This window comes from Deinococcus arcticus, from assembly GCF_003028415.1.
Classification (GTDB): domain Bacteria; phylum Deinococcota; class Deinococci; order Deinococcales; family Deinococcaceae; genus Deinococcus; species Deinococcus arcticus.
In genome coordinates this window covers 284,425-397,209 of record NZ_PYSV01000001.1, presented here as the reverse complement: position 1 = coordinate 397,209, position 112,785 = coordinate 284,425, and the positions used below count along the sequence as shown (strand labels likewise).

The following is a 112,785-nucleotide window of genomic DNA, read 5'->3' as shown; positions in this document are numbered from 1 at the left end:
GGAGGGCTGGCCGGCGTCGTGGCTGCTGCTGGCGTACTGGGGCTGCGACGTGCACTCGGTGCTGGACCTGGACACCGGGCGGGTGGGGCTGTGCGATCTGGACGCCGTGGAGGATTTCGAGGCACCTGGAGAGGCCCTCCTGTGGCAGACGCCGGACCTTTCAACGTGGCTGCGGGCCTGGGCGCAGGGCGAGTCGCTGTTCTTCGACATGGCGGGTGAAGGGTGAGCCCCCGCGTTGCCCTGCTGGGCTGCGGCAACCGGGGGGCCGACGTCTACGGCCGACTCCTTCAGGCAGGCGGCGCCGTGATCACCCATCTGGTCGAGCCGCGCGCCGCCCGCCTGGCCGAGGTGGCCGCGCGGCATGGCGTACCCCCGGCGGCGCAGTTCGCCCACTGGGACGCCTTCTTTGCCCTGGGCCGGGTGGCCGACGCGGTGGTGATCGCCACCCCCGACGACGCGCATGTGGCGCCCTGTCTGCAGGCACTGGCCCTGGGCTACGACGTGCTGCTGGAAAAGCCGGTCTGCCTGCACGAACACGAATTGGAGCTGCTGCTCCGTGCCGAGGCGGCCTCGACGGGGCGGGTCACGGTGTGCCATGTGCTGCGGGCCACGCCGTTTTTTCAGGCGGTGCAGGGGGTGCTGGACGGGGGGGCCCTGGGGCGGCTGGTGGGCATTCAGCATGCCGAGAACGTGGCGCACTGGCATTACGCCCATTCCTATGTGCGGGGCAACTGGCGCGCGTCGCCGCCCGCCGCACCCTTCCTGCTGGCCAAGAGCAGCCATGACCTGGACCTGCTGCGCGCCTTTGCCGGGGCGCCGCCACTGCGGGTGAGCAGTGAGGGTGGGCTGCACCACTTCCGCCCCGGGGAAGCGCCGCCGGGGGCCGCCGCGCGCTGCGTGGTGTGCCCGGTGGTGGGCTGCCCGTCGGACGCGCGGACCATCTACCGGGGCCGCGATCCGCACGCCTGGCCGGTGACGGTGCTCACGGCTGGCGGGCAGACGCTGGAGGAAGCGCTGGCGCAGGGGCCCTACGGCGAATGCGTGTACCTGGGCCACAACACCCAGCCGGACCACCAAGCCGTGACCGTGCTGTTTGGGGGCGGCGTGACCGCGCAGCTCACGGTGAGCGCGTTTACCCACAACAACACGCGCACCCTGAAGCTGCTGGGCACCCACGGCGAACTGCGCGGCCAGATGGAACGCGGCGAGCTGGAACTTCACGACTTTCGCAGCGGTGCGCTCACCCGCTGGGTGGTGGACACGGCCGGCACCCACGGCGGCGGCGATCTGGGGCTGGTGGCGACGTGGCTGGCCTTTTTGCGTGGGGCCGCCTCTCCCCCGACGCCACTGGCGCAGTCTGTGGACGCCCACCGCCTCGCCTTTGCTGCCGAGCGGGCGCGGTTGGAGGGCCGGGTGGTGGAACTTTCGACTGGAGTGTGAGGTAAATGTTGGGGGAATCTATTCGTAAGTGAAAAGTATCACGATTGTATCAGATCGTGAATTTTTCGTTTCATTAGTGCTTCCCGAGCGTCCACCCATTGGCACTTCTGTTCAGGATCACAAATTCGGTGTTGCCCAGCACCAGCTCACCGCTCCGCCAGACCTGCTCAATGTCCCGGCCCAGCAGGGCGGCCAGACCGATACGCAGGATGCCGCCATGTGAAACCAGGGCGGCGGGCTGACTGGTGGGCAGTTCCTCCAGAGCCTGCACGAAGCGCGCGGCGATCTGCTCGAAGCTCTCCCCGCCCCGGAAGCCCAGGCCGCCGCCAGGCAGGCGCAGGTCCCCGGGGGCCGTTTTCAGGTCGCGGTAGGGGCGGCCGGCCCAGTCGCCGCAGTCCACCTCCTGAACATCGGGCACCACCTGCACGGTCAGCCCCAGGGCGCGGGCCAGGGGCTCGGCCGTCTGCTGGGCGCGGCGATAGGTGCTGGCGTACACCGCCTGTGGGCGGGGATCAGCGGCGGCCAGCTGCGCGGCCAGGGCCTGCGCCTGGGCGTGGCCTTGCTCGCTGAGTTCATCGCCCGCGCTGGTGGCGCCGCGCAGGATGCCGGCCACGTTGCCGGCCGTCTGACCATGTCGAATAAGCCACAGCTTCATGGCAGGCAGCATAGCGGGGGCTGCCAGCGCACCTTCGCTCACGGAGTGGCGCGCGCCCCTCCCCTATCCTGGGGCGGTGCATCCAGACGACCTGCCCGTGCTGCCCACCACGCCCGGCGTGTATATCTTCCGCAAGGGGGGCACGCCCATCTATATCGGCAAGGCCAAGAACCTCCGGGCGCGGGTGGGGCAGCATTTCAAGGCGGGGGGCAAAAGCGGCAAGTTCACGGCCCTGGCCGACACGCTGGAATTCATCACGGCCCGGAACGAGGTCGAGGCGCTGGTGCTGGAAGCCAATCTCATCAAGCAGCACCGCCCGCACTACAACGTCACCCTCAAGGACGACAAGCACTATCCCTTTCTGAAGCTGACGAATGAGGCCTTTCCCATGCTGGTGGTCACCCGGCGGGTGCTGAAAGACGGAGGCAGCTACTATGGGCCCTACCCGGATTCCTCGGCGGTGCGGCGGGTCAAGCACCTCATTGACACCATGTTTCCGCTGCGCAAGAACTCGGGGTTGCCGCTGCAGAAAAAGGCCCGGCCCTGCCTGAACTTTCACATGGGCCGCTGCCTGGGCCCCTGCGTGGACCGGGCCGAAATGGGCGCCTACGCCCGCGTGGTCGAGGACGTGAAATCGCTGCTGGAGGGCCGCGCGGCCCCCGTGGTGGCCCGCTTGAAAGACGACATGAAGGTGGCGGCCCAGAGCCAGGATTTCGAGCAGGCCGCGCGCCTGCGTGACCGGGTGCAGGCGGTGGAGAAGCTGTTTGGCACCGAGCAGCACGCCTTTGTGAGCGACGAGACGGACCTGGATTTCCTGGGCGCGGCGCAGGCGGGGGAATACGCGATGGTGCAGCTGTTTCGCATGCGCGGCGGGCGCGTGGTGGGGCGCGACAAGCGCTTTCTCTCGGGCACCGAGGACGCGCCGCTGGGCGAGATCGTGGAAGCCTTTGTGCAGGATTACTACACCCAGGCCACCCATGTGCCGGGGCTGATTCTGCTGCCCGCCGACTTCGAGGACGCGCCGGTGTGGAGCGAGTTTCTCTCGGCCCGGGCCGGGCGCAAGATCGAGATGCGCACGCCCAAGCGCGGCGACAAGGTGGACCTCGTGGACATGGCGCAGCGCAACGCCCAGACGGGGCTGGAATCTGAACTTGCGCTGCTGGAGCGCCGGGGCGACCACCCGGGCCTGGACGCGCTGCGCGAGGTGCTGGCGCTGCCGGACCGTCCCTGGCGCATTGAGGGCTACGACAACTCGAACCTGTTCGGCACCAACATCGTCTCCGGGATGGTGGTGTTCGAGGGTGGGCGGGCGCGGCGCGGGGAACACCGCCGCTTCAAGGTCAGGGGCCTGGATCACCCCGACGATTACACCGCCATGCGCCAGACCATCACCCGGCGCTTTACCGGCAGCCTGGCCGACAAGCTGCCGCTGCCGGACCTGCTGCTGATTGACGGCGGGCGCGGGCAGGTGAACGCAGCGCTGGACGCCCTGAAAGAGGCGAAGCTGCACCTGCCGGTGGTGGGGCTGGCCAAGCGCGAGGAACGGCTGATCCTGCCGGGGCGCTACGGGGCGCAGTGGTGGCTGGACGGCGGCACAGAAATTGGGGTGGACCGCGAACTGCTGCTGCCGCACAGCCACCCGGCGCTGCGGGTGCTGATTGGCGTGCGTGACGAGGTGCACCAGTACGCGGTCACCTATCACCGCAAGCTGCGCGGCCAGGACATGCTGCGCAGTGTGTTCGACGATCTGCCGGGCATTGGGCAAAAGCGCCGGGACGCCCTGCTGGAGCACTTCACCAGCCTGGAAGACCTGGCCGGCGCGCCGGTGGAACAGATTGCAGCGGTGCCGGGCATGACCATGCGCGCGGCGCAGAGCGTGAAGACGTTTCTGAGTGAGCGGGAAGCGAGGCAGGCCCCGGTAACGGGCTAAGGGGGCGGGCCTACCTCCGGTTCGGCAGGTGAACCGGGAAGCTGGTGGGCGGCGGCGAGATGTGGGCCCACCCATGAGCACAGGGAGCGAGCGCCTGCGTTTTCCAGTCCCCCCTCTTTAGATTGAGCGGCTTAAGGTGTGCTCTTGGGCCGTTTTGGCTGGACAGAGGACAGGATGCCAGACCACTGAGTGAACCGGCTGTGGCACCATGCGCGGCGACACCACAGCTGATGCGCCCACTTCCCCAGGTCCTGGCCCGGGGGCGGGCTGCACGCTGGCCGGGTGATCCTCACTGTCTGCTGGTTCTGGGAGACCTCTATGAAGCACACTTTTGCCCTCCTGCCGCTTGCCACCCTCGCCCTGCTGGCCGGTTGTGCCGGGCAGGCGCCGCTGCCCGAGGGCGCAGCCTTGAATCTGCAGGGGGGGCCCACCTTCCGCGTGGACCTGCGCGAAACGCCGCTGAACGCTCTGGATGCTGCCGCCCGCACCCGCCTGTCGCAGGACACGGCCGTGGAAGTCACCCTGCGCAGCGGCACTGCCCTGATGTACCGCAATGTGGCCGGCCATATCGTCGTGGACGGCGACATGCTGCTGGGCCGCTCGGAGGACGCCGCAGAGGTGCTCGCTCGCCTGGACAAGGCCCCGGCCGGCAGCCTGGGCACCCAGAGCCTCTCGCGCTTTGCAGCGGGTGGGGGCAACTGGGCCAACAGGACAGTGCCGTATTTCTGGAAACAGGGTGCCCTGACGGCCACGCAGGCCGCAGCCGTGAACGCGGCAGTGGAACGCTGGAACGCGCAGGCCGGCGCCACGCTGCGCTGGGTGTGGAACCCGGGCGCCACCCACAAGGTGGAATTCGTGGTGGGCGGCGGCGGCTGCGGGTCGTCGTATGTGGGCGCCATTGGGGGCACGCAGCCGCTGACCATTGCGCCGAACTGCTTTAACAACAGCACCATCATTCACGAGATGGGCCACGCCTCGGGCTTTCACCATGAGCACCAGCGCTGCGACCGCGACAATTACATCACGGTGGGCAGCGCCTACGTGGGCGACACCACCAACTTCGGCAGGACCTGTAGCGCCTACACCCACGGCCCCTACGACTACGACTCGGTCATGAACTACTTCCCGCCGTACATTTACGCGCGCAGCCAGCCGGTGGGCACCTACAACGGCTCGCCGGGCAACCTGGGCAAGGTCCCGGACCTCAGCCGGGGCGACCTGTTCGCGCTGCAGGCCATCTACCCGGGCGGCACCACCCCGCCGCCCACCACGGGCCGCACCTACACAGGCACGCTGGGCAGCGGCGCCGCCACGGTGCAGCCCGGGTCGTCGGGCTTCTCGTATGCGGGTGGCACCCTGAAAGGCGCGCTCACGGGGCCAGCGGGCAGCGACTTCGACCTGTACCTGCAGCGCTGGTCGGGTTCGGCGTGGGGCACGGTCGCGCAGAGCACCAGCCCCGGCCACACCGAGGCCATCACCTCTGCTGCAGGGGCAGGCACCTACCGCTGGTACATCTACAGCTACAGCGGCAGCGGCGCATACAGCCTGGTGGAAACGAAGTAAAGTTCGCCGCTGGCTCCAACAGCCAGCCGCCCCTCTTCACTGGGAAGGGGGGCGGCTGGTGGTGTGGGGGCGCGGCGTCACGCGGCGCTCAGGCGGTGCAGCAGGGCGCGGAGGTTCAGGCGCAGCCCCACCCTGGGGGCGCTGGGCTGGGCGCGGGCGGCCTGCCGGGCGAGGCGGTAGTGGGCGGCTTCGTCCAGAAGAGACTGGGCGCGGCCGGGGCCGGGATGCTGGTCAAGCATGGTGGGGTCCTGTACGCGCCGCTGCCCCGCTGGCAGCCTGTGGTGGCGCGCGTCTGTGGCCCTTATGGTGCGCCCTGGCCCCCCGCTGGCACATGCCGCACCTGGCTCAGGGACGGGTGCGCCATTGTTCGTAGTGGGCTTAAGCATGCAGTCTGTGGCATACAGCGTCCGAAACAGTGCGCAGGGGTGTCGGCATGTTGCCAACAGGGACAGATTGCCCGGCAGTCAACCTGCAAGGCGCCGCAGGAGAGAAACATCCGGCTCTTTTGAGATGGGCCAGAACTGAACAGCACTCCGGATTAAGCATCCGGCAACGCGCGCCGGAGGTGCCAGGGGCTGTAATGGGCAGATGTTCGACCGGGTGCGCCGCGAATTTCTGCCCTTTGTCCGGCAGCGCTGGCGTTCGCTGCTGCTGCTGTTGCTGGGCGTGCTGGTGCCCCTGCTGCTGTTCACCGAACTGGCTGAGGAGGTCATTGAGGAAGGCGGCTTTGCCTGGGATCAGGCGGTGCTGGCCTGGTATGCCGCGCAGCGCACCCCGGGGCTGACCCAGGCGGCCGAAGTGCTGGCGCAGGTGGCAGGGGTGAAGGTGCTGCCCTTTGTCACACTGGCCATTGCGTGGCTGCTGGGCCAGGCCGGGCGCGGGCAGGGCCGCCCCCACGGCTGGTTTCTTTTGACGGGCGTGCTGGGGGCCACGGCGCTGAACGTGGCGGCCAAACTGGTCTTTCAGCGCCCCCGCCCGGATGAACTGGTGGCCGTGTTGACCGAACCCGGGTTCAGCTTTCCCAGCGGCCACGCGATGGCCAACGCGGCCTTTGGCTTTGCCATGGCGCTGGTGTTCTGGCGGTCGCGGGCGGGCTGGCCGGTAGCGGTATTTGGCCTGTGCTGGGCGGTGCTGGTGGGGACCAGCCGCAATTATCTGGGGGTCCACTACCCGTCAGACGTCCTGGCCGGGGTGACGGCCAGCACGGCCTGGGTGGCGGGGCTGTACATGCTCATGGCGCGGCGCTGGCCTGGGCTGCGCGGCTCGCCGGCCGGACCCCGGGACACCCGGGAGTGACCAGAGTGAGGACAAGGGTCAGGCGTAATCTGATCTATAAGTGAAAAATATCACGATTATTCCAGATCGTGAATTTTTCGTTTCATTATGGATTGGATGGACCTGGCCCTCCCTGCTCAGCTCCCCTTCTCTGGCTTGAGCCTGTCGCAGCCGGTACTCGCCTCCTGTTCCCAGGGCAGGGCATTTCCTCCCCCCGCCCGGTTTAACCCGAGAGGTTGCCCTGCCAGGCAGGCGGGAAGCAGCGCTCAGGCCAGGGCGCGCTGGCCCAGGTCAAAGGCGCGGTGAACGGCGCGGGTGGCGGTCTCTACGTGTTCGCCCTCCACGGCCACCGACACGTTCAGCTCCGAGCTGCCCTGCGAGATCATCAGGATGTTCACGTCCTCGTCGGCCAGGGCGGTAAACATGCGGGCCGAGACGCCGCGCTGACCGCGCATGCCGCTGCCCACAATCGCCAGCACCGCCACGCCGGGCTGCTCCTCGATCTGCAGTTCCAGGCTGACCCCGGCGCGCAGAGCCGTGAGGGTGCGCTCGGCGTCGGCGGTCTGCACGGCCAGCGAGACGTTACTCATGGACGAACTCTGCGAGACCATCAGGAGGGTTACGTTTTCGCGGGCAATGGCGTCAAAGACGCTGGCGATCACTTCAGGAATACCCAGCACGCCCGCGCCACTCACGTTGATGATGCTCACGTTGCGAATGGCGGTCACGGCCTTGACGGGGTGCCCGGCCTCGTCGCGCGCCTCGGCCTGCACCAGGGTGCCGGGAAAGTCGGGGTCGGCGGCACTTTTCACGCGCAGGGGAATGCCACTTTCCTGCAGCGGGGTGACCGCCAGCGGGTGCAGCACCTTGGCGCCGAAATAGGCCAGTTCCATCACCTCGCCGTAGCTCAGAACCTCGATGTTGCGGGCGTCCTTCACCACGCGGGGGTCGGCGCTCATCACGCCGTCCACATCCTTCCAGGCCCACACTTCATCGGCGCCCAGGGCCTTGCCCACGATGGTGGCGCTGAAATCGGTGCCGCCCCGGCCCAGGGTGGTGATGGCGCCCTTGTCGGTCTCGCCCATGAAACCCGCCACCACCGGGGTGACGCCGGCCGCCAGCAGGCCGCTCAGGCGGTCCTTGACGCGCTCGTAGGTGCCGGGCAGCGGTTTGGCATTGCCAAAGTGCGTGTCGGTCAGGATGCCGGCCTCGCCGCCCGTGAGGTGGTGGGCGCGCAGGCCCGCCTGTTCCAGGGCCAGGCTCATCAGCGGCGCCGACAGGCGCTCGCCAAACGCCACGATCAGGTCGCGCGAGCGCGGGGTGAGTTCGCGCAGTAGATACACGCCGTAGACGGCCTGGCGCAGGGTTTCGTGCATCTCGCGCAGTTCGCGTACCACGGCGCTGTCGGGGGCGGCGCCCAGTTCCTGCGCGGCGGCGAAGTGGCGGGTGCGCAGCAGGGCAATCTCGTCGTTGGCGCTGGCAATGTCACCGGCCTGCGCGGCGCCGGCCAGTTTCAGCAGGCTGTTGGTCACGCCCGCCATGGCCGAGACCACCACCACCACCTTCACGCCGCCCTGGATGCTGCGCCCGGCCAGCGAGGCGCTGTGGCGCACGGCGCGGGCGTCTTGCATGTTCGTCCCGCCGAATTTCATGACCAGAAGCTCGTAACCCATAGCGCAAAGTATGCCGCGTGCCCGCCGGGCGGGGGGCGCGGGCGGTCTGGGCAGCCCCGGGGCCAGCCGACCCGGGGTGCAGGGCCGATCACAGCTGGGCCACAGATGACGACAGCAGTGTGTGGCCGCCGCAAGAAACCGACTAGAATGAATGGGTGATGACCCTGACTGCGCCCACAGTGCTGGATCAACTCAAGGCGCTCGCACAGGACACCCGGTACGACCTCGTGCGCCACCTGGCCCAGGGTGAACGCTGCGTCTGCGACCTGGAAGCCCTGCTGGGTCTTCCACAGTCCAAAGTGTCGTACCACCTGAATGTTTTGAAAGAAGCGGGGATGGTGGCCGCCGAACAGCGGGGGAAAAACGTGTACTACACGCTAAAGACAGCACCTCTGTTTCTGCTGGGCGGTCAGCTCCTCACCGACCTGTTTCCCGATCATCCAGGCCTGACACATCAAGCTAAATCGGTGTGTTAGGGTGGCTCTGTGCGCCGTGTCCTGATTCTCTGCACCCACAATTCTGCCCGTTCCCAGATGGCCGAGGGGCTGGTACGGGCCGCTGCCGCGCGCCTGGGGGTGGCCCTGGACGTGCATTCCGCCGGCACCGAGGCCACCCGGGTAAAGCCCGAAGCCGTCGCCGTGATGGCCGAACTGGGCGTGGATCTGTCGGGGCACACCAGTAAAACGCTCTGGGACGTGCCGGATGCCCAGCGCTTTGACTACGTGGTGACCGTCTGTGACAGCGCGGCGGCCGGGTGCCCGGTGTATCCGGCCGCGACCCAGCGGCGGCATTACCCGTTTGTGGACCCCAGCGGCGGCAGTCTGGCGCGCTGGCGGGCGGTGCGCGACCAGATGAAGCTTCAGTTTGATGCGTTCGTGCAGGCCCTGCAGGCCGGCGAGGCGCCGCCGCCGGGTCACCTGGACAGCCCCGCCGTGCCGGTGGCCTGAGGTGGCGCCAAGCCTGGGCCGCGCCGCTGTGGCCGAGGGACTGGGCACCTTTGCCCTGGTGTTCTTCGGGCCCGGGGCCGCTGTGGTGCAGGCCCAGACCGGGGCCCTGGGGCACCTGGGGGTGGCGCTGGTGTTTGGCCTGAGCGTGATGGCGGTGCTGGCCACGCTGGGCCCGGTGAGCGGCGCGCACATCAACCCGGCGGCCACGCTGGCCCTGGCGCTCTGCGGGCAGCTGCCCCGGGCCTGGGTGGCGCCCTACGTGGCGGCGCAGCTGACGGGGGCCGTGCTGGCGGCGCTGGCGCTGCTGGCCCTGCTGGGGCGCGAGGGGGGGCTGGGGGTGACTGTTCCGGCGGGGAGTGCGGCGCAGTCGTTTGGCCTGGAACTGCTGCTGACCTTCTTTCTGCTGCTGGCCGCGCTGCGCGCCGGGCGGCCCTGGGTGGTGGGCGGGGTGGTGGCCCTGGCCGCCGCCATGGGCGGGCCCATCAGCGGGGCCAGCATGAACCCGGCGCGCTCCTTTGGTCCGGCGCTGGTGAGCGGCATCTGGACCGCGCACTGGCTGTACTGGGTGGCCCCGGCGCTGGGGGCCGGGCTGGCGGCGGGCGTTCACCTGTGGCTGGGGGCCCCCGCACGCCCCCAGGCCCCGGCCGGGGGCTCAGCGGACCGTGGCGCCTCGGCCTGAAGGGCAGGGTCCGGATGGGCCAGCGCCGGGTCGTGGGGACCGCGCGGCTGCCTCTCCCCTGCCCCGGGGCACGGTGCTGGAGGTGCTGCTGGCGTTTGGCCGGCTGGGCCTGACCAGTTTTGGCGGGCCGGTGGCGCACCTGGGCTATTTCCGCACCGAATTTGTTCACCGCCGCCGCTGGCTGGATGAACCGGCGTACGCGGAACTGGTGGCGCTGTGTCAGTTTCTGCCGGGCCCGGCCAGCAGTCAGGTGGGCATGGCGCTGGGCCTGCAGCGTGCGGGGCTGCCGGGCGCACTGGCGGCGTGGGTGGGCTTCACTCTGCCCAGCGCGGCGCTGATGGTACTGCTGGCCCTGGGGATCAGCCGTGCGGGCGACCTGGCCGGGGCGGGCGGGCTGCGCGGCCTGAAGCTGGTGGCAGTGGCGGTGGTGGCGCAGGCGGTGCTGGGCATGGCGCGCACCCTCACGCCGGACCGGCCCCGTGCGGCGCTGGCCCTGGCAGCGGCCGTGGTGACGCTGCTGGCCCCCGCGCCGGTCGTGCAGGTGCTGATCATGGGCGCGGCGGGCCTGATCGGCTGGCGGTGGTTGCCCGCTAGGGTGGGATCGGCGGGTGAGGCGCGGCCGGCAGCCCTGTCGCGGCGGGTGGGGGCGGTCTGCCTGGGGCTGTTCGGGGCGCTGCTGCTGGCCCTGCCGCTGCTGCGCGGGGTGGTGGGGGGCCCGGTGCTGGAGGTGCTGGACAGTTTTTACCGCGCCGGCGCGTTGGTGTTCGGGGGCGGGCACGTGGTTCTGCCGCTGCTGGAGGCCGAGGTGGTGTCGCCGGGCTGGGTCACGCCGGATGCGTTCTTGGTGGGCTACGGGGCCGTGCAGGCGGTGCCGGGACCCCTGTTCACGTTCAGTGCCTACCTGGGCGCCGTGGCCGAGGTGGGCTTGCCCCGCCTCCTGGCGGCGGGGCTGGCGCTGGGGGCCATCTTTCTGCCGGCCTTTCTGCTGGTGGCTGGCGCCCTGCCCTTCTGGGCCCACTGGCGCACGCGGCCGGGCGCACAGGCGGCGCTGCGGGGCGTGAACGCGGCGGTGGTGGGGTTGCTGCTGGCCGCGCTGTATAGCCCGGTGTTCACCGGGGCTGTGGCTTCACCCCTGGATTTTGCGCTGGTGCTGGCGGCGTTTGCAGCACTGGAACAGGGCCGGGTGCCGCCGTGGCTGGTCGTGGGAGCGGGGGCGGCGCTGGGCGGGGTGCTGCGCTAGGGCGGGCTCCTGCAGACAGCCGTCAATGGGCCCAGCGTGAGGGAAACTGCTGTTTGGGGCACCCGGCCAACGCTGCCCCATCCAACGCCAGTGCCACCAGTGGGCGTGGTAGGTTGACCACACTTCTTCAAGGACGTTCTGTGTTCAAGCGCTTCTAACCCTCACGGTCCACCACCTCACCCCACGCACCGGGGTGCATGTCGTGTTGTTCGTGAGGGATGGCGGAGGGGAACCACGTTCCCCTTTTCAGCACCCGTCTTCCCTCGATGTTTCGCCCTGTCGTGATTCCGAGGGAGGCCTGCATGAGCGCCTTAGCCACCCCGTCAAGCATCTACCACCTGCTTCTTCCCCATCCCCACCAGGCCGCGCTGCTGCTCATTGCAGACCAGGGGAGCTGGGCGTTACCCACCGTGACACCCAGTGAGCCCCATTTCGGCGTGGTTGCCCATCTCAACCAGACCGTTCAGACAACCTTCGGCCTGGACGTTGTGACCCTGTGCTGCCTGGGAGATGACTGGCAGCCCGGTGCTGAGATGATCAACAGCGTGTACGAGTTAGAGAACCTGACACCGGACAACAGGCATCCTGCGGGCACCCGCTGGGTGCTCCAGGACGAGGTCGCGGACCTGCGGCTCGGAACTCCGGAACACCGTCCACATCTGGACGACTGGTTCAGGGAACGGCGTGACGGCCGGCCGGCCACCCGGCGGCCCTGGGCCCAACCCGGCTGGTTTCAGGACACCTGTGCCTGGATCGAAGCGCAGCTTGAGCTCAGGGGGACCATCCTGACCGGCCCGATTCGTCAACTTCGCAACTGGGAGCGGTCCACGCTGCTGGAAGTGCCGACCGGCCGTGGTCGGCTGTACTACAAAGCCGCGCCCCCTCCGCTGGCACAGGAGGGGACCCTCCTGCGCTGGTTGGCGCAGCACTTTCCGGGCGAAGTGGCCGAGGTGGTGGCACTGGACGAGGCCAGGGGGGGCTTCCTGATGCAGGATTTGCAGGCCGTGCCTCTCCATGACACCCGTGACCTGGCGCAGTATGAACAGGCCGCACGCCGGTATGGGGAGATGCAACGGGCCTTGGTGGGCCAGGTGCCGGGCCTTCCAGACTTCACCTGCACAGCGCTGGCGGATCAGGTGGACTGGCTCCTGACGACCTTGGCTCAGCGGTCAATTTCAGTGGGGACCCACGCGACTTGGAGCGCCTGCGGGTTCAGGGCCCACACCTGAAGGCCCTCTGTGCTCAACTTGCTGCTTGTGGCGTGCCTGACACATTGGAACACGGGGACTTCTGGCCCACCAATGTGGCGGTTCGAGGGGATCAGGCTGTGTTTTTCGACTTCTCGGATGCCACGATCACGCACCCGTTTTTCAGTTTGCGCCTGTTTCTGGCTGAGCTTGGGACCTTTCTGCCCGAACAGCCACAGGCGCGTGACCGCATCGTCGAGGCGTATCTCTCGGCGTGGGCGGGCGTGAGTACACCGGCGCTGTTGCGCCGTGCCTACGAACTCTCTCGACCAGTGGCTGCGTTCCACGCGGCCCTCCTGTATGTCGGCCACATCCTCCCCGCCCTCGAAGCGCAGTGGGAGATGGAGAACATGGCGGTGTGGGCGCTCCATGATCTCCTGCGTGAATTGGAAGTCGCTGTGCTGTAGAGTGCCAAATCTAAACTTAAGTAGCTCGCTGTTGATCTTTAGATCAACCGAGCGGAGCGAGTATCGAAACAAGGACGTTGCACCGGGAGTGGAGGCTTTGCGGTGCTCTCCTGCAAAGTCATAACGTGAGGTGCAACGTACTTAGCAACGGCAGTTCGCTCCAAACACCCCAGCGTCTTACGCTGGGGTTCCTTCAATCCACCTTTGGCCGTCTCTCTTTCGAAAGACCGCCACTGTCACTTCCCGGTGCTTCCACAGCTCTCGTTGGGCCAAACGGCCGCTTCGCTGAGACGGGGCCCTGTTCCGGCGTGGTGGCACCTCGCCCGGAGGCGCGTCTTTCTTCCCCTCGCGCTCCTCGGAGAGAACCGCTGGTGCAGCGGGTGCGGTCGGTGTCGGGATCAGGCCGGGGCCACGGGGGGGCCGGCCGCGTCGGCCTCGGGGCGCAGGGTCAGATTCGCCACATGCAGAACCACATTGGCCCCGGCGCACAGCACTTCCAGCACAGGGCCCTGGCCGGTGCCGGACAGCTGAACCCAGCGGCCCACCTCCAGGGCGGGCAGCAGCACCTCGGGCGCCGGTTGCCCCGGCCGCTGCAGCCGCAGGGCAAAGGGGCGGTGGTGAGCGGGGGCGTCGCGCCGCGCCACGCAGGCGGCCAGCTGCCAGTGCCAGCGCGGGGCAGGCGGCGCGCCCACCTGCAGGGCCAGTTCGGGGGCGTGGTGTTCCGGCAGGCCGCAGCGCAGCAGGGTAAACCCGTGGGCGGCCTGCAGCAGGCGGTAGCCAAAGCCCAGGGCGCGCACCTCGGCGCCCAGCAGACTGGTGGGTGCGGCCAGGGCCTGGGCGGGCCAGGGCTGCACCGGGCCAGTCCGCGTCAGGGGCTGCGGCGCCCAGGTGCGCAGGCGGGTGCGGGCCGAGGCGTCCAGCACGCCCGCCAGCATGGCGCGCTGCAGCTCGCTGACAAAGGCCAGAGGCTGCTCGCCGTCCAGGGGACGCACCGGGCGGTCCGGGGCCAGAGCCGCCTGAAAGGAGGCCGGCACGCGTTCCAGAATGCCGCTGCGCAGGGCCGCGCGCAGGGTCGCCTCGGCTTCGGGAACGGTGGCGCCTTCCTGGGTCAGCACGTCCAGGGCCTGGGCCTGGGCAAACGGCGCGGGCAGGGCCGCCAGCGGCGCCAGGCGGTCGGGGTCACTCAGGGCGGCGCGCAGTTCGGTGGCCAGCAGGGTGCGCAGGGCCGGGTCCAGGCGGCGGCGCACCGCCACGTCGGGGGTGGCGGCCAGGGCACGCGCCGCCGGCCACCAGCCCTCGGATTGCCGCAGGATTTCCACGGCGTCGTGCGCGCGCCCCGGGGGCAGCAGGGCGGCCACCTCGGCCGGGGTCAGGGGCGGGTGCTCGGCGGTGGTCAGGCGGCCCGGCGCGGCGGCGGTGCCCAGGTGGGCGCGCACGCGGCCCTCGCCCTGCGGGGTGGTGATCAGGGCCAGCAGCAGCGTGGCGGGCCAGTTGAGCATGAAGCCCAGGGCGCGGGCGGTGTCCTCGTTCAGGCCCTCGGCGCCGCGCAGCACAAAGGCCACCGGCTGCCCCAGGTGCCGCAGCAGCCCCGACAGGGCCACCAGATCGCGCTCGGCCCCGGCGCTGCTGGCCAGCAGGGCGTCGGCCTCGGCCTGCAGTACGGGCGACAGGTGGCGGCGCAGCTGCAGCACCAGCGACGCCAGCAGGTGCGCCACCGAGGGCACCACCGTGACCCCCACCGGGTGCCAGCCAGCGGCGCGCAGGGCGGCGCTCAGCAGTTCGCCGCGCCCGCTGGCCGCCCGGCCGGTGTAAAGCAGCGCCTGCACCTCGCCCTGGGCGCGGGCCAGCACCGGCGCCAGGGTGGCCGCCAGCGCGGTGGGGGCGGGGCCCGGGAGCTCATCCAGATGCCAGCCCTGGGTGCTCAGGCGGCGCCGGGCGTCCTCGGCGCGGGCAGGGGGCTCGCGGTCCAGGCGGCGGCGCAGGGCGCGGCGCACCCGCGCGCCCAGAGCCGCGCGCCCGCGCGCCAGCCACGCCGCCAGCGCCGGATGGGCGGGGTCGTCCAGGCCACTCAGGGGCGCGGGCCCCAGCGCCGAGAGCCAGCGGTCCAGGTCGGGGTCCTGGTCCTCTTCCCACAGGTCCAGGTCGGTGGACAGGGGCGACTGCAGCGTGGCGGCGCGCGCCGGGCCCAGCGAGACCCCCACGCGGCGCAGCGCCGAGAGTTCCACGCGCAGGTTCTGCAGGCCGCTGCTGTGCGGCCACAGCAGGGCCGCCGCCGTTTCGCGGTGCAGTGCCTGACCTTCCAGGGTCAGGTAAGCCAGCAGCGTCAGGCCCTTGCGGGAGACCGCCAGCCGCTCGCCGCCGCGCAGCAGTTGCACGGGGCCCAGGACCCGGAGAAGAAGCGGCTCGCCGCCTGGATCTGCATTCGTCGTCGTCAACCAGGCCAGTTTAGCGTGTTCGTCAGCGGGGCAGGCACTGATCCGGGCGCCGCCCACCCCACAGGGGAGAGCGGCGCCCGGCGTGGTCAGGCCGCTGGCGCCATCTGGCCCGGGCCCCTGTGGACACTCAGTAGAAAATCAGTTCACCCGTATCGCTGGGGCGCTCCACCACATAGGTGTTCAGGGTGCCGCCGCCACTGTAGGGGGCCGTGCCGCTCAGGCGCAGGCTGGCCATGGGCAGCTTGCCCATCAGTTCGGGCAGGGCGTGGGGATCGGCCGGCACGAAGTCGCGGGTGCAGCGCAGGGTCACGCGCTCGGCGCTCTGGCTGTGCAACTGGCACACGGCCTGCACACTCACGCGGAAAGTCAGGGACACCGAGCCGCTGCCAGCCGAGGCGGCGCAGGGCAGAATCAGGGCAATGAGGGTCAGGGCTCGCTTCATAGGGGCCTCCGTGAGGGGTGCGAGTCTGGACAGGGCCCAGAAACGCGGAGTGCCTCCAGCGTAGGCAGGCCGCTGACACAGAGTTCTGTCAGCGGCGGACCTTCAGATGAAGTTTTATACGCGGCGCCCGGTTGTGCCCCTCAGGCCCGCGTTCACTTGGTCTTCACCGCCGCCGCGCACAATGAACAACATGAAACGATTTTGGGCCGTGGGGGCAGCAGTCCTGATGGGCGTGGCGGGCGCCGTGGAATACCGCGCCGAGAACGGCACCGCCAGCTTTACGCACACGGTGCGTTTTGTTCCGGTACGCGGCACCATCGCCGGGGTCACGGCCACCGTGGCGCTGGACCCGGCCAATCTGGCGGCCACCACGGGCTCGGTGCGGGTGCCAGTGGCGAACCTGCGCACCGGGATTGGGCTGCGCGACAGCCACGCCAAGGGCGAGAATGCCCTGAACACCGCCAAGTATCCCAACGCCACTTTCACCCTGGAACGCCTGACGGGCGGGCGGCTGGTCGAGGGCCAGACCCTGGCCACCACCGCCACCGGCAAACTGACCGTCAAGGGCACCACCAAGACGGTGAGCGTGCCGGTCAAGGCCACGCTGCAGGGCGGCAAGGTGAACGTGAGCACCCAGTTCAAGTTCAATCCCTTCGACTATGACGTGCGCTATCCCGGCAGCAGCGATTCGGTGACCGTGGACGTGGCTTTCACGCTGAACCGGAGCTGAATCTGAAGCTTTGGTCCAGAGGCGTGGCCCTGGGCCTGAGGCTGATGGCTTCGGCGGCGGTCCTGGCCCCGCCGAGGCTGGCGCTGTTTGTCTTCGTGAATTCCCCGGTGCAGGCCCTGACCTGGGAGAACATCCGGGTGCAGGTGGTCAACCGGGCGCCGTGACGCTGGAGGTGGACTGCTTCGCGGTGCGCCACCGCCTGTTCACGCTGCAGGGGCAGGAGGTGACTGCCATTCCAGACAACATCGGCTGTGCTGGCGGCCGAGAAGTGGTGGTGCTGCCGCGCTGGAGTCTGCGCCCGGACGGCGTGCCGCCCGATGTCAGCGCGCTGCCGGACGGGCGCTCTGTCCTGGAGAGCTTGAACACGGACCGCAGCGCCTGACACGCCGGACGACTGTGGTGCTGCGGCGCAGGGCCCCGAGCGGGGCCGCGAGGCCGGGGGCTTTGAACCGCGTCTAAAAATGTCTTGGTGTCCAGAGGACACGAAATCCATATTTGGCCTCAGGCGTTAGACTGCGACATGCGAGGTGCTCCCCTCCCCCATCTGGGGGGGCCCTCACGACTGGAGGCACAACATGAAAGTAGGGATTAACGGCTTCGGCCGCATCGGTCGTCTGGTGTTTCGTGTCCTGGAAGCGCGCGGGATCGAAGTGGTGGCCATCAATGACCTCACCGACAACAAGACGCTGGCCACCCTCCTGAAATATGACAGCACCGCTGGCCGCTTTCACGGCACCGTCGAGTACGACGAGCAGAGCCTGACGGTGAACGGCAAGAAGATCCACGCGCTGGCCGAGCGTGATCCCGCCAACATCAAGTGGGGCGAGATGGGCGTGGACATCGTGATCGAGTCCACCGGCATCTTCACCAGCCGTGAGGGCGCGGGCAAGCACATTGAAGGCGGCGCCAGGAAGGTCATCATCACGGCCCCGGCCAAGAACGAGGACATCAGTGTGGTGCTGGGTGTGAACGAAGGCGACTACGACGCCGAGAAGCACCACATCATCTCCAACGCCAGCTGCACCACCAACTCGCTGGGCGCCCCCATGAAACTGCTGGACGAGGCCTTTGGCATTGAAAAGGCCATCATGACCACCGTTCACTCTTACACCAATGACCAGCGCGTGCTGGACCTGCCGCACAGCGATCTGCGCCGCGCGCGCGCCGCCGCTGTGAACATCATCCCCACCTCCACCGGCGCCGCCAAGGCCGTGTCGCAGGTGTACCCCGCGCTGAAGGGCAAGTTTGACGGCACGTCGCTGCGCGTGCCCACCCCCACGGGGTCCATCAGCGACGTGGTGGTGATCCTGAAGCGCGAGGTGAGCGCCGAGGAAGTGAACGCCGTCTTCAAGAAGGCCGCCGAGGGCAGCCACAAGGGCATCATCGCCTACACCGAGGACCCCATCGTGCTGTCGGACATCGTGGGTGACCCCCACAGCGCCATCATTGACGGCGGCCTGACCATGGCCATGGGCAGCCTGGTCAAGTTCTTCAGCTGGTACGACAACGAGTGGGGCTACAGCAACCGCATTGCCGACCTCGTGGAACTCGTTCAGCAAAAAGGCTAAACAGCGCGCAGATGGCTGACCGCAAATGGCAGATGGCGAGGGGCGAGCCCTGGACCATCTGCCATTTGCCATGCGCCCTCCAAGGAGCAGACATGCAGACTTTGAATCAACTGAACGTTCGCGGCCAGCGCGTGCTGGTGCGCGTGGACTACAACGTGCCTGTGAAAGACGGCGCCGTGCAGGACACGACCCGCGTCACCGCCAGCCTGCCCACCGTGAAGGCCCTGCTGGACGCCGGCGCGCGCAACGTCGTGCTGCTGAGCCACTTTGGCCGCCCCAAGAATGGTCCGGAAGAGAAATACTCGCTCAGGCCCGTGGCCCCCGTGCTGGAAGAAGCGCTGGGCCGCCCTGTGCACTTCATTGCGGGCACCGCCGACAGTGACGACACCCTGGCCGCCGTGCAGGCGCTGGGTGAAGGCGAGGTGGCCCTGCTGGAAAACGTGCGCTTCAGCGCGGGCGAGGAACAGAACGACGCCGCACTGAACGCAAAACTGGCCCGGCTGGGCGACGCCTTCGTGCTCGACGCCTTTGGCAGCGCACACCGGGCACACTCGTCGGTCAGTGGGGTGGCGGGGCTGCTGCCCCACGCGGCTGGCCAGCTGCTGCACACCGAGGTGGACGCCCTGGGGCGGGTGCTGTCGGGGGGCGAACGCCCCTACGTGGTCATCATCGGCGGGGCCAAGGTCAGCGACAAGATCAGGGTGATCGAGACCCTGCTGCCCAAGGTGGACCGCATGCTCATTGGCGGCGGCATGATGTTCACGTTTATCAAGGCGCGCGGCGGCCAGATTGGCAGCAGTCTGGTGGAAGACGATCAGGTGGAGTACGCGCGGGGGTTGCTGGAACAGCACGGCGACAAGCTGATGCTGCCCACCGACGCGGTGGCCGCCGACCGCTTTGCTGCCGACGCGCAGACCAGAGTGGTGCCCGCCGGGGCCATTCCGGACGGCTGGATGGGCCTGGACATTGGCCCAGACACGCAGGCCGCCTACACCGACGCCCTGAAGGGCACGAAGATGGTGTTCTGGAACGGCCCGATGGGCGTTTTTGAATTCGAGGCGTTTGCGGCCGGCACCAACGCGGTGGCGGCGGCCGTGGGCAGCCTGAAGGATCAGGCCTATACCGTGGTGGGTGGCGGCGACTCGGTGAGCGCCATCAACAAGAGCGGCAAGGCCGACCAGATTGACCATATTTCCACGGGCGGCGGCGCCAGCCTGGAACTGCTGGAGGGCAAGGTTCTGCCGGGCGTGGAGGCCATGCGGTAAACCCCCGAAGTCCCAGGTGCCCTGCGCCCCACGCCACGTATCAAGACCGGGCCGGGCTATGGCCTCACCCCATGTAGCCACGGTGCTGGCCCACCCCAAGGAGGAAGCGATATGCAAAATCTGCTGGCCCTGAACTGGAAGATGAACAAGACCCCCACCGAAGCCCGCGCCTGGGCGCAGGAACTGGCTGGCAAGCTGGTCCCTGGCCCGGCCGAACTGGCCGTCATGGCCCCAGCCATCACGCTGAGCACCCTGGCGGCCAACCTGCCGGCGGGCGTGGCGTTTGGCGGGCAGGATGTCTCGGCGCACGAGAGCGGGGCCTACACCGGCGAGATCAGCGCGGCGATGCTCAAAGACGTGGGCGCAACCTACGTGGTGGTGGGCCACAGCGAGCGGCGCGAGTACCACGGCGAGACCGACGCCGCCGTGGCCGCCAAGGCCCGGCAGGCGCAGCTGAGCGGCCTGGTGCCGATTGTGTGTGTGGGCGAGGGTCTGGCGGTGCGCGAGCGCGGCGAACACGTGGCCCACACCCTGGCGCAGCTGGACGGCAGCCTGGCGGGCGTGGGCCCGGATGTGGTGATTGCCTATGAGCCGGTGTGGGCCATTGGCACCGGCAAGACCGCCACCGCCGACGACGCCGAGGAACTGGCCGCCGCCATCCGCGAGGCCCTGACCACCCGCTACGGCAGCGACGCCGACGACATTCGTGTGCTGTACGGCGGCAGCGTCAAGCCGGACAACATCGCCAGCATCTGCGCGCAGCCCAATGTGAACGGCGCGCTGGTGGGCGGCGCCAGCTTAAAGGTGCCGGACGTGCTGGGCATGAACGACGCCCTGAAGGAATAGGCGCTGCGGGAACGATGTGGGGCCTGGGTTCTGCTCAGGTTCACCATCTTCCCTTCACTCGTGACTTTATTCACGATTTTACCAGTTCGTGAATTTTTAGTTTCCTTACTCTGTTTCCTCCGGATTCTCTCAAGTCTGGAGGCGGCGACTTCACTTTAGAGTGTCGGCATGTCTTCTCTGTGGGCACACCCAGCGCAGGCGCTGCTGGAAGCCGCCGCCAGCCCGGACGCCACGCCCGGCGGGGGCGCCACGGCGGCCATCACTGGGGCCTTTGGGGCCGCGCTGCTGGGCATGGCCGTGGGGATCACGCAGCAGAAAGGGGATCACGCCGCCCTGGCCGAGGTTCTTGAAGAGGTGACCGCGCTGCGCGGCCAACTTCAGGGCATGGCCGATGAGGATGTGCAGGCGTTTGGGACCTATGTGGAAGCCCAGCACCTTCCCAAAGAGGATCCCGGCAGGTCCGCCGCGCTGAGAACGGCAGGCGAGGCGGCCATGGTGGTCCCTCTGGCTCTGGCCCGCGCCGTCGTGGGGGGCCTGGCCCGGGCACCTGAACTGGCCGCGCAGGTACACCCGGAGGTGGTGAGCGACGTGGGGGCGGGGGCCAGTCTGCTGCGGGGCGCGCTGGACGCCGCGCTGCTGACAGTGCAGATCAACCTGCCACATGTGCCGGCCAGCAAGCGGGGGGCAATTCAGGCCGAGCATGACCGCCTGAGGGCCCAGGGAACGCAGGCCGCACAGGCCACGCTAGATACGTGCCATAAGCGCCTGGGGGGGAAGTAAACAGGGGTTGAGGGTGGCGCTGTTCTGAGGGCCAAGGGCCGCGAAAACGCCACAGCCCATAACCCTCTGGGACACAGGAAAAGCCTCTGGACCTGTCTACGGTAAGCGGCAGCCGGACACCCCTGCGGCGCCACTCTCCTCTTCTTGCCGGCGCCAGAGCCCACTCTGCCTATACTGAGCGCCGATGAGCATGTCTTCCAACATTCACGACCTGCCCCAGCATGTGGGCCAGACGGTCACCGTGCACGCGTGGCTGACCGACAAGAGCGGCAAGGGCAAGCTGCAGTTTCTGAAGCTGCGCGATGGCAGCGGCTTCGTGCAGGCCACCGTGTTCAAGACCGACGTCAGCGAGGACGTGTTCGAGCAGGCCAAGCGCCTGACCCAGGAACAGGCCGTGACAGTCACGGGTGAGGTACGCGCCGACGAGCGGGCTCCGGGCGGCGTGGAACTGAGCGTGCGGGGCCTCAAGGTGATCAGCGAGAACCACGCGGAGTATCCGATCACGCCCAAGGAACACGGCATTGAGTTCCTGATGGACCACCGCCACCTGTGGCTGCGCCACCGCCGCCCCTGGGCGATCATGCGGGTGCGCGACTGCGTGCAGCGCTCCATCGTGGACTTCTTTCACAGTGAGGGCTTCATTCGCTTCGACGCGCCCTTTTTCACCCCGAACGCCGCCGAGGGCACCACCGAGCTGTTCGAGATTGACCTGTTTGGCGAGGACAAGGCGTACCTGTCGCAGACGGGGCAGCTGCACGCGGAAGCGGGCGCGGCGGCCTTTGGCAAGGTGTATACCTTCGGGCCCACCTTCCGTGCAGAAAAGAGCAAGACCCGGCGCCACCTGCTGGAATTCTGGATGGTGGAGCCCGAGGTAAGCCCCAGTAACCACGAGGACAACATGGCGCTGCAGGAGCGCTTCGTGAGCTTTCTGGTACGCCGGGCGCTGGAGCAGTGCGCCGAGGAGTTAAAGCTGCTGGGCCGCGACGTGAGCAAGCTGGCCGGGGCCGCCGAAGGGCAGTACCCGCGCGTGACCTACACCCGGGCGCTGGAGATCATCCGCGACCACATTGAGCGCGGAGACCTGCCACCCAACGTGCAGGCCGACGTGCAGCCCGTGGAATGGGGCGACGACCTGGGCGCCCCGCACGAGACGATTCTGGGCCACCATTTTGACCGGCCGGTGATGATCGAGCGCTATCCGGCGGCCATCAAATCGTTCTACATGCAGCCCGACCCGGCCGACCCCCGCGTGGCCCTGTGCGACGACATGATCGCGCCCGAAGGCTACGGCGAGATTATCGGCGGCAGCGAGCGCATTCACGACTACGAGCTGCTGAAAAGCCGCATTGAACACGAGGGCCTGCCGCTGGAGGCGTTCGAGTGGTACCTGGACCTGCGCCGCACCGGCTCCATGCCGCATGCGGGCTTTGGCATGGGCCTGGAACGGGTGATTGCCTGGATCACCGGCATTGACCACATCCGCGAGGCGATTCCCTTTCCCCGGATGCTCACGCGCATGCGGCCCTGAAAGCACAGCAGCAGCGGCCAATGCCCTCTTCAGGCATTGGCCGCTGCTGCGTTGAAGACTGAGTTCAGGGTCTGGGCGGCTCCACCAAGGGGCCATCCAGCATCTGCTCGTCCACGACCAGTTCCTCATAGGCGAGCTGCAGGGGCACTGTCTCTTCACGCACCAGCGTGTCTTTGAAGAGGCGTACTTCCTGGGCCACCACTGTTTCCTTGCCGGGCACCGCGCGCTCGTCGTACAGCAGCACTTCGTAGGTTTCGCCCGGGGCCAGCGTCCGGGTGCCGATCTGCACGCTGGCGGCGCCCTCCTGGGCGGTGACCACCAGCACTTCAGACACCAGCTCCACGCGCACGGTTTCCTCGCGCACGCGGCGCTCCCGGCGAACAACCACGCGGCCGATCTGTTCGCGGACCTTCTGGATCTCGGCGCGCTCTTCGCGCAGTTCAATCACGCCTTGCAGGGCGCGGCGGACCTTGCGTTCCTGGGTCATAGAAAGAAGGTGGGGAGGGCCAACACCGCGCCCTCCCCTGCCCGCTCAGCGGCGGTCGATCTTGCCGTCGAGGGGGTCGACGGCGTCTTTGACGGCGTCCACGGCGCGCTCGGCGACGTTGCGGCCGTCACGGCCCATGGTGGTGTGGCTCTCGGCGCCCTGCACGCTGACCTGACCGGTCTGGTTTACGTCCAGCACTTCACGGCCGATCGTCTCGCTCACGGTCTGCTGCTCGGTCACCGTGCGCTTGCCGATTTCCACCTCTTCGGTCACGTAGGCCTGCTTGCTCACGTTGGCGCGCTCGGCTTCCAGAGTCACTTCCATGGTCTCGGTCGCGGCACCCAGAGTCACGTCGCCGGACACCGGACGGCCATCAGACACCACATGGCGCTCAATGACGATCTCTTCGCGCTCCAGGGGCACGGTGACGTTCTCGGTGCGGGTCTCGACATGCTTGCCGATCTGCACCTGCCCGGCCACGTAGCGGTCCTTGTTGACCTGCAGGCGCTCTTCGAGCAGGCGCAGGCGCTGGGGGGTCTGGAACATCGTGTCGTCGCGCTGGGTGTAGTTGAAGGTGCCGGCCGTGTGGTGGCTGCTGGTGTCCACGCCGCGCAGAATGCGCTCGTCGGACACCTGGGCCTCGTACTCGTAGTCCTGGCCGGCCACGTAGCCCGACATGCCCTTGACCTGGTCCTTGCTCAGGTTATCAAAGTACACGCCGTCGTCTTCAATGCGGGCCATGCCCACGGGCACCATCACTTCCTTGGCCGAGAACCAGCCGCCCACATCCACGATCAGGTAGCGGATCTGGCCGCTGTCATCGGTCAGGGCTTCGCGCACGGTGCCCACTTTCTCGCCGCCGTAGCCGTAGGCGCCCTGGCCCACCACGTTGTAGGTATCGCCCAGATCATAGTTGCGGTCACGTACCAGTTCAGACATCGGAATCAGTCTCGCCATAACACCCTCCTAGGTTGGGTCACCAGCTGTGTGCGGTGAACTGGCCGGAGTCTGTCAGGCCCAGTGCGGGAATTTTTACGAAAGACCTAAAGCCCATCCCAAGATGCCGCCTGCATGGAGAGCGCCTTCAGGGCAGGTCAAGCCCAGCTAAAGATGAAGGTGGGCCGGGGCGGGCTTGCTACAGTACGGGCATGATCGCGTACAGCGAGGTCAGCGCCTTTACCGACACGCCGGGGCACGGCAACCGCGCCGGCGTGGTGCTGGAGGGCGGCGCCCTGAGTCGCCCGGACATGCAGGCGCTGGCGGCCCTCATTGGCGCGCCGGAGACGGTGTTTGTGACCCGGCGTGAGGGCCCTATTGCACGGGTGCGCTACTTCACCCCCACGCAGGAGGTGGACTTCTGCGGGCACGCCACCGTGGCCCTGGGCCTGACGCTGGCCCAGGCCGGCGAGTGGGACGGCCGCTCACCGCTGTTTCTGGACACGCTGGCCGGGCGGGTACCGCTGCGCCTGGACACGGCGGCGGGGGTCCCGCTGCGGGTGTGGATGCAGCAGCCCGCGCCCGCCTACCGCGAATTGCCGCGTTCCATTCGCACTGAACTGGCCGAGGCCCTGGGGATTGACGCGCGCATGGTGCACCGGGGCCTGCCCCTGGCGGCGGCCAGCACCGGGCTGTGGAGTGTGTTTCTGCCGCTGCTGGACAGCGTGATTCTGGACGGCCTGGAGCCGGACCTGCCGCGCATTCAGGCGCTCACCGAGGCGCTGGGGGTGGTCAGCCTGTACGCCTACGCGCCCATGGGGGTCAACCGTTTTGCGGCGCGGGATTTCGCCCCGGCCGTGGGCATTCCCGAGGACCCGGTGACCGGCAGCGCGGCGGGCGCCCTGATGGCGCTGCTGGTGAGGCAGGGGCGGCTGCCGGTGCGCGGGGACCGGGCGTGCGGCGTGGTGTACCAGGGCCACGCGCTGGGCACCCCCGGCGAGGTGGAAGTGGAACTGGTACTGCAGGGCGAACAGATTGTGGCGGTCCATGTGGGGGGACAGGCCACGGTGGAGCGCGAGGGGCTGTGGTCCCCGGTGCAGGGCGCCGCGCCGCCCCGCTGACGATCTGCGCCTAGACTGGCGCCCATGCTGGGTTTGATCTGTGTGGATGTGGACGGCACCCTGGTGGGCACGGGGAATGTGATTCGGGATGATGTGTGGGCCGCGCTGGACAGCGCGCGGGCACGTGGGGTGCGCATTGCCCTGTGCAGCGGGCGCCCGGCCTTTGGTCATGCCCGCGCCTACGCCGCGCGGCTGGACCAGGGGGGCTGGCATGTGTTTCAGAACGGGGCCAGCGTGGTGAATGTGGGAGATGGGCAAAGCCTGTCCGAACCGTTTCCGCCTGGGCGCCTGCCAGAGTTGCTGAGCCGGGCGCGGCGCGAGGACCGGCTGCTGGAGGTGTATACCGATCTGGAGTACGCCGTGACCAAGCCGGGCGACTACGCCGAGCGCCACGCGCGGCTGCTGGGGCTGCCCTATGCCCCCAAGGCGCCGGAAGACCTGCCGGGTGAGGTGGTCCGGGTGCAGTGGGTGGTGGCGCGTGAGGAAGAAGGCGAGGTGCTGGCCGCCCCCCACGACGGCCTGAGCCTGCACCCGGCGGGCAGCCCGGTGATGCCCGACGCCATGTTTATTTCGGTAACGCGAGGGGGCGTGAGCAAGGGCAGCGCGGTCACGCGGGTGGCCCAAGCCTATGGCGTGCCGCTGGAGCGGGTGATGATGGTGGGCGACGGAGAGAACGACGTGGCAGCCCTTCAGGTGGTGGGGCACCCGGTGGCGATGGGCAACGCGGATGAACCGGCGCGGCGGGCGGCGCGGCACTTCGTGGGCCATGTGGACGACGGCGGCCTGCGTGAAGCGGTGGAACTGGCGCTGAGACTGTAGGGATGCTGGGCCGCTCCGGGTGTGGAGGTGGCGGCCACGCTGGTGATTGTGGCGGCGGTGGTCCTGGCACTGGGGCGCGCGGCAGTGGCCCTGGTCAGGCCGGGCCCCCGGCCCGATGCCCAGAAAGAGGGCCTGCGCCTGGACCTGGGCCGCTGGCGGTGGGCCTGGAATTTACGCTGGCGGCCGACATTCTGCGCACGGTCATTGCACCGTGCGCAGTACCTCGCTGTTGATCTTTAGATCAACCGAGCGGGCTGGAACGGCTGCGCCGCAGAGCGAGTGGCGAACACAGTACGTTGCACCGGAAGTGGAGACTGTTCGGTGCTCTCCTGAACAGTCGCAAGGTGAGGGGCAACGTCCTTAGGACGGTCTTGGCAAGCTGGCGGCCCCACCGCAGCGCACCCTGCTCCATGTTTTTCTGGAGCGCGAGATCAGTGGGCAGGAGGCGCGGCGGCCGGAGGAGCCCGGCACCTAAGTCGCTCGCTGTTGATCTTTAGATCAACCGAGCGGAGCGAGTCTCGAAAAAAGGACGTTGCACCGGGAGTGGAGACTTTGCGGTGCTCTCCTGCAAAGTCGTAACGTGAGGGGCAACGTACTTAGAACCCCAGGTCCTCTGAGCCCAGCGCCTCCCGCACGGCGGCCACGACCTGATCGCCGTAGGCGTCCACGCGCTTGGGCCCAAAGCCGGGAATGTCCTGTAGCTCGGTCAGGGTACGCGGCTGGCGCTCGGCCAGGGCCTGCAGGGTGGCGTTGGGGAACACCACAAAGGAGCTGTGGCCGGTGTCGCGGCTGAGGGTCTGGCGCAGTTCGCGCAGGGCCTGGGCCACGGCCTCGGTTTTTGCCGGGTCGGTGGGCACGGCTTCGGCGGGGCGACCGTTCAGAATCCCCAGCACGGCGCTGTTCTCGCGGGCACCGCGTTCGGCGGCGCTGACGGGGGCGGGTGCGGCGCCGTCCAGCGAGTCGCGCACGAGTTGCACCACCTCGTCGCCGTAGTCGGCCAGCTTGCGCTGGCCCACGCCACTCACCGTGCCCAGCAGGGCGTGACTGGTGGGCCTGAATTCGGCAATGCCTTTCAGGGTGGCGTCGGTGAAGATCACATAGGGCGGCACACCCAGACTGCGGGCACGCGACAGGCGCCACGCACGCAGGGCTTCAAAGAGCGGCTGGTCGGCGGGGGCCACGGGGGCGCGGCTGCCGCCACGGTCGCGGGTGCGCTCGCGCTTGGCGGCTTTGGGCTGCAGCGTGTCCTCGCGCAGGGTCAGGCGGGTCTCGCCCTTCAGCAGCGCGCGGGCCTTGCCGGTGGCCGACAGGCCGTGGTACTCCCCAGCTGCCAGATAGCCCAGGCTGACCAGCTGTCGCAGCACCCCACGCCACACCTTTTCGTCGTGGCCAGCGCCCACGCCGAAGGTGGGCAGGGTGTGGTGGCCCATGCCCACCACCTTCTCGGTGGCGCGGCCCAGTAGCACATCCGTCAGGTGGGCCGCGCCGTAGCGGTTGCCAGTGCGAATGGCCGCCGACAGCGCCATCTGGGCCTCGCGGGTCATGTCGCGCACCTGGGGGGGGTTCAGGCAGGTGTCGCAGTTGCCGCAGGGGCCCTGGAAGGTCTCGCCAAAATAGGCCAGCAGCACCTCGCGGCGGCAGGCGGCCGTCTCGCAGAAGGTCAGCAGGGCGTCCAGCTTGCCCGCCTCCACCCGCTTGACCTCCTCGGGGGCGTCGCTGCCCGCCAGCATGCGGCGCACGTTCACCACGTCGGCCAGGCCGTAGACCATCCAGGCGGTGCTGGCCAGACCGTCACGCCCGGCGCGGCCGGTTTCCTGGTAGTAGCTCTCCATGCTCTTGGGCAGGTCCAGGTGGGCCACAAAGCGCACGTTGGGTTTGTCAATGCCCATGCCAAAGGCCACGGTGGCCACCACCACCAGCCCTTCTTCGTTCAGGAAGCGGTCCTGGGCGTGGTTGCGCTCGCGCGGCGAGAGGCCCGCGTGGTAGGCCACGGCGTCCACGCCCTGGGCCTGCAGCCACGCGGCGGTGTCCTCCACAGACTTGCGCGAGAGGCAGTAGACGATGCCCGCGTCCCCGGCGTGTTCCGAGCGGATGAAGTCCAGCAGCTGGGTCTTGGGGCCTTCCTTGGCCGCCACCCGGTACTGGATGTTGGGGCGGTCGAAGCTGGAGATGAACTGCGGCGCGCCGTGCAGGCCCAGCACGCGCAGGATGTCGGCGCGGGTGCGGTCGTCGGCGGTGGCGGTCAGGGCAAGACGTGGGATGTGGGCAAAGCGCTCTGGCAGCACATTCAGGCCCTGGTATTCGGGCCGGAAGTCGTGGCCCCACTGAGAGACGCAGTGCGCCTCGTCCACGGCGAACAGGGCCACGGGGGCGCGCTCCAGCAGGTCCAGGGTGCGGGGCAGCAGCAACCGTTCGGGCGCGGCATACAGCAGGTCCAGCTCGCCCGAGAGCAGGGCCGCTTCCACCTCACGCACCCCCTCGGGGGACAGGGTGGAATTCAGGTAAGCAGCCCGCACGCCCAGGGCCCGCAGCGTGTCCACCTGATCCTTCATCAGGGCAATCAGCGGCGACACGATGATGCCCACGCCGGGGCGCAGGAGGCTGGGCACCTGGTAGCACAGGCTTTTGCCGCCGCCGGTGGGCATAAGGACCAGCGCGTTGCCGCCCCCGGCCACCGTCTCCACGATCTCGGCCTGCACGCCGCGAAACGCGTCGTAGCCCCAGACGGTTTTGAGAATCTTCAGGGCGGGATCGGTGGCGGGCAAGGCGGCAGACATCGCCCCTCAGGATAGCGTGTTCTGTGCAGGGCGTAATGCGGGAGTGAGTGGAAAAGTTGGGTGGACTGGGGACAGAGGCGTTTTGAGAGAGACGGATCAAGTGGCCGTTGGAAGCGAGCACGCTGGCTCAGCAGACTGCCTTCCAGGGCTACTTCGCTTTGACCTCGACAGGCACGCGCAGGTCAACTTCCACCTTGGCAAAGCGGTCGCGCAGAAAGCGGCCGTGGGTCAGCAATTCCTGGCTGCCACTGCGCAGAGTGCCGTCAATGACGTCCTGCACGCCCGAGAGCAGCAGTTCCAGTTGCTCGGTCAGCAGGGCGCGGCCGGTCTTGCCGTCCTGAATGGGAGCGGTGTCGGCCAGGGAGCGCGGCAGCTTCAGGTAGGCGTTCACGGCGCCGGGCGCATATTCCTCGCGGATGGCACGGGTCAGGTAGCCGGCTTCGGTGCCTTCCAGGCCCTGGGTGTTCAGCAGCGACAGGGCCTCCTGGGTGCGCAGGTTCAGGGCGGCCAGTTGCGCGCGGGCGTCGGGGGGCAGGCGCTCGTCCCGCAGCAGGGCCACCAGGGGGCCCTCTGTGGTGCCCAGGAGCGTGCCGCTGGCCTGGGCGGGCAGAGCCGAGGGCACCGGCGCGGCGGGCGCCGCAGCGGGCGCGCGGTCCTGGCGGCCCCAGACCCCGCTGGCCAGCCAGATCAGCGCCATGATGAACACGGGGTACACCAGCCAGCCCGCGCCCAGCGCAATGAACGCGGCGGCCGCCGCCAGGGCCACCATCAGCCCGCCTCTGGCGCGGCGCCAGCGGCCAAAGGCGTGCGAGCCCAGATAGCCCAGCAGCATGCCGGCCGCCGGGTGCACCAGCCACGAGGCCCCCAGGACCGTCAGCAGCAGCACCACGGCCGCCGCGCGGGCCACCACCGCCGCGCGGCGCCCGGCCGGCGAGAAGACCGAGGACGCGAAGAACGCCACGGCGAAGCCCCCCGCCACGTGAACCATCCAGCCCAGGGGTTCCGCCAGATTCCGCACGCTTTCTATGGCCGCCAGCATGGGCACAGCGTACACCCGCGCGTGCCAGCGCAGGGGCGCGCCTGGGGGCCCTGGCCACCCTAGCCTTCCCCGGCTTCTTCCAGCAGCAGTTGCACGAACACCAGGTCCAGCCAGCGCCCGAACTTGTGGCCCACCTGCTGGAAATGGGCCACGGGAACAAAGCCCAGCCGTGCGTGAAAGGCCAGGCTGCCTGCATTGTCGGCGTCCACGGCGCCCACCAGACTGTGCAGCCCCCGCTGCCGGGCGCTGGCGATCAGCATGGTCATCAGGGCGTGGCCCACGCCAGCTCCCTGGGCCCTGGGGGCCACATACACCGAATGTTCGGCGGTAAAGCGGTAGCCGGGCTTGGCGCGGAAGGGGCCGAAGGTGGCCCAGGCAATCACGGCCCCGGCGCCGTGCTGGGCCACCCAGACGGGCCAGCGGCCTGTTGCCTTCTCGTCAAACCACGCGCGGCGCGCGGCCAGGGTCACCGGTTCCAGGTCGTATGAAGCCGTGGTGTGCAGAACGGCATGGTTGTAGATCTCGGTGATGGCCGGCACGTCACCGTGGGTGGCGGGGCGGATGACCAGAGCAGTGGACATGCCTGCACGGTAATACCAACGCTGGGCCCACCGTGCACCACAGTTCCATCCGAGGCGCGTAAGAGGGCAATCCTGGCGTGGAGGGGCGCGGCCCAAACGACAAAGCCCCCGGCCATAGAGGGCAGAGGGCCGGACCAGAGGGCCGTTTACTTGCGGAAGCTGGGGTTGAGCACCTTCTTGCGCAGGCGGATGCTCTGGGGGGTCAACTCGACCAGTTCATCGTCGGCAATGTACTCCAGGGCATCTTCCAGGCTCATGCGCTTGGGGGGAATCAGGGTCAGGGCCTCGTCAGCGCCGGCCGAGCGCACGTTCGTGAGCTTCTTGTTCTTGCACACGTTTACGTTCATGTCCTGCTCGCGGGCGTTTTCGCCCACGATCATGCCCACGTAGACGTCCTGGCCCGCGTCAATGAAGAACGAGCCCCGGTCCTGCAGCTTGAAGATGGAGTAGGCAAAGGCCACGCCGTCTTCCATGCTGACCAGCGAGCCGTTCTGGCGGGTCTTGAGTTCGCCGGCCCAGGGCGCGTAGCCGTCGAAGATGTGGCTCATGATGCCCTCGCCCTGGGTCATGGACAGAAACTGGGTGCGGAAGCCGAACAGCGCGCGGCTGGGAATCTTGAATTCCACGCGGGTGCGGGTGCCCTGGGGCTCCATGTTCACCATCTGGCCCTTGCGGGCGCCCAGCACGCCGATCACGGTGCTGGCGTGGTGCTCGGGCACGTCAATGACAAGGTGCTCGACGGGCTCGTGCTTCACGCCGTCAATCTCGCGGATAATCACCTGCGGGGCGCCCACCTGCACCTCGTAGCCTTCGCGGCGCATGGTTTCGAGCAGGATCGAGAGGTGCAGCTCGCCGCGCCCCGAGACCTTGAACTCGTCAGGGCGGATTTCCTCGACCTTCAGCGACACGTTGGTCATGACCTCGCGCTTGAGGCGGTCGTTGAGGTGGCGGGAGGTGACGTACTTGCCTTCCTTGCCGGCAAAGGGGCTGGTGTTGGGCTGGAACACCATCGAGACGGTGGGCTCGTCCACGGTGATGATGGGCAGGGCCTCGGGGTCAGCGAGGTCGGCCACGGTCTCGCCGATCTGCGCGTCCTCAATGCCGGCCAGGGCCACGATGTCTCCGGCGCCGACGCTGTCCACTTCGATGCGGCGCAGGCCCAGGTGGGTAAAGGGCTGCACCACGCGGGTCTTGGTCATGGTGCCGTCTTTGTGCATCAGCTGCACAAATTCGCCCTTCTTGACGGTGCCGCGCTGCACCCGGCCCAGCACGATGCGGCCCAGGTACTCGGAGTAATCCAGGTTGGTCACCAGCATCTGGAACGGCGCGTCCAGGTCCACCTTGGGGGCCGGGATGTACTCCAGGACCATGTCAAACAGCTCGTGCATGTCGTCCTGGGGCTTGTCCAGCTCGCGGTAGGCTTTGCCTTCGCGGGCCACGGCGTACAGGATGGGAAAGTCCAGCTGGTCGTCGTTGGCGCCCAGTTCAGCCATCAGGTCGAAGGTCAGGTTCACGACCTCTTCGGGGCGCGCGTCCTGGCGGTCAATCTTGTTGATCACCACGATGGGCTTCAGGCCCAGTTCAATGGCCTTTCTGAGCACGAAGCGGGTCTGGGGCATGGGGCCCTCGGCGGCGTCCACCAGCACCAGGGCGCCGTCCACCATGCCCAGCACGCGCTCCACTTCACCGCCGAAGTCGGCGTGGCCGGGGGTGTCCACGATGTTGATCTTGACGCCCTTGTATTCCACGGCCGTGTTCTTGGCCAGGATGGTGATGCCGCGTTCCTTTTCCAGGTCGTTGGAGTCCATGGCGCGCTCGGCGATTTCCTCACCGTGGCCCAGCTTGAGGGTCTGCTTGAGCAGGCCGTCCACCAGGGTGGTCTTGCCGTGGTCAACGTGGGCGATGATGGCGATGTTGCGATATTCCATAAGGTTCAGCTCCCTTGAAGCGGAGCGGTTGGCGTTCAGCGCGGTGGCCGGTCTGCCTTCTGCTCGCGTAGGCATGAAAAAGCCCGCCTCACGTCGCGTGGGCGGGACACCCAAAACAGAAGTTTAGCAGATCATCTGGATTCCGTCTGTTTCGTGTCCAACCCGGGACAACACCGGGGTAGACACGCCACGCCCGGCCACCCGTCTTCCTCCTTCTCGCGCCGCTCGGATTGAGCCGTCCAACGATTCAAGCGCGTTGGTCTCAGGTGCCAGCGCCCCTCAGGGCCGACTGGACGGGCCACCGTGGGGGGGCGCCTCGTCTTCCAGCACCTCTTCCAACTGGTCGAGCTTCACGGTGCCACGTTCCACCTGCTGGGTCAGGGCCGCGTCACGGGCGCTGGTGGCGGCGCGCGCGGCGTCCTCGCGGGCTTCCTCCTCGCGCTCCAGCTGCTCTTCCACCCGGCCGGAAATCAGGGCCATGGCCACCGCGTCGGGAATGTCCGGGGATTCACGCAGGTAGAAATGCTGGTAGACCGCCTTGATGACAATCAGGAAGGGCACCGTAAGAAAAGCGCCCACCAGACCGAACACCCCGCCAAACAGCAGCACGCCCACGATCACCGAGAGGGGGTGCAGGTTGCCGGCCCCGCCCACCACCAGTGGCGAGAGCACAAAGCCGGACACCTGCTGAAACACCAGCACGAACAGGGCCACGTACAGCGCTTTTTGCGGGTCCTCGGCCAGGGTGAACAGCACGGGCGGCAGCGTGGCCACAATGGGCCCGATGGTGGGCACCAGTTCGCCCAGTGCGGCCAGCAGGCCAAACACCAGCCAGTTCTTGACGCCCAGCAGGTAGAACCCGGCGGCTGTGCAACTGCCCGTGACCAGCATCACCAGCAGGGTGGCGCGGCCCCAGGCGCCCATCTGCTTGAGAATCTGGGCCAGGGCGTACATGGCGGCCTTGCGCCAGCGCGGCGGCACTGCTCCCAGCGCCCCGTTCACCAGCGGCACCGGGTTGCCCAGGGCATAGACCAGCATGACCAGGGTAATCAGCCCCGTGAACAGGCCGCCCAGCACCAGCCCCACCAGATTGGGCAGGGCCCTGGCGGCCTGCGCGCCGGTCTGGCGCAGCTGCCGTTCTAACTGCTGCAGGGCGTCGTCGGGAATCATGCGGTCCACGCCGGGTTGGCTGCGCAGCCAGCTGTTCAGGCGCGCTTCCACCGAGCCCAGGTCCACGGTGCTGCTGCCCAGAGTGCTCAGCTGGGCAATGGCCGGCGGCAGGGCCACGAACGCCGCGCCCGCCAGGGTGGCCACCACCAGCAGCACGGTCAGACTGCCGGCCAGTCCGCGCGACATCCAGCGCTCTAAGAAGCGGGCCACCGGGTTGAGCGCCGTGGCCAGGATCAGCGCCAGGGTCACCGCCAGCAGCGAGGGCGCCACCTTGGAAAAGAAGTTCAGGGCCAGCAGAATGCCAAGCACAGCCAGGGCCACCGGCAGCAGGTTCACCACCTGAACAGTCACGCGGGGCCGGCTGTCTGTCCCGGGCGGCGCGCGCCGAGTGGGGGGCACAGAAGGTGTGTCTCTCATGAGAAACCCAGTGTAAGCGCGACTTCAGGGAAACCGGAGGAACATTGGCTTGGCAGAGCCTTTACCGCCTGTGGGTCCAGGCTGCGCCCCGCGCCGCATAACTTCTGCGTCAGAGGGATGCTGTGCGGTGCGGCCCTGTTCAGCCGCTCGCTGCCAAGCCCCGACCAACCGGGCGGGCTGGGACAGCGGCGCCGCAGCACGGGGCGCTTCATCCAGGACACCGGGCAGACCCCCTCTGCTACCCTGTGCGTACCTAACGAGCGTTTGGCTCCCCTACTCCCCGGAGGCCCCATGAAAAGCAAGAACGAGTGGATGCAGAGCGTGTACGGCCCAGCCACCCAGAAATTCCCCGAGCGCAAATACAACTTCAAGAACCTCTCGGACATGGAGCCCGAGCCGATTTACACGGCTGACGACCTGGGCAGCTGGGACGCGGCGCGCGACCTGGGCTATCCCGGCGAGTTTCCGTACACGCGCGGCGTACAGCCCAGCGTGTACCGGGGCAAGCTGTGGACCATGCGCATGTTCGCGGGCTTTGGCAGCGCCGAGCAGACCAACGAGCGCTTTCACGCCCTGCTGAAAGCCGGGCAGACGGGCCTGAGCACCGCCTTTGACCTGCCCACGCTGATGGGCTACGACTCGGACCACCCCTTTTCCAGGGGCGAGGTGGGCAAGTGCGGCGTGGCGGTGAGCAGCCTCGCAGACATGGAGATTCTGTTCCGGGGCATTGATCCCACGGCCGTGACCACCTCCATGACCATCAACAGTCCGGCCAACGCCATCTGGGCCATGTACATCGCCAATGCCCAGAAGCAGGGCAAGGACCTGGGGCAGGTGGGCGGCACCATTCAGAACGACATCCTGAAAGAGTTCATTGCCCAGAAGGAATTCATCTACCCGCCGGCGCCCAGCGTGAAGCTGGTGATTGACACCTTCGAGTGGGGCCCCAGGGTGGTGCCCAAATGGAACTTCGTCTCGGTGAGCGGGTACCACATCCGCGAAGCCGGGGCCACCGGGGTACAGGAACTGGCCTTTACCCTGGCCGACGGCTTCCACTACGTGGAAAAGGCGCTGGAACGGGGCCTGAACATTGACGAGTTCGCGCCGCGCATCAGCTTTTTCTGGGACATTCACAATGACTTTTTCGAGGAGATCGCCAAGCTGCGCGCCGCGAGGCGCATCTGGGCGCGGCAGATGCGCGACCGTTACGGCGCGAAGAACCCCCGCAGCTGGATGCTGCGCACGCACTCGCAGACAGCCGGCGTGAGCCTGCCGGCGCAGCAGCCGCTGAACAACATCGCCCGGGTGGCGATTCAGGCGCTGGCCGCCGTGCTGGGCGGCACCCAGAGCCTGCACACCGACTCGTTTGACGAGGCGCTGGCCCTGCCCACCGAGGAAGCCGCCACCATCGCCCTGCGCACCCAGCAGATCATCGCCTATGAAACGGGCGTGGCCGGCGTGGTCGACCCGCTGGCCGGCAGCTACTACGTGGAAAAGCTGACCAACGACATTGAAGCCGCCGCCATGGGCTATATCGAGCAGATTCGCATGATGGGCGGGGTGGAGGCTGGCATCGAGAGCGGCTTTTTCCAGCTGGAAATGGCCGAGGCCGCCTACCGCTACCAGCAGGAAGTGGAGCGGGGCGACCGCATCATCGTGGGTGTGAACGACTTTGTGCAGGACGCGGTGGAGGTGCCCATCCAGCTGATTGACCCGGAGGTGGAGCGGGTACAGGAAGCCCGGCTGGCGCAGGTGCGCCGCGAGCGCGACCCCATGCGGGTGGAAGCGGCGCTGGCCGCCCTGCGCGACACGGCCGTGACGGGCGCCAACTCCATGCCCGCGTTCCTGGAGTGCGCCCACGCCTACTGCACGCTGGGCGAGCAGATGGATGTGCTCAAGACCGTGTACGGGGAGTACGTGGAACCCGCCGTGGTGTAAAGGGAGGCGGGGGGCAGAACGCGGTGCGCTCCGGGTTCCTCCCGCGCACCGCGTTGCTTTGGGGAAGGCAGGGCCGGGGGGTTTAGCCTCTTCCGCGCCCTGCATCCCGTGCCCCGCGTCCCTCTACTGCACGTCGAACACGGTGACGTTGTTCACTGCCGTCCCCAGCCCAGCCCCCACGGTCAGGCGGCGGCTGTCCGGGCTCCAGGCCAGAAAGGCGGGGTGTTCAGCCAGGACGGGGCTTACGGCGGTCACGCGGCCGGTCTCGGGGTCCAGCAGGCTCAGGTGCCAGCCGTCGTCGGCGCGGGTGACGGCAGCGAGGTGGCCATTGCCGGGGCTGTAACGCACGGCGCCCTCGCGGTCACTGACCATGGGCAGGGCGGCGAACGGCGAGCGCTGCCCTGGGCGGTACAGGTCCAGGCCGCCGCCCACCTTCACGTAGGCGAACTGGCCCTGGCCGCTGATCTGCACGTCGGCGTAGCGCGCGCCGGCCTGCACGGGCAGGGGGAAGCGCTTGGCATTGGCGGTCAGGACCACGGCCGGGTCGCCCGTGCGCGCAAACACGTAGGCGCGGGTGGCGTCCGGCGAGACGGTCACGCGCGCCGCGCCGGCCACAGGCAGGGTGGCCACCGCCTTGCCTGTCTTCTGGGCCACCACCACCAGCCGCGCCTCGTCCCAGACGGCGGCGTGGTTGCCCCAGTGGTTCACGCTCAGGCGGGTGGCGCTGCGCAGGCCAGCCGTGGCCTGGGAACGCCCGCCGCCGAAGGTGCTCAGGACCCGGCCGCCGCTGCCACCTGCGGTCAGCAGCCACGTGAAGCGGTTCATGGTCTGCACAGCGCCCACATTCTGGGCCAGGGCACGCGGGCCGGCAGTGAGGGTGCCGCCGGGCAGCAGGGCCAGCGGCTCGCCCGTGGCCGGGTCCAGGCCGCCGCCCGTCAGGACCGCCGGCAGGCTGAGGAGGGTGCGGGGGGCGCCCAGATCGGCGCCGCTGTCCTGCAGCGCGCCGCCCTGCACGCTCAGCACCCGCTCGGTGGCCGTAAGGGTGGCGGGGGCCGCCTGCAGCCCGGGGACGGCGCGCGCCTGTTCGCGGTGGCCGGTCTGCAGGTCACGCACCTCCAGCTGCCCGGGACGCAGCACCAGCACGCTGCCGTCGCGCCGGGGCAGGCCGGTCAGCGGGGCGCCGCCCGTTTCCGTCCGGCGCACCACCACCGACGCGGGGTAGCCTGCCCGCAGCGCATACAGTTCGCCCCCGGCCTGCACGGCCGCCACCCGGCCATCCGCGCTGAAGGCCACCGGGCCCAGCGTGCAGGGGGCCGCGCAGGTCAGGGCGCTCTGCACCCCCAGGCCAGCCGTGTCCAGCAGTTGCAGGCGCCCGGCGCGGGTGACCACGGCCCGCAGGCCGTCGGGGGCAGTCACCAGCGCGCCCACACCCTCGCCGGTGGGCGCTGCGCGGACCGGGCTGGCCAGGGACAGGCGCTCCACGCCCTGCGCGCTGCCAATCAGCAGGTCCTGGGGCCCGCTGAAGCCGGCGCCGGTTACCCCGGGCGTGTCCAGCCGGACCAGCCGCACGCCGTCACTCAGGCGCCACACACTCACCTGGGCGGCGGTGCGGGTCAGGGCGTGGGTGCCACCGGGGCTCACGCTCAGGCCCGCGCACGGGGCGCCCACCGGCAGGCTGCGGCGCACCTCGCCGCCAGGGCCCAGGTGCAGCAGGCGCTCGCCCAGGCACGCCACCAGGCCGCTGGACGTTGTGCCACTGGACACTGTGCCGCTAGGCACTGGGCCCCCAAATACTGGCTGCACCTCCAGGGGTGCGGCGCCGGGCACCGTCAGCAGGGTGCGGGGCGACAGCGAGGCAGCGGCGGCCGGGGGGCCCAGGGCCGCCGACAGGGCCAGAACAGTCCAGAAACGCCGGGTCACGCGCGGCAGGATAGAGCATGCCCCGCGCGCGGCTGTGAGGAGCGGATGGGGGGCGCACTGGCAGCGAGGTGGGCACGGTGCAAGGGGGCATCCCCTTTCCCGCGCCCACCCGGGCCCTGCGCGCTGCTGCAGTGCGAAACCAGGCTCCGCCCCTAAAAACTATAGCTCTTGGGCACCACCGTCACGCCGCTGTCGGTCACGGTGAAGCCGCGCGCGCGGTCCTCGTCGGGATTCATGCCAATTTTGGTGCCCGGGGGAATGACCACGTTCTTGTCCACGATCACCCGGCGCAGGTGGGCGTGGCGCCCCACCTCCACCTCATCGAACAGCACGCAGCTTTCCACCAGCGAATACGAGTGGGTGCGCACGTTGCGGCCCAGCACACTGTCGCGCACGGTGCCGCCGCTGATGATCACGCCCCCGGCCATGATGGAATTGAACGCCTGTCCCTTGCGTCCGTCCGATTCGTGCACGAACTTGGCGGGCGGCGAGAACTCGCTGCTGGTGCGCAGCGGCCACTGCGGGTTATAGAAATCGAATTCCGGGTTCACACTCACGAGGTCCATGTTGGCCTCGTAGTAGGCGTCCAGCGTCCCCACGTCGCGCCAGTAGGTGTTGGCGTGGGTCTGCCCGGGAATGGGGTTGCGGTGAAAATCGTAGGCCATGACGGTGTAACCGTCTGACAGCGCGCGGGGAATCACGTCGCCGCCGAAGTCGAAGCCAGATTCGCCCGAGCCCATGTTCGTTTCCAGCAGTTCGTCCAGCGCGCGGCGCGAGAAGATGTAGTTGCCCATGCTGGTGAGGCTGGTGGCACTTTGACCGGGAATGCTGGGGGGGTCCTTGGGCTTTTCCAGAAACTGGGTTACGCGCCAGTTGTGGTCCACATGCATCACGCCGAACTGGTGGGCCTGCGCCTGCGGCATGGGGTAGGCGGCGATGGTCACGTCGGCGCGCGTTTCGATATGCTTTTGCAGCATGTGTTCCACATTCATCTTGTAGATGTGATCGCCGCTGAAAATGGCCACGTAATCGGCCTCGTAGTTGTCAATGAGGTGCATGTTCTGGTACACGGCGTCGGCCGTGCCCCGGTACCACACCGGGCCCAGTTCCTCGATGCGGTACATCTGCGCGGGCACCAGCGTGATGAAGTAATCGCTGAGAAAGGTGCCGAAGCGCCAGCCGCGCTGGATGTGCTCGGTCAGGCTCTGGGCCTTGTACTGGGTGAGCACGTAGATGGAAAACACGCCGGAATTGATGAAGTTGTTGATGGCGAAGTCAATGATGCGGTACTTGCTGCCAAACGGCACGGCCGGTTTGCTGCGCTTCTGGGTCAGCGGGGCCAGCCTGGAGCCCTGTCCCCCTGCGAGAATCATGCCGAGAACCCGTGGTTTCATGCCTTCCCCCCCGGGTGCGCCGGGCCGCAACCCGGGCACCCCAGGCCCACTCTACCCAGGCGCGCGGCGGCGGGCGAGTGGGCGGCCGGGCACACCGCCCAAGAACACACAAACAGAGAAGAAAGGCACATGGTGCCCCACGCTAGCGAGGCCACCCCTCGAAGAGATGCCGGCGCGCTTCACCCTCACTTAACAGCGGCGCGCCCAGCTGGGTGCGCACAAAGGTCAGCTGGCGCTTGGCGTACTGGCGGGTGGCCAGGGTGACCTGCGCCGCCGCTTCGGGCACCGTGAGGGCGCCAGTGGCCACCGCCAGGGCCTCGCGGTAGCCCAGCGCCTGCCAGACGGTGGGGCGCGGCTGGGCCCCGGGTGACACCTGCGCGGCCAGCCACGCGGCTTCACGGTCCCAGCCCGCTTCAAACATGGCCAGCACCCGGGTGTGCATGCGCGCTTCCAGGATGTCTGGGGGGTGCGAAAAGGCCACCACCTCGTAGGCGAAGGCGGGGGGGCGGTGACCGAACTCGCCGGGGTCGCGCCCGGTGCGGCGGTAGATCTCCTCGGCGCGCACCACCCGCCGGGGGTTGCGTTCCAGACGGGCGGCCTCGGCGGGGTTGCGGCGCTCAATGTCGGCCAGCAGGGCGTCCAGGCCGCGCCGGGCCAGGTCGGCTTCCACCTCGGCGCGGGCAGCGGGGTCGCTGGGTGGCGTCAGCGGCAGGCCGCGCCGCAGGGCCGAAAGATAAAAACCCGTGCCGCCCACGATCAGCGGCGTGCGGCCCCGGGCCAGCACACCGGCAACAGCGGCCTCGGCCAGCGTGACAAAGCGGGCCACGTCAAAGGGCTCCGTTACCCCGGCCACGTCCAGCAGGTGGTGGGGCACTGCGGCGCGCTCGGCGGGCCCCGGCTTGGCGGTGCCGATGTCCAGGCCCCGGTACACGGTCAACGCGTCGGCACAGATCAGCTCGCCGCCGGTGGCCTGGGCCCAGGCCAGCGCCAGGGCACTTTTGCCAGCGGCGGTGGGGGCAGTCAGGATGGGCAGGGCGCGCACGGCGAGGATCATAGAGGATGCGGGCGCGCCGGCGCGGAGCGGGTGCTACCGTAGAGGGCATGAACGAGCCCGTACTGGCGCGACTGCACCACCTGATGACGCTGCGGGAAGAGGTGGAAACCCTGGCCGGCCCGGTGCCCTGGAGCCCGGCCGCCGACTGGACCGACGACGACGCGCACCTGTGCCTGCACCTGGACGTGCCGGGCGTGGACGCCGGTTCACTGGAGGTGCACGAGGACGGCGACACGGTAACGGTGGCGGGCCAGCGCCCGGCGCCCGAGCGGCTGCGGCGCGGCGAGCGGCCCAGCGGCGTGTTCCGGCGTACCCTGAGCTTTCCGGAAGCGGTGCGCCCTCAGTCGGGGCAGGCCAGCCTGGTCCACGGCGTGCTGACCATCCGCTTCGAGAAGCGCCACCCCACCATCAGCGTGCCCTCCAGCGATCTGGGCCGAGCACCGCAGGAGGAATGATGGGCGCTGCCGTCTCATACGGCTTCCGAAACATTCCGCAAGACGTGACGGAATATTTCGGACCGGAGGGACTCGCAGAGCGGCGGCGCAGAGCAGGAACAGAGACGGATGTCCAGGAATTGGGCTGGAACAGCGCGGAAGATGGGGAACACCCAGTTTTTTCCTGAATGTGACGAACATGGATAGCCGGCCATCTCAGGGCAGCTGGGTCAGAAGGTTCTGGGCCGAACGTTCCTCCGGGCTCAGGGCCGCTTCGGCGTAAGGCGCTGCCTGCAGCCCGGTGCGCCGGGCCACAGTGGACATGGGGAAGGTGCGGACCAGGGTGTTAAAGCGCGCTGCGAGCGTGTTGTACTCGGCAGTGTAATGAAAAATATCGGACTGCGCCGTCTGCAGGCTGGCCATCAGCTGCCGGTACATGGGCGCACTCTGCAGCTGCGGAAACTCGTACAGGCGGCGCATCAGGAGCTGGACACTGGCGGTCACTTCACCCGGCGCAGCCGTACCCTGCTCGGCTGCCTTCTGGGCGGCCAGCACGCGGCCAATGGTTTCTTCCTCGGTACGGGTAAAGGACCGCACCACCTGCACCAGGTTGGGAATCAGTTCCGCGCGCGCCTTGTGGGCTGCGTCCAGCTTCAGGCGGGCCGCCTGAAGAGCTTCGTGCGGCCGCACCAGCGCGGCGCGGGCCGCCTGCACCGTACTGAGGGTGGCCAGCCCCAGGCCCAGCACCCACGCTGCAGGCCACAGCAGCTCTGGCACCCCCGCCTCCAGGCGCCCCAGCCCGGAGCGCACCAGCAGCAGGGCGGGCACACCCAGCAGCAGGCTGCCCCAGACAGGATTCAGGGCGTCGTTGGGGTCATCCTCGCTGACATGGTGTGACCACATCCCCAGCAGCCACAGCACCCCCAGTACACCGCCCAGCACCAGCGCCGCCCAGGACAGCAGGGTCACCGGCGTCCCCCGAACAACCCCAGAAACCCGCCCGGACGCGCCTGGAGGGCGTCCAGGGCCTGCTGAACGCCCGGGGTGCTGGGGTCGCGGCGCAGGGCCTCACGGTAGGCGGCGACCGCTTCCTTGCGGCGCCCGGCGCGTTCCAGAATCTTACCTTTGAGCCGGAGGTGATACCCGTCCGTGGCGTCGGGGCGGGCCAGCATCTGCTCGGCAGCCTGCAGGGCGGGCCCGTGCTGACCCAGTTCGCTGTGCAGTTCGGCCACCGCATAGAGATGATGGGTCAGCAGGGAATATTCCTCATCCGGGTCGGTGGCGGCCAGCAGCGCCAGTTGAAATTCCAGGGCGATGGCCGGTTCTCCACTGTGTTGAAAGGCCGTAACGGCGTCTCCCAGCAGTTCGGTGCGCACCCGGGCGTCAGGTTCGGCCGCCAGCAGGGAGCGGAACAGGGCCCGGGCCCGGCCAGCCTCACCCAGGGCGATATAGCACTCTGCCTGATATCCCCGCGCGCGCGGCTGGGCATAGCTTTCGGCCACCAGGAGATACTCCTCCAGCAGCGTCAGGGCCTCGCGGTAGCGTTCCTGCCCCTGGCGGGCCCGGGCGAGGTCCAGCAGCGCCTCGGCGTCGTCTGGATCCAGGGTGCGCAGGGCCTGGGCATGCTCGGCGATCACCGCATAATCGTCTTCCAGCCACGCCCGGCGGATCAGGCCACGGTGGGCCCGCGCTGGCTGCTCGCCGGTGGCCAGCGCAGCGTGATACAGCGCCGCCGCCTCACTGGTGTGCTCGAAGCCTCTGGCATTGAGAATCGCGTCGGCCAGCCCGAACAGCCATTCGGGCTGGGGGTCCAGGGCGCGGGCGGCGGCGTAGGCCGCACAGATGCGCTCCCCTATGGCCTGATGAACCTCCAGGGCGTCACCCGGCACCTCGTGACACGGGTAATGCTCCAGCAGGCGGGCAATCCGGGCATGAAGCCGCGCCTGCTCAGTCGGGTCACCCACCTGCGCCAGTTCAGCCCGCAGGTCCCGCTCGCGCGCGTCGAAGGCGGCGGGTGTTTCCAGGCGCCAGAACTCATCTTCCTTTGCCGCGGCGTGGTCCCCCGCAAGCTGCCGCAGCAGGTCCAGATGCTCACGCGCCTGCATGGGTACGGCCGCTGCGGCCTCCGGCAGTCCTCCCAGCCAAGCAGGCAGGGCAAACCCAAAGATCTCGCCTGCCACCAGTGCAGCCCCAGGCACCTGAAGGTCGGCCCACAGGCCATCCGGGTCCAGTTCAAAGGTGTCGGGTGTCAGGTCGCACAGAAACACCGCCGCGTCCCAGGACAGCAGAATGACGCCTCCATCCTGTGGATTCAGAAAGGCCACAGCAGCGTCCTCGAAGGTGCCGTCCTCACGTGGCTCGCCCCACTGGCGCCAGAAGTACAGCCCACCAAACGCAGTCAGCAAAAAAGGTGTCTGGGTGAGGCCCTGGGCAGACCCCAGCCAGTCATCCAGGGTCTCCTGGTACTCGGCTGGATCAATGACCTCCAGCAGGCCGCCGCCATATTTGCCCCATCCCCCTGTGCGCCACAGTTCCCGCACCGCAGGCGGAAGCAGCCCGGCATACTGCGCCTGACGCTGGGGGGGCGCGGAGCGGGTTCCGGCCGGGGCAAACCGCTGCAGGAATGTCGGGATGGCCTCGGCACTGTCCATGGGCCTCAGCGTAGCGCCGCTGCCGTCCGGCTGCGTCCGCACCTGTGGCGGCGCAGGCGTGCCGGCGCAGACAACAGGCTGGGCTCGGCTCAGTACCAGACGGACGGCGGCCCAGGGTGGCGGGCGCCCGGAGCCGCAGCGGTTCAGGGTGAAGTCCCTCGCCCGTCCCCCAGGCCAACGGTGCTTCGCCACTCGCGCTGCGGCGCCGCGGTCCCCGCCCGCTCGGTTGATCGGGGGCTTGGCAGCGAGCGACTGAAGTGGACCTGTCAAGCGGCGCCGCAGTGCGGGGGGGGGCAAGTAACCCTCCTCCGGGCGTGGCGCCGGCACATTGGCGCTGTGCCGAGGTGGCGGCGCAACAGAGGGCAGGCCGTATCAGTTCCACGCCCTCAGAGGCGCCCTGCTGCCGCTGGATCAGATACTCAGGGTACGGGCGCAGCGGTACAGGTCGCGGCTCACGTCCTTGCGCTGCTCCCAGGTTTCGTTCAGGGGCGTGTAGCTCACCTCATGATTCTGGCGGCCGATCATCACGCCCTTGCGGCCCTCCATCAGGGCGTACACGGCGGCCTCGCCCAGGCGGCTGGCCAGAATGCGGTCCGAGGACACCGGGGTGCCGCCGCGCTGGATGTGGCCCAGGATGCTCACGCGGGTTTCCATGCCCGTGCCCTCCTGAATGGCCGCCGCCACGCCGGTGGCGCCGCCCGGATAGCCCTCGGCCACGATAATGATGCTGCCCAGCTTGCCGCGCTTGACGCTGCTGCGCACCGTGTCCAGCACGCTGTTCATGTCCTTGGCGTCTTCCGGAATAAACACTTCCTCGGCGCCGCCCGCCACCGCCACGTCCAGGGCAATGTGGCCGGCGTGGCGGCCCATCACTTCAATCACGAAGATGCGCTCATGACTGGCGCCCGTGTCGCGCAGCTTGTCCACGGCGTCCAGCGCGGTTTCCACCGCCGTGAAGTAGCCGATGGTGTGGTCGGTGCCGTACAGGTCGTTGTCAATGGTGCCGGGCAGGCCAATCACCGGAATGTCGTGTTCCTGCTGCAGAAAGTGGGCGCCGTGAAACGAGCCGTCGCCGCCAATCACAATCAGGGCGTCCACATCGTGGGCGCGCAGGTGCCGGGCGCCCCGGGCGCGGCCCTCGGGGGTGCGCCACGTGGAACTGCGCGCCGACAGCAGGATGGTGCCGCCGCGCTGAATGGTGTTGGCCACGTCCCGTGGGCCCAGGGTCACGAAGTCGCCCCGGTGCAGGCCGGAAAAGCCCCGGCGCACGCCAATCACCTCAATGCCCTGTGAGGCAGCGGTGCGCACCACGGCGCGGATGGCGGCGTTCATGCCGGGGGCGTCGCCGCCGCTGGTCAGCACGGCGACGCGGCGCAGGCCGGCGGGGTTGGGTTGAGGAGGGCAGTGCGGAACATCGGTCATGGATCGGGCCTCGTTTCAGGGATCGGGTGGACGTCGGGGAGGGGCTCAGTCGGAAGCGCTTCCGGTGATCTGAAGCGCCAGCGTGTAAGCGTCATTCTTACGCAAACCCTGGCGCTGCAACGCTTCACGTATATCCCTGACGCTGTGGCCGGCCTCGGCCAGGGTGCGGGCCAGGGCCGCAAAATCGGTCTGGGGGGCCGCCTCGGCGCGGTCACGGCCGCCCAGCACCAGCACGATCTCGCCGCGCACGCCCGCTGCGAAATGCGCGGCCAGTTCGGCCAGGGTGCCGCGCGCAGTCTCTTCAAAGCGCTTGCTGAGTTCACGGGTGACGCTGGCGGGCCGCGTCTCGCCGCAGGCCGCCGCGAGGTCCTGCAGGGTGGCGTGCAGGCGGTGGGGGCTTTCGTACAGCACGGACGTTTCTTCCCGGGCGGCCACGGCGGCCAGGCGCTCGCGGCGCTCCCGGCCGGAGCGGGGCAGGAAGCCTTCAAAGGTAAAGCGCCCGGCCGGCAGGCCTGAGAGCACCAGTGCGGGAATCAGGGCGGTGGCCCCGGGCAGCACCTCCACGGGCACGTCGGCGGCCAGCGCCGCCTGCACCAGCTCGGCGCCAGGGTCGCTGATGCCGGGGGTGCCCGCATCGCTCACGTAGGCCAGCCGGGGGTGGCGCTCCAGCACCTGCGGCGCGCGGTTCATGGTGTGGGCGTCCAGGCGCACCAGCGGCTTGCGGATGCCCAGATGGGTCAGCAGCGCGCCGGTGCGGCGGGTGTCCTCGCAGGCCACGGCGTCGGCCCCGCGCAACACCGCCAGGGCGCGCAGGGTAATGTCGCCCAGGTTGCCCACCGGGGTGGGGACCAGCCACAGCCGCGCGTCGCCGGGATCGGCCCCGGTGTCGTTGCCGGCCCCGTCATTGGTGTCGTCGCTGGGCGGCTCGTCGGCGGGCCACGCCTCGTCGGGCAGCTTGTCAGGCAGGCCCGCAGGGTTCAGGTCAGGCTCAGTCATCGGCCCCCGGGTGCGGCGCGGCCAGGGAGCCCAGGGCGCTGGTGGCCAGCCCCGGCGTGGGCTTCAGGCGCACGCGCACCTTGCGGGGCCGCTTGAGCACGTTGGTAATGCGGGCGCGCAGCAGTTCGCCCTCGCCCACGGTCACGGTCACGACCGCGCCCTCGGGCAGACGGCCGCCGATAATCACCACCACGCCGTTTTCCACGACGCCTTTGTACGCTTTCATGTGTCCCTCCCCTGCGCGCGGCGCACGCGGCGTTCGGCCGCCGACTGCGCTTCACGCAGCGCCACGATCTCGCCCTCGCGCGCGCCGCCCAGCCGGGCGTAGCGGTCAATCACCTCGGCCGCTTCCCGGCGGCGGTCCAGACGCAGCAGCAGCGCGCCCAGATGCTCGCCCCCCACAAAATACGCGCGGGGGTTGTCCGGTTCGGCGGCCACCTGCGCGCGCGCCGTGTCCAGCCGCGCCAGCTGCGCGCGGTGGCGGTTGACCTGCCAGCGCACCAGAAAGGTGGCGAGGCTGAAGGTCAGGGCGGCCCCCAGCACTGAGAGCGTCACCGCCTCCGGCACCCCGATGCGGGCCCCCAGCTGCACGGTCAGCGGAAAGCTGAAGGCCAGCACCACCAGCACCGCCAGCGTGGCCGCGTAATTCATGCCCCACCTGCAGGGCAAAGGGTCAAGGCTGGCATGCGCCCAGTGTAGCGGGCGAGCCCTGCAGCCGAGAACCGTGGGCGCCTGCGAAATGCCGTAAGCTGCCCCGCGTGCGCCTGCACCTGATTACCGTTGGTGAACCCAAGCTGGCTTATGCCCGGGCCGGGTGGGATGAATACGAAAAGCGGCTGCGGCGCTTTCACCGCGTGCAGGTCACGCGGGTCTCTGCCCGCACCCAGGCGCAGGAAAGCGGGGCGGTGCGCCGGGCCGCCGGGCGCGCGCCGCTGGTGCTGCTGGACCCGCGCGGCGCGCAGTTCACCTCCGAGGGGCTGAGTGCCTTTCTGGACGCGCAGGCGGTCTCCGGCGTGGGCGAACTGGCCTTTGCGGTGGGCGGCCCGGACGGCCACACCGACGAGCTGCGCGCCGGGGCGGCCCGGTTGTGGAGCCTGGGCCAGCTGACCCTGCCGCACGATCTGGCGATGGTGGTGCTGCTCGAAGCCCTGTACCGGGCCGGGACCATCAGTGCGGGCGAGCCGTACCACCGGGGCTAAGTCGTTCGCTGCCAAGCCCCCGATCAACCGAGCGGGCGGAGACAGCGGCGCCGCAGCGCGAGAAGCGAACAAAGGGCTTTGCCCCGGGCATGGAGACTGTTCGGTGCTCTCCTGAACAGTCGCACCATGATGGGCAACGTCCTTAGGAACCTGGGGCCGTGGACAGGCGTACTGCACGTATGCCCTCTTCTGGTCTCCTGGAACTGCTGATGCTGCTCGTGGTTGCGACCGCACTGCTCGTCGGCCTCTGGCTGGTGCTCTGGTTGATCAGGCGGGCCAGCCAGCCGGGCCAGAGCCAGCGCGTTCATGACCTTGAACAGCGCGTGCACGACCTGGAGCGCCGCTAGACACCCCGCCACCGGTACGCCCCCGGCCCACACACCCTGGGCTACGCTGGGCAGCAAGATGACTGATCTGCCAGCCCCCGCCCCTGAATGGCTGCGCGCGCCCACCCTGCCGGGGCGGGCGGTCACGCTGGAAGCCCTGCGCCCCGAGCACGCCGCCGACCTGCACGCCGGGGCCACCGAGGACACCATTCGTTTTCTGGCCCGGGGCGGGCCCACAGCGCAGACGGTCCCGGCCTGGGCCGAGTACATCGAGCGCCTGAACGCATTGCCGCGCCGGGTCAATTTTGCGGTGCGGCTGGGCACGGCGGGGCCGGTGGTCGGGCGCGTCAGCTACAGCGAGGTGCGGCCCGAGGACCGCTGGGCCGAGATCGGCACCATGCTGCTGCCCGCCGCGCAGGGCACGGCCGTGAACCCGGACGCCAAACGGCTGCTGCTGGCCCGGGCCTTTGAGGCGCTGGGCGCCGGGCGGGTGCAGTTCAAGGTGGACGCCCGCAACGAGCGCAGTCTGCGGGCCATGCGGCGCCTGGGGGCGGTGCAGGAGGGGGTGCTGCGGGCCTATCAGGTGCGGCCAGATGGACAGGCGCGCGACAGCGTGATGTTCAGCATTCTGGCTGCCGAGTGGCCGGGCGTGCGGGCCGCGCTGGACCGGCGGCTGGACCGCCTGGTGGGGCCCAACCATCCCCACACAACATGAGAAAAGGCTCAAGATTGTCATCAGAGGTCTGGTAGCTTGGCGCTTGATGCGCCGCCTCCTGCTCCCCGCTGCCCTTGCCGCGCTGAGTCTCTCCAGCGCCCACGCCCTGATTGTGCCCATGCCCGGCTGGACCCCGGTGGGGGGCGACGCCAACTACTGGACCGACGCCAGCGGCAGCTGCCTGATGCGCGAGGAGCGCCACGGCCAGGCTTTTCCCAGTTTCGCCACCCCGGATGAGGCGCGCACCTTTGCCCTGAAGCTGCAAGAAAGCCTGGGGCGCAGCGTGCGCAACGTGGTTACGCAGCCGGTGGACCGTGCGGGCCGCTGGAGCGTGCTGGCCGCCTACGATTTCAAGGAAGGCGGCACCAGTTACCGCGTCAGCCAGCTGTTTCTGAGTGACAGCGGTCTGCTGCGCACCGTGACGGGCAGCAGCGCTGCCGAGGGCGCTGGGGCCTGCGTGAACGAGATGCGCGACTTTATCCGCTACCTGGCCAACTGACGGCTGGCCCGGGTGAGGTAGAACAGGGCGTGCCCACTTCACCTCACGCCCTGCTCTCGCGCCTGAACGACATTGCCCAGGTGGTGGCCCAGACAGGGCACGCGCTGGCGCTGCTGGGCCTGGGCTCTGTGGGGCGCGAGCTGGCACGGCTGGACCGCTGGTCCGACCTGGACTTTTTTGTGATTGCCCGCCCGGGGCAGGTGGGCCCGTTTCTGGACAGCGCGTGGCTGGCACAGGCCGCGCCGCTGGCCTACACCTTCCGCAACACGCCCGACGGCGCCAAGGTGCTGTTCGGGGACGGCCTCTATGCCGAGTACGCGGCCTTTGAAGCGGCGCGCCTGCCCGAACTGCCGCTGGCGGGCGCGCGAGTGGTCTGGGCGGCGCCGGACTTTTCCGGCCTGCTGCCGGAGGGCGAAGCGGCGCTGGCCGGACCCATCACCCCAGCGCAGCACGCCCACCATCTGGGTGAGGCGCTGACCAACCTGCTGGTGGGTCTGGGGCGCTACGGGCGCGGCGAGCGGCTGAGCGCCCTGAAGTTTGTGCAGGACTATGCACTGGGGCATGTGCTGGCCCTGGAAGCGGCGCGCGGGGCGCTGCCCGCCACCGGCGCAGACCCCTTCAGCCCCGAGCGGCGACTGGAGGCGCGGGCCCCCGGACTGGCCGCGCGCCTGCCGGCCTTTACGCCAGGGTACGCGGGCACGCCCCAGGCGGCGCTGGCGCTCCTGGCCCATCTGGAGGCGCACGAGCCGGTGCCGCCGGCCCTGAGCCGCGCCATCCGGGCAGCGGCCCAGGCGGCCGGGGACTGAACCGGCCACCCGCCTGCCCGGTCAGGGCGCGTGGTAGGCTCCCCGGTTGAGATGCAGATTGTGTGTGGAATTCGGACGGTGCGGCCATGATGGTCGTGACGGCGCTGCTGTCGTGGTTTCTGGTGGGGCTGTTCGTGCGCGTCAGCAAGGCACGCGGCTGGGGCCAGCGCGTGCGCGCCGACGGGCCGCAGACCCACCTGGTCAAGGACGGCACCCCCACGGCAGGCGGCGTGCCCTTCGTGGTGGCCACGCTGCTGGTCTTTGTGCCGCTGTACCTGAGCGGGCAGGGCGGGGACAGCCGCGAACTGCTCATCATGCTCACCGCCCTGGCCATGGGCCTGATCGGCGGGGTGGACGATCTGCTCAAGGTGCGCTCGCGCATGAAGGGCGGGGGCAAGAGTGAGCTGCTGGCGCGCGAGAAGTTTCCGCTGCAGTTTCTGGTGGCGGCGCTGTTTGCCTTCTTCGCCGCGCCCCTGGCCTCGCACGAGCTGGTGCCGGGGCTGGGCCCCGTGGGCGACGTGGTGCTGCTGACGCTGGTGATGGTGGGCAGCGTGAACGCCTTTAACTTTGCCGATGGACTGGACGGGTTGCTCTCGGGTATTGCCATCATCGTGCTGCTGCCGCTGCTGGGGCTCTCGCCCCTGAGCGCGCTGCTGGTGGCCGCGCTGCTGGGCTTTTTGTGGTTTAACGCCCACCCGGCGCGGGTGTTCATGGGCGACATGGGCAGCCACGCCATTGGGGCCATTGCGGCGGGGGCCTACGTGCTGCACGCGGATGTCTGGCTGCTGCCCCTGGCGGCCATCATTCCGGTGGTGGCCACGCTGAGCGTGGTCATTCAGGTGGCCTCGTTCAAGCTGCGCGGCAAACGGGTGTTCAAGATGGCGCCCATTCAGCACCACTTCGAGCACAAGGACATCGGCTGGCCGGAAACCCACGTCACCATGCGCTTCTGGGTAATCACGGCGGTGGCGACCGCTGGCGTGTGGTGGCTGCTGGGCGGGCGGCCCTAGAGCGGACAGCGGATGGACACGGGGGGGAGGGGCCATGCGCCCCTCTCCCCTTTTGCAGCTGGGCGCGTACACTCGGGCCCGTGAACCGACTGCCCGACCCCGCCGCCCTGCTGACGCGCCGCGCCCACCTGAGCGCGCAGGGCAGCGCGCTGTACCGCGCCGCCCACACCACGGAAACCCACGGCGTCTATGCCCTCGATCTGGCCGGCCGCGCGGGCGTTCTGAATCTCTATGCCCCGCTGACAGCCACCCAGGAAACCGCACTGGCCGCCCAGTGGGGCGAGGTGGCTGGGGTGCAGGCCGTGTACCTCAAGCGCCGCCCGGTGGAAGCCCGGCACGCGGCGAACGTGGCCCGCGACCAGCTCTCGCCGCCGGAGCCGGTCTGGGGCGAGCCTTTACCGGAACTGGTGGCGACCGAGGCGGGCGTGCCCTTCCTGATTCGCCCGGGCGCCGACCTGAGTACCGGCCTGTTTACCGACGCCCGGCCGGCGCGCGCCTGGGTGCGGGCCCACAGCGCGGGGCGGCGGGTGCTGAACACCTTTGCCTACACCTGCGGCTTTGGGCTCAGCGCCGCACTGGGCGGCGCGGCGGCTGTGAAGAACGTGGACCTGTCGCGCAAGGTGCTGGCCTGGGGGCAGGCCAACTACGCCCTGAGCGGCCTGAGTGCGCCGGAGCAGGATTTCCTGTACGGCGACGTGTTCGAGTGGCTGACCCGGCTGGAGCGCCGGGGTGACCACTTTGACCTGGTGGTGCTGGACCCCCCCAGCTTTGCGCGGGGCAAGAGCGGCGTGTGGCGGGCCGAACGCGATTACGCGCGGCTGGCAGGGCTGGCGGCCCGGGTGACCGCACCGGGGGGACGGGTGCTGACGCTGCTGAATCACGCGGGGGTCTCCGGGCCTCAACTGGGGCGCATGGTGCAGTCGGGCCTGCGCGAACAGGGGCGGCAGGCGGCGCTGCAGGAGAGCTTCGGGGCCGGCGAGGATTATCCGGAGGCCGAACACCTGAAAGTGCAGGTCTGGGCGCTGGACTGAAGCCCACAGCAGCGGCGGGGCCAGAGGGCACCCCGCCGCCGGAAGGTACGTGGCCTTACCGCACGCAGCCTGCGCGGATACTGGCGGCCAGGGCGTCCACATCCTGGCCATTCGCAGCGGCGGTGATAAAGGCGCTGCCCACCACCACGCCGTCGGCCACCCCGGCCACCTGCCGGGCAGTGGCGGCGTCTTTCACTCCAAAGCCCACGGCGATGGGCGCGCGGGCGTGTTCGCGCGCCAGAGCCAGCATGGCGGGCACCTCGCCCAGGGCCGCGCCTTCCCGGGCGCCAGTCACGCCGGTCACGCTGACGGCGTACAGAAAGCCGGTGCAGGCCCGCGCCACCAAAGCCACGCGCGCCGGGGTGCTGGTGGGGGCAATCAGGAACGTGACCGCCAGACCATGTTCAGCGGCCAGCTCCGCGATTTCCAGGTCCTGATCGGGGGGCAGGTCCGGCAGAATCAGGCCGTCGACCCCTGCACGCTGGGCCAGCCGCATGAACTCGCGCGGGCCCACCGCGTAGATGGGATTCACGTAGGTCATCACCACGATGGGCTTGTCGGTCTGGGCGCGCAGCCCGGCCACCAGCGCCAGCGAGTGCCGGGTGCTGGTGCCGCCCGCCAGGGCCTGCTCGCTGGCGCGCTGAATGGTGGGGCCGTCGCCCAGGGGATCGCTGTAGGGAATGCCCACTTCCAGAATGTCGGCGTGGGCCAGCAGCGTCTGCGCCAGGGCTGGAAAGCCGGCGGCGGTGGGATAGCCGGCCGTCATGTAGGGAATGAAGGCGGCGCGGCCCTCTGTGCGGGCCTGCTCAAAGGCGGCGTGCAGGCGCGCGGCGCCGCGGGTGTGGGCCAGGGTGGTCATGCGTGGACCTCGGGGGCCAGCAGTTGGCCCGGCGCCTCGCCCGCCGGTTCCTGCAGGCTCAGCAGGCGCATCACCTCGGCCACGTCCTTGTCACCCCGGCCCGAGAGATTGACCACCACGGTCTGCTCCGGGCGCATGGTGCGCGCCAGCTCGACCGCGTGGTAAATGGCGTGGGCACTTTCCAGCGCGGGAATGATGCCTTCTAAGCGGGTCAGCAGTTGCAGGGCGTCCAGGGCCTGGGCGTCGGTGACGGGCACGTACTGCGCCGCGCCGGTCTGGGCGTACAGGCAGTGCTCGGGGCCAATGCCGGGGTAATCCAGGCCCGCGCTGATCGAGTGCGGCGGCACGATCTGGCCCTCGTCGTCGTTCAGCAGGTACATCATGGCGCCGTGCAGCACGCCGATGCGCCCACCCGCCACACTGGCGGCGTGGCGCCCGGAATCCACGCCCTCACCGGCGGCCTCGGTGCCGATCAGGAGGGGCCGCTCTTCCTCAGGCAGATAGGCGAACGGCGCGAAGATGCCAATGGCGTTGCTGCCGCCGCCCACGCAGGCCACGATGGCGTCCGGCGCTGCTCGGCCTTCCAGGGCCTGATGCTGCACCTTGACCTCCTCGCCAATGACGGACTGAAAGTCGCGCACCATCGCCGGATACGGGTGCGGGCCCACCACGCTGCCCAGGATGTAAAAGGTGTCGCGCACGTTGGTCACCCAGTCGCGGATGGCCTCGTTGGTGGCGTCCTTGAGGGTGGCGGTGCCGGAAGTGACCTCGCGGACCTCGGCGCCCAGCAGCTTCATGCGAAACACGTTCAGGGCCTGGCGGCGAATGTCCTCGGCGCCCATGTACACCACGCACGACAGGCCCAGCAGGGCGGCGGCGGTGGCGCTGGCCACGCCGTGCTGGCCGGCGCCGGTTTCGGCAATCACGCGCTTCTTGCCCATGCGCACCGCCAGCAGCGCCTGGGCCAGACAGTTGTTGATCTTGTGCGCGCCGGTGTAATTCTGGTCCTCACGCTTGAGGTAGATCCTGGCGCCACCCGCATGTTCGGTCAGGCGCTGGGCGAGGTACAGGCCGCTGGGGCGCCCCACGAATTCACGCAGCAGGCGGTCCAGTTCGTTCAAAAAGGCCGGGTCGGTCCTGGCGGCGGCGTAGGCCGTTTCCAGCTCGTCGAGCGCCGGAATCAGCGTTTCGGGCACATACCGCCCGCCAAAACGGCCGAAGCGCCCGCGCGCGTCCGGCTGGGGGTAGGTGGGAAGGGTCAGGGACATGGTCTCAGGGTAGGTGGGGATGGACGAACGGGCGTTAGGGCAACTTAGACAGGTCATCTAAGTTTGTGGAGAACCCCACCTTTGCCAGCTCGGCGCGCCACAGGGGCAGCAAGTCGTCCAGGCCGACCTCGGCGGGCACCAGCCAGCCCAGACTGCGGGCCAGTTCGGCCAAGACGCGGCCCGGGGCCTCTGCGCCTTCACGCAGGGCCGACAGGGGCGGGGCGCCGCCGCGCTTGGCCAGCCGCTCGCCCCGGTAGTCGCGCAGCAGCGGCACATGCAGGTAGCGTGGCGTGGGCAGCCCCAGGGCGCCCTGAAGCGCCACCTGGCGGGGCGTGGCGCTCAGCAGGTCCGCGCCGCGCACCACGTCCGTCACGCCCGCCTCGCCGTCGTCCACCACCACGGCAAGGTGATAGGCGAACACGCCGTCGTTGCGCTGCAGCACGAGGTCCCCCACGTCACGGGGCAGGTGCTGACACAGGGTCTGGCCGGTCAGGGCGTCGTGGGCACAGACCACCGTGTCCGGCACGCGCCAGCGCCGGGCGGCGGGGCGCCCCGGGTGCGCGGTGCCGGCGCGGCACCTTCCGGGGTACACCGGCTCGGCGCCGTGGGGCGCGCCCGCACTGGCCTGAATGGCGGCCTGTACCTCCTTGCGGGTGCAGGTGCAGGGGTAGGTGTCCAGCCGGGCCAGCGCCGCCTCGTACAGGGGCAATCGGGCAGACTGCACCACCTCTTCGTCCCAGTCCAGGCCCAGCCACGCGAGGTCGCGGCGGGTGGCGTCGGCGGCCCCGGGGCGCACGCGGCCGGTGTCCAGGTCTTCAAAGCGCAGGAGGTGGCGCCCCCCATGCGCGCGGGTATGCAGCCACGCCAGCAGCGCGGTGCGGGCGTTGCCCAGGTGCATGGCCCCGGTGGGGCTGGGGGCAAAGCGGCCCACCACGCTCATGGGGCCGCCACCTCGTCCCACAGGGCCAGCAGCACGCCGCCCACCACCGCCGCATACGCCAGAAACAGCACGAAGCGTCCCAGGGGATCGGCGGCGTCCAGCGCGTTCCAGCCGCCCAGCAGCTGCCACCAGTCATGGGTGTCGGGGTCGCCGGTGATCAGCGGCAGGTCGCGCCCCGGGGCGTCGCGGATGTAGGCGGCCACCCCTGAGAGCGAGTGCGCCAGCCACAGGGTGGTCAGGCCAGCGGCGAAGCGGTCGCCGCGCCCCAGAAAGGCGGCCACGCAGGCGCCCGGCACCAGCACTTGCAGCAGGCTGCCGCCCAGCAGCATGGGGATTTCTCCGGCGAACATCAGCAGCATATGCCCGGCCTCGTGGAAAATGAGGTTCACGCCCGAGAGCCAGCCTGGGTTCAGGGGGTGCAGCACCCCGGGGACCGTGACCCACAGGGCCACCAGCAGCCCCAGCAGGCGGCCTGCGCGCGCGGCTGGCGGACTTACCCGCACGTCACCGGTGTGCCCGGAGCCACGCCAGCAGCAGGTCCTCGACCAGTTCGCTGACACTTTCGCCGCCCTCCTTCTTGACCTGCTTCCACACGGCGCGCACCGTTTCGCGCCGCACGTAAACAGGTTCCAGCGGCTCGCCGGCCGCCTGGGTGCGGCGCCGGTCAGGCTCGGGGGTGACCTTGCGGGCCTTGCCGACCTTCCGGCCCTCTTTCAGGTAGTCAAAGCGGCCCACGCGCGCGCTACCAGAGTTCCTGGGCCAGGCGCTGAATGTCGCTCCAGGCGCTGGCCGAGCGCTCGCCGGGGACGTCGCGTACCAGCACCCCGGCCTCGGCAGCGCGCCCAAAGGCGGCGTACTGGCGCACCAGGGTGTTACACACGGTCAGGCCCGCCTCGCGCAGGTCCTCGCGGGCGTCCTCGGCGGCGTGGCCCACGGGCGGCACCCGGGTCAGGACCACGCGGGTCTTACGCGCCGCGCCTTCCACGTGCAGAAAGTCCAGCAGTTCACGGGTGGCGTCCAGTTCCAGGGCACTGACGCCGCTGGGCACCAGCAGCAGGTCGGCGCGCTCCGAGAGCTGGCGCAGGTCCTTGCGCTTGGGGCGGCCCTCGGTGTCCAGCAGCAGCAGGTCGTAGCGGGACAGTTTCTTGGGCCGCACCTCGTCGGCCCCGATCACGTCAAAGGGCAGGGCGCCTGCCCGCCGGGCCCAGCGCAGGCTGCTGCCCACGCGGCCGTCCTCGTCCACCAGCAGCGGCGTCAGGCCGCCCGCGTGCGCGGCGCCGGCGAGGTGAACGGCCAGGGTGCTTTTGCCCACGCCGCCCTTTTCTGAGGTGATTGCCACGACCTTCATGCCGCCCCAGCGTAGCAGAGCGCCTGTGCGCCGGGCATCATGGCCGGATGACCAGCCCACTGACGGCGCAGCAGCAACAGGAACTGGAGCAGGCCCCGGTCTACTGGACCGCCCGGGCCATGCAGGCGCAGGGCAGCCGCTTTTACCGCGCGCTGGGCGAGGCGCTGAACGCCGCCGACGCCACGAACCGCCGCCTGATTCTGCGCACGTGGCCGGCGGCCTGCTGGGACTTTTACGAGCGGGGGCGGCGCTTGGCGGCGGACGGCGAGGGCTGATCCAGCACGGCCAGCAGGAGTTCGCGCAGCGCCGTTTGGCACAGCGCCCAGGTGGAGGTAAACCCGGCGCAGCCGCGCGGGGTTGGCGTGCGTGCGCCGCGCTGCGGGGTCCAGACCCGGCTGGGGCAGCAGGTTCAGCAAGGCTGTCCAGGGGCGCAGGGGGCCGGTACGCGCAGGGCCGGCGGGCGCGTTTCCGTGGCCGCCCCCTGCCCCGTGCGCGGCCACTCTACACTGAGCCCCAGTATGACGACCCCCACCCTGCTGGCCGTATTTGCCCACCCCGACGACGAAGCCTTCAGCGTGGGCGGCACGCTGACCCACTACGCGCGCCAGGGGGTGCGGGTGGTGCTGGCCTGCGCTACCCGGGGCGAGGCAGGCAAGATCACCGTGCCCGGCATGACGGTGGACGATCTGGGCGCCCAGCGCGAACAGGAACTGCGCCGGGCCTGCGAGGCGCTGGAAATTGAGGCGCCCATCTTTCTGGATTACCACGATTCCGGCCGCCACGAGCGCACCCGCCACAACGACCCCAGGGCCCTGATGAACGTGGACCCCCTGCAGGTGGAGACCCGGCTGCGCGAGCTGATTGCCGAGGTGCAGCCCCAGGTGATGATCACCTTCGACCCGCACGGGGGCTACGGGCACATTGACCACCTGCAGATTCACCGGGCCGCCAGCGCCGCATTTTTCAGCACTGGCCACCTGCCGGGCGGCGGACCGCAGCGGCTGTACTACACCGCGCTGACTGTGCAGGCGGCGCAGCAGCTCGCGCGCATGGGTGAGGGCCTGGACCCGCAGGTGTACGGCGTCTCTGAAGGCACGGTGGCGGCGCAGATTGACGTGGCGGCCTACGCCGAGAACAAACGCGCCGCCCTGAAGGCCCACGGCACCCAGACCGGCGAACAGAGCGTGATGGGCAAGATGAGCGCCGAGGAGCGGCAGGCCATGGAAGCGATGCTGCTGGGCCACGAACGCTTCAGCCTGGGCGGCACCCGCACAGCGATTCCCCAGTTTCCCCTGCGCGGGCTGTTTGAAGGCGTGGCAGGGGGTGAAGGGCTGGTGTGATCCGAGTTCCGAAAAACTCCGTCATGTATGACGGAGTTTTTCCGACCGGAGGGACCTGCAGCGCTGCGGCGCAGAGCAGGAAGGGAGACGGCTGTCCGGGCATTGGACCGCCCCCAGCCGAAGGCAGGGAACATCCCCCTCCTTCCCGGATGTTCTGGACATGGACGGCCGTCCGTCTGAGTGGTGGGCCCCAGGCCATGAGAGGTGGCTTGGCCTTCAGGTGGCCTGAAGGGCCAGCATCGCCCCGGCCCCGATGCGCTGCGCGGCCTCCTGGGCAGCTTCCTGGCCCCACAGCGTTCCGGCCACATGCAGCGCCGCGTGCAGAGCGCCCAGGCCAGCAGGGGCCGAACACAGGGGGCCGTCGGTTACAACCTCACCGGGGCGCACGTCGGCAGGGGTAAAGCCCCAGAGGGTATCGGCCAGATCGGCGGGGCCGCCCACCACGCGGCCGTCCAGGGTGCCGGCCTCGCCCAGCAGCAGCAGGCCGCTGCCGCTGGCGCCGGTGGGCAGCCCCGGATGAGCCGCCAGAAAAGCGCGCAGCAGGGGGTCACGGGCCGCCCTGGCCGCGCCGGGGCCGCCGGGCAGTAGCAGCGCTCCGGGCTCGGGCAGCGCGGCGTACAGCACGTGCGGGGTGGTCACCAGTCCGCCCGCCGTAATCACACTGATGCGCGAGCGGTTGACCGTCACGGCCACCCGGTCGCCGCCGCACAACCGCAGCACCGTAACCATTACCCCCAGTTCCAGCTCGCTGACACCGTGGTACACCGGCAGCGCCACCACCGGGCCAGTCTGGGCGTCGGGGTCCGGGGTGAGGCTGCTCATAGGGCCAGGGGCTGCAGGCGGTACTCGCGCCGGGCCAGGGGCGGGGCCACCTCGCCGTGGTCCAGCAGATGCTGGGCCGCGTCTTCAGACAGGCGCTCCACCCGCAGCAGGTAGGCCAGAGCGGTTTCGGGGCTGTCAAAGCGCCGGGGGTGGGGGTCACCCTCCACAAGCAGGTCAAGCCAGGCGATCATAGGTCGCGCAGGTCCTCCCACAGCTGCCAGCCCACGCCCTCGGGGGTCACGTCCAGCAGGGGGTTCAGTTGCTCGCTGGCGGCGCTGGCGTCGGCGTGCAGGGCGTCGTTGCTGGGGCGGGTGTCGTACACGCGCAGCACCGTGAACTGGTAAAACGCCTGCGAGGCCGTGGGCTCGCCGTTCTCGAAAAAGGCGAAGGGCGGGGTCACCGCGTCCCACAGCACATGCGCCGCTTCCTGTTCACCCTCCCCTTCGCCCGTGGGGGCGGGCAGGTCGAGCTCGTGGGGCAGAAACTGCTCCAGATCAATCTCGGCCTCCTGGGGATGCCACACGTAGCCCTGCAGCAGGCGCACGGCGGCGCGGCCCACGGGCTGTGGTTCACTGGTGCTCACGCGCCGTAGCATACCGGCTTTCGCCCGGGACCGGCCGCGGCAGCGGGGCGGGGCCAGCCGCGGGCAAACCTTCATCTTATACAGACTGCCGCCTGTTCCGCCGACCCACCGGCTCTGTTCCGATGTGTGGGCGCCGCGCCCGGAGGGACGGGTTTGTCCTGCTCGCGCTGCGAAGTAAGTGCCTCGCCCCTCCCCCAGGCCAACGGTTCAGAAGGGCGCAGAAACGTTTCCATTCCCGGTGCGAGGCACTGTGTTCGCTTCTCGCTCTGCGGCGCCGCTGTCCCAGCCCGCTTGGTTGATCGGGGGCTTGGCAGCGAGGGACTGAAGTAGCTCGCTGTTGATCTTTAGATCAACCGAGCGGAGCGAGTATCGAAAAAAGGACGTTGCACCGGGAGTGGAGACTTTGCGGTGCTTTCCTGAAGAGTCGTAACGTGAGGTGCAACGTCCTTAGCTCTCCGGGTTCGTCTCAGCCTCCTGCACCTCGCCGCGCTCCTGGGGTGGGCGGCGGCTTGGGTCCAGGTCTTCAAGCCAAGACTTCAGGCCCTGCGTCGTCAACTGGCGCCAGGGCCTGCTCGTGCACCACCAGGGCGTCGGGCAGGGCCAGGACGCCCTGGGTGTTGACCCCCCAGTCGGCCAGCCACCGGGCGCCGACGGGCACGGCCAGCAGGGCGGCGCCCGCCTCGCGCCACACGCCCGCACGAAAGGGAGCCAGCGCCGGGTCAGCCAGGGCGGCGCGCAGCCAGGGCAGCAGGGCCGGGCCGTCCTGCACACTGGCCCGCGCTTCCAGGGCCAGCAGCTGGGCGTGCAGGCCAGGGTCGGCGGGGGCTGACCCGTCCCCCACCCGGCGCAGCAGAGCGTGGGCGCGGTTCAGGTCAGCCAGGGCGGCGCCGGGCTGGGCCGCGCGCAGGGCGGCCTCGGCACGCAGGGCCAGCGCCTGGGCCTGTTCATAGGGGTGGGCAGCCAGGGCCAGGGCCTCGCCGGTCAGCGCCAGGGCGCGCGCCGCGTCGGGTTCGGCCAGGGCGCGGCTCAGGCGCAGGTCCAGCGCCAGCAGGTGATCGCGGTCGGCGCCCGCCCCCGCCTGGGCCAGCAGGGTATCGAGCAGGGCGCGGGCGTGCGCCAGATCCGGGTGGTCGCGCGTGGGCCCGGCCAGCGGCTGCAGGTAGGGGCGGCCCAGCCCGCGCGACAGGTAAGCCAGCGCGGCGCGGTAACGGGTGCGCCGGGCGCGGTAGGCGGCCTCGGCGGGCCGGGCCTCGGGGCGCGCCAGCAGCGCCAGGGCCCCGGCCGCCCACGACAGGGCCTCGTCGGGGCGCCCCAGGGCCAGCAGCAGCGGCACGCCCTCGGAGAGCAACCGGGCGCGGGGCACGCCGTCGGCGTGGCGCCGGGGATCGGGCGGCACCAGGGTCAGGGCGCGGCGCAGTTCGCGCAGCCCCGGCCCCGGGTGGCCCAGGCGGCGCAGGGCGGTGGCGGTGCGCGCCAGCACCCGCGCCTGTTCCTCGGGGGCGCTGCCGGCCTGCGCGAGGCGGGCGGCTGCGTCCTGCAGGGCCCCCAGGGCGGCAGCCGGCTGCCCCAGACGCAGCAGCAGGTCGCCTTCCTGGTAGCGCGCGCGCGCCGAGAGCAGCGGACTGCCCGCCGGAACGGCCTGCAGCGCGGCCAGCGCCTGGGCCCACTGCCCGGCGTCCTTGGCAATCAGGCCGCGCCACAGCCACGCGCGCGCTCCCCCCTGCGCGGCGCGGGGGTCGGCCGCCGCCTGGGTGGCCGCCGTCAGGTCGCCGCGCCAGCGGGCCAGGGCCGCCTGCACCAGCAGGGCGTCGGCCTGGGCCGCGCTCACCCAGGGATCGGGGCCCGCCATGCCGGTCACGTCCGGGTGGGCCAGTTGAACCTGTGCGGCGTCCATGCTGCCGTGTTCCAGGCTGCTTTCGGCCAGTTTCACCCGGGCCCAGGCGCGCACCGCGCCCCGGGGGGACTCCAGCAGGGTGAACAGGGCGTCCCGCAGGGTCACGGCGCCGTATTCGCCCCGGCCCGCATGGTGCGCCACCACCGCCCGCGCCAGCAGGTCGCGGTGTTCGCCGCCCGGGGCAGCGCGCAGCGCGGGCCACAGGGGCGGCAGGTGCCGGGCGTCGTCCGGGTGGGCCTGCAAGTGGGCCGCCAGGGCACCCAGGTCGCGCAGCGCGGCCCAGGCCGCCAGCCGCGCCGGGGCCAGGGCCGGGTCCCCGGTCTGCGCCAGGGCGCGCAGGGGGGCCACCAGGGCCGGGGGCGCCACACTGGCCCACGCGCCGCGCAGGGCCGCACTGGGCTGGAAGCCGTCCCCGGTGGGCACCAGCAGCAGCCGGGCGTGGGGGGGCAGCGTCGCCGGGTCCCGGCACAGGGCCGCCGCCAGCAGGGCCGCTGGCCAGGGCGCGGCCGGGTCCGGCAGGGCGGCGCTCAGGGCGGCGGTGGCCTCGGTCAGGGGGCGGGTGTCCGGGTCGGCCAGCAGTTCGGCGGGCCCGGCCCCTTCCCGGGCCAGCCGGGCCAGCAGGGTCAGGCGCTCGGGGCTGCGGCCCCCCTCCTGCACAAGGCGCTGGGCTTCTGTGCGCGACACGTTCAGGTGGGCCATCAGGTACGCTCGGGCCTCGGCGGGGGTGGGCGGGCGCAGCTCAATGCACTCGGCGCCGCTGTCCGGGGGACAGTCGCCGTCCAGGGCCAGCAGCACCGCCAGCCCGGCAGGCGCTGGTGCCAGCAGGCACTGCACCGCCCAGACTGCTCCACCCAGGGCCTCGCCGCTGCGGTCCCGGGGCGGGGCCCCCTGCCAGTGCAGCGCCTGCCCCACCCGCACCAGCACCGCGCCACGCGGGGGCAGGGCCCGGCGTGCGGCGTCCTGCTGCGCCTGCGCCTGCGCGGCGTATGAGGCGCCCGGCGGCATATCCAGCGGCAGCACGCCGCCCAGGTCACCCGAGAGAAACAGCTCTGTGACGGGCACGCCCTGGTCACGCAGGGTGCGGGCCACCTGGGTCAGCAGCACCGTCTTGCCCGCGCCGGGGCGCCCGGCCACGATCAGGCGCGGCGAGCGGCCCGCACGCACCCCGGCCACGAACTGGCGGTAGGCGCGAATCTTGCTGCGGCCCAGCAGGTCCAGTTCCGGGGGCAAGTCGGGGCGGGCGGGCGCGGCCTGGGGCAGCGCGCAGCCCACCTCCTGGGCCAGCGCCTGCAGCACTGCGCGCAGGGCGGCCTTGTCGGCGGGGGTGCCCACGCCCCGGTACACGATGTTGCGCACGCTGCTGGGGTTGGCGCCGCGCGCGCGCATCTGGGCTTCGAGCCAGCGCAGGCTGCCGCGCGCCTGCCCGCCAGAAGGCGGCGGCAGATGGGCGCGCAACTGGGCCAGCACCGCTCGGTAATCCACGCGGCGCTCAGCCTACCCCGCCCATGAACCGGGTTCAAGAAAGCCCTTCGCCCACCGTTCCTGACGGGGCCGTCAGCTTTCTGCCAGAGCAACTGTGTATACTCTGCCCAGCTTTCAACCCAGTCTCGATTCCCCCAGGAGGAACCTATGCGTAGCCTTATTGTGTCGTTTGCCCTTGCCCTGTCTGTGACCGCCGCCGCCCAGAGCCAGCAGACCGCCAAGACCCTGTTTGACCAGGGCAAGTGGCAGGAAGCCGCCACGGCGGCCGCCGCCCTGAACACCGCCGACGGCTTTGCCCTGGCCGCCGAGGCCACCACCGCCGGCGCCGGTCTGGTGCCCGACAACCAGAAAAAAGCGCTGTTTGAAAAGGCCCAGGGCTACGCCCGCCAGGCCATCGCCAAGGACCGCAACAACGCCGACGCCTACTTTGAACTGGCCCGCGCCCAGGGCCGTCTGGCGCAGTTCAGCGGCATTCTGCAAAGCCTGGGGCTGGCCGGCGAGATGAAGAAGAACCTGGACACCGCCGTGCGCCTGAACCCCAGACTGGCCGGCGCCTACGTGGCCCTGGGCCTGTGGCACGCCAACCTGATCAGCAAGGGCTTTATTGCCACGCGCGCCACCGGGGCCGACCGTAACCAGATCATCCCCAACTTTGAAAAGGCCATCGCGCTGGAGCCCAACGTGGCCGTTCACCGCATCGAGTACGCCAACGCCCTGATGCTGCAGGGCAAAAAGGCCGAAGCCGCCGCCCAGCTGGAACGCGCCCTGGCCATGAACGCCGACACCTTCTGGGAGAAGCGCAACGAGGACGCGGCCCGCGCCACGCTGGCAAAGCTGAAATAAGGGTCGTGGGGTGGAGGGGGTGGGTTGTGGGAGGAAACTTCCGCAGCCCACCCTCCCTTAGCTGTTCAGTCGCTCGCCCTGAGTGCACCTGAAAAAATGCACTTGGAAAGCTGCGCCGCGCGCACAGCCCTGTGCCCTTCCCTACACCCCACCGCCCCACACCCCCTACGCATTGAGCAGCCGCGCCGCGCCCGGCAACACGCGCACCCGGATCTCGCTGACGCGGCCGTGCAGGTCACCGTCCAGGTGAATGCGCACGGGGGTGGCCCAGCGTACCTGCACTTCACGGGCGGCCACATGGTGGGCCAGGGGATGCGAGAGGTGCGCGCCGCGCAGCACCCGGGCCATGAGGCCCGCCAGCTGCCGGCGGGTCATGGCGCCGCCTGCCACCACGTTCAGCTGGCCGTCACGCACATCCGACTGCGGGCTGATGCGAAAGCCGCCGCCGTACCGCACGCCGTTCATGACGGCCACGATGGCGCTGGGGCCCGCGTACAGCGGCTGCCCGTCGGCCACGATGGCCACCTCGGCCAGCTGCAGGGCGCGCAGGGTACTGAGCGCCGAGTAGGCGTAGCGGGCAAAGCCGCGCAGGCGCGCGGGCGCGCGGTCCATGTTGGCCGTCACATCAGAGTCAAAGCCCATGCCCAGGCCGTTGAGCAGCACGAAGCGGCGCCCGGCCTCGTCCCCAGCCACAATGTCCAGTTCCAGGGCGTCCAGGGCGCGCGGCTGGTAGTTCAGGCGGTCCAGGGCCTCACCGAAGGCGCCGGGCTTCAGGCCCAGCAGGCCGGCAAAATCATTGCCGGTGCCCAGCGGCACGATGGCCAGGGGGCGGCCAGTGCCCACCACCGCCCCCAGCAGGGCGCCCACGGTGCCGTCGCCGCCCACGGCCATCACCGCGACGTCCGGGGGCAGGGCCTGCACGCGGGCCAGCGCCGCCTCGCCGGATTCTTCCTGAATCAGGGTGTGCTCTAGGCCACGCGCCTGCAGTTCGCGCTGCAGGCGCGGCCATTCGCGGGCGGCCAGGCCACGCCCGGCGCGGGGATTGAGCACCACAGCCAGGGGGGGCAGCGGAAAAACTGGGTGGTCCTCTGGGGTCACGTCCAGCTCAGCATAGAGCAAACCTTCATGTGGGGCGGCCCGTCAGACAATCGGGGTGCGCAGCACGCCCACGCCCTCAACTTCAACCTCCACCACGTCGCCGCTGTGCAGCGGGCCCACGCCCTCGGGAGTGCCGGTCAGCACCACGTCGCCGGGTTCCAGCGTGACGTAGCGCGTGACATACGCCAGAATCTGCGGCAGGCCAAAGATCATGTGGCGGGTGCGGCTGTCCTGGCGCACCTCGCCGTTCACCCGGGTCTGCACGCGCAGGTCGGCAGGGTCCAGTCCGGTGACCAGATGCGGCCCCAGCGGACAGAAGCGGTCGGCCGCCTTGGCACGGAACCACTGCAGGTCGGCCTTTTGCAGGTCGCGGGCCGTCAGGTCCAGGGCGCAGGTGTAGCCGGCCACCACAGCCAGGGCGCTGGCCTCGGACAGGCCGCTGGCGCGCACGCCGATCACCGCCGCCAGTTCGCCCTCAAAGTGAAAACTCTGCGTCCAGTCCGGCCTGCGCACGGCGCCGCCGGGTTCAGCCAGGGCGTTTGGGCCCTTCAGAAAAATGCCGGGCTCGGTGGGCAGCCCGCCCCTGTCGTTGCCCAGTTCACGGATATGGTCCAGGTAGTTGCGGCCCACACACACGATCTTGGTGGGTTCGGCGGGGGCCAGCAGCGCAGCCGGGTCATAGGGCACCGTCTGGCCGCTGCGCTCGCCCAGCATGCCGGCGCGCAGGTGCACGCGCCCGCCGTCCAGTTCGCCCCAGCAGGGCTGGCCCTGCCACGTCATGCGGATCAGTTGCATGGGGGCAGGATAGCGGGCCCGCGCCCAGGGCCCCCGCTCAGTCCAGGCTGTCGGCTTCTTCCAGGGTGACGTTTTCCAGGCCCTCGGGGTCCAGCAGGGTGACGCTCTGGCCGGTGCTTTTCAGCAGGCCCTGCTGCTCCAGCTTGCGCATGACACGCGACACGGTTTCGCGGGAACTGGAAATGCGGCTCATGATGTCCTGGGTAGACATGGGCAGCACCTGCGGCTGCGCCGCGCCCGCCTGCACGCGCTGGCGGTAGAGGTTGGTAAACACGTGGCTCAGGGCCGCTTCGGTGTTCAGGCCAAAGGCAATCAGTTCGTCATTCAGGTGGGTCACGCGGCGCACCAGCATCACGCTGAGGTTCCACAGCACGTCCGGGTGGCGGCGCAGAATCTGGCGGAAATGGGTGCGGTAGAGCATCAGGGTGGTCACGTCGGTCTGGGCCACCACGGTGGCGCTGCGCTCGCCGCCGCCCAGCACAGCCGTTTCACCAATCACGCCAGGGGCGTACACGTCGCCCATGACGCGCTCACGGCTGCCCAGGCTGATGCGGCTGACCCGCACCACCCCGCGCGTCAGGATGTGCAGGGCCTCGCCCTGGGCGTCCTGCTCCAGAATGATCTGCCCGGGGCGGTACTGCCGCTCGGTGATGACCTGCAGCGCCTCCTGCAGCGCCTCGGCCGGCACGTTGTGGAAGAGAAAAGATGCCTTCAGATCGTCCAGGCGCGCCATCAGGGGGCTATCCTAGCGTGCCTGGGCAGCAGGCCACAACGCCCGCCCTTCTTCATGCACCGGCCATGGAGTACCATGCGCCGCGTGTCCCCGTTGCCCCCCGCCCTGATGGCCCGCGACCTGCAGCAGGCGTATGGCCCGCTGCAGGTGCTGCGCGGCGTGGGCCTGACCGTGGCCCAGGGTGAGGTGGTCGCCGTGACCGGGCCCTCGGGCAGCGGGAAGAGCACGCTGCTGCACCTGCTGGGCGGCCTGGATACCCTGCAGGGCGGTGAGGTCTGGTGGGCGGGCGAACGGGTGGACACTCTGGGCACCCAGGTGCGCGCCGCGCGCCGGGCGGGGCAGCTGGGGCTGGTGTTTCAGCACCATTATCTGCTCGAAGACCTGAGCGTACTGGACAACGTGCTGATTCCCACCCGCCTGTCGGGGCGCGGCGACGAAGCGCGGGCCAGGGAACTGCTGGCGCGGGTAGGGCTCTCGGGGCGTGAGGCTGACCTGCCCGGGGTCCTGAGTGGGGGCGAGCGGCAGCGGGTGGCGGTGGCCCGCGCCCTGGCCGCCCGCCCGGCCGCCGTACTGGCCGACGAACCCACCGGCAGCCTGGACCGGGCCAACGCGCAGGGCGTGGCCGCGCTGCTGGTGGCCCTGGCGCGCGAGGAAGGCGCGGGCGTGCTGCTGGTCACCCATGACGAACGCCTCGCGCGCCACGCCGACCGGACCCTGCACCTGCTGGACGGCCAGTTTACGGACACGGCGCCGGATTTTGCGTAAGGCACTGGCTGGGGCCGCCTTGCTGGAACCGGCTGGGCAGAACTTTCGACTGCCCCTCTGAGGCCGACGGATAGAGCCGAGAGGAAAACCCAGGCTGCCCGCCACCCCTGCCTTCCTGGCGCGGCCCAAGGCAGCCTTCCGGGCGCTCCGCAGGCTCTCAAGGCTGAGAGATGCGGGGTGGGACAGGGACAGCCCGCACACCGAGTGTCTTTACGTGGTGCGCGCCCCCCGTGCATACGGCGCTGGCAACTCCAGCGCCGCGCCCAGCGCCTGAGCCGCTGCCTGCGCCCAGTGTGGGTCACCCAGCAGGGGGCGGCCCAGAGCGATCAGATCGGCGTCGCCGTTTTGCAGCAGGCCCTCGGCACGCTCGGGGGTGTCAATCATGCCCACGGTCATGACCGCGAGGTCCGGCGTGGCAGCTTTGACGCGGGCGGCCATCGGCGCCTGATACCCCGGGCCCACTGGAATCTGCTGCGCGGGGGTCAGACCGCCGCTGCTGATGTCCAGCACGTCTACCCCCTCGCGCGACAGCCACTCGGCCAGCAGCGCGGTCTGGTCCAGGTCCCAGCCGCCCTCGGCCCAGTCGGTGGCGGACAGACGGACAAAGAGGGGCTTGTGGTAGGGCCACGCCTCGCGCACCGCGCGGGTCACCTCCAGCAGCAGCCGCACGCGGTTTTCAAACGGTCCGCCATATTCATCCGTGCGGCTGTTCGAGAGCGGCGACAGGAACTGGTGCAGCAGGTAGCCGTGCGCAGCGTGAATTTCCACGGCGTCAAAACCGGCGATCTCGGCGCGGCGCGCGGCGCGGGCAAAGGCCACGGGCACGGCGGCCAGATCATCGGCCGTCATGGGGGTGGGGGTGCGCAGCTGCTCGTGGTAGGGCTGATCGTCCGGGCCCAGCACCGCCCAGCCGCCGCGCTCGTCGGGCACGGCGCCGCGCCCGCGCCACGGGGCGTAGGTGCTGGCCTTGCGCCCCGCGTGCGCCAGCTGCACACCAATGCGCCCGCCCTGGGCATGCACAAAGTCGGTAATGCGCCCCAGCGGTGTGATCTGCCGGTCTTCCCATAGCCCCAGGTCCTCGGGGCTGATCCGGCCCTCGGGGCACACGGCGGTGGCCTCGGCAAAAATCAGGCCGGTGCTGCCCAGGGCGTACTGCCCCAGATGCACCAGATGAAAATCGTTGGCCAGGCCGTGGTGGGCCGAATACATGCACATGGGCGAGACCACGACGCGGTTGGGCAGCGTCAGGCCACGCACCTTCAGGGGGCGGAACAGCAGAGGCTCGGCGGTCATGGCGAGACTGTAGTGCGGCCCACAGGGCGCCCGCCAGAGGTCAGAAGTTTACGGAAAATACAGAAGCGGCACTGTTGAACAGCCCGCGCCAGCGTACACGGAAGCCAGAGCGTGGCGGCTGATACGGACTGCCGTCCAGTTCCGTACCATCCGGGAAGAAGGGGGATGTTCCCCGCCTTCGGCGCTGTTCCAGCCCAATTCCCGGAAATCCGCATTTGTTCCTTCTCTGCTCCGCAGCTCTTCGAGTCCCTCCGGTCGCAAAAATTCCGGAACACATGACGGAATTTTTCGGAATCAGCATGAGAGCTGAACCCGCTGCTGCCCCCGTGCTCAGGGGCCAGCACCGCCACGCCGCGCCTTCCAGGCTTCGTGCTGGGCGCGTGCCAGCTGGGCCGCCAGGGTCCAGAACGAAGTTTCCAGTGCCACCAGTGTCTCGGCCGAAACCGCGCCGTGCCGGGGCTGCCGGTAGGGCACCGCTTCCAGGCGGGGCAGCAGCGTGCGGCCCGGGGCCAGGGCAGAGGACGCCCCGGCCGCCGCCAGAGCCACCTCCTCTGGCACAGTCTGGGCAGCACTTACCAGCGCGCCGTAGGCCGCCGAGAGCCGCTGCACCGCGCGCACATCCGGCGCATACACCCAGGGGCCGCACGCGCCCAGCAGGGCCAGAAAACCGGTCCATTCGCCCTCCAGCAGCGCTGGCAGCAAGGCGCGGGCACCCAGATCGGGAGGCAGCCAGGGCCGCGCGCCCAGCAGATCGGGGGCCAGCGTGCGTTCGCCGGCCAGTTCGGCCCCCACCCGCCGCGCTGCGCCCGGCGAAGCGATGTCCCGCAGCTCGGTCAGGTGTGAGAGCTGCGCGCGGTCAGCCGGGCTTAAAGGCAGGGCGCGGGGACGGGGCTGGCCCAGGGCAGCCCAGCGGTCTGTGCTCATGGGCGGGCCCCGGGGCCCCCAGGGGGCGGGGTCATCAGCTGCTGGCGCTGGTGTAGCTGGCCACGGCGCGGCGCCAGAACCAGCGGGTCAGCGCAAACAGGCCGGCCGCCACCAGCGGCGAGACCAGCGCCAGGGCCGGTGTCAGCTCGCCGGTGAGGGCCTGGGCAGGCACGGTCGTAATCAGCGCCACCGGCACCACGAAGGTCAGCACCAGCCGCACTGGCACCGGAAAGGCAGTGGCCGGGAAGCGCGCGGCGCCAAACAGGCCGTTGAACAGCTCGGTCACATTCTGGGTTTTCACGAACCAGAAGGCGGTGGTGCTGAGGCCCAGCCAGATGCAGTACACGATCACCAGGGCCGAGAGGTACAGCGCCGCCGCCGACAGCACTCCCGCTGCGGTGAGGGTCAGGCCACTGGCGGCGTAGGCCAGCAGGCCCAGGCCCAGCAGCACATCGGGAAAGCGCAGCAGGTTCAGGTGCCGGACCGATACGTTGAACTGGGCATCAATGGGCTTGAGCAGCGTGAAATCCATGTTGCCGGTGCGGATGGCTTCAGCAATCTTGGTCATGTTGGGCTGCACCACCACGGAAATAAAGCCTTCGGTCAGCATGAAAAAACCGGTCACCAGCAGCGCCTCGCGGAAGGTCCAGCCGCCCACCTCCTGCACGCCGGGCTGGCTGAACAGCAGTGAGAGGCCCAGCAGCGCCACCCCCGCCTCGCCCAGGCTGGCCAGCACCGCCCCCACGAAGTTCGCGCGGTATTCCAGCTGCGCCGAGATGCTGGCGGCCAGAAACACCCGGATCAGGCGCAGGGCGCGCCTCATGCTCCCACTGCCCCGTAGCGGCGCAGGCCCACGCGCCACACGGCAAAGCGCACCACGCCGAAGATCAGGCCCCAGGCCAGCAGCACCAGCACACCCTGCAGGGCCTGCCCCAGCGTGGCCTTGCCGGAAAGCAGCTGCGCGGGCAGGCCCAGCATGTAGGGAAAGGGCGTCCAGACCGCCACGCGCTGCACCCATTCAGGGTAAAAAGCCAGCGGCGCGAACATGCCGCCCAGCGCGGCGTACATCAGCCACACCAGTTCCTGAAAACTGGTGGAGGAGTCGGTCCAGAAGGCCAGCAGCCCAATCGTGTATTCCCACAGAAAGCGCGCGGTGAAGCCCAGTACCGCCAGCCCGATGGCCGCCGGGTAAGCCCACCACTGGGCCGTGAACTGCGCGCCCGAGAGCCACGCGAACAGGGCCACCAGCGCCAGCAGCGCGGGCAGGCGCACGAAGCGCTCGGCCACATGGCCCAGGAAGTAGGTCCAGAAGGGGTCCAGTGGGCGCAGCAGCCACGGCGAGAGCTGCCCCTGCCGGATGGCGGGGTCCAGTTCGTGCGCCACCCACACCACCATGAGCTGCGAGATCAGCCATGTGGACAGGAAGTAGGTGGCGAACTCGGCGGGCGTGTAGCCGCGCACCTGCCCGCCGGGTGCGGCCGCCGCCTGGGCCATCCACACCAGCATCATGACCAGTGACAGGGTGCCCGAGAGCATCCAGATCACCACCTCGGCGCGGTACTCGGTCATCAGGGCAAATTGGGTGGCAAACAGCACCCGCACCTTGCGCCATGCCCAGTTCACCGGGTCACCTCTCCGGCCGGCCGGGCGGAGGCCGGGCGCGCGCCGAACAACTCGGCCATCACGGTTTCCAGCGGGGGGTCTTCCACCGTCAGGTCGGCCACGTCCAGTGCCGAGAGCAGCCGCGCGGCGCGCTCACTCACCTCGGCGCGGGGCACAGTCAGTTCGGCGCTGAGGCCGTCGCTGGTCACGACCTGACCATAGGCGGCCAGTTCGGCCGGGGTGGCAGGGCGGCGCAGCTGCAGGCGAATGGTCTTGCCGCTGCTGCCGCGCTCGGCCAGGGCGTTCAGGTCGCCGTCAAACACCACCTCGCCCGCGTCAATCACCAGAATGCGGCGGGCCAGGGCCGTCACGTCGGCCATGTAGTGGCTGGTGAGCATGACGGTGGCGCCGTAGCGCGCGTTGTAGTCGCGCACGAAGGCCCGGACGGCTTCCTGCATGTTCACGTCCAGGCCAATGGTGGGTTCATCTAAAAACAGCACCTTCGGGCGGTGCAGCAGCGCGGCCGCCAGTTCGCACTTCATGCGCTCGCCCAGCGAGAGCTTGCGCACCTGCTTTTTCAGGATGCCGTCCAGCCCCAGCACCTCGGTGAACTCGGCCATGGTGGCGCGGTACTCGTCATCGGGAATCTCGTAGACGGCCTGGTTGATCAGAAACGAGTCCAGGGCCGGCAGGTCCCACATCAGCTGCTGCTTCTGGCCCATGACCAGGGTAATGGTCTTCAGAAAGGCGCGCTCGCGGCGGCGGGGCTCGAAGCCCGCCACCCGCGCGCTGCCCGAGGACGGGTGCAGCAGGCCCGAGAGCATCTTCAGGGTGGTGGTCTTGCCTGCGCCGTTGGGGCCCAGGAAGCCCACCACCTCGCCAGGGGCCAGATCAAAGGACACGCCGCGCACCGCCTGCACCTGCCGGGTCTGCCGCTTCACAAAGGCCCGTACGCTGCCCATAAAGCCCGGCTCCTTGTCGTGTACGGCGTACTGCTTGCTCAGGTCGCGCACCTGCACCGCCGCGTCTGCAAAAGGCTTCGTCATAGAGAAGTCCAGCCTAGAGCAGCGGCGGGGGGCGGGGGCTCTCCCCTACACTGTGCCGGTGGACAACCCACTCGTCATCCTGGGCATTCTCACGCTGCTCCTGATCGTGAACGGCTTTTTCTCCGGTTCAGAGCTGGGCGTGGTCTCGGCGCGCAAATCGCGGCTGCAGGGCCTGGCCGACCGGGGCAGCCGCGCCGCGCAGCGGGCCCTGCACCTCGCAGAGCGCCCCGGGGCGTTCCTGGCGACGGTGCAGATTGGCATTACCCTGATTGGCACGGTCAGCGCCGTGTTTGCCGGCGACCGCCTGACGCCCCAGGTTGAGCGGGCGCTGACCCCGCTGCTGGGTTCGGCGGCCGGTGTGGTGGCGGAGCCTGCGGTGGTGCTGCTGGTCACCTACCTGTCGCTGGTGCTGGGCGAACTGGCCCCCAAGAGCATTGCGCTGCGCAACCCCGAGGCCCTGGCGCTGCGCGTGGCGCCGTTTTTCACGGTGCTGGCCCGCCTGACGCGCCCCGCCGTGTGGCTGCTGGAAACCACCACGCGCGGCCTGCTGTGGCTGCTGGGCCTGCGCGGCGAGCCGCAGGAACACGTGACCGAGGAAGATGTGAAGGCCATTGTGCTGCAGGCCAGCGAAACCGGCGGTCTGGAGGAAGGCGAGCGCGAACGCATTGACCACGTGCTGCGCTTTAACGACCGCCGCGTGCGCGAACTGATGACCCCCCGGGGTGAGGCCACCCTGATTCCGGCGACCGCTCCCCTGGACGAGGTGGTGGCGCGCGCGCTGGCCACGCCCCACGACCGCTACCCGGTGGTGGATGAGCACAGTCAGGTGGTGGGGCAGCTGCGCGTGGTGGACCTGCTGCAGGCGGTGCACAGCGGCGGGGTGTGGCAGGACCATGTGCAGCCTGTGGCCTACGTGCCCGAAACCGCCTGGGCCGAGGATGTCCTGAACCGCCTGACCCGGCAGGGCCACCAGCAGATTGCCATTGCGGTGGACGAATACGGCATGTTCACGGGCCTGATCACCTCCACCGATCTGCTGCGTGAACTGGCCGGCGCCGACCAGCCCGCGGACCCCAACGACCTGTTCCGGCGCGACGACGGCTCGTATCTGGCCGACGGCGGCCTGCCCATGCACGACCTGCGCGAGCGCCTGCCGCTGCCCCGCCTGGACCGCGAGGATTTCAGCACGCTGGCGGGGTACGTGCTGGAGGCGATGGGGGAGTTTCCGCAGGTGGGGGCGCGGGTGGAGGTGCAGGACTGGCTGCTGGAGGTGGTGGACCTGGATGGCGCGCGGATTGACCGGGTGCTGATTGTGCCGCCGGTGGGGTTGGTGATGGTGCAGGAGGTGGGGGGGTAGGGGGAAATGGCGGTTTGCTTTGCCGAGTGGCCCCACTCCCTCCTATTCAGCCCCCAGATACCAGTTCCGGTCCCAGCGGTGCGCCCGCAGCTTCTGCACCTGCGCCGGGCTCAGCCCCCGCCCGTCCGCCAGCGCGGCGTTGCGCTCCACATTCGTCACGCTGCGCATCCCCACGATGACTGTACTGACGGCCGGGTGAGACAGCACGAAGCGCAGGCTGGTTTCGGCCAGGGCGTCCGTGGCAATCCCCAGGTCCTGCTCCATGGCCCGCAGGCGGGGTTGCAACTGCGCCTTGCGGTCCCCGCCGAAGTAGCGGTGGCGCCAGTCGCCCTCGGGAAAGGTGGTTTCTGGCGTGATGCGGCCGGTCAGACTACCCTCGTCCAGCGCCACGCGCACAATCACGCCCACCCCATGCGCCTGGCAGGCGTCCAGCAGGCGGTCCTGCGGCGACTGGTCAAAGACGTTGTAGATCACCTGCACGGTGTCCACGGCGCCCGCTTCCACGGCCTTCACGGCGTTGTCCGGCTGGTGGTCGTTGATGGAAATGCCAAAGGCGCGAATCTTGCCCTGGCGCTTCAGGTCGGCCACGGCGGCCTGCCAGTCGCCCTGGCCCAGCCAGCTGTCGTTCCACACGTGCAGCTGCTGCACGTCGATGGTGGGCAGACCCAGGCGTTCCAGGCTGGCGTCGGTCATGCGGGTCACGTACTCGCCGGGAAAGGCCGCCGCAGCGCCCGTGTCCGGCGCGGCAGGCCACTCCATGTTCTTGGGGCTGATCTTGGTGGCCACCAGCGTGCCGGGGTGTTCACGCGCCACCTGGCCCACCAGCCGCTCGGAGTGGCCGTTGCCGTAGCCCATGGCCGTGTCAATAAAGTTGCCGCCCAGCTCGATATAGCGGCGCAGGGCGTTCAGGCTCTCGCCGTCCTGGGCGCCCACCCACATATCGGCGCCAATACCCCAGGCGCCGTAGCCGATTTCGGTGACCTTCAGGCCGGTGCGGCCCAGCGGACGGAGGTGCATGGTCATGGCCCAACTGTAACGATTCAGGGGCCATGAAGCCACGCCCCCATTCTTCATGCCGGCCGGGGGCGTAGCCTGCGCGGGTGACCGCTGCCCTGTCTCCCCGCGCCCGTCAGCTGGCCACGACTGGCCTGATCGTGGGGGTCTTTCTGGCCGCCCTGGAAGCCAGCGTGGTGGCCACCGCCATGCCCAGCGTCATTGGCGACCTGGGCGGCGAGCGCCTGTACGCCCTGCCGTTTGCGGTGTATCTGCTGACCAGCACAGTGTCCAGCCCGCTGTGGGGCCGGGCCAGCGACATCGTGGGGCGGCGCCGGCTGTACCTGGCGGGCGTGGTGATCTTTCTGCTGGGCTCGGCGCTGTGTGGCCTGAGCAGCAGTATGCCCACCCTGATCGGCGCGCGGGCGCTGCAGGGCATCGGGGCCGGGGCGCTGCTGCCGCTGACCCTCACGATCATTGGCGAGCTGTATGCCCTGACCGAACGGGGCCGGGTGCAGGCGCTGATCTCCGGGGTGTGGGGGATCTCGGGGCTGCTGGGGCCGTTGCTGGGCGGCTGGCTGACCGAACAGGCGTCGTGGCGCTGGACCTTCTATGCCAGCCTGCCGTTCGGGGTGGCCGCGCTGGCGCTGGCCCTGCGCTTTCTGCCCGAAACGGGCCAGCCGCGCCCGGCCCGGCTGGACTGGGCGGGCGCAGCCCTGTTTACCCTGGGCAGCGCCCTGGTGGTCTGGGGCCTGGAGGGGCGGCGCTGGGCGCTGGTGGGGCTGGGCGCACTGACCCTGCTGGGGGCGCTGGCCCTGGAGCGCCGCCACCCCGAACCGCTGCTGCCCATGCGCGCCCTGCGCGAGCGGCTGCCGCGCGTGGCCTTTGCCGGCAACCTGCTGGGGGGCGCGGCGTACTTTGGCGTGATTGCCTACCTGCCGCTGTATGCCCAGGGGGTCAGCGGCGGCGGGGCCACGGCGGGCGGCGCCATCCTCACGCCCATGCTGGTGGGCTGGACCCTGACCGCCATCCTGACCGCGCGGCTGGTCAGGACCGTGCCGCTGGCGCGCATCGCGCAGGTGGGCTTCGCGCTGCTGGTGGTCATGTTCACGGCGCTTACCTTCGCCGTTCACGCGCCCCTGTGGGTGAGCAGCGCACTGGGCTTTGCGGTGGGCACCGGCATGGGCTTTGCCATGCTGAGCCTGCTGCTGGCCGCCCAGGAATCGGCGGCGCGCAGCGAACTGGGGGCCGTGACCAGCGGCGTGCTGTTTGCCCGGCAGATGGGCGGCGCCCTGGGCGTGGCAGTGATGGCGCTGCTGATTGGCCCCGCCGCCATTGAAGCAGGTGGCTTCCCGCTGGCCGAGGGGCTGCGCCGCGCCTACGGGCTGGCCCTGGGGCTGGTGGCGGTGGCCTTTGCCCTGAGCCTGGGCCTGCGCGCGGTGATGGTCAGCCGGGCCGTGGAGGGCCAGCCGGCGGATTGAGGCTTCACCGCTGCGGCTCCGCGTTGGTGGGCGGAAGGGTTGGGCGCCGGCGCCGCACCCGCACGAGCATGGCCGCGAACAGCGCCAGCAGCGGGCTCCAGAGGGCCACACGGGCATGCGTCTTCTGCGCGCTGCTCATGCGGGGGCCACACTTTTCCTCGAAGACCCGCTCACTCCACCACTCTGGCGCGGTCAGGCCCCGGCGCAGCACGAGGGCGGTGAGTTCACGCTCGGTCGGCACGACGTCCAGGGAACGGGTTGCCGGATGCACCAGCACGTAGGCAGGGGATTTCTCGGGACCGGAGACAGCCAGGACGGGCTGCCCAGCCGCGCAGCCAAACTTTTGAATCCAGTTCCGGCCACCGAGTTCACGCGGCCAGCTGACCCAGTTGTCCTGGCTGATCAGTGCGTTGTCTGTACCCGATGTGCTGGAGGCAAAGAACCCGCCGCCCAGCGGTGTCCAGTAAAACTCGTCACTTCCCCTCGAGAAGTCAGCAGTGACCGCCTCGTTCCAGATGGCGCCGCCCAGCAGGGCCAGGCCACACAGCAGCGGAAAAAGCAGGGCGAAACAGCCCACCATTTCGGCGCCGCGTCGCCCCCGGGTGGCCCCGCGCACCAGGAGCATCAGGACCGGGCCCAGGACCAGCTGGGCCACGACCACCATCATCAACGCGCCCAGATACAACATACCGGCAGTCTTTCCTGGTCAGCTCTGCGCGCCGTCCACCGAAAGGTGGCGATGGACTGTTTACAGCACGTCGTCGGCGCTGCCGCGCTTGCGCAGGTTGTTCTGGGTCTTGCGCCAGCGCAGGGCCTTGACAATGGCGGGCGCGGCCAGGTTCAGCGGCAGGTCATAGGCGGGATACCACACGCGCTGCTCGGAGAACTTCAGCTTCATCTTGAACACGCCGAATGAATGCTTGTCCTCGTCCAGGGTGCGCGGAATGCCCCAGAAGTCGAACAGTTCGTAGCCCCGGCGCTGGGCGTCCAGCATGGCGTTCCAGTAAAAGGCGTCGGGGGCCTTGGCATCCTTGACCGGGCTGCCGTCGGGGTTGGTGCGGTCGTCGCGCACACTGCCGCCGAACAGGTAGTACGTGCCCTTGCCCATCGCCAGGAAAAAGCCCCCGGCCAGCGCGCGCCCCTCGTGCCGCGACAGCACGATGTAGGCTTCCCCGCCGTGGGCGCTCCCCTCGCGCAGCATGGTTTCGTAGTAGGCGCGGGGAAACGCTCCCAGCTTGGCGCGTTCGTTGGTGGCCGTGAAGATCTCCCAGAAGGCATCGAAGTCATCGTCGCGGCCAGCCACCACGCCCATCTTCTGGGCGGTGCGCACGTTGCGGCGGGCCATGGCGTGCAGGCCCGCGAACAGCTCGTCTTCACTGCGGGTCAGGTCGGCCACGATGGTGTGCTCGGGCTGCTCGCTCTCGGCGCGGCGAAAGGGGCCGTAGGCGTCTGGCAGCACCACCGAATCGTCGGCCAGAAACGGCACCGGGGGCTCTATTTTCAGCAGGGCGTCGGTTGGCCGGGCCACCTTCTTCACGGCGTCGGCCACGGCGGGCAGCAGGTCCAGGCTTTCCAGGGCCGGGCCGCGCGGCGCGTACAGCGTCGAAAAACCGGGCACGAGGCGTTTGCGAATCAGCTGCAGGGCGCCCACGGTGCGGCCGTCGCCCGTGATCAGGTAGCGCACTGGCGTCTGACCCAGGGTGCGCCGCGCTTCGCCGTAGCCCCAGCCCTGCAGGGCACTGGTGATGGGCAGGGACCGCACGGCGTCGTCGTACACGCGTGGATCGGTGGTTTCTTGCAGGCTCAGGCGCACGCGGGGGATTGTAGCAGAGGGCGCGCGCGCCGCCCGGGCGTTCATCACGCGGCCATCATGGCAGGGGCGCGGCGGGACGCTAGAGTACAGGGATGAAACAAGTGCTGCTCACGCTGGCGCTGCTGTCCGGCGCGGCCCTGGCCCAGACCACCCCCTCCACGACCCCGGCGGCGCCGGCCACCACGGCGCCCGCTGCCCCGGCGGCCGACCCCAGCACCGTGGTCGCGCGCGTGGGCACCGAAACCTTCACCCTGGCCGATTTCGACCGGGCCTTCCGGCTGGCCGCCGCGCGGGTGGTGAACGCCCAGGGCATTCCCTTTGAAAACAGCTATCTGGCAGAATTTGCCGGGGCCCGCGCCGATTACCTGAAGCAGTACGTGCGCGACCGCGCGGTGTACCAGCTGGCGCGCGCCGCTGGCAACAAGGTGGACGCCGCCACTCTGGACCGCCAGCTGCAAGAAGCCCGCGCCGACTTCGAGTCTGACGCCGACTTTGCCGAGGCGCTGACCGCCACCGGCTACGCCAGCGCCGACGACCTGCGCGCCGAACTGGAACGCCAGGGCATTGTAGGGGCGTACCTGCAGGGCATTCAGAAGCGTTTTACCTTCGGGGACGCGGTGGTGGCCGGTTACTACAACCTCAACAAGCCCCGCTTTACCCGCGAGGCTGAAGCCTGCGTGAAGCATATTCTGGTGCCCACCCAGGCCGAGGCGCAGGCCATTGCAAAAGACCTGGCAGGCGGGGCCGACTTCGCCAAGATCGCCAGTGACAAGAGTCAGGACCCCGGCAGCGCCGCGCAGGGCGGCGACCTGGGCTGCTTCGGCCAGGGCGAAATGGTGGAAACCTTCGACAAGGCCAGTTTCGCGGGGCCGGTCAACCAGGTGCAGACGGTGCAGTCGCAGTTTGGCTGGCATGTGCTGGTGGTGACCAAGCGCACGCCGGCAGGGCTGGTGCCCCTGGCCGAGGCCGCGCCGCTGATCCGCGAGCAGCTCGCGCGCGAGGCTGCCCAGAAATACCTGGACGCCCAGGTGGCCAAGATCAGCGCCGAGTCCTTTCCCGACCGCGTGACGGTGAAGTAACCCCCACCCCTGCAGCGGCCCCGCCGAGTGTGGCTGGGGCCGCTGCGCTTTTCCGGCGCTCTTTCACACGCCCACTTAACCGGCGCCGCGCACCATGGCCCCACGTCACCCGGAGGTGCCGCCCATGAATGAACCCCAAGACCCCCGCCCTGCCAGCCTCTACCTGCCCGAAGACGACAACGACGACGAGATGATTGGCACCCTGCTGGGCCGCCGCCAGGCGCTGCGCCTGCTGGGCCTGGGGGGCAGCGCCGCCGCCCTGGCTGCAGGTGGTGTGCTGGCGCAGCGGGGTGGCCCACCCACAGGGGGAACCAGCGCCGGCAGCAGTGGCCCCACGGGCCTGCCCGGCTGCGTGGTCCGGCCCGCCATGACCGAGGGGCCGTACTTTGTAGAGGGCGAGCCGCGCCGCAGCGACATCCGCAAGGACAGCAGGACAGGCCGGGTCAGTGCAGGTGTGCCCCTGAAACTGGACTTCGTGACTTCCCGTGTGGCGGTCGGCGGCTGCACGCCCCGGGCGGGGGTTCTCATTGACGTGTGGCACTGCGACGCGCTGGGCACCTATTCCGGGGTGGCGGGCAACGCGGGCGACTTTCTGCGCGGGTCGCAGGTCACCAATGCCCAGGGCCGGGCCAGCTTTACCACCATCTACCCGGGCTGGTACCAGGGACGCGCGGTGCACATTCACTTCAAGCTCAGGCCGCTGAATGCCGCCGGGCAGGCCACGGGCGAATTCACCTCGCAGCTGTTCTTTCCCGAAAGTATCAACGCGGCGGTCTTTGCCCGGTCCCCCTACCGCCAGAAAGGCAAGGCAGATACCCCCAATGCCCAGGACGGCATCTACCGCAACGGGGGCTCGCAGCTGCTCCTGAGCGTGAAGGGCGACCCGGTAGGGGGGTACACCGCCACGTTTGATGTGGGCCTGAACATCGGCTGATACGAACTCCGATTGAATCGCTTTTGTCAGCAATTCAATCCGAGCGGCCTCGAAGAGCTGCTGCGCAGAGCGAGCAGGAGAAACACGGGTTCCGAACAATTCCGCAACGTCTTCCGGAATTGTTCCGACCGGCGGGACTCGCAGAGTTGCGGAACAGAGGACAAGAGACGGAGTTCCGGGCACTGGGCTGGAACAGTGCCCAGGGCGGGAAACATCCCCCTTCTTCCCGGATGTGACAGCCATGGACAGCCATCCGTATGGGCCGCAAAAGAAGGCGCGCGGTGGATTCACAGCCCACTGCGCGCCTTCTTTTCGGTCTTTTGGCTGGAGGACCGTAGAGCGCCCCTTCAGGCCCGCACCTCCATTCCTCTCTGTTGTCTCCTGCCCCTACACCGACTGCACGAGGCGGCGGATTTCCCCGCTGGCAATGTAACTCTTGCCGTCCGGGGCGGTGTTCACTTCATCCACCACGTACAGCGTGCCCTCCGCCCGGATAGAGCGGGGAAAGCGCATGTTCCAGTCGGGCTCGTAGCCGTCCTGCACCACGCGGGCGCGCAACTTGCTGCCCTCTTTCACGCACTGCACCAGAATCCCGCCCGCGCTGCTGTCGGTGGTGTCCAGGTCGGCCACGGTGCGCGCGGCCTTGGTGACGCCGGGGCGGCTGGCGGAACGGGGCGCCCCCCGGCCCCCCACACTCAGGCTCTGCAGGGGGTCGCTCTCGCCGGCGCGCACCAGCCGGCGGATCTCACCGGTCACGCGGTAGAAGCTGCCGTCGGCGCTGGGGTCCAGGCCATCGGCCACGTAGTGGGCGCCCTCGGCGCGCAGGGCACGGGGAAACTGCACGTTCAGCGCGGAGTCAAAGCCGCCCGAAAGCACCCGTACACGCAGCTTACCGCCCTCGCGCACGCACTGCAGCTCCACACCGCTGCCCGGTTCTGCCACCACCGGCAGCGCCAGCACGGCGGTGTCCACCGTGACCCCACGGCCCGTCATGTCGGCGCGGGTGCGCGCCTGGCCCTGGAACGCCTGGTCCATCAGCTCCTTGCGGCTGTCGCCCACCAGGGTCTGCGCGGCAATGCGCCCGGCGTAGTGCTCCAGCTGCTCGATTTCCTCAGCAATTTCAAAGTGCTCGTGCAGGCCCGCTCTGGTCAGCTCGGTCACCAGACCGCGCAGCAGCGCTTCCCCCTGGGCATGCCGACCTCCATCCGCCAGTGTCACGGCGTCTTCCTTGGCGCGGGCAATCTGCAGGCGCGCCAGGTCCAGCGTCACCTCGATGTCGGTGGTCACGCTGGCGTCCAGTGGGCCAAAGGTGGCCTGCACCGGCAGGGTGCCCTCCAGGCGGGCCATGGCGCCGTCCTGCACCGTGTCGGCGCTGTAGGCCACGCGCAGCAGATCATGGGGGCCAGTTGCCAGCCCGGGCAGGTTCAGGCGCAGGCCCAGCAGCTTGTCCTCGTCCTCGTACACGTCGCCCAGGTCCAGGGTCAGCGGCCCGGCGCCGGGCCGGTGCAGGCTCAGCACGTCGCCCACGGTGACTCCGGCGGCCGGCGTGAGGGTCACGGTCAGGTTCTGCGCCACCACGGCCTTCATGGTCTGCAGCTCGAAGCTGAAGACATCTCGCGCGTCGTCGGTGGACTGGATGAAATAGAAGTTGCCCCCCGCTGCGCGCGCCATGCCCATCAGCAGGTCCTCGTTGAAGGACGACCCGAAGCCCAGGGTGGTGGTCGTCACGCCCGCCTCGGCTTTCTGGCCGGCCGTTTTGATCAGCACGTCATCCTTGGTGATGCCCACGTTTGCCTGTCCGTCGGTCAGCACCAGCACGCGGCTTACCCGGTCCGCCGCCGCGCCCGCCTGCACGTGCTCAATGGCCTTGAGCCAGCCGCCCGACAGGTTGGTCAGGCCCCCGGCGCGAATGCCGCCAATCCGGGCTTTCAGCGCCTCGCGGTCCGTGACAGCGGTGGGAGCAATCAGGGTGGTCACCGAATCGTCGTACAGCACCACGCTCAGCAGATCCTGCGGTTCCAGACTCTGCACGACAGCCTGCGCCGCGCGGATGGCGTGTTTCAGGGGTGAGCCGGCCATGCTGCCGCTCACGTCAATGGCCAGCGCGAGATTGATGGGGCGGCGCGCGCCGCTGCCCGGCATCCGGAAGCGCACGAGCAGGTCGGCGGGGGTGGCGTGGCTGTCCAGTAGCTGGGACGGGCCAAAGCTGGCGCTGGCGGTCAGGGCGGGGTGGGTCATGGTTCTCCTGGGAACGGGGAAAGAATGGGGCCGCCAGGGGGCGGGCCGGGGCGGTGTCAGGCTTCCTGGGTGGGCTGGTAGTCGGTCACGCTCAGGCCGGCGGTCCAGGCCACGGCCTCGCGGCAGGTGCGCAGGTGGGGCGGCACGCGCAAAGCGTAGCGGCCACCTGTGGAGGGGCACTGCACCAGCACCGCCACCAGATCCTCGTCATTGTCAAAGGGCACGCGAATCAGGCGGCGCTCACCGCCGGCGTCGTGGTCACGGTCCAGCACCAACCCGCCCACGTCTTCCAGAAAACGGTCTATGCCCAGGCGGTCCAGCAGCACGCGGCGCCGCTGCACGTTGCGCACCGCCATGACCTCGCGGCCATTCAGGGCCTCGGGGGTAAAGGCCACGCGGGCGTCCACCGGCACCTCGTTCCAGCGCAGGCCGGCGCGGATGTGGCCGGGTAACGCGCGCAGGCCGCTGCCCGCCACGTCAATGGTCTGGGTCACGTGCAGGCCGGGGTCCAGCGTGGTCAGCGCGGCGCAGCGCCGCACATCCAGGTGCACCACGCTCACCGCGCCCGTGATGGCGCTCAGGTCGCGGCACCCCGCCACGTTCAGGCGGGTGGCGTGCAGATCGGCGTGAATGCGGCGCAGGCCACTGCCCGACAGGTTCAGGCCCTCGCGGATGGACAGCCGGCCGTCCACCTCGTGCAGGTTGGGGCAGCGCCGGGCACTCACGCGCTCAGCGTGCAGGTCGGCGGGCAGGGTGCTCAGGTGGGCGCAGTCGTCCACATTCAGCGCCGTGCAGCGCAGCCAGTCCGGCAGGGCGCGCAGCCACGCGCTGCCCGCGAGGTTCAGGGGCCCGGTCACCACCAGGGCCGCGAAGGTCTCGCCCCGGCGCAACCGGGCGCGGGCGTCCTCGGGGCTGAGGGTCAGCGGGGCCTGGGGCTGGCTGGCCGGGCGTCCTGACGGCGCCGGGGCCAGCTGGACAGGCGCCGCCGGAGCCGGCCGGTCCGCCGGGTCAGGGGCCACCTTCCGGGCTTCCGTCCCCGGGCGGCGGATGGTGCGCCCGCCGCTCTGAAAGCGGATCATTAATCCAGCACCACGCGCACAGACCCGGGGGTGTATTCGCGCTGCTGCCACACGCGGTACCACCCGGCTGGCAGGCGAATAGGCGCGTGCTCCTCGTGGCTCAGCGTGGCCTGCGGCGCCGTGACATGCAAGAACTGATCGCGGCCTGGGGCCGGGGTGGGGGCGGCGCTGTACAGCACCGCCGCGTTCAGGTCGCGGATCTGGTGGCGGTGGCCGGTGACCTCGCCGTGGGCCAGGGTCAGGTGCGGCTGGCGGTGCAGGGGCGCGGTAGGAGCAGAGGTGGCCTGAAGCAGCACGTCGCCGTGGCGGTAAAGGGGGGATGACATAGGACTGACCTCCTGTGCAGCTGAACAGACAGACGAAGGGTAACACAACGCTCAATTACGCTTACAGCATAATCCGTGGGCAGCGATTTGTCAAAGGAACCACCTTTCGGCGGGCTTCAGGGTAGGCCGCTTCAGGCGAGCGAGTGGACGGCTGCCCAGCGCGCCTGCACCAGGGCCATCAGGTCGTCCAGGGTGTGCGCGGCCCGCAGGTCCTCGGCGCCCAGCCAGGGCCGCAGCCCCCCGCCCTGCTCCACAAAGGCGGCGGGCAGGGGCACCCCGGTCAGGCCGTGGCGCGCGCGCAGCTCGTCGCGGTGCAGAAACGTCACCTCGGCCCCCAGGCCCTGCACAAAGGTTCGCCATTCGCGCCGCATCCCCAGAGGCCCGTAGGTCACGGCGCACAGCTGGCAGTCGTAGGTGTGCGGCGAAACCGTTTTGTGCCACAGGTCCTTCAGGCCGCTGAGCACGCCACCATCGGCGTTGTACACGAAGACGAGGTGGGGGCGGCTCATGGGCCCACCCTACGGGGCGCGGGCGGGGCCTGTCTGTGCTTGTGCCTGCCGTTGCGGCGGCCGGGCCGCTACCTTGGGGCATGACGGACACCGCCCGCAAGCACCGACTGAACTGGAACAGCCACCACGTCACGCAGGGCGACGAGCGGGCGCCCAACCGCGCCATGCTGCGCGCCGTGGGCTTTGAAGACGGCGATTTCGAGAAACCCATCATCGGCGTGGCGCACGCGCAGAGCAACATCACCCCGTGCAACAACGGGCTGGGCGAGCTGGCCGACCACATCACCGGGGCCATCCGCGAGGGCGGCGGCATGCCGCAGATTTACGGGACCATTACCGTTAGCGACGGCATTTCCATGGGTACCGAGGGCATGAAGTGCAGTCTGGTCAGCCGCGAGGTGATTGCCGATTCCATCGAGACTGCCAGCCGGGGGATGTCCCACGACGGCCTCGTGGTGGTGGGCGGCTGCGACAAGAACATGCCGGGCGCCATGATTGGCATGGCGCGGCTGAATATTCCGGCCATCTTCGTGTACGGCGGGACCATCAAGCCGGGGCACTACAACGGGCAGGACCTCACGATTGTCAGCGTGTTTGAAGCGGTCGGTGCGTTCGGCGCCGGCAAGATCAGCCGCGAGGAATTCACGGAGATCGAAAAGCGCGCCTGCCCCGGCAATGGCAGCTGCGGCGGCATGTACACCGCCAACACCATGAGCAGCGCCTTTGAAGCCATGGGCATGAGCCTGCCGTATTCCAGCACCATGAGCGCCGTAGACGCCGAAAAGGCCGTCTCCAGCGCCGACAGCGCCCGCGCCCTGCTGCGCCTGATCGAGCAGAACATCCGCCCGCGCGACATCCTGACCAAACAGGCGTTCGAGAACGCGATCACCGTGATCATGGCCGTGGGCGGCTCCACCAACGCGGTGCTGCACCTGATGGCCATCGCCCATGCCTGCGACGTGGCCCTGAGCCTGGACGACTTCGAGCGCATCCGGGCGCGCACCCCGGTGTTCTGCGACCTGAAGCCCAGTGGGCGCTATGTGGCCACCGATCTGCATGTGGTGGGCGGCATTCCGCGCGTGATGAAGATGCTGCTGGCAGCGGGCCTGCTGCACGGCGACTGCCTGACGGTGACGGGGAAGACGGTGGCCGAGAATCTGGCCGACGAGCCGGACGCCCCAGCGGCCGACCAGGACGTGATCCGGCCCTTCCATCAGCCCATCTACACCGAGGGGCACCTCGCCATCCTGCGCGGCAACTTGGCTCCCGAAGGCTCGGTGGCCAAGATCAGCGGCCTGAAAAGCATCAAGATCACCGGCCCGGCGCGCGTGTTTAACAGCGAGGAAGAGGCCATGCAGGCGATCATGGGTGACCAGATTCGCGCGGGCGACGTGCTGGTCATCCGCTATGAAGGGCCCAGGGGCGGGCCCGGCATGCGTGAGATGCTCTCCCCCACCAGCGCGATCATCGGCAAGGGCCTGGGCGACGCGGTGGGCCTGATCACCGACGGGCGCTTTTCGGGCGGCACCTTTGGGCTGGTGGTGGGGCACGTGGCCCCCGAAGCCTATGTGGGCGGGCCCATTGCGCTGGTGCAGGAGGGCGACACCATCGAGCTGAACGCCGAAACCCAGGTGCTGAACCTGCAGGTGGACGCGGCCGAGCTGGAGCGGCGCCGCGCGGCGTGGGTGGCCCCGGCGCCCCGCTACACGCGCGGGGTGCTGGCCAAATACGCCAAGCTGGTCAGCAGCGCGGCTGTGGGGGCGTACACGGATTGACAGGCAGATAGAGGGGACGCAGTCAAGCGCGCGGCCCCTGGGCTTTACCGTAGGGTAAAGCGTGCCGATCCCGGATTACCAGACGTTCATGCGGCCCCTCCTGGCGCTGCTGGAAGACGGCGAGCCGCGCCGGATGCGTGATCTCTACAGTCGGCTGGCGACCGACTTTCAGCTGACGTCCACAGAACTGGCCGAGATGCTGCCCAGTGGACGTCAGCCCACCTACATGAACCGCATTGGCTGGGCCAAAACGTACCTGCTCAAAGCGGGCGCACTGCAAAGCGCCCAGAGGGGCAGCGTGCAGATCACGCCGCGCGGGCGCGCGCTGCTGGCCGATCACGCGGAGCCGCTCAATACCAAGAGGCTCTTTGCCTTCCCGGAATTCATTCAGTTTCAGGGGGGTAACCCACTGGCCCCCGAACACGCCACCCCGACCCCCAGCCTTTCACCGGATGAGCAACTGGCCACTCTGGCTGCCGAACTGAACAGCACCCTGCGCACAGAACTGCTGACCCAGGTCACGCAGCTCACCCCCAGTCAATTTGAGCGGCTGGTGGTGGAACTGCTGGTAGCCATGGGGTACGGCGGCAACGCCCGGGACGCCGGGCAGGCCCTGGGGCGCAGCGGCGACAACGGTGTGGACGGCCTGATCAAGCAGGACCCGCTGGGACTAGGCCGCATCTATCTGCAGGCTAAGCGCTGGCAGAACGTGGTTCACAGTCCAGAGATCCGGGGCTTTTCGGGAAGCCTGACCTTTCACAAGGCCAGCAAGGGGGTGTTTCTGACCACGTCATCGTTCAGCGAGGGCGCGCGCCAGACCGCCCAACAGATCGGCAACATTATCCTGATTGATGGACAGACGCTGGCCGACTACATGATTGAGTACGGGGTGGGCGTGCTGACCCGCGAGACCTACCACCTACGCCGGCTGGACAGCGAATATTTCGAGGAGCTGTAGCCGGTGACTCTGGGCATTGTGGAAACCGCCAGCGGGCGACTTCAGGGTCAGGTGGTCCAGGCTGGCCTGCACGCCGCCCGCGCATGGCTGGGGGTGCCCTACGCCGCGCCGGCACGCGGGGCCCTACGCTTTGCACCGCCCGCGCCGCACCCGGGCTGGCGCGGCGTGCGGAACGCGCACGCCTACGCGCCGGACGTGCTGCAGCCGCTGGACCCATCGGTCACACTGGTGCCCTCGGCCGAAGGCAGTCTGGCGCTGAACATCTGGGCGCCGCCCGAGGGCCAGGGCCACCCGGTCCTGCTGTGGCTACATGGCGGCGCCTTTCGGGCGGGCAGCGGCCGTCTGTACGACGGACGCGAGTATGCGGCGCGCTGTGGCGTGGTGGTGGTCACGGTCAATTCGCGGCTGGGCCCCCTGGGCTACGCAAACTTTGGGGGGCTGTTTGCCGACGAGCGCTTCACGCCCAACGCCGGGTATCAGGATCAGGTGGCGGCCCTGCGCTGGGTGGCGGCCAACATCGCGGCCTTTGGGGGCGACCCGGCGCGCATCACGGTGGGGGGGCAGTCGGCCGGCGGCGTGGCCACAGCCCTGATGCTGCGTGACCCGCACGCGGCGCCCCTGATGGCCGGGGCCATCGTGCAGAGCGGCACGCTGAATCAGGTGGGCAGCTGGGAGAACAGCCTGGGGATAGCGCAGGCGTATGCCCAGGCACTGGGGGTGCTGCCGGGGCACGCGGACCGACTGTTCACGTTGCCCCCCAGCGCCTTTGTGCAGGCCCTGCACCGGCTCGAACAGATGCGGCCCCGGCGCCTGAATTCCCGCCCCTTTCTGGATGGCCGCGTGCTGCCGGGCCGCCTGGAGACGCTGCTGGCAGGCCCGGCCGCCCCGGTGCCCCTGCTGCTGGGCGCCACGCGCGAGGAGTATTCCCTGTTCGTAAAAGTGCCCGACCGCATCTTTCCCCGCACCGACCGGGCGCTGCTGACCCGGGCCATGGTGCCGTACTTGGCGCCGGGTCAGGTGCAGGCCGTGCTGGCACACTACCCCGATACCCCGGACGGCCTGGTGGCGCTGGGCACCGATCTGTTTTTTCAGGTGGGCCACGACGCCCTGCAGGGCGCCCACCCGCCAGCGGCTCCGGTGTTCCGCGCCCGCTTCGACTGGGGCACGCGGCTGTTTGGCCTGGGCGCCACCCACGGCATGGATCTGCTGTTTCTCTGGCCCCGGCCGCTGGGGCACGCCTCGGGGCTGCTGCGGGGGGGGCAGGCCGGGCGCCGCTCGGCCCTGGCCCGCCAGTTGCAGGCGGCGTGGGCGGCATTTGTGCAGACGGGCCAGCCGGGGCCCGACTGGCCCCGTTACACCGCCCAGCACCCAGCGGTGGCGTGTTTCGATCTGCCCGGGCTGACCGTGACCACGGCCGGCGAACGCGAACGCCGCGCCCTGTGGAGAGACGCCCTGATTCCCATGCCGTAGGCGCGGCCAGAGCAAACCCGGGCCGGCAACCCCGCCTGGTACAGTGACCGCTGTGAACCGAACACAGAGGCGGGCGCTGGCGCTGGGCGCGGTGGTGGGGGCGCTCGCCTGGACCACCGAACGCGCCGCGCGCTGGTCGGGGCTGGGCACCGTGCGCCGGGGCCGCAGCGCCCAGCCGGGCATAAGCCTGCTGCTGCGCGGGGGGCCGGACCCCCAGGTCACGTCCGCCCTGCTCAGCCACCTGCAGGCGGCGGGCGTCACCGCCACCTTCCTGTTTGAAGAGGGGGCGGCCCGCGCCCACCCGGCGCTGGTAGAGCAGGCCGTTCAGGGGGGGCACACCGTGCTGCCCCTGGTGGGTGGCCCCGGCCACAGTCCCTGGGCCCTGGCCCGGGGGCTGCGGGCCGCCCAGCCGGCATTCGCCGCCCTCACAGGCACGCCTCCCACCCTGTTTGCCCCGGGCCCAGGGGTGGGTGGGGTGGTGGCCGCGCTGGCTGGCCGCTGGGGGGGGCTCACCCCGGTGGCGGCCAGGCACCGCAGCGCGTGGGGCACGCAGCCGCGCGGGCTGCGCCCGGGGGCCCTGCTGGAGCTTGAGGGCACGGCGCCCGTGGCTGTGCCCCACCTGCCTCTCCTGCTGGCCGACTTGCAGGCGCGCGGCTATGAGATCCGGGGCCTGGGCGAGCTGCGCGGGCTCCGGCCCGAGGCGCTGCGGGACCTGCCCGCCACGGCCCTGCAACTCGTGGACGTGCTGTATGACCGCGTGGGGGGTATTCGCCGGATTGGCGGGCATGCCAGCAGTCTGTTCCGGGTGGGGGCCGCGCCCTATCCCCTGGCCGACGTGACGGTGCCGCACCCGGGGCGGCCCGGGGGGCTGACCCTTCGCCGTGGTGAACCCCTGACCGAGTTTCACCTGGACAGCGCCCGCCTGGTTGAACTGGCTGAACGGCCCCTGGCCGGCCGCCGCATCGTCACCCACTCCATCCGGGATCTGGCGGCCACCGTGCGCGATGACCCCGATTGCCGCGAGCGGCCAGCGGTCTTCAGTATCAGCATCTTCGCAGACGTGCTGGCGCTGTACGGGTTCACGGTGGTGGACCTGCCCCCCGCCCACCGGCGCCGCCTGACGTGGTGGTCGCGCACCCTGCGCCGGGCCTACGGCGTGTCCGACCCGCACAAGGCCCATGTGCCGCGCCTCGCCGTGATGGCCCGCGAGGAGTTGATTCGGCGCCATGCCACCCACTGGGGGCACCCGGTGGCGGAAGAGTAAACATTTGTAAGATTCTGGCAACCGCTCTTTTGCAACAGTAAAGCCGGGGGCGTGTGTTTGCCAGGTTCTGCCTGGGCGCTATATAAATAGCCACACCCTGCATAAACTCACTTCAATCCTTCTGGGATAGCCAAAGGGCTCGCCTGATCGCCACAATAGACCCTGGAGTGTTTTCTTCAATGTTCTCCTTTTCCCCTTCCCGGCCAGGAGGCCCCTGCATGAACCGAACCCTTCCCTTGCTTGGCGTGACCCTGGCCCTGCTGACAGGGTGCTCGGCGGGCCCCAGTGCGCCTGCCACGCTGCTGCCCCGCTATGACACGCTGGCCCAGGTTCCCCTGCAGCCGGGCGACACCCCGGAGCAGCTGGCACAGGCGGTGGGCGGCACGGTGCTGTCCTGGCCAGCCCCGGACTGCACGGGTGAAGACTGCACGGCGCTGGTGGGTCTGAACACCCCCAGCCGTCAGGGCCTGCGCGCCCTGGGCGGACGATCGGCCCAGCTGGAACCCAACCGCGACGTCTTTGGCGGCGGCGGCACCATCACCGCCAGGATGAATGGATCGCTCAATGTCTGGTCTGGTGGGTCGCTGAACGCCTGGTCCGGCGGCAGCCTGAACGCCTGGTCCGGCGGCAGCTACACCCCCCTGCCCGAGAACACGGCCATCTGGCAGAAGGTGGGGCTGGAGCGGGCCCACGCCATGGCGCGCAATCTGGGCGCCGGGGTGACGGTGGCGGTCATTGATTCGGGCATTGACCTGGCCCACCCGGCTTTTGCCGGCACCTTGACCGCGCCGTCCACCTGGCGGGACTTCTACAGCGGCGACGCGGTGCCCCAGGAAGAAGGGGTGCTGGGTCAGGGTGCCTACGGTCACGGCACGAACGTGGCGGGCATCGTGCTGCAGGTGGCGCCCCGGGCCAGAATCCTGCCCCTGCGCGTGCTGGGCCCCGACGGTTCGGGTGACGTGGTGATGGTGGCGCAGGCGATCAGCTACGCCGCGCAGCAGGGCGCCCGGATCATCAACCTGAGCCTGGGCAGCGATGAGAACTCGCCCACCGTGCAAGACGCCGTGCGCCGGGCGGCCGAGCAGGGCGTGATGGTGGTGTCCTCGGCGGGCAACAGCAACCTGGAGCGCATCACGTCGCCGGCGGCCCTGGCCGAGGCCAAGGGCACCCTGGGCCAGAACCTGCTGAGCGTGGGCAGCGTGGACCTGCGCGACCTGAAGTCGAGCTTTTCCAACTACGCCGAGAATCTGGAGATGGTCGCGCCGGGTGAACAGGTCGCGTCGCCCGCACCGGGAGGCCGCGTGGCGGCCTGGAGCGGCACCTCAATGGCCGCGCCCATGGTGGCGGGTGGACTGGCCCTGGCGCTGGGCGAGTCGCTGACCGTTTCGGTCAAGGACCTCACCAAGAAAATGGCCGAATCGGCGTTCGATGTCTACAACAACGGCGCCAACAGCAGCTACAAGGACCGTCTGGGGGTCAAGGGCCGCTTGGACCTGCCTGAATTTTTGAAAAACGTCATCCGGTACTGAGCGGCGTGGCGGCCCAGCACCCGGCATCTCCGACCCGTGTTCCGCACCCTGTCGAAGTGCTGATTGACTCCAATCCGGCGGCGGCGGTGCAGTGGCTTGAAGGCCCAGAGGCGCACACGCTGGACGAGGGGCGCCGCGCCCTGTGGCTGGGCCGCGCCCTGTACGCCGCTGGCGACCTGCCGGCGGCGGCCGGGCACTTCGCGGCGGCCGTCAGCGGCTTTGCGGCGCAGCGGCAGACCGAGGAGCTGGCAGAAGCCCAGCTGTCACTGGGCCGGACGTTCCTGGCCCTGGGCGACCTGGAGGGCGCACACAGCGCCCTGCTGAATGCGGTTGAACTGGCGGCGCAGCTTGGGTTGCCCGAACTGCAGGCGACTGCGCTCAACCAGCTGGCCGCCGTCAGCTATCAGCGCGGCGAACCCGCACAGACCCTGCGGTACCTGCACCAGTCCCTGGACCTGCGGACCCGGATTCAGGATGTGACGGGGCAGGTTCATTGCCTGACAAACATCGGCACGCAGCACACCCGACTGGGCCACTACAAAGAAGCCCTTGAGCACCTCAATCAGGCTTACCTGCTGACCAAAACCCTTCCAGATAACCCGGCCCTGGAAGGCCCCATCCTGATCAATCTGGCGCAGGTTCATCATATGAGTGGGTCCCATCAGCTGGCCTTCGAGGTGATGCGCGACGCCTCCAGGGTGGTCCACGAGGGCCAGGACGCCCAGCAAAAGGCCATCAGCGCCCTCAATCTGGGGGTGTATGCCCTGGAGGTCGGCGCCCTGGACGAAGCGCGCGAGCACCTTGAAGCTGCCCTGGCCCAGAGCCGCGCCCTGGGATTTCGTATGGGTGAAATCAGCGCGCTTGATTCCCTGGGCACCCTGGCCGAGCGCACCGGGGCACCCCATGAGGCGCAGGCGGCCTACGCCACGTCGCTGGCGCTGGCTCTGGACATGGGGTCTGCACAGGGCCAGGTGGACGCGCGCCTGAATCTGGGGCGACTGCACCTGCGCGCTGGACAGCTGGACGCTGCACAGGCGCAGCTGCTGCAGGCGGAGGAACTGGCCGTGCACGCCGAGTTGCCCAAGGAGCAGATTCTGGCCGCCGAAGCGCTGATGAGCCTGCACGAACAGCGCGGTGATCTTCAGCAGGCGCTGACGTATGCCCATACCCTGCGGGGCCTGGAGCGGCAGCGCTTTGACACCGAGCGGGAGCGGGAGACGCGCCAGCTGTCCATTCAGTTTGAGGTGGAGCGGGCCCAGCAGGACGCCCGGCTGTATCAGATGCGCACGGCCATGGAACAGAGCGCGCGCGAGGCCGCCGAGCAGGAGGTGCGGGAACGAACAGCCGAACTGGCCCGTGCCCAGCACGAGGTGGTTACGCGCCTGGCCATGGCCGCTGAATACCGCGATGACACGACGGGTGAGCATACCCGGCGGGTGGGCCGAGCGGCGGCCCGGATTGCGCATGCGCTGGGCTGGCCCGAAGCCCAGGCCAGTGTGCTGGGGGTGGCGGCCCGGCTGCACGATGTGGGCAAGATTGGCATTCCGGACCGCATCCTGCTCAAAAAAGGCCGCCTGAGCCCGGCCGAGTACCGCCAGATGCAACACCACACCCTGATTGGTGGGCGCATCCTTTCCGGGGGCCACTCGGCGCTGCTCCGCCTGGCCGAGGAGATTGCGCGCAGTCACCACGAGCGCTGGGACGGCAGCGGCTATCCCCTGGGACTCCAGGGCGAAGCCATTCCCCTGCCCGGACGCATTGTGGCGGTGGCAGACGTCTTTGATGCCCTCATCCAGTCCAGGCCCTACAAGGCGGCCTGGACCCTGGAACAGGCCCTGCAGGAGCTTGAGGCGCAGGCCGGGCGGCAGTTTGACCCGCAGATCGTGGCGGTGGCGCTGCGCGTGCTGCCACAGGTGGACGCAGCGCCTTTTTTCAATGCAGACCACGAGCTGCTGCTGGCCGAGGAAGACGTCTCACCCGTCCTGGGCGTGTTTGAGCAACTGCTGGCCGAACGCATCGCCAGACTGCCCATCCACCACGAGCCGGACCCGGAAACGGACTGATCCGAGTTCCGAAACATTCCGTCACGGCTTCCGGAATTTTCCGACCGGAGCGACTCACAGAGCTGCGGAGCAGAGCAGGAACAGAGATGGATGTCCGGGCATTGGAGAAACATCCAGTTCTCTTCTGGATGTGACGCAAATGGACGGCAGTCCGTATGATTGGCGCACCCAGTCTGGATTGCGCCTTCTGCCTGACTGCCCTGGTGCTGCCCCAGGGCCAAACGCAGCGCGGCCTGGTCCTGGCTTCACGATCAGACGGGGGTTCTGGGCTGTCTGGGCCATCAGCATGAACCAGCCGTTCGGACCGCTTCAGGCTAGAGGCGATCAATCCAGCGTTTATGCCCCTCCACCAGTGATGGACAGGGCGACGTATCAATCGCCTGACTTGCTGTTCCCGGCTCCGCCCTGCCCGGGCGCTGGACGGGCCACCTCGGCCCAGGTCCATAACCCGGCGGCGCTCATGGCGCGCAGGCGGCGGCGCAGGTCCTCGTGCTCCCGCAAAAAGGCGTGCAGTTCGGCGTCACTTCTGAGCGGCAGCCCGGCTTTGCGCAGGGGCTCCAGATCTGGCCAGGGGGGCGGGGGGGGCAGGCGCCCGCCCTGGGTTTCGTGGAAGGTGCAGCTCAGGCTCTCCACACTGGCCAGGGCCCGGCGCAGCCCGTGGGGGCACTCGCCCTTCAGGGCCCCCAGCAGAATCAGCAGCGCCTCGCCCAGCGCCGGCAGGTGCAGGTCCAGGGCGTCCTGGGCCTGGTGGTCCCGCAGCCGGTGCAGGTAGGGCGTGTTCAGGTGCGCGGCGTCCACCCGGTTGAGCACCGTATGCAGGTCCACTGTCAGGCTGTGCAGGCCCCGGTCATGGTCGGTGTAGGCATTCACGATCAGCGCCTGCGCGCCGGGCCCGGCGCGGTGCAGGGCCAGCGCCAGCTCGCGCCGGTCGGCGCGCGCCTGCGCCACCGGCACGATAAAGGTGATGGCAAAGGTCAGCAGAAAGAAGCCAGAGATGGCGGCGATATCAGTCAGGATGCGCCACAGCGGCCGGGGCGCGATAATCTCGCCCAGGCCCAGGGTACTGAGGGTGTAGCCCACAAAATAGAAGGTGGCCAGAAAGGTGGCCGGCTGCCCACTGTCCGCGCCGACCAGGGCCCCCGGCTGAGACCAGAAGATCAGCGTCCAGCCCAGCCACATCAGCGCGGTCCACATGACCAGCGACCCTGAAATCAGGACCGGGGTGCTCCAGGCCAGCGCCGCCCGGCGGCCACTGCGCCGCGCGACCAGATGCAGCGCCGCGTACAGGGCGCGGTGCACAGCGCGGTTCAGACGGCCCTCGCCCGCCTGAATACAGGTCACCATCAGGTCCACCAGCACCGCCAGCACCAGCAGAAACCCAGGAACCCACAGCAGTTGGCGCATGGCCGGTATTGTCGCGTGTTCCGGCAGGGCCCCGCGAGGCCGGCTCCCTTCATGTTCCTGTGCTTGCTGGCAGCGGGCGACCCGGCCGCCCAGGCACAGGGCTTGAGCCTGTTCCGGTTCCAACTCGGAACAGCACCCAGGAGCGCCCTTCCTCGCCCAGAGGCGTGAACCGCTTCCTTCTGCGCTACTCGCCCCCGATACAGCTTCCGAACCATGCCGCCGGGCGTGACGGGATTTGTCTGACCAGAGAACCTCGCAGACCTGCGGCGCAGAGCAGGAAAAGAGACAGCTGTCCGGGTCCGGGCGTTGGGCTGAGACAGCGCTGAAGGCGGGGAATATCCGGGCTTTTTCCTGGATGTTCCGGAACAGGAGGGCCGTCCGGCTCAGGTCAGTTCGGCAAAGACCGCGCGGCTGATGACCAGTTGCTGAATCTCGCTGGTGCCCTCGTAAATTTCGGTCACCTTGGCGTCGCGGTACAGGCGCTCGACCGGATACTCACGGCTGTAGCCGTTGCCCCCGAAAATCTGAATGGCGTCTCTGGTGCCGTCCACCGCCGCCTCGCTGGCCAGCAGCTTGGCCATGCTGGCTTCCTTGCCGTAGGGCTTGCCCTGATCTTTCAGCCACGCGGCTTTCAGCGCCACGAGGCGCGCACTTTCAATCCGGGCAGCCATGCGGGCAATCTTGAAAGAGACACCTTCAAATTCACGCAGCCTCTTGCCGAACTGCTCGCGTTCATTCGCGTAGCGTGCGCTGTGTTCCAGCGCGGCGCGGGCAATCCCCAGGGCCTGCATGGCAATGCCGATGCGCCCGGCGTCCAGACTGGCCAGCGCGATCACCAGCCCCTGGCCTTCCTCGCCCACCATGTGGGCGTGGGGCACACGCACATCTTCAAAGGTCACGGTGGTCGTGTGGCTGGCGTGCAGGCCCAGTTTCTCTTCGGGTTTGCCAAACGACAGGCCCGGGGTGCCGTTCTCCACGATGAAGCACGACACGCCGCGCGCCCCGCTGCCGCCGGTGCGGGCCATCACCAGATAGGTGTCGGCCTGCCCGCCGCTGGTAATCCAGGCTTTGGTGCCGTTCAGCACCCAGTCTTCACCGTCGCGGACCGCCTGCATCCGGAGGCTGGCGGCGTCACTGCCCGCGCCGCTTTCGGTGAGGCAGAAGGCGCCGATGTGCTCGCCACTCGCCAGCGGCTTCAGAAAACGCGTTTTCTGCTCGTCGCTGCCGTAGCGCAGAATCATCTGTTCGGGCAGGCCGTTTTGCACACTCACGATCACCGCCACGCTGGCATCGGCCGCCGCAATCTCTTCCAGGCACAGGGCGTAGGTCACGCTGTCCAGGCCCGCGCCGCCCCAGCGCTCAGGAACGGTGGCGCCCAGGAGGCCCAGTTCAGCCAGCCCGCGCAACTGTTCGCGCGGGTACTCGCCGCTGCGGTCGTACTCGGCGGCCTTGGGGGCAATTTCGGCGCGGGCATAGTCGCGCACATGCTGCACGATCAGCCGCTGGTCGTCGCTGAGCGCGAAGGTCATGCCGGGGGCGTCGGTGACGGTCATGGGTGCAGGCTACCAAACGGGCGTTAGGGAGATTGGGGGAACAGAGGGACGCGGGGGGCGGGCGGCAGGGCGCAGGGAAAGGGCCGGCAGAGGCGGGCAGCTGACAGGCGACTCGTTGCGTGCTTCGGCTCTCCTGTTCACGTCCGCCTGGGCCGGGGCGCACAACTGTCGCAGGCTCAGCCGCACGCCGGACAGCCTGAGCAGAGGAACAACGTGCCTCCAGGCGGGGCGTTCACCAGTCGGCTCTTCCCCCATGGATGGGCCTTGCCGGCGGAAGCTGGATCAGGCTCGGCCTCTCCACACCCGGCACTCCACGTCCTACCCCCTTTCTTTCACAGCTTCCCTCAGCGCCTCCTCAATGCCCCGCCCGCGCCAGCCGGTCTCGACCTGCGCGGCCTCGCCCCCGGGCCAGCGCAGGTGGGCGCCGATCACGGTGCCGCCAGCAATGGCCAGGGCGGCGGCGCTCAGCGCTTCAGCGCCCACCTGCGGGCACAGGCGCGCAGCGGCGGCGCGCAGGGCCGGGGCCAGGGGCAACGGGGGGCAAGTGACACGAACGCGGGCGGGCAGATTCACGCCCGCAAGTCTAGCGTTCTCCTTCTTTTGGAGGGCGCACGTCCCGGCCCCGGTGCCTTTACAATGCCCCGCAATGATCGGGGGCGGCGGGCAATGGCACAGACTGAAGTAAGAGGGCGCGTGTGGCGGGTGCTGGGCTGGCTGCTGTGCCTGACCCTGTTTGCCCTGGCCGCTGCGCTGGGGCTGCTGACCCTGGGGCTGCTGGCCTCGATTTCGGGGGGTGGGCCGCTGTGGCTGCGCTCGCTGGGGGCGCTGGTGTTGCCGCTGGCCCAGGGTGCCGGAGTGACACACTGGGGAGGCGTGGCCCAGGCACTGGCCCTGATGGGCCTGACCAGCACCCTGGCCGCCGCCGCCGCCTACGTGAAACCGCGCCTCTGAACGGAGCACCTCATTCTCATGTTGACTGAGGCGCTCCTCATGGTGCGTGGTACGATTGTGGGGTTTGTACCGGAGGCAATGTGAGGCTGTCTGAAGACATTGGAATCGACCTGGGAACGGCTACGTTCCTGATTTACAGCAAGAGCCGGGGCCTGGTGTTGCAGGAGCCCAGCGTGATTGCCATGGCCCGCGACAACAAGCAGGTCAAGGCTGTGGGCGAAGAAGCCTACCGCATGATCGGGCGCACGCCCGGCGGCATCGTGGCGGTGCGGCCCATCAAAGACGGCGTGATTGCCGACGAGGGCCTGACCGAGAAGATGATTTCCATGTTCCTTCAGAAGGTACAGGGCAGCGCCGGTCGCCTGTTTGGCTTCAAGCCGCAGCTGATGCTGGGGGTACCCAGCAACGTCAGCGACGTCGAGAAGCGCGCTGTGCTGCGCGCCGCGCTGAACTCCAATGCCAAACGCGCTTTTCTGATTGAAGAACCCCTGGCCGCCGCCATTGGCGCGGGCTTGAAAATTGCCGAACCCGTGGGCAGCATGGTCGTGGACATTGGTGGGGGCAGCACCGACGTGGCCGTGATCTCGCTGGGCGGCATCGTGGTGTCTGAATCCATGCGTGTGGCGGGCAATGAATTCGATGAAAGCATCATCCGCTACGTGCGGCGCAAGCACAACGTCCTGATTGGCGAGCGCACCGCCGAAGAAATCAAGGTCAAGGTGGGCGCGGCCATGCTGCTGGACGACGCCGAGAACCTCACCGCCGAGGTGCGCGGGCGCGATCTGGTCAATGGCCTGCCCAAGACCATCAGCCTGGACAGCACCGATGTGGTTGAGGCGCTGTCTGAACCCGTCACCAAGATCGTGGAGGGCGTCAAGCGCGTGCTGGAAATCACCCCGCCCGAACTGGTCAGCGACATCATTGACCGGGGCATCGTGATGACCGGCGGCGGCTCGCTGCTGCGCAACTTCGATGAACTGCTGCGCCAGACCACCGGCATTCCGGTGGCCGTGGCCGAGAACGCGGTGGAAGCTGTGGCGGTGGGCACGGGCATGGCGCTGGAAATGATTCCGGTGCTGGGCGACAGCCTGGTGAGCAGCGACAACTACCTGCGGCGGTAAAAAGACAGCCATGGGCCAGAGGCTCTGGGCCATGAGGTGGGAGAGGGTCGCCCCGGCGCGCTCTCCCCTGTTTTTGCCCATGGCTCATGGCCCAGAGCTCAAAAGGAGGTTCCATGTCCCCCATCCTGATTCAAGAAGTCCTGCAGACCCTGCCCCACCGCTTTCCGTTCGTGCTGGTGGACCGGGTGCTCTCGGCCGAGGGCGGCACTGTGCACGCGCTGAAAAACGTCAGCGTGAACGAGCCCTACTTTCCCGGGCACTTTCCCCAGGAACCGGTGATGCCGGGCGTGCTGATCGTGGAAGCGATGGCGCAGGCCAGCATGTTCTGCCTGCACGGCCAGCTGGAGAGCGGCACCGTGGGCTACCTGGCCGGCGTGGAAGGTGCGCGCTTCAAGCGCAAGGTGATTCCCGGCGATCAGCTGCACCTGCACGCGCGCCTGGAGTACCTGCGCCGGGGGCTGGGCAAGACCATCTGCCGCGCCGAGGTGGACGGCGCCGTGGCGGCGGAAGCAACGATTCTGTTCGCGGTGGCGAAAGGGTGAACGGGGTGTGGGCTGTGGGCTGTAGGGTGTGGGGAAAGGCGCAGCAAGCTGAAGTGGCCGCTCTGTCTTTTCCCACGGCCCACACCCCACGCCCCACGCCCGCTGCCGAAGGCGGCGCCCCATGACCCGCCTCACCCGCCTCGTCACCGCCGAGCTGTGGCCGCCGCTGCTGGCGGGCACGGGGCTGTTCACGGCCATTTTGTGCTTCGGGTATTTCTTCGTGTCCAGCCAGTGGCTGCAGGGGGTGCCGCCCGGCCTGGTGGGGCAGTGGATCGCGTATCAGGTGCCTGACACGCTGGTAAAGGTGCTGCCCATGGCAGTGGTCCTGATGACCGTGGTGGCCTTTGGCCGCATGAGCACCGAGCGCGAACTGGTGGCGGTGCAGTCGGGCGGGATCAGCCTGGGACGGGTGGCGCGGCCAGCGGCCGTGACGGCGCTGCTGGTCACGGGCCTGAGCGTGTGGCTGAGCCTGTGGGTGGCCCCCCGGGCCAATGTAGAGACGCGCGGCCTGTACTGGGACACGCTGACCGGCGCCGGGCTGGGGCAGCTGGCCGGCAAGACGGTGGACCTGGGGGGCGGCCTGACCCTGTACCTGCGCGGCTACGACTCCAGAACGCGGGAGATGCAGGGGGTGCGGCTGGAAAAGTGGTCGGCCGACACCCACGAGCGCGGCACCCTGATTCTGGCCGAACGCGGCACCTACGAGGGCCAGCGGCTGACCCTGCGGGGCTACGCCACCTTTGTGGTGGATTTTGCAGCGGCCCGGCGGCTGACCCGCCTGCCAGAGGGCAACCCGGCCGCCTTCCGGCAGGCCGTGCAGGCGGTCTTTCCCAGTGTGGTCGTGCCCGAGAAAAGCACCGATCCCCTGACTGTGGACACAGGTCTGGGCCGCAAGGAAACGCTGGCCAAATACGCCGACGCCCTTGGTGCCGATGCCCAGGGCTGGAAGGAACTGACTGCCCTTCTGCGTGACCCGGGCGCCAGGCCCGAGGACCGGCAGCAGGCCCGGCTCAGCCTGAACCGCAAGCTGGCCCTGCCCTTTGCCAATCTGGTGCTGGCGCTGGCGGCGCTGCCATTTGCGCTGCGGTACGGCCGCACGCTGGGGGTGAGCCTGGGGGTGGCACTGGCGCTGGCAGTGGCCTATTACCTGCTGTTTCTGGTGGGTCTGACGCTGGCTGGCCGCTTCCCGGCGCTGCCGGAGGCCGGCGTGTGGCTGGCCAACGCCGTATTTCTGGCCCTGGGCCTGACCCTGCTGAGGCGCGCGTGACCCCGGCCCCCTCTTCCCTGCGCGCGCTGATTGTCTCGGCGTCGTTCGGCAGCGGACACCATCAGGCGAACGGCGCGCTGGACGCCGCCCTGCGCGCACGCGGCGCGGCGCTGCAGGTGCGCCACGCCGACCTGCTCAAGTACATGAGCCCGGTGGAACGCACGGTTACGGCGGGCACCTACGACCTGTGGGTGCGGCATATGCCGTCGGTCTACCGCGCCTTTTACCAGTGGACCGACCGCGAGCAGTCCCCCACCGCGCAGGTATTCGGCTGGCTGGGTTACCGCGCCATGCGCCGCGACGTGCAGGAGGTGCGCCCGGAAGCGGTGGTCAGTTCCTACCCCACCCCGGTGGCCCTGGCTGACAACGTGCGCCGGCGTACCGGGGCCGAATTCCTGAATGCGCTGGTGGTCACCGACTACCGGGTGCACCAGCACTGGGCCCGCTCTGAAGCCGACCTGCTGATGGTGCCCAGCGAGGAGGCGCGCGAGCAGATGGAACGCGCCAGGATTGCGCCGGAGCGCGTGGCGGTCACTGGCATTCCGATTGCGGGCCTCTACCGCGAGCTGATTGGGGCGGACAAGGCGGCGCTGCGCACCAAGCACGGCCTGGACCCCGAACTGCCCCTGATCCTGCTGTCGGCGGGCGGCACTGGCAGCTACCGCGCGCAGGGACGGGTGCTGGCCGAGCTGGCCAACCTGGGGACGCGCGTTCAGGTGCTGGTGCTGGCCGGCGCCGATGGGCACGGGGTGGCGCAGCTGGGCGGAGCCACGCTGCACCGCCTGGGCTTTACCACCTCGTTTCCCGAATTGCTGGCCGCCGCCGACCTGGTGGTGGGCAAGGCGGGCGGCCTGACCGTGGCCGAGGCCACCACCCTGGGCGTGCCCATGGTCATTCACGCGCCCATTCCGGGGCAGGAGGAATACAACGCCCTGCACCTGGAACGCCGGGGCGCGGCGATCTGGGCCCGCACGCTGCCGGAGGTGCGCCCGGCGGTGCGGCGCGCCCTGGACGCTGGCGAGCACGCCCGCATGGCGCAGGCCGCCCGCGCCGCCAGCGTCCCCGACGCCGCCGACCGCGTGGCGGCCGAACTGCTGCGCCGCCTGGGACGGGAATGAAGCGCGCCCTGATGTGGGGCGGCGCACTGCTGCTGGGCTACATCGGCCTGCCGTACCTGCTGGTACAGCGCCTGAATCTGGGGGTGCTGCGTGAGGGGCCCCGGCAGCCCGGGCGGCTGGCCCTCACCTTCGACGACGGCCCGGACCCCCAGACCACGCCCGCCGTGCTGGACGCCCTGAAGGCGGCGGGCATGCACGCCACGTTCTTTCTGCTGGCACCGGAGGCCGAGGCCCATCCGGACCTCGTGCGCCGCCTGCTGGCCGAGGGCCACGAGGTGCAGGCCCACGCCGCGCGGCACATCCACGCGTGGGTGCGCTCGCCGTGGAGCGCGTTCTGGGAGCCGAGCGCGGCGGCGCGGCGCATTGGGGCCGTCACCGGCCAGCCCGTGACCCTGCACCGCCCGCCGCACGGGGCCTATACGCTGGCCACCGTGCTGGGACAGCACTTGGCGGGCCTGCGCGGCGCCCACTGGAGCGTGGAGGGCGGCGACTGGCACAAGGGGGCGACACCAGAAGGCACCCTGCAAACCCTCCTGCCCCGCCTGCGCCCCGGCGCAGTGGTGGTGCTGCACGATGCGGGGCCAGGGGCGCGGGTCACAGTGCCGATGCTCCCAGCGCTGTTGCAGGCCATGCAGGCACAGGGGATGAGGTCGGTGACGCTGCGGGAGCTGGAAAGACAGACATAAAGTCGCCGCCCCGCCGTTCCGTTCCCAGCGACGCCCGCGCCCTACACTGCCCCCATGACTCTTGGACTCAAACGGAGCATGGTCGAACTGCGGCCCTGGTCACCGGCCTACCCGGCGCTGTTTGAACAGGAACGTACCCGCGTGACCGGGGTGCTGGGGCCCCTTGTCAGCGATCTCCAGCACATCGGCAGCACCAGCATTCCGGGGCTGGTGGCCAAACCGGTGCTGGACCTCGCCGTGGCCGTGCCGGACCAGCAGGCGATGGTCGCCTGTGCCCAGCCACTCGCCACCCTGGGGTACGCCTTCATGGGCGACCCCGTGGGCAAGGGGAGGCCTTTTTTGCCCGGGGCAGCGACGAGGCCCGCACCCATTACCTGCACGTGCTGAGCGCCGACCACCCTCACTGGCACGCCTACCTGACCTTCCGGGACGCACTGCGCCAGAGTGCAGACCTGCGCGACGACTACGCCCGCCTCAAGCAGACACTGGCCCACGCCCACGCAGAGGAGCGCCGGGTCTACACCGCCCTCAAGGGTGAGTTCATTGAGCGGGTGCTGAAGGGCTGGGCGCCCTCCCTCACCTGAGCACCATTCAAAAGCGGAGGCGCGCGGCTCTCCGACCACGCGCCACCCGCCACGCTCTCCTCTGCCTGTTCGTTACATCGCCGCTGGAATCTCAATGCCAATCAGGTCCAGCGTGTCCTCGAACGCCGCGCGCAGGCGGGCCACCAGCGCCAGACGGGCCTCGCGCAGGCCCTCGGGGCTTTGCAGGACATTGGTGGCGGGTTTGCCCTGCTTGTCCCTGGCGTTGTACCAGGCGTTGAAGCTGGTCGCCAGATCCAGCGCGTACTGGGCCACCCCGTGCGGCGAGTGCAGGCGCACCGCCTGGGCCACCACTTCCGGCAGCTTCGCCACCTGCTTGGCCAGAATCAGGTCCACCTCGGGCACGGCGGCCCAGTTGGCGCCGGTGCCGTCCACGGCGTACCCGGCCTCCTGGGCCCTGCGCAGAATGTTCGCGGCGCGCACGGCGGCGTACTGGATATACGGCGCGGTGTCGCCGCTGAGGCTGCTGGCCTTTTCAAGGTCAAAGTCAAACGAGCGGCTGGGCTCGTTGCGCAGCATGGCAAAGCGCAGGGCGCCCACGCCGATACGGCGGGCAATTTCCTGGGCGTCGGCACGGCCAGCCAGTTCGGGGTTTTTCTCGCTCAATTCGGCAAAGCCGCGCCGGCTGGCTTCTTCCAGGGCGGTGTCCACGGCCAGGGTAATGCCCTTGCGCCCGCTGATGGTCTGGCCGTTCAGGTTCACGAACTCGTAGCTCAGGTGAATCGAGCGGGCTTCCTTCTCCTGTTCCCCCGCCACACCCAGGCTGCTTTTGACCAGCATCTGCGGGTGCTTCTGGCGCGAGTCAATCACGTTGATCACCTCGTCAGCGTGACCAAAGCGCTGGTCCAGATCGGGCTGGCCGTCGGGGGCGCTGGTCCAGATGGTGTGGCCAGCCGGGTCCTGCATGAAGGGTTTGAACTTCATGCCCTCGAACAGGCCGAACTTCCAGAACTGGTAGCCGATGTCCTTGGCCACGTACATGGCGGTGCCGTCGCTGCGGCGCAGCACCACATTCGGTTCTTCCAGGCCGGGCATGAACTCAGACACGTCCATCACGAAGGCGCCGGCAAATTTGCCCTCAGCCGGGTGCGAGGTATAGCGGCTGCCCTCCAGAATATTCATGGCCTGGGCCAGAAAGCCGCTGCCCACCACGTCGGATTCCCAGACCAGCAGGTCGTAGTGCGCGCCGATGCGGAAACAGGTTTCCAGCTGGGCCCCCACGGTCTGTTCCACCAGCGGGCGCAGCACGCCTTCTTCGAGCTTGTGCATGACCTCGCGGATGCCCGCCTCCAGGCCCTCCTTGGCGGGGTCGGCATTCAATTGCACGTAGCCTTCGCCCAGCCAGTGGTCGTATTTCTGCGTGCCGTCCCAGGTGCGGCCGTAGTGGTCCATGGCGAACAGGCTCTCGGCGGCCTGGCGGCCGGTGTCGTCAATGTAGTTCTGAACCTCCACTGCAAACCCCGCCGCGCGGAAGAGGCGCGCCATGGAGTCGCCCAGCACCACGTTGCGCAGGTGGCCCACATGCAGTTCCTTGTTGGGGTTAACCGAGGTGTGCTCAATAACCACCTTGCCGCCCTGGGCCGGCATGGCAAAGGGGGTGGCCACCACGCCGCGCACGAAGGCGGCGGTGTCCACGAAAAAATTCAGGAAGGGGCCGGCGGCCTCCACGCGGCTGATCCCGGCCGGCAACTGCACGGTCTGGGCCAGGGTCTGCGCCACCTGGGCGGGATTCTGGCCCAGCATTTTCGCCATCTGAAAGGCGGCGGGGGTGCCGTAATCGCCGGGCTTGTTTGCCGGGGTTTCCTGAATGGCAGCTTCCAGCGGGGCGCCCATCTGGGCCGCCGCCGCCTCCACCGCTGCCCGAAGTTGTGCCTTCAAGTCCATAACTGAGCAGTGTACGGGAGGCGCCTACGGCACCGCCAGCACCGCCGAGGCCGAAAAGCCGAACCAGCCCGCCGTGACCCGGTAGCGCCCTGCGGGCACCCGCTCGCCCAGACTGGTGCGGCCGTTCCACACAAAGCTCTGGGTGTAGGCCGCGCCGGGGCGCAGATTCACCGCCACGCCCAGGTCCGCGCAGGGGCGGTGGCCGTCCTGCCACACGCGCACGCCGCTGCCCGGCGCCGTTACGGCCAGGGGGTGGCAGATGCCCGTCATGCCCGTCAGGGGCTGGGCGGCCCGGTTGGTCACGGTCAGGGTCAGCAGGTAGCCCTCCCCCTGGCGCCGCACGGTCAGCGCTGCGTGGTGCGGCCACGCCCGCGTGCCGAAGGTCACCGGGGGTAAGACCGTCAGGTCCAGCGCGGCCGGGTCCAGGTTCCGGCGCCCCAGCGCCCGCAGGAAGGCGGCGCGCGACAGCTCGTCCACCACGGTCACCCGCAGCCGGGCACCCACCATGCTCACGCTGTCCACCCCGGCGCGGCTGTCTTGCAGGGCGGCGCGGTAGGCCCCAGGGGTCGGCGTGGGGCGGGGAGCCCGGCCGGGGCTGACCACCACCCAGGCGCGGTTCGTGACCAGCCACGCGCGGCCGGATGCCGGGCGCACGTTCCAGCCCACCCGGTACTCGCCCTGCCCCGCGCGGCGCAGGGGCACGCGGCGGTGGTACTCGTAGCGGGCGCCCGGGGGCACGGTCAGCACCTGCCCGGTACGGGCGCAGGTGGGCGCCGCGCCCTGGGGCAGCAGGCGCGTCTGCCCTGCCCCGCCCGCCGCCGTGCCCAGATTGCCGCGCAGGATGGGGGCGCCCGGGCTCAGGCAGATCAGGGTGACGGGGCGCGGGCCCGTGTTTGCCAGGACGGCCTTCAGGGTAACCTGCCCGGTGTCCTCCAGGTACAGCGGCGAGGGCGGCCCCTGCAATGTAAAGCGCTGGGCGCTGGCGCCCGGGCCCAGCGCCAGCAGCAGGAGCAGAGGGGCGGCGATGCCAAAGCGGAGCGCGCGCATGGGGCGAGTGTAGGTGCCGAGCATTTGGGTTCTCTGACGGCAGGCGAGGGAGCACCGCGCGCTTCACTCCCTGCCCTCTGCCCCTGGTGAAGCCTCTCCTGCCCACGGGCTATCCCGGGCCCCCGCCTCCACAGGCTAGGCTGACGCCATGAACCGCCTTGCCCAGGAAAGCAGTCCGTATCTTCGCCAGCATGCGGAGAACCCGGTGCACTGGTGGCCCTGGGGCGAGGCGGCTTTTGCCGAGGCCCGGGCGCGTGACCTGCCGGTGCTGCTCTCGGTGGGCTACGCCACCTGCCACTGGTGCCACGTGATGGCCCACGAGAGCTTTGAGGACGAGGCCACGGCCACCTACATGAACGCGCATTTCGTGAATGTGAAGGTGGACCGCGAGGAGCGGCCCGACGTGGACGCCGTGTACATGGCCGCCACCCAGGCCATGACCGGGCAGGGCGGCTGGCCCATGACGGTGTTCCTGACGCCAGGCGGCGAGCCCTTTTACGCCGGCACCTACTTTCCCCCGCGTGACGGCCACGGCCTGCCCAGCTTTGGCCGGGTGATGGCCAGCGTGGCGCGGGCGTGGCAGGAGGACCGCGCCAAACTGCTGGGCAACGCCCAGGCCCTGACCGAGCATGTGCGCGAAGCCACCCGGCCCCGGGCGGGCGAGGCCGAGGTGGGCCCGGAGGCGCTGGACCGCGCGGCGGCCAACCTGCGCCGGGTGTTCGATGAGACGAACGGCGGCTTTGGCGGCGCGCCCAAGTTTCCGGCCCCCACCACGCTGGACTTCCTGCTGACCCGCCCGGACGGCCGCCTGATGGCGCTGCACACCCTGCGCCGCATGATTGCAGGCGGGATTCATGACCAGCTGGGCGGCGGCTGGCACCGCTACAGCGTGGACGGCCAGTGGCGGGTGCCCCACTTTGAAAAGATGCTGTACGACAACGCGCAGCTGACCCGCACGCTGCTGCGGGCCTACCAGGTCAGTGGCGACCCGGCCTTCGCGGACGCCGCGCGGCGCACCCTGGCCTACCTGACGCGCGAAATGCGGGCCCCAGACGGCGGCCTGTACAGCGCTCAGGATGCCGACACGGGCGGCGTGGAGGGCCTGACCTTCACCTGGACCCCGGCAGAGGTCAGGCAGGCCCTGAACGACGAGGCCGACGCCGCGCTGCTGTGCCGCCACCTGGGCATCCAGGACCCCGGGAACTTCCACGACCCCCACCGCCCGGACGCGGGGCGCCGCAGCGTGCCGTATGTGGCGGTGCCCGCCGCGGACCTTGCCGCCGAGCGGGGCCAGAGCGAGGAAGGGCTCGGCCACCACCTGGAGCGCCTGAAAGCCCGCCTCTTCCTGCTGCGCCAGGGCCGGCCGCAGCCCGGCACCGACGACAAGGTGCTGACCTCGTGGAATGGGCTGGCGCTGGCTGCCTTTGCCGACGCCGCGCGCATTCTGGGCGAAGGGCCTTACCGCACCGTGGCCGAGGGCATCGCCGGCTTTCTGCACGACCGGATGCGGGCCCCAGGCGGCGGCCTGTACCACGTCTGGTCCGGTGGGCAGGCGCGGGTGGAGGGCCTGACCGAAGACCACGCCCTGGTGGGCCTGGGGCTGGTGGCGCTGTTCCAGGCGGGCGGCGACGAACGCTGGCTGACCTGGGCGCGCGAGCTGTGGGGCGTGTGCGGGCGCGACTTCTGGCAGGAGGAGGCGGGCGTTTTCCTGGCTTCGGGCGGGCGGGCCGAAGCCCTGCTGACCCGCCCGGCCCCCGGCTTTGACAGCGCCGTGCTGTCGGACAATGCGGCAGGTACGCTGCTGGGGCTGTGGATGCACCGCTACTTCGGTGACGAGGGCGGCGAAATCAGGGCGCGGCGGGTCCTTTCGGCCTTCCGGGCGGACATGCTGGCGGCGGCTGGTGGGTTTGGGGGCCTGTGGCAGGCGGCGGCCTTTCTGCATGCCCCACACACCGAACTGGCGATTCTGGGCACGCCAGAGGAGCGCGCCCCGCTGGAACGGGCGGCGGCGCAGGTCAGCCTGCCGTTTACCGCCCTGGCCTTTACCCAGCCGGGCGGCGCCCTGCCCCTGGTGCAGGACCGGCCCGGGGGCGGCGCTGCCTACCTGTGCGTGAACCGCGCCTGCGACCTGCTCACCCGCGACCCCGCAGAGCTGGCGCGGCAGTTGCAGGCGCTGGCCTGAAAGCGGGCGCGCCCTACACCCCACCCAGCGCGAGGGTCAGGCACAGATGCTCGGCCGGGTGGCCCAGCCACGGCGTCCACAGGGGCGTGGTCCGGCGCGCGGCCACCGTGAAACCCAGCCGGGCGTACAGGCGCAGGGCCGCCGCGTTCTCGGCGGTGGTGGCCAGTTGCACGCCGGGCACGCCTGCGCCGGCCAGCACCTGCAGGTGGGCGCGCAGCAACCCTTCGCCGGCGCCGTGACCGCGCGCCCGGGGCAGCAGGTTCAGGTGCAGGTGGGCGGGAAAGGCGTGTTCATCGGCGTGGGGAGCGGGCCAGCGGGCGGCGCGCCACAGGTAGGGCAGGCCCCGGAACCCGCTCTGGCGCAGCAGGCTCCCACCCTGCTCCACCACCAGCCCCGCCAGGGCCCGGCGATACTGCGCTGCAGACGGCGAGCCCAGCACGTACCCCACCACGGCGCCCTCCTGCTGCGCCACGAAACCGCCAAAGCCCCCGCCCCGGAAATACGGGCCCACCCACAGGGCGGCAAACAGCGCTGCGTCCGGAAAGTACCGCGCGGCGCTGTGACCAAAAAACCCGGTCTGGTAGGCCACGCGCCCCACCGCTGCCTCGTCCCCGGGCTGAATGGGGCGCACGGTCAGGGCCGGGGGCATGGCGCGTGTTAGCGGCCCTGGGGCGTGAGTTCGGTCACGCCGTCTGGGGCCGCCACAAACGCCCGCTCGGCCATCCCCAGAAAGAGGCCCGTTTCGACCACGCCCAGCAGCCCCTTGAGGGTGCGTTCCAGCGCGGCGATGTCCTGGCCTTCAGGAATCTGGGCATCGAAGATGAGGTTGCCGTTGTCCGTGACGGAGGGCTGGGCGCCCGTCTGGCGCAGGCGGCCGGCGGGCAGGACCGCGCGCAGCCGCTCAATGGTGCTCAGGAAGCCAAAGCGGGCAATCTCGATGGGCAGGGCCGACTTTTCCCCAATGCGCCCGACCAGCTTGGTGTGGTCGGCAATCACGATGAAGCGCCGGGCCTGCACCTCGGTCAGTTTCTCGCGCAGCAGGGCCCCGCCCAGGCCCTTGATGAGGTCAAGGTTCGGGGCGATCTCATCGGCGCCGTCAATGGCGATGTCCAGCGGGCGGGGGTCCAGGGCCTCCACCGGAATGCCCACCTGCCGGGCCAGGGCGTCACTGGCCTCGCTGGTGGCCACGCCCACCACGTCCCGCAGTTCGCCGCTCTGCAGCTGGCGCCCCAATTCTTCAATGGCGTATCTGGCGGTGCTGCCGGTGCCCAGGCCCACCCGCATGCCGCTGCCCACCAGCGCCACAGCGCGCAGGGCAGCTTCCTTCTTCAGCGCTTCCAGATCGCTCATGCGGTTCCCCGCGCGGCGCGGTCCTTCTCGATGGCGGCGGCCACATGGTCGGCGTGGCCGTCCACCTTCACCGCCAGCCAGCTCTTGACCAGCTGGCCGTCTGGCCCAATCAGGAAGGTCTGCCGTTTGATGCCCTCGGTGACCTTGCCGTACATGTTCTTCGTGCCGTACGACCCGATCTGGCGCAGGAACGCCGCGCCGACGTCGCTCAGGAGCGCAAAGGGCAGGCTGTACTTCTCGGCAAACTGGGCGTGGCTGGCCGCATCATCGGCACTGAGACCCAGGATGGCCGCGCCGTGGCTTCTCAGCAGCGCGTTGTCACGGAAATCGCAGGCTTCCTTTGTGCAGCCGGGGGTGTCGTCTTTGGGGTACACGTACAGCACCACGTAGCGCCCGGCGTAGTCCGAAAGGCGGTGGGTCTGGCCCGCGGCGTCCGGCAGGGCAAAGTCGGGGAAGGGCTGGCCGGGCTGCGGGCCGCTGGGAGAGGCGTCGGTCATGGAGCTCAGGGTAGCGCGGGGTACAGGGACAGGCGAAGGGTCAACAGGGACAGGTTCTGGCCTGACCCCAGGCCGCCTCCCGACCACACGACCCCTTCTCGCCCCTCCCTTGCCACCGCCCCTATCCCCCCTTCCCTCCTCCTTTCGGCTCAATCTTTCTCAAGCAGGCGGGGGTATTCTGGGGGGCGTGAAGCTTGCGCCGTACATTGACCACACCCTCCTCAAAGCCACCGCCACGAAGGCGGACATCATTCAGTTGTGCCAGGAAGCGCGCAAGCACAGCTTTTACGCCGTGTGCATCAATCCGGTCTACATTCCGCTGGCCCGGGCCGAACTGGCGGGCAGCGCCGTGAAAATTGCCACCGTGTGCGGCTTTCCGCTGGGGGCCGTGAGCCCCGAACAAAAGGCTGCCGAGGCCCGCGCCAGCGTGCAGGCCGGGGCCGACGAGGTGGACATGGTCATTCACATCGGCGCGGCGCTGGACAATGACTGGGCCGCCGTGGAGGCCGATGTGCACGCGGTGCGCACAGCCACCCAGGGCGCGGTGCTGAAGGTCATCATTGAAACCTGCTACCTGAACGAGGACCAAAAGCGCGCCGCCACCGAAGCGGCCGTGCGTGGCGGCGCCGACTTTGTGAAGACCAGCACCGGCTTTGGCACGGGCGGCGCCACCCCCGACGACGTGCGCCTGATGCGCGAGGTGATCGCGGGCCGCGCCCAGATCAAGGCGGCGGGCGGGGTGCGCAGCGCCGAGGACGCCCGGCAGATGATTGAAGCGGGGGCCACGCGCCTGGGCACCTCGGGCGGGGTGGCGCTGGTGGCCGGCGAGCCGATGGGCGAGGGGTACTGAGTGACCTCCCCGGAAAGCGGCGCCGCTGAAACGGGGCCGCAGGTCATTCTGGCGTCGGGCAGTCCCCGGCGCCGTGAACTGCTGGGCCTGCTGGGCGTGCCGTTTACCGTGCAGGTCAGCGGCGAGGCCGAGGACAGCCCGGAAACTGACCCCGCCCGGCTGGCGGCTGAACTGGCGCTGCTCAAGGGCCGCTCGGTGGCGCGCACGGCGCCGGACGCCGTGGTGCTGGCGGCCGATACCGTGGTGGCCCTGGACGGCGAACTGCTGGGCAAACCCGCTGACCGCGCCGAGAACGAGGCGTTCATCCGGCGGCTGGCTGGCCGGACCCACGAGGTGTACACCGGCGTGGCGGTGCTGCGCGGCGGCCATGAAGGGCTGGAAGTGGCGCGCACGGCGGTCACCTTCCGCACCCTGAGCGGGGCCGAAATCGCTTATTACGCCGCCACGGGCGAGGGGCTGGACAAGGCCGGCGGCTACGGCATTCAGGCAGTGGGCATGGCGCTGGTGCAGCGGGTGGACGGCGAATACGCCAACGTGGTGGGCCTGCCGCTGACCGTCACCACCCGGCTGCTGCGCGCCGCTGGCGTGCCCGTGTGGGGCCTGGGCCATGCTGGGGTGCCTGGGGCGTGAAGGCCCGCGCCGCGCTGCTGACCCTGCTGGGGCTGCTGGCCCTGAGCATGGTCACCACCCGCTTTCAGGTGGTGCCGCCCGGAGCGCTGCGTGCCGGCATTGCGCCGCTCTCGCGGCTGTCGGTGGTGGCGGCCGATAACGTGCGCCGCGCCTACCAGACCCTGGTGACCGAGCGCCAGCTGGCCAGCCAGGTGGGCACTCTGCAAAAAGAGAACGATGTGCTGCGCCAGCGCAACGAGCTGCTGACCCGGGAGGTGGCGCGGCTGCGGCAGGTGGTGAAAATCACCACCACCCAGGCCCCCAACGCGCTGGGCATTGCCCAGGTGGTGGCCGTGGACCCCAGCCCGCTGCTGGCCCGGCTGGACCTGAACAAGGGGGCCCGGGACGGCGTGCGGCTGCGCATGCCAGTCACGGTGCCGCGCGGGCTGGTGGGCCAGATTACCGATGTCAGTGCCAACCACGCCACGGTACTGGCGCTGGTGGACCCGGAAAGCACGGTGGGGGTGACCCTGCAGGGCAGCCGGGGTGGGCGCGGCGTGGCCCGGGGCGTGCCGCCAGACCGCCTGCGCGCGGATTTCTCGCGCTCGGTGCCGGTCAAGGTCGGTGACGTGCTGGTGACCAACAGCCTGGGCGGCGTGTTTCCGGTGGGCATTCCGGTGGGCACGGTAGAAAAGGTCCTGCCGCTGGGCCCCAACGACATCAACCGCAGGGTGATCATCAAACCGGCCGTGGACGTAGGTGTGGTGGAAGACGTGACGATTCTGGAGGGCCTGTGACGCCCCGGAGACAGCAGTGAGACGCGACGCCCTGCGGCCCCGGCGCGGACCGCCCCGCTGGCTGCGCGTGGCGGGCTACGTCCTGCTGCTGCTGCTGGGCCAGGGCCTGCTCTCGCGCCTGGGCGACGCGGCGGGCCTGCCGGCGCCGGACCTGTTTCTGCTGACCGGCGCGGCCCTGGCGTGGCGCGTTCCTCCCGTGTGGGCGCTGGCGGGCGCGTACGGCGTGGGGCTGGCCCAGGATCTGCTGGGCGGCGGCGTGCTGGGCCTGCACGCGGCGGGCGTGATGGGCGGGGCGTTGCTGGCACTGGGTGTGCGGCGCTACATGGCGGATTCCGGGCCCTTTCAGGCGGTCTTTACCGTGCTGCTGGCGGTGGTGGGCCAGTGGCTGATGTTCCTGCTGCTTACCTACTGGCTGCGGTCGAATCTGGTCACGCTGGATCTGCTGCGCGCTACCCTGCCCGCGCTGCTGGCCGGTACGCTGCTGGTCTTTCCGCTGTGGGAACGGGTGGTCACCTGGGCCTTTGGGCCCCGCAGCGGCCCCGAGGAGGGGCTGGGATGAGCCGCGCCGGAGACCTGATGGACCGCCGCCAGCGGGGGCGCCGCGCGGGGGCGCGGGCCCGCGCCCGGCGCCAGGCCCGTCAGGGGGCCACGCGGGTGGCCTGGATGGCGCTGGGCTTCAACCTGTGCCTGCTGGGGCTGGGCGCACGCCTGTACCAGTTGCAGGTGCTGCAGCACGATCAGTTTGCGGTGCAGTCGGCCAGCAATTACCAGCGCGACGAGATCCTGCGCGCCCTGCGCGGTGAGATCCGCACCCGCGACGGGGTGCTGCTGGCCACCAACCGGCTGGCGGTGGACCTGGTGTACACCGGGCGCCGCGACCCTGGCGACCCCGAACAGGCCATTCCCGACTGGGACAAGATCATCTATCTGGCCGGCATCAGGGGCGACGTGCTGGTCAGTGGGCAGCCGCGCGAACCCAATTTCGAGCGCGAAACCGAAACGGTGCTTGCGCGCAACATCCCCCAGGACCGGCTGGCGGCGCTGTACGAATACACCGTGCTGGTGCCCAGCCTGGAACTGCGCGAGCGCGTGGAGCGCGTGTACCCCCAGGGCAAGATGGCCGGGCACCTGCTGGGCTACGTGCAGGAAGCCACCGAGGCGCAGATCAAGCAGGACGGCTACGCTCCCGGCGATCTGGTGGGCCGCTCCGGGCTGGAATACAGCCTGCAAGAGACCTTGCAGGGCAAGAACGGCCTGCGCCGGCGCGAGGTCACGGCCAGCGGCAAGCCCCAGACCGAGCGCGTGATTGACCCCGGCACCAAGGGCAAGGACGTGACGCTGACCATTGATTCGCTGCTGCAGCGCACGGCGGAGCGGGCGCTGCGCGAGGGGCTGGCCGACGTGAACAATGGGCGCGCCGGTAAGGGCAAGCCCCCCGAGCCCTACACGCGCGGCGCGATCATCGCCATTGACCCGCGCACGAACGAGGTGCTGGCGATGGCCAGCAGCCCGGCCTACGACCCCAACTGGTTTGCCCGCGTGCCCAGCGCCGACCCGGTGGCCAAAAACTGGGCCATTGATTCCCGGCGCCCCCTGGCCGAACTGGACGCCGTGACCAGCAACCGCGTGGTGCAGGCCTACAATCCCGGCAGCGTATTCAAGATTGCCACCACCCTGATGTACGTGGAAAAGTGGGGCAACTTCACCGTGAACTGCAATCCGGTGTACTACTTCGGGCGCGCGGCGAAGCGCAACTGGGCGCCGTACCCCTTAGGCCCAGTGGACGCCCGCCTGGCCATCTCCTACTCCTGCAACCCGTGGTACTACGATTCGGCGGTGCGGGCCGGCACGGACCCCTATGCCCGGCAGCTGCGTGCCCGCCTGACCGAACTGGGGTACAACGGCCCCACCGGCCTGGAACTGGTGGGCGAAAAGACCGGGCGCATGTTGATGCCCGAGGATTACGCCAATCCAGATTTTCCCTGGCGTCCCGGCTTTGCCCTGAACATGAGCATTGGGCAGGGCGATGTGGACGTGACCCCGGCGCAGGTGGTTTCCGTCATGTCCACCATCATCAACGAGGGCCAGAAACGGCCGCTGACCGTGCTCAAGGCCGTGGCGGGCCAGCCGCAGCCGCGCAAGCCGGCGGTGAACGTGGTGCGCAAGGGCAACGTGGCCGCCTTCAAGCTGGTGAAAGAGGGCATGAGCGGCACCACGGCCGGCACCCGCCATGGCACCGCGCAGCACGAAATTGGCCCGAACCTCTTTCCTGTGCGCACCGGGGGCAAGACCGGAACGGCCGAGAACGGCATGAGTGCCCGGGGCGGCTACGCCTACACCCACGCGTGGTACGAGGGGTATGGCCCCCTGCACAGCCCCAACTTTGCCGTGGTGGCCTTTTTCCAGAACGGCGGTGAAGGCTCGGGGCCGGCCCTGAAGGCTGTGAAAAAGATGTTCGCCGCGCGCTGGTGCGTGACGCTGGATGAACGGGGCAGCGCCCTG

110 protein-coding genes and 1 pseudogene (2 of these 111 cut by a window edge) are annotated in these 112,785 nt (G+C 69.5%); 57 read left to right on the top strand and 54 right to left on the bottom strand.

Features of this window, described 5'->3' with window-relative positions; translation table 11 throughout:
- Together C8263_RS01840 and C8263_RS01835 are read left to right on the top strand one after the other, a co-directional pair.
- Positions 1-226, top strand: the 3' portion of a protein-coding gene (locus C8263_RS01840; RefSeq protein ID WP_146160549.1) for a hypothetical protein. It extends 47 nt beyond the left edge of the window; 226 of the gene's 273 nt are visible here — the last part of the coding sequence; its start codon lies off the left edge, out of view; the stop codon is at positions 224-226.
- Entirely contained in the window at positions 223-1,440 is a 1,218-nt protein-coding gene (locus tag C8263_RS01835) for a Gfo/Idh/MocA family protein (RefSeq protein ID WP_107136370.1), read from the top strand. Before C8263_RS01840 ends, C8263_RS01835 begins: the two co-directional genes overlap by 4 nt.
- 73 nt (positions 1,441-1,513) lie before the next feature.
- Here C8263_RS01835 and C8263_RS01830 read toward each other — a convergent pair whose 3' ends face one another.
- The gene (locus C8263_RS01830) at positions 1,514-2,095 is read right to left on the bottom strand and encodes a histidine phosphatase family protein (RefSeq protein WP_158263723.1); all 582 of its coding nucleotides are present in this window, start codon (positions 2,093-2,095) and stop codon (positions 1,514-1,516) included.
- A 76-nt stretch (positions 2,096-2,171) separates the two neighbouring features.
- Between C8263_RS01830 and uvrC the strand changes: the two genes are divergently transcribed.
- Positions 2,172-4,025 carry an excinuclease ABC subunit UvrC gene (gene uvrC / locus C8263_RS01825; protein WP_107136368.1) on the top strand — a complete coding sequence of 618 codons (1,854 nt, stop codon included), beginning with the start codon at positions 2,172-2,174 and terminating at the stop codon, positions 4,023-4,025.
- Positions 4,026-4,343: 318 nt separating this feature from the next.
- Positions 4,344-5,588, top strand: a complete 1,245-nt coding sequence (locus tag C8263_RS01820) for a M12 family metallopeptidase (protein ID WP_107136367.1) — start codon at positions 4,344-4,346, stop codon at positions 5,586-5,588.
- A gap of 77 nt (positions 5,589-5,665) precedes the next feature.
- On the opposite strand, the gene C8263_RS19180 is transcribed toward C8263_RS01820, so the two are convergent.
- Positions 5,666-5,827, bottom strand: coding sequence for a hypothetical protein (locus C8263_RS19180; protein ID WP_158263722.1), 162 nt, complete (start codon positions 5,825-5,827; stop codon positions 5,666-5,668).
- 349 nt (positions 5,828-6,176) lie between these two features.
- On the opposite strand from C8263_RS19180, the gene C8263_RS01815 reads away from it, so the two are divergent.
- Positions 6,177-6,884: a phosphatase PAP2 family protein gene (locus tag C8263_RS01815; protein ID WP_107136366.1), complete on the top strand. Its 708-nt coding sequence runs from the start codon at positions 6,177-6,179 to the stop codon at positions 6,882-6,884.
- A gap of 245 nt (positions 6,885-7,129) precedes the next feature.
- Here C8263_RS01815 and C8263_RS01810 read toward each other — a convergent pair whose 3' ends face one another.
- Positions 7,130-8,536, bottom strand: a complete 1,407-nt coding sequence (locus C8263_RS01810; protein WP_107136365.1) for an aspartate kinase — start codon at positions 8,534-8,536, stop codon at positions 7,130-7,132.
- A gap of 158 nt (positions 8,537-8,694) precedes the next feature.
- Here C8263_RS01810 and C8263_RS01805 point away from each other — a divergent pair, with 158 nt between their 5' ends.
- From C8263_RS01805 to C8263_RS01785, 6 genes are all read left to right on the top strand, one after another.
- Entirely contained in the window at positions 8,695-9,012 is a 318-nt protein-coding gene (locus C8263_RS01805; RefSeq protein ID WP_199188263.1) for an ArsR/SmtB family transcription factor, read from the top strand.
- Positions 9,013-9,021: 9 nt separating this feature from the next.
- Positions 9,022-9,483, top strand: coding sequence for an arsenate reductase ArsC (locus C8263_RS01800; RefSeq protein ID WP_107136363.1), 462 nt, complete (start codon positions 9,022-9,024; stop codon positions 9,481-9,483).
- Between the two features lies 1 nt (position 9,484).
- Entirely contained in the window at positions 9,485-10,162 is a 678-nt protein-coding gene (locus tag C8263_RS01795) for an MIP/aquaporin family protein (RefSeq protein WP_233218573.1), read from the top strand.
- Complete coding sequence (gene chrA, locus C8263_RS01790; protein ID WP_107136361.1) at positions 10,146-11,402, top strand: chromate efflux transporter; 1,257 nt, start codon at positions 10,146-10,148, stop codon at positions 11,400-11,402. Before C8263_RS01795 ends, chrA begins: the two co-directional genes overlap by 17 nt.
- 266 nt (positions 11,403-11,668) lie before the next feature.
- Positions 11,669-12,631: a hypothetical protein gene (locus tag C8263_RS18745; RefSeq protein WP_146160548.1), complete on the top strand. Its 963-nt coding sequence runs from the start codon at positions 11,669-11,671 to the stop codon at positions 12,629-12,631.
- A gap of 32 nt (positions 12,632-12,663) precedes the next feature.
- On the top strand, positions 12,664-13,056 hold the full coding sequence (locus C8263_RS01785) for a phosphotransferase (RefSeq protein ID WP_332888910.1): 393 nt from the start codon (positions 12,664-12,666) through the stop codon (positions 13,054-13,056).
- 398 nt (positions 13,057-13,454) lie between these two features.
- On the opposite strand, the gene C8263_RS01780 is transcribed toward C8263_RS01785, so the two are convergent.
- Both C8263_RS01780 and C8263_RS01775 read right to left on the bottom strand, forming a co-directional pair.
- Positions 13,455-15,491 carry an AfsR/SARP family transcriptional regulator gene (locus C8263_RS01780; RefSeq protein WP_146160547.1) on the bottom strand — a complete coding sequence of 679 codons (2,037 nt, stop codon included), beginning with the start codon at positions 15,489-15,491 and terminating at the stop codon, positions 13,455-13,457.
- 127 nt (positions 15,492-15,618) lie between these two features.
- Positions 15,619-15,933: a hypothetical protein gene (locus C8263_RS01775; RefSeq protein ID WP_107136358.1), complete on the bottom strand. Its 315-nt coding sequence runs from the start codon at positions 15,931-15,933 to the stop codon at positions 15,619-15,621.
- A gap of 190 nt (positions 15,934-16,123) precedes the next feature.
- Here C8263_RS01775 and C8263_RS01770 point away from each other — a divergent pair, with 190 nt between their 5' ends.
- From C8263_RS01770 to asnS, 7 genes are all read left to right on the top strand, one after another.
- Positions 16,124-16,663 (top strand): YceI family protein, encoded by a 540-nt coding sequence (locus C8263_RS01770; RefSeq protein ID WP_107136485.1) that lies wholly within the window; start codon positions 16,124-16,126, stop codon positions 16,661-16,663.
- A gap of 160 nt (positions 16,664-16,823) precedes the next feature.
- A complete protein-coding gene (locus tag C8263_RS01765; RefSeq protein ID WP_107136357.1) occupies positions 16,824-17,045 on the top strand; it encodes a hypothetical protein in 222 nt (73 codons plus the stop codon).
- A gap of 193 nt (positions 17,046-17,238) precedes the next feature.
- The gene (gene gap, locus C8263_RS01760; RefSeq protein WP_107136356.1) at positions 17,239-18,231 is read left to right on the top strand and encodes a type I glyceraldehyde-3-phosphate dehydrogenase; all 993 of its coding nucleotides are present in this window, start codon (positions 17,239-17,241) and stop codon (positions 18,229-18,231) included.
- A 92-nt stretch (positions 18,232-18,323) separates the two neighbouring features.
- Positions 18,324-19,496 carry a phosphoglycerate kinase gene (locus C8263_RS01755; protein ID WP_199188262.1) on the top strand — a complete coding sequence of 391 codons (1,173 nt, stop codon included), beginning with the start codon at positions 18,324-18,326 and terminating at the stop codon, positions 19,494-19,496.
- Positions 19,497-19,607: 111 nt separating this feature from the next.
- Positions 19,608-20,342: a triose-phosphate isomerase gene (gene tpiA / locus C8263_RS01750; protein ID WP_107136355.1), complete on the top strand. Its 735-nt coding sequence runs from the start codon at positions 19,608-19,610 to the stop codon at positions 20,340-20,342.
- 168 nt (positions 20,343-20,510) lie between these two features.
- Positions 20,511-21,122: a cyclodeaminase/cyclohydrolase family protein gene (locus C8263_RS01745; RefSeq protein ID WP_107136354.1), complete on the top strand. Its 612-nt coding sequence runs from the start codon at positions 20,511-20,513 to the stop codon at positions 21,120-21,122.
- Between the two features lie 190 nt (positions 21,123-21,312).
- Entirely contained in the window at positions 21,313-22,650 is a 1,338-nt protein-coding gene (asnS, locus tag C8263_RS01740) for an asparagine--tRNA ligase (protein WP_199188278.1), read from the top strand.
- 64 nt (positions 22,651-22,714) lie between these two features.
- Here asnS and C8263_RS01735 read toward each other — a convergent pair whose 3' ends face one another.
- A complete protein-coding gene (locus tag C8263_RS01735) occupies positions 22,715-23,137 on the bottom strand; it encodes a DUF2382 domain-containing protein (RefSeq protein ID WP_107136352.1) in 423 nt (140 codons plus the stop codon).
- A gap of 45 nt (positions 23,138-23,182) precedes the next feature.
- Positions 23,183-24,094 carry a PRC and DUF2382 domain-containing protein gene (locus tag C8263_RS01730; protein ID WP_107136351.1) on the bottom strand — a complete coding sequence of 304 codons (912 nt, stop codon included), beginning with the start codon at positions 24,092-24,094 and terminating at the stop codon, positions 23,183-23,185.
- A gap of 191 nt (positions 24,095-24,285) precedes the next feature.
- On the opposite strand from C8263_RS01730, the gene C8263_RS01725 reads away from it, so the two are divergent.
- From C8263_RS01725 to C8263_RS19875, 3 genes are read left to right on the top strand one after another with little or no spacing between them, the layout of a single operon-like run.
- The gene (locus C8263_RS01725; protein WP_107136350.1) at positions 24,286-25,194 is read left to right on the top strand and encodes a PhzF family phenazine biosynthesis isomerase; all 909 of its coding nucleotides are present in this window, start codon (positions 24,286-24,288) and stop codon (positions 25,192-25,194) included.
- 24 nt (positions 25,195-25,218) lie between these two features.
- A complete protein-coding gene (locus C8263_RS01720; protein ID WP_107136349.1) occupies positions 25,219-26,013 on the top strand; it encodes a Cof-type HAD-IIB family hydrolase in 795 nt (264 codons plus the stop codon).
- A gap of 2 nt (positions 26,014-26,015) precedes the next feature.
- Complete coding sequence (locus C8263_RS19875; RefSeq protein WP_107136348.1) at positions 26,016-26,246, top strand: DUF1622 domain-containing protein; 231 nt, start codon at positions 26,016-26,018, stop codon at positions 26,244-26,246.
- A gap of 363 nt (positions 26,247-26,609) precedes the next feature.
- Here the strand turns inward: C8263_RS19875 and recQ are convergent, their stop codons facing one another.
- The 5 genes from recQ to C8263_RS01690 form a co-directional block, all read right to left on the bottom strand.
- The gene (gene recQ / locus C8263_RS01710) at positions 26,610-28,790 is read right to left on the bottom strand and encodes a DNA helicase RecQ (protein ID WP_107136347.1); all 2,181 of its coding nucleotides are present in this window, start codon (positions 28,788-28,790) and stop codon (positions 26,610-26,612) included.
- 148 nt (positions 28,791-28,938) lie between these two features.
- On the bottom strand, positions 28,939-29,829 hold the full coding sequence (locus C8263_RS01705) for a hypothetical protein (protein WP_107136483.1): 891 nt from the start codon (positions 29,827-29,829) through the stop codon (positions 28,939-28,941).
- 59 nt (positions 29,830-29,888) lie between these two features.
- The gene (locus tag C8263_RS01700; RefSeq protein ID WP_107136346.1) at positions 29,889-30,410 is read right to left on the bottom strand and encodes a GNAT family N-acetyltransferase; all 522 of its coding nucleotides are present in this window, start codon (positions 30,408-30,410) and stop codon (positions 29,889-29,891) included.
- A gap of 146 nt (positions 30,411-30,556) precedes the next feature.
- Entirely contained in the window at positions 30,557-32,338 is a 1,782-nt protein-coding gene (gene typA / locus C8263_RS01695) for a translational GTPase TypA (RefSeq protein WP_107136345.1), read from the bottom strand.
- Between the two features lie 279 nt (positions 32,339-32,617).
- Positions 32,618-33,925, bottom strand: coding sequence for an AI-2E family transporter (locus C8263_RS01690; RefSeq protein ID WP_107136344.1), 1,308 nt, complete (start codon positions 33,923-33,925; stop codon positions 32,618-32,620).
- A gap of 291 nt (positions 33,926-34,216) precedes the next feature.
- On the opposite strand from C8263_RS01690, the gene C8263_RS01685 reads away from it, so the two are divergent.
- Positions 34,217-35,863, top strand: a complete 1,647-nt coding sequence (locus tag C8263_RS01685) for a methylmalonyl-CoA mutase family protein (protein ID WP_107136343.1) — start codon at positions 34,217-34,219, stop codon at positions 35,861-35,863.
- A 123-nt stretch (positions 35,864-35,986) separates the two neighbouring features.
- Here C8263_RS01685 and C8263_RS01680 read toward each other — a convergent pair whose 3' ends face one another.
- The 3 genes from C8263_RS01680 to miaA all read right to left on the bottom strand — a co-directional run bounded on the left by C8263_RS01680 (position 35,987) and on the right by miaA (position 40,219).
- Positions 35,987-37,783: a YncE family protein gene (locus C8263_RS01680; protein WP_107136342.1), complete on the bottom strand. Its 1,797-nt coding sequence runs from the start codon at positions 37,781-37,783 to the stop codon at positions 35,987-35,989.
- 152 nt (positions 37,784-37,935) lie between these two features.
- Complete coding sequence (gene glgC / locus C8263_RS01675) at positions 37,936-39,177, bottom strand: glucose-1-phosphate adenylyltransferase (protein ID WP_107136341.1); 1,242 nt, start codon at positions 39,175-39,177, stop codon at positions 37,936-37,938.
- A 142-nt stretch (positions 39,178-39,319) separates the two neighbouring features.
- Positions 39,320-40,219, bottom strand: a complete 900-nt coding sequence (gene miaA, locus C8263_RS01670; RefSeq protein ID WP_233218572.1) for a tRNA (adenosine(37)-N6)-dimethylallyltransferase MiaA — start codon at positions 40,217-40,219, stop codon at positions 39,320-39,322.
- Between the two features lie 59 nt (positions 40,220-40,278).
- On the opposite strand from miaA, the gene C8263_RS01665 reads away from it, so the two are divergent.
- Positions 40,279-40,686, top strand: a complete 408-nt coding sequence (locus C8263_RS01665; RefSeq protein ID WP_107136339.1) for an Hsp20/alpha crystallin family protein — start codon at positions 40,279-40,281, stop codon at positions 40,684-40,686.
- A gap of 195 nt (positions 40,687-40,881) precedes the next feature.
- Here the strand turns inward: C8263_RS01665 and C8263_RS01660 are convergent, their stop codons facing one another.
- From C8263_RS01660 to C8263_RS01635, 6 genes are all read right to left on the bottom strand, one after another.
- Complete coding sequence (locus tag C8263_RS01660; RefSeq protein ID WP_107136338.1) at positions 40,882-41,634, bottom strand: LemA family protein; 753 nt, start codon at positions 41,632-41,634, stop codon at positions 40,882-40,884.
- Entirely contained in the window at positions 41,631-43,316 is a 1,686-nt protein-coding gene (locus C8263_RS01655; RefSeq protein WP_107136337.1) for a GAD-like domain-containing protein, read from the bottom strand. Before C8263_RS01655 ends, C8263_RS01660 begins: the two co-directional genes overlap by 4 nt.
- 411 nt (positions 43,317-43,727) lie before the next feature.
- Complete coding sequence (gene pfkA / locus C8263_RS01650; RefSeq protein WP_107136336.1) at positions 43,728-44,738, bottom strand: 6-phosphofructokinase; 1,011 nt, start codon at positions 44,736-44,738, stop codon at positions 43,728-43,730.
- Between the two features lie 45 nt (positions 44,739-44,783).
- Positions 44,784-45,734: a 16S rRNA (cytidine(1402)-2'-O)-methyltransferase gene (rsmI, locus tag C8263_RS01645; protein ID WP_107136335.1), complete on the bottom strand. Its 951-nt coding sequence runs from the start codon at positions 45,732-45,734 to the stop codon at positions 44,784-44,786.
- Positions 45,727-45,960, bottom strand: coding sequence for a hypothetical protein (locus C8263_RS01640; RefSeq protein ID WP_107136334.1), 234 nt, complete (start codon positions 45,958-45,960; stop codon positions 45,727-45,729). Before C8263_RS01640 ends, rsmI begins: the two co-directional genes overlap by 8 nt.
- Positions 45,957-46,385, bottom strand: coding sequence for a hypothetical protein (locus C8263_RS01635; RefSeq protein WP_107136333.1), 429 nt, complete (start codon positions 46,383-46,385; stop codon positions 45,957-45,959). Before C8263_RS01635 ends, C8263_RS01640 begins: the two co-directional genes overlap by 4 nt.
- Positions 46,386-46,492: 107 nt before the next feature.
- On the opposite strand from C8263_RS01635, the gene C8263_RS01630 reads away from it, so the two are divergent.
- The 7 genes from C8263_RS01630 (at position 46,493) to C8263_RS01605 (ending at position 51,320) form a co-directional block, all read left to right on the top strand.
- Complete coding sequence (locus C8263_RS01630; RefSeq protein WP_107136332.1) at positions 46,493-46,933, top strand: 23S rRNA (pseudouridine(1915)-N(3))-methyltransferase RlmH; 441 nt, start codon at positions 46,493-46,495, stop codon at positions 46,931-46,933.
- Positions 46,934-47,112: 179 nt separating this feature from the next.
- Positions 47,113-47,280, top strand: a complete 168-nt coding sequence (locus C8263_RS19175) for a hypothetical protein (RefSeq protein WP_158263720.1) — start codon at positions 47,113-47,115, stop codon at positions 47,278-47,280.
- Positions 47,281-47,338: 58 nt separating this feature from the next.
- Positions 47,339-47,974, top strand: a complete 636-nt coding sequence (locus C8263_RS01625; RefSeq protein ID WP_107136331.1) for a GNAT family N-acetyltransferase — start codon at positions 47,339-47,341, stop codon at positions 47,972-47,974.
- 46 nt (positions 47,975-48,020) lie between these two features.
- Positions 48,021-48,473: a hypothetical protein gene (locus C8263_RS01620; protein WP_107136330.1), complete on the top strand. Its 453-nt coding sequence runs from the start codon at positions 48,021-48,023 to the stop codon at positions 48,471-48,473.
- Between the two features lie 29 nt (positions 48,474-48,502).
- A complete protein-coding gene (locus tag C8263_RS01615) occupies positions 48,503-49,279 on the top strand; it encodes a hypothetical protein (RefSeq protein ID WP_107136329.1) in 777 nt (258 codons plus the stop codon).
- Positions 49,280-49,365: 86 nt separating this feature from the next.
- Entirely contained in the window at positions 49,366-50,289 is a 924-nt protein-coding gene (locus C8263_RS01610) for a phospho-N-acetylmuramoyl-pentapeptide-transferase (RefSeq protein WP_107136328.1), read from the top strand.
- Positions 50,290-50,378: 89 nt separating this feature from the next.
- Positions 50,379-51,320 (top strand): class I SAM-dependent methyltransferase, encoded by a 942-nt coding sequence (locus tag C8263_RS01605; RefSeq protein WP_107136482.1) that lies wholly within the window; start codon positions 50,379-50,381, stop codon positions 51,318-51,320.
- Positions 51,321-51,375: 55 nt separating this feature from the next.
- On the opposite strand, the gene trpA is transcribed toward C8263_RS01605, so the two are convergent.
- Genes trpA through C8263_RS01575 form a run of 6 tightly spaced genes read right to left on the bottom strand, consistent with a single transcriptional unit; the run spans position 51,376 to position 55,735 of the window.
- Positions 51,376-52,179 (bottom strand): tryptophan synthase subunit alpha, encoded by an 804-nt coding sequence (gene trpA / locus C8263_RS01600; RefSeq protein ID WP_107136327.1) that lies wholly within the window; start codon positions 52,177-52,179, stop codon positions 51,376-51,378.
- Positions 52,176-53,447: a tryptophan synthase subunit beta gene (trpB, locus tag C8263_RS01595; RefSeq protein ID WP_107136326.1), complete on the bottom strand. Its 1,272-nt coding sequence runs from the start codon at positions 53,445-53,447 to the stop codon at positions 52,176-52,178. The genes trpA and trpB overlap by 4 nt, the downstream gene beginning before the upstream one ends.
- 34 nt (positions 53,448-53,481) lie before the next feature.
- Complete coding sequence (gene gluQRS, locus C8263_RS01590; RefSeq protein ID WP_107136325.1) at positions 53,482-54,387, bottom strand: tRNA glutamyl-Q(34) synthetase GluQRS; 906 nt, start codon at positions 54,385-54,387, stop codon at positions 53,482-53,484.
- A complete protein-coding gene (locus C8263_RS01585; RefSeq protein ID WP_107136324.1) occupies positions 54,384-54,890 on the bottom strand; it encodes a hypothetical protein in 507 nt (168 codons plus the stop codon). Before C8263_RS01585 ends, gluQRS begins: the two co-directional genes overlap by 4 nt.
- A gap of 1 nt (position 54,891) precedes the next feature.
- A complete protein-coding gene (locus C8263_RS01580; protein WP_107136323.1) occupies positions 54,892-55,122 on the bottom strand; it encodes a hypothetical protein in 231 nt (76 codons plus the stop codon).
- A 7-nt stretch (positions 55,123-55,129) separates the two neighbouring features.
- Positions 55,130-55,735, bottom strand: a complete 606-nt coding sequence (locus C8263_RS01575) for a nucleotide-binding protein (protein ID WP_107136322.1) — start codon at positions 55,733-55,735, stop codon at positions 55,130-55,132.
- 47 nt (positions 55,736-55,782) lie between these two features.
- On the opposite strand from C8263_RS01575, the gene C8263_RS01570 reads away from it, so the two are divergent.
- Positions 55,783-56,010, top strand: a complete 228-nt coding sequence (locus C8263_RS01570) for a hypothetical protein (protein WP_107136321.1) — start codon at positions 55,783-55,785, stop codon at positions 56,008-56,010.
- 243 nt (positions 56,011-56,253) lie between these two features.
- Complete coding sequence (locus tag C8263_RS01565) at positions 56,254-57,075, top strand: PIG-L deacetylase family protein (RefSeq protein WP_107136320.1); 822 nt, start codon at positions 56,254-56,256, stop codon at positions 57,073-57,075.
- Positions 57,076-57,291: 216 nt separating this feature from the next.
- On the opposite strand, the gene C8263_RS01560 is transcribed toward C8263_RS01565, so the two are convergent.
- The 4 genes from C8263_RS01560 to C8263_RS19170 all read right to left on the bottom strand — a co-directional run bounded on the left by C8263_RS01560 (position 57,292) and on the right by C8263_RS19170 (position 61,856).
- On the bottom strand, positions 57,292-57,897 hold the full coding sequence (locus C8263_RS01560) for a DJ-1/PfpI family protein (RefSeq protein ID WP_107136319.1): 606 nt from the start codon (positions 57,895-57,897) through the stop codon (positions 57,292-57,294).
- Positions 57,894-58,088, bottom strand: a complete 195-nt coding sequence (locus C8263_RS01555) for a hypothetical protein (RefSeq protein ID WP_107136318.1) — start codon at positions 58,086-58,088, stop codon at positions 57,894-57,896. The genes C8263_RS01560 and C8263_RS01555 overlap by 4 nt, the downstream gene beginning before the upstream one ends.
- A complete protein-coding gene (locus tag C8263_RS01550; protein ID WP_107136317.1) occupies positions 58,085-58,492 on the bottom strand; it encodes a DUF3208 domain-containing protein in 408 nt (135 codons plus the stop codon). The genes C8263_RS01555 and C8263_RS01550 overlap by 4 nt, the downstream gene beginning before the upstream one ends.
- Positions 58,493-59,003: 511 nt before the next feature.
- On the bottom strand, positions 59,004-61,856 hold the full coding sequence (locus tag C8263_RS19170) for a P-loop NTPase family protein (protein WP_158263719.1): 2,853 nt from the start codon (positions 61,854-61,856) through the stop codon (positions 59,004-59,006).
- Between the two features lie 147 nt (positions 61,857-62,003).
- Here C8263_RS19170 and C8263_RS01540 point away from each other — a divergent pair, with 147 nt between their 5' ends.
- A complete protein-coding gene (locus C8263_RS01540) occupies positions 62,004-62,699 on the top strand; it encodes a hypothetical protein (RefSeq protein WP_107136316.1) in 696 nt (231 codons plus the stop codon).
- 165 nt (positions 62,700-62,864) lie between these two features.
- On the opposite strand, the gene C8263_RS01535 is transcribed toward C8263_RS01540, so the two are convergent.
- Genes C8263_RS01535 through C8263_RS01525 form a run of 3 tightly spaced genes read right to left on the bottom strand, consistent with a single transcriptional unit; the run spans position 62,865 to position 65,325 of the window.
- Entirely contained in the window at positions 62,865-63,797 is a 933-nt protein-coding gene (locus C8263_RS01535) for a diacylglycerol/lipid kinase family protein (RefSeq protein WP_107136480.1), read from the bottom strand.
- 42 nt (positions 63,798-63,839) lie between these two features.
- Positions 63,840-64,592 carry a fumarylacetoacetate hydrolase family protein gene (locus C8263_RS01530; RefSeq protein WP_107136315.1) on the bottom strand — a complete coding sequence of 251 codons (753 nt, stop codon included), beginning with the start codon at positions 64,590-64,592 and terminating at the stop codon, positions 63,840-63,842.
- A 37-nt stretch (positions 64,593-64,629) separates the two neighbouring features.
- A complete protein-coding gene (locus C8263_RS01525) occupies positions 64,630-65,325 on the bottom strand; it encodes a Crp/Fnr family transcriptional regulator (protein ID WP_107136314.1) in 696 nt (231 codons plus the stop codon).
- A gap of 75 nt (positions 65,326-65,400) precedes the next feature.
- Between C8263_RS01525 and C8263_RS01520 the strand changes: the two genes are divergently transcribed.
- Positions 65,401-66,090 (top strand): ABC transporter ATP-binding protein, encoded by a 690-nt coding sequence (locus C8263_RS01520; RefSeq protein ID WP_107136313.1) that lies wholly within the window; start codon positions 65,401-65,403, stop codon positions 66,088-66,090.
- 210 nt (positions 66,091-66,300) lie between these two features.
- On the opposite strand, the gene C8263_RS01515 is transcribed toward C8263_RS01520, so the two are convergent.
- From C8263_RS01515 to C8263_RS01495, 5 genes are all read right to left on the bottom strand, one after another.
- The gene (locus C8263_RS01515) at positions 66,301-67,383 is read right to left on the bottom strand and encodes an NADH:flavin oxidoreductase/NADH oxidase (RefSeq protein ID WP_107136312.1); all 1,083 of its coding nucleotides are present in this window, start codon (positions 67,381-67,383) and stop codon (positions 66,301-66,303) included.
- Positions 67,384-67,713: 330 nt separating this feature from the next.
- Positions 67,714-68,307 (bottom strand): hypothetical protein, encoded by a 594-nt coding sequence (locus C8263_RS01510; RefSeq protein ID WP_107136311.1) that lies wholly within the window; start codon positions 68,305-68,307, stop codon positions 67,714-67,716.
- Between the two features lie 34 nt (positions 68,308-68,341).
- Positions 68,342-69,130, bottom strand: a complete 789-nt coding sequence (locus C8263_RS01505) for an ABC transporter permease (RefSeq protein WP_107136310.1) — start codon at positions 69,128-69,130, stop codon at positions 68,342-68,344.
- The gene (locus C8263_RS01500; RefSeq protein ID WP_107136309.1) at positions 69,127-69,930 is read right to left on the bottom strand and encodes an ABC transporter permease; all 804 of its coding nucleotides are present in this window, start codon (positions 69,928-69,930) and stop codon (positions 69,127-69,129) included. The genes C8263_RS01505 and C8263_RS01500 overlap by 4 nt, the downstream gene beginning before the upstream one ends.
- The gene (locus tag C8263_RS01495; protein WP_107136308.1) at positions 69,927-70,955 is read right to left on the bottom strand and encodes an ABC transporter ATP-binding protein; all 1,029 of its coding nucleotides are present in this window, start codon (positions 70,953-70,955) and stop codon (positions 69,927-69,929) included. Before C8263_RS01495 ends, C8263_RS01500 begins: the two co-directional genes overlap by 4 nt.
- Positions 70,956-71,013: 58 nt before the next feature.
- Between C8263_RS01495 and C8263_RS01490 the strand changes: the two genes are divergently transcribed.
- A complete protein-coding gene (locus C8263_RS01490) occupies positions 71,014-72,312 on the top strand; it encodes a hemolysin family protein (RefSeq protein ID WP_107136479.1) in 1,299 nt (432 codons plus the stop codon).
- A 42-nt stretch (positions 72,313-72,354) separates the two neighbouring features.
- Here C8263_RS01490 and C8263_RS01485 read toward each other — a convergent pair whose 3' ends face one another.
- Positions 72,355-73,329 (bottom strand): aldo/keto reductase, encoded by a 975-nt coding sequence (locus tag C8263_RS01485; protein WP_107136478.1) that lies wholly within the window; start codon positions 73,327-73,329, stop codon positions 72,355-72,357.
- A gap of 83 nt (positions 73,330-73,412) precedes the next feature.
- On the opposite strand from C8263_RS01485, the gene C8263_RS01480 reads away from it, so the two are divergent.
- A complete protein-coding gene (locus tag C8263_RS01480; RefSeq protein ID WP_107136307.1) occupies positions 73,413-74,786 on the top strand; it encodes an MFS transporter in 1,374 nt (457 codons plus the stop codon).
- A 4-nt stretch (positions 74,787-74,790) separates the two neighbouring features.
- On the opposite strand, the gene C8263_RS01475 is transcribed toward C8263_RS01480, so the two are convergent.
- On the bottom strand, positions 74,791-75,474 hold the full coding sequence (locus C8263_RS01475) for a hypothetical protein (RefSeq protein ID WP_107136306.1): 684 nt from the start codon (positions 75,472-75,474) through the stop codon (positions 74,791-74,793).
- A gap of 60 nt (positions 75,475-75,534) precedes the next feature.
- Complete coding sequence (locus C8263_RS01470; RefSeq protein ID WP_199188260.1) at positions 75,535-76,599, bottom strand: lipid II:glycine glycyltransferase FemX; 1,065 nt, start codon at positions 76,597-76,599, stop codon at positions 75,535-75,537.
- A 92-nt stretch (positions 76,600-76,691) separates the two neighbouring features.
- Here C8263_RS01470 and C8263_RS01465 point away from each other — a divergent pair, with 92 nt between their 5' ends.
- Together C8263_RS01465 and C8263_RS01460 are read left to right on the top strand one after the other, a co-directional pair.
- On the top strand, positions 76,692-77,678 hold the full coding sequence (locus C8263_RS01465) for a peptidylprolyl isomerase (protein ID WP_107136304.1): 987 nt from the start codon (positions 76,692-76,694) through the stop codon (positions 77,676-77,678).
- A 124-nt stretch (positions 77,679-77,802) separates the two neighbouring features.
- Positions 77,803-78,612, top strand: a complete 810-nt coding sequence (locus C8263_RS01460) for an intradiol ring-cleavage dioxygenase (protein WP_107136303.1) — start codon at positions 77,803-77,805, stop codon at positions 78,610-78,612.
- Positions 78,613-78,999: 387 nt separating this feature from the next.
- On the opposite strand, the gene C8263_RS01455 is transcribed toward C8263_RS01460, so the two are convergent.
- The 4 genes from C8263_RS01455 to C8263_RS01440 form a co-directional block, all read right to left on the bottom strand.
- Complete coding sequence (locus C8263_RS01455) at positions 79,000-80,850, bottom strand: VWA domain-containing protein (RefSeq protein WP_107136302.1); 1,851 nt, start codon at positions 80,848-80,850, stop codon at positions 79,000-79,002.
- Between the two features lie 56 nt (positions 80,851-80,906).
- On the bottom strand, positions 80,907-81,929 hold the full coding sequence (locus C8263_RS01450) for a DUF6745 domain-containing protein (protein ID WP_107136301.1): 1,023 nt from the start codon (positions 81,927-81,929) through the stop codon (positions 80,907-80,909).
- Positions 81,929-82,255: a DUF8820 family protein gene (locus C8263_RS01445; RefSeq protein WP_107136300.1), complete on the bottom strand. Its 327-nt coding sequence runs from the start codon at positions 82,253-82,255 to the stop codon at positions 81,929-81,931. The genes C8263_RS01450 and C8263_RS01445 overlap by 1 nt, the downstream gene beginning before the upstream one ends.
- A gap of 131 nt (positions 82,256-82,386) precedes the next feature.
- Positions 82,387-82,764, bottom strand: a complete 378-nt coding sequence (locus C8263_RS01440) for a hypothetical protein (protein WP_107136299.1) — start codon at positions 82,762-82,764, stop codon at positions 82,387-82,389.
- An 80-nt stretch (positions 82,765-82,844) separates the two neighbouring features.
- On the opposite strand from C8263_RS01440, the gene ilvD reads away from it, so the two are divergent.
- The 6 genes from ilvD to C8263_RS01410 all read left to right on the top strand — a co-directional run bounded on the left by ilvD (position 82,845) and on the right by C8263_RS01410 (position 91,823).
- Positions 82,845-84,539 carry a dihydroxy-acid dehydratase gene (gene ilvD / locus C8263_RS01435; protein ID WP_107136298.1) on the top strand — a complete coding sequence of 565 codons (1,695 nt, stop codon included), beginning with the start codon at positions 82,845-82,847 and terminating at the stop codon, positions 84,537-84,539.
- Positions 84,540-84,600: 61 nt separating this feature from the next.
- A complete protein-coding gene (locus C8263_RS01430; RefSeq protein WP_107136297.1) occupies positions 84,601-85,497 on the top strand; it encodes a restriction endonuclease in 897 nt (298 codons plus the stop codon).
- Between the two features lie 3 nt (positions 85,498-85,500).
- A complete protein-coding gene (locus C8263_RS01425; protein WP_107136296.1) occupies positions 85,501-86,967 on the top strand; it encodes a carboxylesterase/lipase family protein in 1,467 nt (488 codons plus the stop codon).
- Between the two features lie 52 nt (positions 86,968-87,019).
- Positions 87,020-88,231 (top strand): polysaccharide deacetylase family protein, encoded by a 1,212-nt coding sequence (locus C8263_RS01420; protein WP_146160546.1) that lies wholly within the window; start codon positions 87,020-87,022, stop codon positions 88,229-88,231.
- A 218-nt stretch (positions 88,232-88,449) separates the two neighbouring features.
- Positions 88,450-89,760, top strand: a complete 1,311-nt coding sequence (locus C8263_RS01415; protein ID WP_107136294.1) for a S8 family serine peptidase — start codon at positions 88,450-88,452, stop codon at positions 89,758-89,760.
- Positions 89,761-89,816: 56 nt separating this feature from the next.
- Entirely contained in the window at positions 89,817-91,823 is a 2,007-nt protein-coding gene (locus tag C8263_RS01410; RefSeq protein ID WP_158263718.1) for an HD domain-containing phosphohydrolase, read from the top strand.
- A gap of 372 nt (positions 91,824-92,195) precedes the next feature.
- Here the strand turns inward: C8263_RS01410 and C8263_RS01405 are convergent, their stop codons facing one another.
- The 3 genes from C8263_RS01405 to C8263_RS01395 all read right to left on the bottom strand — a co-directional run bounded on the left by C8263_RS01405 (position 92,196) and on the right by C8263_RS01395 (position 95,353).
- Positions 92,196-93,227: a potassium channel family protein gene (locus C8263_RS01405; protein ID WP_233218571.1), complete on the bottom strand. Its 1,032-nt coding sequence runs from the start codon at positions 93,225-93,227 to the stop codon at positions 92,196-92,198.
- A 383-nt stretch (positions 93,228-93,610) separates the two neighbouring features.
- A complete protein-coding gene (locus C8263_RS01400) occupies positions 93,611-94,780 on the bottom strand; it encodes an acyl-CoA dehydrogenase (protein ID WP_107136293.1) in 1,170 nt (389 codons plus the stop codon).
- 318 nt (positions 94,781-95,098) lie between these two features.
- Positions 95,099-95,353, bottom strand: coding sequence for a hypothetical protein (locus C8263_RS01395; protein ID WP_107136292.1), 255 nt, complete (start codon positions 95,351-95,353; stop codon positions 95,099-95,101).
- Positions 95,354-95,446: 93 nt separating this feature from the next.
- Between C8263_RS01395 and C8263_RS01390 the strand changes: the two genes are divergently transcribed.
- From C8263_RS01390 to C8263_RS19870, 7 genes and pseudogenes are all read left to right on the top strand, one after another.
- Positions 95,447-95,731, top strand: coding sequence for a hypothetical protein (locus C8263_RS01390; RefSeq protein WP_146160545.1), 285 nt, complete (start codon positions 95,447-95,449; stop codon positions 95,729-95,731).
- An 80-nt stretch (positions 95,732-95,811) separates the two neighbouring features.
- Positions 95,812-96,852, top strand: coding sequence for a rod shape-determining protein (locus tag C8263_RS01385; RefSeq protein ID WP_107136290.1), 1,041 nt, complete (start codon positions 95,812-95,814; stop codon positions 96,850-96,852).
- A 113-nt stretch (positions 96,853-96,965) separates the two neighbouring features.
- Positions 96,966-97,394 (top strand): 3-hydroxyacyl-ACP dehydratase FabZ, encoded by a 429-nt coding sequence (gene fabZ, locus C8263_RS01380; RefSeq protein ID WP_107136289.1) that lies wholly within the window; start codon positions 96,966-96,968, stop codon positions 97,392-97,394.
- Positions 97,395-97,515: 121 nt separating this feature from the next.
- On the top strand, positions 97,516-98,661 hold the full coding sequence (locus tag C8263_RS01375; RefSeq protein ID WP_107136288.1) for an LptF/LptG family permease: 1,146 nt from the start codon (positions 97,516-97,518) through the stop codon (positions 98,659-98,661).
- Entirely contained in the window at positions 98,658-99,779 is a 1,122-nt protein-coding gene (locus C8263_RS01370; RefSeq protein ID WP_233218570.1) for an MGDG synthase family glycosyltransferase, read from the top strand. Before C8263_RS01375 ends, C8263_RS01370 begins: the two co-directional genes overlap by 4 nt.
- Positions 99,776-100,465, top strand: coding sequence for a polysaccharide deacetylase family protein (locus C8263_RS01365; RefSeq protein ID WP_107136287.1), 690 nt, complete (start codon positions 99,776-99,778; stop codon positions 100,463-100,465). Before C8263_RS01370 ends, C8263_RS01365 begins: the two co-directional genes overlap by 4 nt.
- A 54-nt stretch (positions 100,466-100,519) precedes the next feature.
- Positions 100,520-101,049 (top strand): annotated as a pseudogene (locus tag C8263_RS19870) (GrpB family protein).
- 72 nt (positions 101,050-101,121) lie between these two features.
- Here C8263_RS19870 and C8263_RS01350 read toward each other — a convergent pair.
- Complete coding sequence (locus tag C8263_RS01350; RefSeq protein WP_107136284.1) at positions 101,122-102,951, bottom strand: arginine--tRNA ligase; 1,830 nt, start codon at positions 102,949-102,951, stop codon at positions 101,122-101,124.
- Between the two features lie 24 nt (positions 102,952-102,975).
- Complete coding sequence (locus tag C8263_RS01345) at positions 102,976-103,998, bottom strand: flagellar hook assembly protein FlgD (protein ID WP_107136283.1); 1,023 nt, start codon at positions 103,996-103,998, stop codon at positions 102,976-102,978.
- A 148-nt stretch (positions 103,999-104,146) separates the two neighbouring features.
- On the opposite strand from C8263_RS01345, the gene C8263_RS01340 reads away from it, so the two are divergent.
- Positions 104,147-106,180, top strand: coding sequence for a thioredoxin domain-containing protein (locus C8263_RS01340; RefSeq protein ID WP_107136282.1), 2,034 nt, complete (start codon positions 104,147-104,149; stop codon positions 106,178-106,180).
- 13 nt (positions 106,181-106,193) lie between these two features.
- On the opposite strand, the gene C8263_RS01335 is transcribed toward C8263_RS01340, so the two are convergent.
- From C8263_RS01335 to prxQ, 3 genes are read right to left on the bottom strand one after another with little or no spacing between them, the layout of a single operon-like run.
- Entirely contained in the window at positions 106,194-106,829 is a 636-nt protein-coding gene (locus C8263_RS01335; protein WP_107136281.1) for a GNAT family N-acetyltransferase, read from the bottom strand.
- Between the two features lie 8 nt (positions 106,830-106,837).
- Positions 106,838-107,530 carry a ribose 5-phosphate isomerase A gene (gene rpiA / locus C8263_RS01330; RefSeq protein WP_107136280.1) on the bottom strand — a complete coding sequence of 231 codons (693 nt, stop codon included), beginning with the start codon at positions 107,528-107,530 and terminating at the stop codon, positions 106,838-106,840.
- Entirely contained in the window at positions 107,527-108,027 is a 501-nt protein-coding gene (gene prxQ / locus C8263_RS01325) for a thioredoxin-dependent peroxiredoxin PrxQ (RefSeq protein ID WP_107136279.1), read from the bottom strand. The genes rpiA and prxQ overlap by 4 nt, the downstream gene beginning before the upstream one ends.
- 187 nt (positions 108,028-108,214) lie before the next feature.
- Between prxQ and deoC the strand changes: the two genes are divergently transcribed.
- The 5 genes in view from deoC to C8263_RS01300 are tightly spaced (at most 16 nt apart) and all read left to right on the top strand, a layout consistent with a single transcriptional unit that may run on beyond the window.
- Entirely contained in the window at positions 108,215-108,877 is a 663-nt protein-coding gene (gene deoC / locus C8263_RS01320) for a deoxyribose-phosphate aldolase (protein WP_107136278.1), read from the top strand.
- Positions 108,878-109,507: a Maf family nucleotide pyrophosphatase gene (locus C8263_RS01315; RefSeq protein WP_107136277.1), complete on the top strand. Its 630-nt coding sequence runs from the start codon at positions 108,878-108,880 to the stop codon at positions 109,505-109,507. It abuts the gene before it with no gap.
- On the top strand, positions 109,504-110,283 hold the full coding sequence (locus C8263_RS01310; RefSeq protein WP_233218569.1) for a rod shape-determining protein MreC: 780 nt from the start codon (positions 109,504-109,506) through the stop codon (positions 110,281-110,283). The genes C8263_RS01315 and C8263_RS01310 overlap by 4 nt, the downstream gene beginning before the upstream one ends.
- Positions 110,284-110,299: 16 nt before the next feature.
- Entirely contained in the window at positions 110,300-110,842 is a 543-nt protein-coding gene (locus C8263_RS01305; protein WP_233218568.1) for a transmembrane 268 family protein, read from the top strand.
- Positions 110,839-112,785, top strand: partial view of a peptidoglycan D,D-transpeptidase FtsI family protein gene (locus C8263_RS01300; protein WP_107136276.1) — the 5' portion only. The gene runs 93 nt beyond the window's last position; 1,947 of the gene's 2,040 nt are visible here — the first part of the coding sequence; the start codon lies at positions 110,839-110,841; the stop codon falls past the right edge of the window. The genes C8263_RS01305 and C8263_RS01300 overlap by 4 nt, the downstream gene beginning before the upstream one ends.

Bases quoted from the DNA above. Each gene is read 5' to 3' on its own strand.
- typA (WP_107136345.1), bottom strand. From the start codon at position 32,338: ATGGAATATCGCAACATCGCCATCATCGCCCACGTTGACCACGGCAAG.
- glgC (WP_107136341.1), bottom strand. From the start codon at position 39,177: ATGAAACCACGGGTTCTCGGCATGATTCTCGCAGGGGGACAGGGCTCC.
- C8263_RS01555 (WP_107136318.1), bottom strand. From the start codon at position 58,088: ATGATCGCCTGGCTTGACCTGCTTGTGGAGGGTGACCCCCACCCCCGG.
- C8263_RS01335 (WP_107136281.1), bottom strand. From the start codon at position 106,829: ATGCCCCCGGCCCTGACCGTGCGCCCCATTCAGCCCGGGGACGAGGCA.
- trpB (WP_107136326.1), bottom strand. From the start codon at position 53,447: ATGTCCCTGACCCTTCCCACCTACCCCCAGCCGGACGCGCGCGGGCGC.
- rpiA (WP_107136280.1), bottom strand. From the start codon at position 107,530: ATGAGCGATCTGGAAGCGCTGAAGAAGGAAGCTGCCCTGCGCGCTGTG.
- C8263_RS01700 (WP_107136346.1), bottom strand. From the start codon at position 30,410: ATGTCCACTGCTCTGGTCATCCGCCCCGCCACCCACGGTGACGTGCCG.
- C8263_RS01375 (WP_107136288.1), top strand. From the start codon at position 97,516: ATGACCCGCCTCACCCGCCTCGTCACCGCCGAGCTGTGGCCGCCGCTG.
- C8263_RS18745 (WP_146160548.1), top strand. From the start codon at position 11,669: ATGTTTCGCCCTGTCGTGATTCCGAGGGAGGCCTGCATGAGCGCCTTA.
- C8263_RS01440 (WP_107136299.1), bottom strand. From the start codon at position 82,764: ATGAGCCGCCCCCACCTCGTCTTCGTGTACAACGCCGATGGTGGCGTG.
- C8263_RS01495 (WP_107136308.1), bottom strand. From the start codon at position 70,955: ATGACGAAGCCTTTTGCAGACGCGGCGGTGCAGGTGCGCGACCTGAGC.
- C8263_RS01625 (WP_107136331.1), top strand. From the start codon at position 47,339: ATGACTGATCTGCCAGCCCCCGCCCCTGAATGGCTGCGCGCGCCCACC.
- C8263_RS01465 (WP_107136304.1), top strand. From the start codon at position 76,692: ATGAAACAAGTGCTGCTCACGCTGGCGCTGCTGTCCGGCGCGGCCCTG.
- C8263_RS01450 (WP_107136301.1), bottom strand. From the start codon at position 81,929: ATGATCCGCTTTCAGAGCGGCGGGCGCACCATCCGCCGCCCGGGGACG.
- C8263_RS01445 (WP_107136300.1), bottom strand. From the start codon at position 82,255: ATGTCATCCCCCCTTTACCGCCACGGCGACGTGCTGCTTCAGGCCACC.
- C8263_RS01730 (WP_107136351.1), bottom strand. From the start codon at position 24,094: ATGGCGAGACTGATTCCGATGTCTGAACTGGTACGTGACCGCAACTAT.
- C8263_RS19175 (WP_158263720.1), top strand. From the start codon at position 47,113: ATGCCCTCTTCTGGTCTCCTGGAACTGCTGATGCTGCTCGTGGTTGCG.
- C8263_RS01415 (WP_107136294.1), top strand. From the start codon at position 88,450: ATGAACCGAACCCTTCCCTTGCTTGGCGTGACCCTGGCCCTGCTGACA.
- asnS (WP_199188278.1), top strand. From the start codon at position 21,313: ATGTCTTCCAACATTCACGACCTGCCCCAGCATGTGGGCCAGACGGTC.
- C8263_RS01830 (WP_158263723.1), bottom strand. From the start codon at position 2,095: ATGAAGCTGTGGCTTATTCGACATGGTCAGACGGCCGGCAACGTGGCC.
- trpA (WP_107136327.1), bottom strand. From the start codon at position 52,179: ATGACCACCCTGGCCCACACCCGCGGCGCCGCGCGCCTGCACGCCGCC.
- C8263_RS01485 (WP_107136478.1), bottom strand. From the start codon at position 73,329: ATGCACCTCCGTCCGCTGGGCCGCACCGGCCTGAAGGTCACCGAAATC.
- C8263_RS01810 (WP_107136365.1), bottom strand. From the start codon at position 8,536: ATGGGTTACGAGCTTCTGGTCATGAAATTCGGCGGGACGAACATGCAA.
- C8263_RS01530 (WP_107136315.1), bottom strand. From the start codon at position 64,592: ATGCAACTGATCCGCATGACGTGGCAGGGCCAGCCCTGCTGGGGCGAA.
- C8263_RS19180 (WP_158263722.1), bottom strand. From the start codon at position 5,827: ATGCTTGACCAGCATCCCGGCCCCGGCCGCGCCCAGTCTCTTCTGGAC.
- C8263_RS01745 (WP_107136354.1), top strand. From the start codon at position 20,511: ATGTCTTCTCTGTGGGCACACCCAGCGCAGGCGCTGCTGGAAGCCGCC.
- C8263_RS01805 (WP_199188263.1), top strand. From the start codon at position 8,695: ATGACCCTGACTGCGCCCACAGTGCTGGATCAACTCAAGGCGCTCGCA.
- fabZ (WP_107136289.1), top strand. From the start codon at position 96,966: ATGTCCCCCATCCTGATTCAAGAAGTCCTGCAGACCCTGCCCCACCGC.
- C8263_RS01720 (WP_107136349.1), top strand. From the start codon at position 25,219: ATGCTGGGTTTGATCTGTGTGGATGTGGACGGCACCCTGGTGGGCACG.
- ilvD (WP_107136298.1), top strand. From the start codon at position 82,845: ATGACGGACACCGCCCGCAAGCACCGACTGAACTGGAACAGCCACCAC.
- C8263_RS01560 (WP_107136319.1), bottom strand. From the start codon at position 57,897: ATGAGCAGCCTCACCCCGGACCCCGACGCCCAGACTGGCCCGGTGGTG.
- pfkA (WP_107136336.1), bottom strand. From the start codon at position 44,738: ATGACCGATGTTCCGCACTGCCCTCCTCAACCCAACCCCGCCGGCCTG.
- C8263_RS01390 (WP_146160545.1), top strand. From the start codon at position 95,447: ATGGCACAGACTGAAGTAAGAGGGCGCGTGTGGCGGGTGCTGGGCTGG.
- C8263_RS01505 (WP_107136310.1), bottom strand. From the start codon at position 69,130: ATGAGGCGCGCCCTGCGCCTGATCCGGGTGTTTCTGGCCGCCAGCATC.
- C8263_RS01405 (WP_233218571.1), bottom strand. From the start codon at position 93,227: ATGCGCCAACTGCTGTGGGTTCCTGGGTTTCTGCTGGTGCTGGCGGTG.
- C8263_RS01685 (WP_107136343.1), top strand. From the start codon at position 34,217: ATGAAAAGCAAGAACGAGTGGATGCAGAGCGTGTACGGCCCAGCCACC.
- gap (WP_107136356.1), top strand. From the start codon at position 17,239: ATGAAAGTAGGGATTAACGGCTTCGGCCGCATCGGTCGTCTGGTGTTT.
- C8263_RS01620 (WP_107136330.1), top strand. From the start codon at position 48,021: ATGCGCCGCCTCCTGCTCCCCGCTGCCCTTGCCGCGCTGAGTCTCTCC.
- C8263_RS01815 (WP_107136366.1), top strand. From the start codon at position 6,177: ATGTTCGACCGGGTGCGCCGCGAATTTCTGCCCTTTGTCCGGCAGCGC.
- C8263_RS01610 (WP_107136328.1), top strand. From the start codon at position 49,366: ATGATGGTCGTGACGGCGCTGCTGTCGTGGTTTCTGGTGGGGCTGTTC.
- C8263_RS01570 (WP_107136321.1), top strand. From the start codon at position 55,783: ATGACCAGCCCACTGACGGCGCAGCAGCAACAGGAACTGGAGCAGGCC.
- C8263_RS01770 (WP_107136485.1), top strand. From the start codon at position 16,124: ATGAAACGATTTTGGGCCGTGGGGGCAGCAGTCCTGATGGGCGTGGCG.
- C8263_RS01775 (WP_107136358.1), bottom strand. From the start codon at position 15,933: ATGAAGCGAGCCCTGACCCTCATTGCCCTGATTCTGCCCTGCGCCGCC.
- tpiA (WP_107136355.1), top strand. From the start codon at position 19,608: ATGCAAAATCTGCTGGCCCTGAACTGGAAGATGAACAAGACCCCCACC.
- recQ (WP_107136347.1), bottom strand. From the start codon at position 28,790: ATGTCTGCCGCCTTGCCCGCCACCGATCCCGCCCTGAAGATTCTCAAA.
- rsmI (WP_107136335.1), bottom strand. From the start codon at position 45,734: ATGACTGAGCCTGACCTGAACCCTGCGGGCCTGCCTGACAAGCTGCCC.
- C8263_RS01455 (WP_107136302.1), bottom strand. From the start codon at position 80,850: ATGACCCACCCCGCCCTGACCGCCAGCGCCAGCTTTGGCCCGTCCCAG.
- C8263_RS01475 (WP_107136306.1), bottom strand. From the start codon at position 75,474: ATGTTGTATCTGGGCGCGTTGATGATGGTGGTCGTGGCCCAGCTGGTC.
- C8263_RS01725 (WP_107136350.1), top strand. From the start codon at position 24,286: ATGATCGCGTACAGCGAGGTCAGCGCCTTTACCGACACGCCGGGGCAC.
- prxQ (WP_107136279.1), bottom strand. From the start codon at position 108,027: ATGACCGACGCCTCTCCCAGCGGCCCGCAGCCCGGCCAGCCCTTCCCC.
- C8263_RS01755 (WP_199188262.1), top strand. From the start codon at position 18,324: ATGCAGACTTTGAATCAACTGAACGTTCGCGGCCAGCGCGTGCTGGTG.
- gluQRS (WP_107136325.1), bottom strand. From the start codon at position 54,387: ATGAGCGTGGTGGGCCGCTTTGCCCCCAGCCCCACCGGGGCCATGCAC.
- C8263_RS01690 (WP_107136344.1), bottom strand. From the start codon at position 33,925: ATGAGAGACACACCTTCTGTGCCCCCCACTCGGCGCGCGCCGCCCGGG.
- C8263_RS01515 (WP_107136312.1), bottom strand. From the start codon at position 67,383: ATGACCGCCGAGCCTCTGCTGTTCCGCCCCCTGAAGGTGCGTGGCCTG.
- C8263_RS01735 (WP_107136352.1), bottom strand. From the start codon at position 23,137: ATGACCCAGGAACGCAAGGTCCGCCGCGCCCTGCAAGGCGTGATTGAA.
- C8263_RS01705 (WP_107136483.1), bottom strand. From the start codon at position 29,829: ATGCTGGCGGCCATAGAAAGCGTGCGGAATCTGGCGGAACCCCTGGGC.
- C8263_RS01665 (WP_107136339.1), top strand. From the start codon at position 40,279: ATGAACGAGCCCGTACTGGCGCGACTGCACCACCTGATGACGCTGCGG.
- C8263_RS01460 (WP_107136303.1), top strand. From the start codon at position 77,803: ATGAATGAACCCCAAGACCCCCGCCCTGCCAGCCTCTACCTGCCCGAA.
- C8263_RS01340 (WP_107136282.1), top strand. From the start codon at position 104,147: ATGAACCGCCTTGCCCAGGAAAGCAGTCCGTATCTTCGCCAGCATGCG.
- C8263_RS01635 (WP_107136333.1), bottom strand. From the start codon at position 46,385: ATGAATTACGCGGCCACGCTGGCGGTGCTGGTGGTGCTGGCCTTCAGC.
- C8263_RS01640 (WP_107136334.1), bottom strand. From the start codon at position 45,960: ATGAAAGCGTACAAAGGCGTCGTGGAAAACGGCGTGGTGGTGATTATC.
- C8263_RS01345 (WP_107136283.1), bottom strand. From the start codon at position 103,998: ATGCGCGCGCTCCGCTTTGGCATCGCCGCCCCTCTGCTCCTGCTGCTG.
- C8263_RS01575 (WP_107136322.1), bottom strand. From the start codon at position 55,735: ATGAAGGTCGTGGCAATCACCTCAGAAAAGGGCGGCGTGGGCAAAAGC.
- C8263_RS01565 (WP_107136320.1), top strand. From the start codon at position 56,254: ATGACGACCCCCACCCTGCTGGCCGTATTTGCCCACCCCGACGACGAA.
- C8263_RS01365 (WP_107136287.1), top strand. From the start codon at position 99,776: ATGAAGCGCGCCCTGATGTGGGGCGGCGCACTGCTGCTGGGCTACATC.
- C8263_RS01655 (WP_107136337.1), bottom strand. From the start codon at position 43,316: ATGGACAGTGCCGAGGCCATCCCGACATTCCTGCAGCGGTTTGCCCCG.
- C8263_RS01520 (WP_107136313.1), top strand. From the start codon at position 65,401: ATGCGCCGCGTGTCCCCGTTGCCCCCCGCCCTGATGGCCCGCGACCTG.
- C8263_RS01540 (WP_107136316.1), top strand. From the start codon at position 62,004: ATGCGTAGCCTTATTGTGTCGTTTGCCCTTGCCCTGTCTGTGACCGCC.
- C8263_RS01525 (WP_107136314.1), bottom strand. From the start codon at position 65,325: ATGGCGCGCCTGGACGATCTGAAGGCATCTTTTCTCTTCCACAACGTG.
- C8263_RS01350 (WP_107136284.1), bottom strand. From the start codon at position 102,951: ATGGACTTGAAGGCACAACTTCGGGCAGCGGTGGAGGCGGCGGCGGCC.
- C8263_RS01400 (WP_107136293.1), bottom strand. From the start codon at position 94,780: ATGACCGTCACCGACGCCCCCGGCATGACCTTCGCGCTCAGCGACGAC.
- C8263_RS19875 (WP_107136348.1), top strand. From the start codon at position 26,016: ATGCTGGGCCGCTCCGGGTGTGGAGGTGGCGGCCACGCTGGTGATTGT.
- C8263_RS01550 (WP_107136317.1), bottom strand. From the start codon at position 58,492: ATGCTACGGCGCGTGAGCACCAGTGAACCACAGCCCGTGGGCCGCGCC.
- C8263_RS01510 (WP_107136311.1), bottom strand. From the start codon at position 68,307: ATGAGCACAGACCGCTGGGCTGCCCTGGGCCAGCCCCGTCCCCGCGCC.
- C8263_RS01820 (WP_107136367.1), top strand. From the start codon at position 4,344: ATGAAGCACACTTTTGCCCTCCTGCCGCTTGCCACCCTCGCCCTGCTG.